Source organism: Nodosilinea sp. LEGE 06152, from assembly GCF_015207525.1.
GTDB lineage: Bacteria > Cyanobacteriota > Cyanobacteriia > Phormidesmidales > Phormidesmidaceae > Nodosilinea.
This window is the reverse complement of the sequence record NZ_JADEWR010000003.1, coordinates 341,926-455,098: the sequence shown is the minus strand read 5'-3', so window position 1 is coordinate 455,098 and position 113,173 is coordinate 341,926. Positions and strand designations below refer to the sequence as shown.

Genomic DNA, 113,173 nt, shown 5'->3' with positions numbered 1-113,173 from the left:
AACTCCTGTAGGGCCTGCTGAATGATCTCAAAACAGCGATGGGTTTGGGCATAGGCATCGCCGGGGGCAAAGGTGTTTCCCTCGCCATCACTGGGGGCGGTACCGGAGACAAAAATCTGCTGACCCACCCGCAGCGCCCGGCAGTAGCCGACCTTCTCTTCCCAAGGAGTACCCGAAAACGCCCGCTGCCGCGCCATTGCTATTTCTGTTGTAAAAACAGCCCTAGCATACCTTTATTTCTAAAGTTATGTAGGTACCGACAGGGAGATTGGGGAAAGCGACTTACGGAGATATTGGACAAGCGACCGTTTTCCCCTACGGAATACCTGTTTTGATCCGGGGTTTTTGAACTCGAACTTGGTATGAGCTAAAAGGGAGATTAATTGAGCATCAGTCTTCAGTAGCCAGGTTTAAATAGGATGAGAATGATGTTCTTTCCTCAAGGCTGAGGCGCTGGGGGCGCATCGTTTTGACGTCCACAAATAGACCTTTTTGAGCACCCTCCGCCGCCAGCACCTGGTTGCCATTGTAGAACCGAAACTGCATTACCGCTGAGGCATTGCGCAGCTCGGACAGCCACATTTGGGCCTGGACGCGATCGCCCAAATACAGCGGCAGTTTGTAGATAATGTTGGTCTCAACTAAAACGGGCGCGATTCCCTGCTTGAGCACGTCGTGAATTGGCATGCCAATGGCTTCTAGCAGCTTGATGCGGCCAATTTCCATCCAGTGAATATAAACAGAGTTGTTGACGTGTCCAGCAAAGTCAATTTGATAGGTGTAAATATCCAGATCGTAGATCAGTTTTTTCATAGCCTACTCACCGCAGGAAAATGAATCGGTTCAAGTCACCACCCAGTGACACGGTATCATGGTCACTGAGTGGTGACAAGCCAGCGAGAGGCCCCCGAGAGAGGATGTATGGCGCGCGACAAAGAAGAGACTAAGGCCCGCATTTTGGCCGCCGTCGGCAGGCTATTAGCTGAATCTGGCTTTAAAAGCCTGGGAGTGAATGCGATCGCCCGTGAGGCCGGGGTCGATAAAGTCTTGATTTATCGATATTTTGAGGGGCTGCCGCTGCTGCTCCAGAGTTTTGCGAAAGAGGGTGACTACTGGCCCTCAGTGGATGAACTGGTTGGGGATGAGTCTGCGACTGACGCTGAAACCCTGGCCGACTGGATGGCCTATCTGCTGTCAAGATTTTCAGCCCAACTGCAGGAGCGCCCCATGACCCAAGAAATTTTGCGGTGGGAACTGCTAGAAGGCAACGAGCTAACCCGCGAACTAGCCAACGTGCGGGACCGATTTGCCCTGGACAGCCTGAAGTTTTTAGAGGAGAAAGGGTCTTTTCCCCCAGACAAAGATATCCCAGCCATTAGCGCTGTTCTGGTAGCGGGGGTGGTTTACCTGATGCTGCGAACTAAGTCTAGCAGCACGTTTATGGGCATCGACTTTAGCTCGCCTGCGGGCTGGCAGCGCATTCAAGCTGCCCTCGATACCATTGTGCAGCTCACCGTTGACGGCAAACCCTGAAGTCTATTGGAGGCGTCGACCAAGGGTTCGTCTGATTGTTAAATAATGGGCAGCACAACGCCCTCGTAAATTTGCTCGATAGGGCAAGAAACTCCAATGCTATCGAAGGAAATAAGGTCTCCGGTTTGATAGGGGTAATACAGCCACAGCCGCCCTTCACCCCGGCGGTAAATTTCCACTGTCATGGCCGTCGAGTCTATCAGCCCGTACTCTTGCAGGCTAGGCAGCGTGCGATATTCCTCAAACTTTTTGCCCCGATCTAATGCCTCGGTGCCAGGAGACAGCACCTCTACGACTAAACTGGGATGCTGAATGGCATCCACAGCTAAAATATCGCGTTGATCGCAGCTCACCACGAGGTCAGGATAACGGTAAATGCGGGCCATAATTTTGACCTTGGCATCGGCTACGTTACCCCGATAGCCCTGTTGTTTCAGGTATGGTCTGAGCAAGGTATAGAGGTTGAGAGCGATGTCGTTATGGGGCAGAGTTCCCCCCGTCATCGCTACAACTTCGCCGTTGACATATTCATGGCGCAGCTCCTGGGACGGCTCCCAAGTCAGATAAGCCTCTACGGTCATTGCAGAAGAATGACTTGATACGACCATAACGCCGCCCTAAACCGTCAACGCTAATCTAATCTACTAGGCCAGCACCTTAGCTGGCGACAGCGTCAGCACGTCAACACCATCTTTGGTTACCACCACGGTGTGCTCAAACTGGGCTGAAAGGGAGCGATCGACGGTAATTGCCGTCCAGCCGTCGACCAAAACCTCAGCCTCGTAGCTGCCGATATTGATCATCGGTTCGATGGTGAAGACCATGCCGGGGCGCAGCTTTTTGCCCTTGCCCTTTTCGCCGTAGTGGGGAATTTGCGGCGCAGCGTGGAAAATGCGGTGTACCCCGTGGCCAACGAAGTCGCGCACTACCGAATAGCCCTCGCCCTCAGCGTATTCTTGAATAGCGGCCCCAATGTCGCCCACCCGTGCACCGGGCTTGACGGCGCGAATGCCTCGCCACATGGCTTCTTCGGTGACCTCAACCAGGCGGCGGGCGGCGGGGGCCACATCGCCCACTAAGAAGGTGCGGCTGGTATCGCCGTGGTAGCCGTCGAGAATGGGGGTGACATCGATATTGATGATGTCGCCATCGCGCAGTACGTCTTCACCGTTGGGGATGCCGTGGCAGATGACTTCGTTGATGCTGGTGCAGATGGAGCGGGGAAAGGGCATCACCGTACCCGCATAGCCCAGCGGAGCGCTTTTTGCGCCGTGCTTTTGGGTCCAGGCTTCGGCCAGGTCATTCAGCTCTTGGGTGCTGACGCCGGGCTTAACGTAGGGAGTCAGGTAGTCGAGCAGCTTGGCGGCAAGCTGGCAGGCTTTGCGCATACGCTCTAGCTCGCGGCTAGAGAGCAGAGTAATGACTTCGGAGGGTTGCTTTTGTTCTTCCACGGTGTGCCTGAGTCTGAGTTACGGGGCGGGTGCTACAGGCCGCCTGATTTTAGAGTGCACAGTTACGGGGAGTTTGAAACGCCAGAGTGCAAGAATCGTAAGCTTTTCCCGAAATGCGCGGCCAAAATGCCAGCCTGAAAATATTAATCCTTAGTATAGCGCTCTGCGGATGGGGGGAAGGTCTAGGGTTTGAGGTTTAGGGTTCAAAGGTCGCCCCTGCGTCTGAAACCCTAGTGCTCAATCGCCCCAGAGGCGGCGGCGGGCGGGGCCTTGGAGGCGATCGTGCGCGTCACGCAGTAGGGTGGGGATATCGAGCTGTTCGGGGCAGCGGGGCAGGCAGTCGCCGCAGTCGGTGCAGCGGTTGGCCTTGCGACCGGGGAACCAGTGGCCGGCGTTCTCAAACATGCGGTAGCGGTAGGTGCCGAAGGGCTGCATGTCGTAGGCCACCGCCAGATTTCTCAGCCGCAACACTTCGGGAATATTGATGGCTTCAGGGCAGGGCAGGCAGTCGTAGCACTGGGCGCAGCGATCGCTCCCTAGAGCCGCAAGTTCCTGCGCCGAGAGCCGTTCGAGGGCGGCGAGTTCGGCAGCGGTGAGGGGTTGGGTGCGATCGCCCAAAGTTTCTAAAGTTGCGAGTTCGGCAGGTACGGCGGGGCCGGTGCTCAGGGTGGTGATGCGTGGGTCGGCCAGCAGCCAGCCGTAGGTGAGTTCCAGCGGGGTGAATGGGGCGCAGAGTTGCTCAAGCAGGGCGGGCGGAGTGTAGAGCATGCCGCCCTTGTCACCGGGGGAGATGATGAAAATGCCCATGTCGCGATCGGTAGCCAGATCGAGAACCGGGGCATGGCGCTGAAAGAAATAGTAGTAGTGCAGGTTAACAAAATCGAACTGGTCGGTGGCGATCGCCCCTTCAATCACCTCCCGGCTGCCGTGGCTCGAAAACCCCACGTGGCCAATGCGCCCCTCGGCCTGAAACCGCCGCACTGCCGCCATACAGCCTCCGGCGTCGCTCACCAAGGCCAAGTGGTCGGCGGTATTGACCCCGTGCAGGGCAAGACAGTGGATGTGCTCAAGCCCCAGCCGTTCTAAGGAATCCTCCAGGCGCTGAGCCATCGTGGCGGCGTCGGGCTGGGGCGGAATTTTGGTGGTGATCACCAGGTTGTCTGGCACTGCCACCGTCTTGAGAAAGGCCCCTAGCCAGCGCTCGCTGGTGCCGTAGCCCTGGGCGGTTTCGATGTGGTTGATGCCCAGTGCTAAGCCAGCGCTTAGGGTGCCGCAAAAAGTTTCCTCAGAACCTAACGCGCGCATGGTGCCGAGGGAGAGCACCGAAAGCTTGAGATTCGTGCGACCAAAGCGGCGGTAGTCCATAACCAGATGTGAGGTGTAGGGTTGAAGGTCTAAGGGACGGCCTTAAACCCTGGACCTTCAACCTTATACCCTAAACCCCGTGCTCTACGAGTCGGAGCTTTCGAGCGTGTCGTTACTGGTAGAAGACTTGCCCCGGTGGCTAAAGTCGGAGGGGTTGATGTTGGCCAAAAATGCTTGAAAGGCCTGCTTTTCGGCTTCGTCGGCATCGCGATCGACCGGAATGGAGGCTTCGGCAATCACCTCCTCCATGACCCAGATGGGGGCGTCGAGCCGCAGGGCAATCGCGATCGCATCGCTGGGGCGCGAATCTAGCTCGCGACGAATTTCGCCCCGGGAGAGGGTAAGCAGCGCGTAGTAGGTATTGTCTTGCAGGGAGTGAATTACGACCCGATCTAGGGTCATATCCCACTCGTCGAGCAGGTTGACAAACAGGTCGTGGGTGAGGGGGCGAGGAGCGGGCTGGTTTTCGAGGACTGCGATGATGGAGTTGGCCTGCTCACGGCTGATGTAAATGGGTACCTGGCGGCGATCGGTGGTGTCCCTGAGCAAAATCACCGGAGTTCGCGACATCGCATCTAGGGCAATCCCGGCGACTCTCATTTCAATCATTGGCTTGGCCTCTTGGATCCGTTGACTGGCGTGCTCTAGCGTTCTTGTCGGCCTGGAAGCGATACCCTTACCAGTGTACTGGGCCGATTGCGTACCGGGCTATTGGCGGCAGTTTGACAGGAGCGAAATGGAGAAATCTTAAAGCAGCTATTGATTTGAAGGTGCTTGTCTAGTCTATCGAAAGCTTGGCTATTGGCTGATTGAATCTGGGCTAGTCTAAAGAAAAAAATGACTACTTTAAGTATGCCCCGATCGCGTCTGCGGTAGTCTGCATTCTCCCTAAGAATTTCCTTAAGGTTACGATCATGTTTACTGGACTGATTCAGACCACGGGTACGCTCTTTCACAGGGGCGATACCCAGGTTTATGTTCGCTGGGAAGCAGCATCCCTGCCCCCGGCTCTAACCGATGTAGACCTGGGTGACAGCATTGCCGTAGACGGCATTTGCCTGACGGTAGAAGCGAGTTTGCCCGACGGCTTTGTGGCGGCGGTTTCGCCTGAAACCCTCGATCGCACCAGCTTGGGCAATTTGCCCGACGGCAGCCGGGTCAACCTGGAGTCGTCGCTGCGGGTGGGCAGCAAAATCGGCGGTCACTTTGTCACCGGCCACATCGACGGGCAGGGCCACCTAGAGGCCGCGATCGAAACCGACAACGCCTGGAAGCTGAGCTTTACGGTGGGCGATCGCAGAATTGCCCGCTACATCGTGCCCAAGGGCAGCATTGCGGTGAACGGCATCAGCCTGACGGTGGCCGACTGTAGCCCCAGCGGCAATTGGTTTGCCGTGGCGGTAATCCCCGTGACCTACCACGAAACCACGCTGCAACACCTGCGCCCTGGCCAGGCGGTGAACCTGGAGGGTGACGTGCTGGGCAAGTACGTGGATAAGTTTATGGGGGGTACAGACAACGCCCCAGCGGGCAACAGCGTTTCGCTGGAGTTTTTGGCAGAGCATGGCTACTGAGTTGGCCAGCCCATACAGCCCGTTCTGGGGCTAAACTTGCTTTGTTATAGTCGTAGTCATATTGGTTAAAATTCGTAATTAAGACGCTCGCAAAGCCACAAAACGTTTGGGCCTTCGAACGTTGATTTCACAAATGGCTCAACCAAACTGGCTACGGCTAGAGCGTTACAGGAAGAAAGTTAGGCTACATACAGCGACCCCTATGGCTGACGTTACGCTTCATCTGATTTGCGGCAAAATTGCGGCGGGCAAATCTACTAAGGCGCGCGAGTTGGCGAGCCAGCCCAGGACGGTTTTGATCGCCCAAGACGAGTGGCTGGCCACCCTTTACCCTGGCGAACTGAACACCCTGGCCGACTACGTTTGCTACAGCACGCGCCTCAATACGGTGATGGGTATCCACATTGAAGCGTTGCTGAAAGCGGGGCTCTCGGTCGTCCTTGACTTTCCTGCCAACACCATTAAGAGCCGCCAGTGGATGAAAGCCATTGTTGAGCGCGCTGGGGTTGCCCATGTTCTGTATTACCTTGACGTGCCGGATACCAAGTGTAAGCGGCGGCTGCGCCTGCGCAATGAAAGCGGCACTCACGAATATGCGCCCACTGAGGCTGATTTTGACCAGTTCACCAGCTATTTTGTGCCGCCCGCCCCTGAAGAGGGCTTTAACGTGATCACCATCCGTAGCTAAAGGGGCTAGATCCACCCCGGCAGCAGCCAGCGGCGGTGAAGCGATTCTAGCGGGAGGGGCAGGCCCAGGTAGAGCGGTAACCAGAACCAAAAGCTGAGGGCGATCGCACCCAGCAGCACCAGGGCCAGCGGGCGATCGCGCGACGTCTCTAGCCACTGGGCCATCAGCCAGGCTAGCCCCAGGGTGCCAAAGGTGGCCAGACCCATGGCGTGGTACAGAAACGTGCAGCGGCTCACCAGTGCCCAGGGCAGCCAGTTGGCCAGGTAGCTGAGCAGAATAAACGGCACTACAGCATGGGTTGGTAGGGGCGCAGCATGCTGTGCCCCTGCGGAGACCCGTCGGGCCAGCCAGCCCAGGGCCAGGGCCAGAATCGCCGCCGTCGATAGCCACCACAGCACCGGGTTGCCCATCGCGTGGATGCTTATGGCCATACCGTCGGTGCGTTCGTAAAAGTAGGCCACCGGACGCGCCATCAGCGGCCAGCTGTGCCAGGGCGAACAGTAGGCGTGGCTGGCTGCCGTCGCGATCGACTGGTGAGTTGACCAAAGTCGCTGGTGAATGCCTACCAACGATTGGCCCGTCATCACCACATGCGGCAGCCATAACAGCAGGTAGGTCGCCAGCGGAACTATACCCAGGTAGGCTACCCGTCTGCGCCAGGAACGTAGGGGCAAACGGTTGTTTGCCCTTTCGAGGTCTCCAAAGCGCACCGGGGTTTCTGAGTTCAGGTTCTCAAATTCTGTTGGCATTGCCGCGAATTGGGAGGGCGAATCACCATTCGCCCCTACGGGGTTGGTGGTTTTAGGCAAGGTGATCGAACTTGGACTGCGGTTGAAGTCTATTTCCCACAGAACCAGGCCCAGCCAGAACCCGGCCCAGTTCCACTTCACGTTGATGGCGGCTCCAAGCGAGATCCCCGCTAGGCAGCGCCAGACCGAGGGATGCTGCGATCGCTCCGCCCTGACCCACACCCACTGGCCCAACAGTCCCAGGGCCAGCCCATAGATATTGATCAGCGCCAGACGCGACTCCACCAGGGTCAGCCCTTCCAGGGTCATTAGCAATCCGGCTAACAGGGAGAAGGTGCGACGGCGCTGGGGTGGGTATCCATAGCTGAGGGCAAAGGCCAGCGCCGCCGACAGTACCGGAATCGTCGCGCCCACGATCGCATTCAGCCAGCGAAAGGCGAGGGGACTGACCAGCGCACCTTCTACTGTTACCGTGGGCCAACCCAGCCAGGCGGCGGGCCACTGCCCCAGCCAAATGCCCAGGGCGATCAGGTATTTGGCCAGGGGCGGGTGGGCGTCGAAGCTGGGCGTTCCCTGCGAATAATTAAGGGCGAAGGGGACGTAGTAAACTTCGTCGAAGACTAGCTCGTGGATGCGACCCAGGCCAGCCAGACGCAGGCTGAGGGCGATCGCCCCCAACCCCAGCATCCAACCCCAGAGAGGCACCCGGCGCACTATTGCCCTTGGGCAGCCATGCGCTGCTTCATGCGATCGCGAAACGCCGCCAGCTCCTCCGCTGAAGGTTGAGTCGTCTGCCAGGCGGGGCGATTCATCAGGCGGCTGGTCCAGGCTTGTAGGGTGGGATAGTTGGCCATCGGTAAGCCCAACTGCTCAAACCAGGGGGCAAAGGTGCCGGCCACCACATCTGCCAGGGTGAGCTGATCGCCGCAGAAAAAGGGGCCATCCCCTAGTTTGTCGGCGTAGAATTTGAGTACAACTTCAGCCTTTTGCTTGGCCTGGGCGATCGCCTCCTCTGGGTCTTGGCCAAAGCCCATCATCTGTTTGATCAGCGGGTTGATGGCGGGTACCAGCTCGTTCACCGTCACCATTTCGACCATGCGCAGGGTGGCTACGCCTTTGGGATCGGTGGCCAGTAGCGAGGGGCTGGGGTATTGCGCTTCCAGGTAGTCCAGAATGGCGAAGGACTCGATTACCGTAAAGCCATCATCCACCAAGACCGGAATGTGGTGAAAAGGGTTGAGGCTTAGGAAGTCTGGCTTAAGCTGGTCACCCCCGAGATTTAGCACAATTGCCTCGAAGGGCAAATTTTTCTCTAGCAGCGCTACCCAGACGCGGCGGGAGTTAACCGACAGCGGGGTATGGTAAAAGGTCAGCATGATCAAACCTTGCCTCAACAGGCCGAATGTCTGTGATCCAGCATTCCACAGGAAGCCCTCTGATCCCCATGATTTACCCGCAATGAGTTACGTTCGCCCCAACATTGCCGCCATGGCTGGCTACGTGCCGGGGGAACAGCCCCGCCCCGGTTCAAACATCATCAAGCTCAACTCCAACGAAAATCCTTACCCACCGTCGCCCCAGGTGATTGAGGTGCTGCGGCATTTCGGAGATGAGCTGCTCAGGCGGTATCCTGACCCCTTTGCCCGCAATTGCTGCCAGGCGATCGCCGATGTTCTAGGCGTACCGACGGACTGGATCATTGTCGGCAACGGCAGCGACGATCTGCTGAATCTGCTAGTGCGCGCCTGTGCCGACGACCTGGCCCGACCGATTGTCTACCCCACCCCGACCTACGTGCTGTACCGCACCCTAGCGGCGCTGCAACCCGCCACCGTGGTCGAGGTTCCCTATCCCAACGATTTTCAGTTTCCCTTGAAGGAATTGGTGGCGGCCCAGGGGGCGATTACGTTCATCGCTACTCCAAACAGTCCCTCGGGTCATATCGTGGCACTGGATGACTTACGAAAACTGGCCCAGCAAGCCTCAGGCCTGGTCGTGGTAGATGAGGCCTACGTGGATTTTGCTGAGGGTTCGGCGCTGTCGCTGGTGCAGGAATTTGACAACGTGGTGGTGCTGCGTACCCTCTCGAAGGGCTATGGGCTGGCGGGCCTGCGACTGGGGTTTGGAATTGCCCACCCCAAGCTGTTGGCTGAGCTGTTTAAGGTGAAAGATAGCTATAACGTGGATGCGATCGCGATCGCCCTAGGCACAGCGGCCATGCGCGATCAGGCCTACAAAAACGCCTGCGTAGACAAGATTAAAACCTCGCGGGCAGCGTTGACCCAAGAACTGCGGCATCTGGGGTTCACCGTGCTCGATTCCCACGGCAACTTTGTCTTGGCCACGCCGCCTCAGGGCAACGCCGAGCACCTGTATCTGGCCCTAAAAGAGCAGGGCATTTTGGTACGCTACTTCAAACAACCCCGGTTAGACGACAAGCTGCGAATTTCGGTGGGCACCGAGGCGCAAAACCACGCGCTGATCGCGGCCCTTGCCCGTCTAACCCACGCCTCGTAATTGCTATGACTGAGTCAGGGACCGTTTATATTGTTGGGGCCGGGCCGGGGAGCATTGACTACCTCACCCTGCGGGGGCGCGAACTGCTGCAGCGGGCCGAGTGTTTGGTGTATGACGCGCTGGTGGATGAGGGGCTATTGGCGCTGTTGCCGAAGGGGTGCTATCGCATCGATGTGGGCAAACGCGGCGGCCAGCCCAGCACTGCCCAGTCCGACATCACTCAGCTCCTGGTCAGGCTAGCTCTAGAAGGGCGTCAGGTGGTCCGGCTTAAAAGCGGTGACCCATTTATCTTTGGCCGCACCGCCGCTGAGGTGCAGGCCCTCAACGAAGCAGGTTGCCCGGTGGAAGTGGTGCCAGGCATTTCGTCAGCGCTGGCCGCTCCCCTTCTCGCGGGTATTCCCCTCACCGACCCGGTGTGGAGCCACGGTTTTGGCGTCTTTACCGCCCACGACCCTGACCTACTCGACTGGCCCACCCTGGCCCGACTGCGCACCCTGGTGCTGCTGATGGGCAGCCGCCACCTCGAAGAGATTGTCCACCGGCTACGCCAAAACGGCTGCCGAGGCGACATGCCGGTGGCCATTATTCGCTGGGGCGGCCACAGTCAGCAGCAGGTGTGGGAGGGCACCCTGCTTACCATTCCCCAGGTGACGCGGGGAGAAACGCTGTCGCCCTGCGTGATTGTGTTTGGGGAAGTGGTGCGGCTGCGTCCGTATTTGGAGGCACCTCAAGGTCAAAATTCAAAATTCAAAATTCAAAATTCTGGGGAGAACCCCGTAGCGGTGCATTGCTTCGCGAATGCACCCTACGCACCCCCTCTCCCCCTCTCTCAAAAGACCATCCTGATTACCCGGGCGGCCGAGCAATCTAGCGCCTTCGCCGACCTGCTCACCGCGCAAGGGGCAACGGTGGTTGATTTACCTGCCCTGGAAATGCGATCGCCGTCGAGCTGGGTCGGGCTGGATGGGGCGATCGCGGCTCTCCCCAGCTTCCAGTGGCTGATTCTCTCCTCGGCCAATGCGGTGAATTTTTTTGTCGATCGCCTGCTGGATCAGGGGAAAGATCTGCGCGCCTTGAGTAGGCTCAAGATTGCCGTAGTGGGCCGCAAAACGGCGGCGGTGCTGAGAAAACGGGGGCTGGTGCCCGACTTCATTCCCCCCGATTTTGTCGCCGATTCCTTGGTGGATCGCTTTCCTGAGGCGGTGGCGGGGCAGCGGCTGCTGTTCCCTAGAGTGGAAAGCGGTGGTCGGGAGGTGCTGGTGCAGGAGTTTACCGCCGCCGGGGCCGAGGTGGTGGAGGTGGCGGCCTACGAATCAGGCTGTCCCGAATTTGCCGATCCACAGGCTTTGGCAGCGCTGAAGCAGGGCCGGGTGGATGTGATTACCTTTGCCAGTTCTAAAACCGTGGTGCATACGGCTCAGCTTTTAGAACAGGCGTTGGGCGCGGGCTGGCGCGAGGTGTTGAAAGGGGCGGCGATCGCCTCCATTGGCCCCAAAACCTCAGACAGCTGCCGCGAGATTCTGGGCCGGGTCGATATTGAGCCAGCGGAATATACCTTAGACGGGCTAACGGAGGCGATCGCCGCATGGGCCAGCGCATCATAGGGCTAACCGGGGGCATTGCCACCGGCAAGTCAACCGTGTCAGACTACCTGGCGCGGCAGCACCACCTACCCGTGCTGGATGCCGATATCTACGCTCGCCAGGCGGTGGAGCCGGGGTCGGCGGTTTGGAGGGCGATCGCCGACCGCTACGGGGAATCCCTGCTTCACCCCGACGGCAGCTTGAACCGGAGCAAACTGGGGGAAATTGTCTTCAACCAGCCCGCCGAGAAGACCTGGCTAGAGCAGCAGATTCACCCAGTGGTGCGCCAGCACTTTGAGACAGCGATGGCTGCACTGAGCGAGGCTGCGATCGTGGTGCAAGTTATCCCGCTGTTGTTTGAGGCAAACTTAACTGCTCAGGTAAGCGAAATTTGGGTGGTGACTTGTTCCCGCGATCGCCAGCAGCAGCGCCTGATCGAGCGCAACGGCCTCAGCCTGGAGCAGGCCAACGCTCGCATTCAGAGCCAGATGCCCTTGGCAGACAAGGCGGCTTTAGCGAATGTGGTGATCGACAATTCTGCCGACTTGCCCACCCTATTTCGTCGGGTGGATGAGGCGTTGCAGCACGTCCCCGAGGGCGGCTGAGTCTAGGGCATTGTCGGGCTTGGCATAGGCAGCGTAGGGGCTACCCTGGGTTGGCCCCTGGTGCCGCAGCCACAGCGCACAAAGGGTGGTGCGAGAGGGCACATCGGGCCAAAGCTTTTGGTGATTTGACAGGTCGAGCACAGTGGCCAGGTCGGTTTGGCGCTGGAGCCAGTGGCGCAGGGGAGCGCTGTTGCCCTGCGCCCAAAAGGGGTCGAGCAGTACCCCGCAGCGACCGCCGGGCCGCAGGAGCTGCAAACTGCGTTCTAGAAACAGCCGCGACCAAAAAAGCCGTCCCTGGCTTTGGCCCTCAGGCCCCGAGCTGCTGTGGGGATATTGGTCGCAGCGGCGCAGGTAGTGGCTCAGCCAGGTGAACTGGCCCCGATACTCGGCCCAGGCTTGGGTGAGGTCGGGGTCGATGGTGAGCACCGGCTGGCGGTTGTGCAAGAAGGTCGAGGGGGCAACGTTTTTTTGCTCAAATAGGGTGGCGTAGCGTTCTACAAACCCGGCGTGGGTAGCCTCTACCACCCCGCGCGGAAAGTGGCTGAGCACCATATCAAAGCCGCCCTGGTCGCGCAGCCGGGGGTGAAAATAAAACCCCCAGTGAAAGGGCTGGGCCGCATCGACATCGGTTTGGCTGAGGGGGCGAGTAGGGCGATCGCCTGCCGGATCGGGCACCCGCAGGCCCAGTTGTTGGCTGCCCTCGCTCCACAGCAGGTGGGTGAGCTTGCTTTGGGCAATGGCGTTGAGTTCGTCGAGGCGATCGCGCAAAAAGTCGGCCTGGGCGTAGGCGGGCACGCTGCCCACCTCGGCCAGCAGTTGGGTCTGGCTGCGGTAGTGCTCCAGGCGCACCTGGCGCTCAGCCAGCACCGACTGATAGCTGTCAGCGATCAAGGGTTGGAGCAGGTTGCCCTGGAGAGGAGTCTCTGGCTCTGGGGTTTTTGCCTTTGCTCCGCGCCTGGGCTGCACCTGGTCAAATCGTTCGTCATCGACCCGCACTAGACCGACTAAAGCATTGCCCCGAAGGATGGTCAGGGTGAGGTCGGGCAGGGTGGTGAGTTCTGTGGGCTGGGTGGTGTGCTGCACGCCCGCTAGCCACAGCCGCAGCCGGGCTAGCTCTACCGCTGAGGGCCACAGGTCGAGGCCGTAGAGCGCGTGGGTGGCCAGATGCTGGTACAGGCTCAGGTCGGGGCTCTCATTGTGTTTTTGGGGGGACGCTTTGGCCCAGCTGGGGACAGTTTTGGTGGAAGTTTGAGTGGCGATCGCCCGCAACCGTTGGGCTAACTCCATTAGCTGATTCAGCGCCGCCACCAAAAAGCGCCCCGACCCACAGGCGGGGTCGAGCAGGGTGAGTTGCCCCAGTTCGCTCAACAGCGCCCCGGCCTCGGTGGGGGAGAGTTCCTTGAAAAGCTGATCGGTGGAACGATGGCGACGCCCAGTCAGCGCCTCGGCCCGATCGAGTAGGGTGGCGTGGATGGTGCGATCGCACAGGGCCTCCAGCAGCGGTTCTGGCGTCGCCATGGCAGGCCCACCATGGCCATTCACCGCCTGCTCTAGCAGTATGCCCAAGCCCGCATCTAGCCCGGCGGGAGCCGCCATGACATCGGCCAGCCAGTGGAGGGCTGGCTCAAAGGCCGCATCGGGCAGGGGCACATGGCCCCAGCGCTGGTCTAGCTCGGTGAACCGAAACGGCCCCATAGGCACAAAGGGTAGCAGCCCAAACCGCTGGTTTAACGCCGGGGGACGTTCCTCCACGGGTAGGGTAAAGCCTTGCTGGCACAGGGGTTGCAGCACCTGGGCAAAGAACCCATCCCGCTCGCGCTGCTGGCTCTGGCCAAACTGATTGTGCAGGTACCACTCGTCACCGCTCAGATAGCCCCGCTGTTGTAGAGCCACCACGGCAATCAGCCGGGTGAGCAGCACCGTAGCATAGTGACGGCGTTGGTCGCCTGGCAATCGGGTCAGGGCATCGGTCAGCGCTTGCCAGCTCTGGTGTAGGCCTGCCGCCAGGGCCGGGGTGACGGGCTGCTCTACCGTAAGGCCCATAGCACCTAAGTTGAGGGGGATTGTTTGGCCGCCATGGCGTAGTCGCGAAAGCGGTTGAGGTCGTCTTGTAGAGTGGCTTCGACCAGACGACCCAGGAACAGCCCATCCATCCACTTGATGACGGCGGGCACCGAGTACGACACGGTGAGCTTGACGGTAGACTGGCCTTCTTTGCGATCGTAAAAGCGAATGGCACCCCGGTTAGGCAGGCCGTCGATCGCCTCCCACTGAATAATTTGGTGGGTGACCAGGTTGGTGATCTTAGAGCGCCAGGTAAACTCTAGACCCCGCGAGGCCAGCTTCCACTCGGAAATTTCGGGGTCGGCATCGGAGACTTTGACGGAGTCGATCCACTTCATCCAGCGGGGCATCTGCTCCAGGTCAGACCACAGATTCCAGGATGTTTCTACCGGCACATCGACATCTACCGCTACGCTGTGATCGAGCCATTCACCCATAGTTTACCCCTGCCGTTAGTTAAGGCTGTGCCGATGGCGAGCTGCGAAGGCCATTGCAAAAGACAGGTGCGATCGCAAACTCAGTGCCAATGCGCTATTCCGTGCCAGCACTGAGCCTATTCTACCCGTATTTCTGCGGACGCACTTTATCCTCAACTCCTTGGCTCGGACTACAGCCATCAGGGCAACAGTTGTCACAACGACGGGTCATGCCGCAACTACCAAGATTACAGCTTCCAGAACAGTAGACACTGCACTGGCGCAAGCCTTGCGCCCCTATTGGCCCCTATTGGTCTGACTTGCGCGCGATCAAGGTGCGGTGGCGGGGGTCGCTGGGCACCGTGAGGGGCGACTCAAAGCCAGCCGCTACCAGGGCGGCTTCTAGATCAAAGGTGTAGTAGTCGTCGCTCCAGGGTTCTGTGCTTTTCATCAGCGTAAACAGAACCGGGGGCAGAGCCTGAATAACGGGGGACTGGGGGTTGTTGTCGACAATTGCCAGGGTACCGCCGGGGCGCAGCAGGCGCAGGGCCTCGGCAAAAATGGCCTGGGTAGCGGTACGGGGTAGCTCGTGGGTGACAAACTGCATCGTCACCACATCAAAGGAGGCATCGGAAAAGCCGGTCGATTCTGCGGCGGCGTGCACCCACTGGGCAATTTCGTGCTGGCTGTCCTGGGCCTGGGCGACGGCCAGCATGTAGGGCGACAGGTCAAGACCTACGGTGCGCACCGAATTTTTTTGGCTGTAGTGACGATGGATGGCCAGCGTCGAAATACCCACCGAGCAGCCAACATCAAGCACGTCGTTGACCTGCTTGGGGCTGTGCTGGTCGAGAATGTCTAGAAAACTCTGCCGCAGCCGGGCCTGGGCCTCCTGCCAGGACAGATCTTCCTGGGGCCAAATGCGCAGGGCCATGGCGTAGGTGGCGGGGGCGGCCTCAAAGGCGGCTTGCCAGCACAGGTTGCCCTCGCTGTAGGCATGAAAGGGCACCCGGTAATAGTCGGGATAGACCACCGCCGGGTTGGTCAGCGCATCTAGCCGCTGGTGCATTGCGGGTGTATCGAGCGTGACGCAGGTTTGCCGCCAGGGGACGCCGTTTTTCTCGGCGGTTTTGATCATCACCTGGCGGGCCTGGCGTTTCATCAGCGCGTAGAGAGCGGGGGTGTGAATGGCGCGGTTGACGAGCCGCGAGAGCAGGTCGTCGCCAGCCCAGTCGGGCTTGAGTTTGGTCGTCGTCATGAAGGTGCTACGGGGTTTTAGACTAATGTACCGGATTCACGGGTTGGCCCGATACGGCTCTGTACTGATGCCCGGCCAGGTTAGGATATCGACATAGCGAGAGCGATGAGATGAATTGAATGCCTACCAATGTTCTACCGCTTCATACGCTGAACCCTTTGGGGCGGTTTTCTGACCGCGCCCAAGACTATGCTCGCTATCGACCCAGCTATCCCGACGAGGCGATCGCCGCCATTTTGGCCGACCTAGGCGACCCACGATCGCTGGTGGTTGCCGATATTGGAGCTGGTACCGGCATCTCGAGCCGACTGCTGGGCGATCGCGGCCCCAAAGTAATTGCCGTAGAGCCCAACGCCGCCATGCGCGAGGCCGCTGCGCCCCATCCCCAAGTGAGCTTTCAGATCGGCACCGCTGAGCAGACCGGTCTGGCCGATCGCTCTGTGCATATTGTGACCTGCTGTCAGTCGTTTCACTGGTTCAATGCCCCGCCCACCCTGGCGGAGTTTAACCGCATTTTGCACCCCGGCGGGCGAGTCGCCCTGCTGTGGAATGACTGGAATTTGAGCGACCCCGGCACCGGAGCCTATCGTCAGATTATTCAGGCGGCAGCGACTCGCACCATTAACCATAGCGACCACTCTCAATCGGTTAAGGCGATCGAGCAGCAGGCTGGGTTTTCGCCCGTGCGCCATCTTAGCTTTGCCTACGGGCAGACCCTAACGCTGCCTGAGGTGGTGGGGCGATCGCTCAGCTCGTCCTACATTCCTAAGGAAGGCAGGGCACACGCGCAGTTTTTAGATACCATTGCCGCCTGGCATAAGACCTGGGCCGCGTTCGACGGCAGGGTCCATTTGAAGTACATCACCAACCTTTACCTGAGCGAAAAGGTGGCTCCAAGCCTGAGTGAGGATGGCCCGAACTCAGCTGAATCGATCTGACCAACTTGTCTAGAAACGCCGCTGAACGTTTGCTACTCCCCGAGGGGAGAACGGTCGTAGTGGTGGAGCAGGTCGGCGGGATCGTCATAGATGGCGATCGCACCCGCCAGATCTTCGTCGCTAAAGCCGCCGGAGCGTACGGCAATAACGCCTACCCCAGCCTTGCTGGCGGCCTCAATGTCGTAGGGAGTGTCGGCCAGCATAACCACGCGATCGGGGGCCAGCTGAGCCTTTTTCAACGCGGCTTCGACAATGTCGGGGGCGGGCTTAGAGTTTTCGGCATCGCTGGAGGTGGTGGCTTCGTGGAGCAGATCGTCAACCTTGGCCACTTCTAGCATGACCGACAGTTCTTTAGGGCTGGCGGAAGTGGCAATGATCACATGCAGGCCGTCGTCCAGCAGTTTTTGCACCAGCGATCGCGCCCCGTCGGTGGGCTTTAACTCCGGGCGATACTTGTTTAGAACGAGTTCTTTGTGCTCGCTGGCGATCGTCTTGCCGGGTTCTTCTTCCTCGTTGAGGTCTGGAAAGAGCTGGGGTATGAGTTGGTCGCCCCCCATTCCCATCAGCGGTCGGATCTGGTCAAATGGCACCTCATAGCCGTGGTTGGCAAAGGCCTCAACCCAGGATTGGGCGTGGGCATCGTTGCTCAAAACCAGTGTGCCATCGATGTCTAAAATAACGCCGTCGAGGGCCATGTCTGCTCCTTCCAACCGTGGGTGCCCCCATCTTGCCAGGAAGGACGCGAGTGTACATCTTCCGAGAGGTACGTCTATCGGCGGTTGGTCACTACCAACGGCGAGTCACCAGCAGACCCTAGCGCGCACAGCAGCGATCGTCAAATAAACTATTCGGATTTGGTTGGGGCAGCTACTTTTGCACCGCCGTAAAGCCGCCGTCAACCACCAGGTTGTGCCCGGTCACAAACGCAGCCCCGTCGGAGCACAGCCAGACCACGGCCTCGGCAATATCGGCGGGGGCACCAATCCGCTGTAGCGGAATTCCAGCCGCCACCTGGTCGAGCATTTCTGGCGGTGCTTCGGCCCACAGGTCGGTTTTTATGGCCCCAGGGCTCACGGTATTGATGCGAATGCGATCGGCAGAATACTCCGCCGCCGCCGCCCGCGACAGGGCAATTACGCCAGCCTTTGCCGCGCCGTAGGCCCCATATCCAGCCACGCCCAGCAGTGCGCCCTGGGACGATATATTGACGATCGCACCACCCCCCGACTGCTGTATGGCCGGAATTTCGTACTTCATCGACAGCCAAACCGATTTGAGATTGGCGTTGATTTCAAAATCCCAGTCGGCTTCGGAGAGGTCAGCAAGTTTACCCGATGTTCCAGAGCCAGCGTTGTTAAAGGCGTAGTCGAGGCGACCGTAGGTTTCAACGGTTTGCTTGACCATCGCTTCAACGTCAGACGCCTGGGTGACATCGGCCTGAATAAAGACAGCATCGCCCTGGACGGCTTTGATCAGTTGAACGGTTTCTTCGCCCTTGTCGGGGCGACGGGCGACCACGACCACCGTTGCGCCCGCTTTGCCAAAGGCGATCGCAGTGGCCCGACCAATGCCAGAACTTGCCCCGGTCACGATCGCAACGTTGCCAGCCATCGAAGTCATGGGTTACGCTCCTGGGTTACACAAGGCTGCTCTCAACCTAGTTCAGTCAGCGTTTTTGGGCTGTTCGCCCGACTACCCAACGAGTCTACCGCAGCGCCGACTCTAGCTGGTGCTGCTCCCAGAGGTCGCGGTAGAGACCGGGGCGCTGCACCAGGTCGCGGTGGCGGCCCTGCTGCACAATGTGGCCCTTGTCCATGACAAAAATGCGATCGGCGGTGGCGGCGGCAGACATTTGGTGCGAGATAAACAGCACGGTTTTTTGCTGGGTGCCCGCCGATAGCTCTTTGAGAATGGCGGTGGCGGTGCGGTTGTCCACGCTAGAGAGGGCGTCGTCGAGCACCAGAATGGGGGCATCGATCACCAGGGCGCGGGCTAGGGCGGTGCGCTGGCGCTGTCCACCCGAGAGGGTGATGCCGCGCTCGCCGACGATGGTGCTGTACTGCTGGGGAAAGTTGGCGATTTCTTCATCCATTTGGGCCTGTTTGGCGGCGTGCTGCACCTCAGGGAACTCCATCATCGGATCGCCGTAGCGGATGTTGTTCTGGATGCTGGTGCTAAACAGAAAGCTGTCCTGGGGTACGTAGGCGATCGCCCGTCTCAGGTCCGCCAGCGGCAGCTCGGTCACATCGTAGCCATCCAGGTAGAGCTGGCCGGGGCCAATGTCGAGCAGGCGCGGCAGGGCGTTGGCCAACGTCGACTTGCCCGAGCCGATCGGGCCTACGATCGCAATTTGCTCTCCAGGCGCAATCTTAAAGCTCACCTCATTGAGGGCGGGGGTTTTGCTGTCGGGGTAGGCGTAGCTGAGGTTACGGGCTTCCAGGGTGCCCTGCACCTGCTCCAGCGGCAGGGGAATGGCGCTGGGGGCAGTTTGCACGTCGGGTTTGGCATCGAGAATTTCTTCGACCCGGTTGATGCTGACCTCGCCGCGCTGGTAGGCGGTAATGGTAAAGCCCAGCAGCGCCGTGGGGAACACCAGCCGCTCAACGTAGAGCAGCAGGGCGACAAAATCGCCCACGGTCAGCGCTCCACTGGCGATCGTCCCGGCCCCAGTGGCCAAAATCACCAGCAGACTAATGCTGGCCAGCCCCCCCAGCAGCGGAAACAGCGTATTGCGGGTGCGGGCCAGCTTCAGGTTGGCGTCGAGCAGGCTGGTGTTGCGGCGGTTAAAGGCGCGACGCTCGTTGTTCTCCTGAGCATAGATTTTGATCAGCGAAATGCCGCTCATGTCTTCTTGGATCAGGTCGCTGAGGTCTGAGATGCGCTCCTGCACCGTGAGCTGCTCATTGCGCAGGCGATCGCTAAAACTCTGCACCAGCACCAGCATCAGCGGGTACACAATCAGCGAAATCAGCGTCAGCCGCACGTTGATCGACAGCATGACCGGCACCGTCAGGGCGTAGGCAAACAGCGTGTTGGCCAAACTCAAAATGGCAAACCCCAGCAGGCGGCGAATATTGTCGACATCGCTGGTGGCGCGGCTGATCAGCTCTCCGGCCGTATTGCGGCCAAAGTAGGCGGGCTCCATGCGCAGCAGGTGCTCAAAAATGCGCTGCTTGAGGTCAAACTCCACCTGGCGACCCACCCCAAATAAGGTAATGCGCGACACCATGCGAATCACCCACATCACCGAGGCCAAAATCAGCACCGTCAGCACGTAGTACAGAATGCGGTTGAAGCTGAAGGTAACCTGTAGCTCGTCAATGCCGTTGCGAATCAGCAGCGGAATCCAGACCCCCACCAGGTTGACAATAAACAGCGCAGCCACCCCCAGGGCCGCCTTGTGCCAGTGGGGCCGCAGGTAGGTGCCCAGTTTTTGTAGCTGCGATCGCGCCATAATTTCTGCCCTAATTGCCCCCCTATCCTAGACGAATTTGAGGGGCCGCATCCCAGACTGGCAGACCTAGGGCAGGGTTTCAACCACCTGCTCCCACTGCATACTAAAGGGCGGCAGCCAGCCCCGCAGATAGTAGTAAAAGGCGCTCAGCAGCTCGTTCCAGTAGCGCGACGTCAGCGCCAGGGCGTTGACATCGGGCACCAGGTCGGCCAGGCGCGCCAGGGTGTCGCGGCCCGTTTGACCAGGGGTGCTGTACAGCTCGGTGGGGGCGGCCACCACCTGCAGGCCCTCATTTTCAAAGGCCAGGGCGGCGCGGCGCATGGTGAGGGCGGGGGCCACCAGCACCACCCGGTTGGCCGTGCGGTTGTTGCGATCGGTGTCAAAGGGGCCACTGCGCGCCGGCGCGCTAAACAGGCCCTGCTCACTTAAAAAAGCTTCTTGATCGACCACCGCAGCGCGAATGTCGGTGCCCGTATTCTGCACCCGAATGCTTTCGGCGGGCACGCCCCGGCCGGTCAACTGCTGGCGAATCGCCTGCCGAAGCGGTTCTTGCTCTTCGGGGCTGCCATACCGCGGCCCAGCGGTGACGGTTACGAAGGGGCGGGCCGCACTAATGCGGTTATAGATATTGGCGGTGCTGTTTAGGCGGGCCACCAGCGCCGGGTCGAGGGGGCTATCGGCGTCGATGCGGCTGCTGAGGGCGTTGGTGAGGCGGTAGGCATCGGCGTTTTCGCCAATAACCACCAGCGATACGGCCCGGTCAATGGGAACTTGATCAATAGCGGGGCAAATGTCACTACACAGCCGCCGCTGGCTCAGGTAGGCCCGCTGCACCGACTGTTCAGAATGGTTGACCAGCGCCCGCGCGATCAGGGGCATGCTGCTAAACAACAAAATTAGCAGCGCTACCGTCACCAGGCGCGGCCCCTGTTTTTTAAAGTCGCCCCCCAGCGACAGCGCCAGTAGCGTAATCGTCGCGCCTAAGGGGGTGAGCGGAAACGCCAAAAACTGCCAAAATACCCCAATGGTGCTGTCGTCAGGGAACAAAAAAGCGGCGGCAATCAGAGCCAAAATCATCGCTCCGCCAAACCAGGTGAGAAAGTTGGCCGGAATAAACTTTCTCAGAATCCACCACAGAAAGTAGCCGATGCCAAGCCACAGCAGCAGGCGGGTCAGTAGGTTGAGAATGTCCATGGTCGGGTCTGCACTGGAAGGTTGAGCGCTGTCAGGAGGGGCGAGAATCGCGGCGGCGGGGACGGGGGCATCAGCCCCGCAGGAACTCTCTGCAAAGCATACTTCAGTAACCAAAACTCGGGGTGTTTGCGACCCCAATCGGCCCCAAGTTTCTCCCTGGGGTGCGGGATTTTTGGGCGCAGGCCCAAGGTTCGGACGCGGTTTCGTTCTGTGTTAAAAGGAATGGGTAGCCACAAGTACCGGTTATGAGATCCCTGAACATCCCCTGGAAAGCGGCTCACTGGCCCGACGGCTGGACGGTGAGCGTTGCTCTGATCGCTCTGGTGATGCTGCTGCCGGTGGCTATTATTCTCGCCAGTTTGTTTACCAACTCCAGCGATGCCTGGGGCCACCTGGCGGCCACGGTGCTGCCCGAGTACGTTCGCAACTCGCTAGTGCTGATGGTGGGCGTGGGGCTGGGGGTGCTGGCGATCGGGGTGAGCACCGCCTGGCTGGTGAGCACCTGCCAGTTTTGGGGCCGGCGCTGGTTTGAGTGGCTGCTGCTGCTGCCCCTGGCCGCGCCCGCCTACATCTTGGCCTACGTCTACACCGACACGCTGGAGTATTTTGGCCCGGTGCAGACGGCCCTGCGCGGCTTGTTTAGCTGGCAGCGGGCGACAGACTACTGGTTTCCCAACATTCGCTCGGTGGGCGGGGCGATTTTGCTCTTTAGCCTGACGCTGTACCCCTACGTGTACCTGCTGGCGCGGGTGGCCTTTTTAGAACAGTCAACCGCTACGCTAGAGGCGAGTCGCTCTTTGGGCTGTGGCCCCTGGCGCAGCTTTCGCGCGGTGGCACTGCCCCTGGCTCGACCGGCGATCGCCGCCGGTACTGCCCTAGCCCTAATGGAAACCCTGAACGACTTTGGCACCGTGGCCTACTTCAGCGTGCCGACCTTTACTACAGGCATCTACCGCACCTGGTTCGGCATGGGCGATCGCCCGGCGGCGGTGCAGCTCTCGGCGGTGCTGCTGCTGTTTATCTTTGCGCTGGTGGTGCTAGAGCAGCGATCGCGGCGACAGGCCCGCTACTACCAGGGCATGGGGCGATCGGTATCCCAGGCGCGCCACGAACTGAGGGGGCTGCGGGCGGTGGGAGCCTGGCTGGCCTGCGCCGCCCCGGTGCTGCTGGGGTTGGTCATTCCCACCGGGCTGCTGCTGGCGATGACGGTTCGCAACGCCGAGGCTACCCTGAATGGCGACTTTGTGGTGCTCGGGTTTAACAGTTTGGTGCTGGCGGTGCTGGCGGCGGTGCTGGCAGTGCTGCTGGCGCTGGTGATGGCCTACGGTCTGCGGCTCAACGGTACGTCGTTTTTGAGAATGACGGTGCAGGGGGCCAACCTGGGCTACGCCGTACCGGGGGCGGTGATTGCCGTGGGCACGCTGATTCCGCTCGCCGGGTTTGACAATGCGATCGACGCCTGGATGCGCCAAACCTTCGGTTTCTCCACCGGGCTGCTGCTCAGCGGCACCATTATTGCGCTGCTGTTTGCCTACCTGGTGCGGTTTTTGGCGGTCAGCTTTGGCGCGATCGAGGCGGGCTTGGGCAAAATTAAGCCCTCGATAGACGATGCCGCCCGCAGCCTGGGCCAAACCCCCAACCAAACCCTGATGAAAGTTCACCGCCCACTGCTGGGCAGCAGCCTGCTCACCGCCGCCATGCTGGTGTTTGTGGATGTGATGAAGGAACTGCCCGCCACGCTGATCGTTCGCCCGTTTAACTTCGACACCCTGGCGGTGCGGGTCTACCAGTACGCCGCTGACGAGCGCCTGATCGAGGCCTCGGCCCCGGCCCTGGCGATCGTGGTGGTGGGGCTGCTGCCGGTGCTGTGGCTGAGTCGGCAAATCGCCAACGAGGGAAACCCCTAACCTGTAAGGCATTTTGCTAGGGCTACGATATCAGGCATATTCGGGGATGGAGCCAGGTTAACCATGTCTAGCCTGCTAATTAAATCCGCTGAGACACTGTTACCGATCAATCTTTCATCACTTCTTGCCTTACCGCAGATGAGTGATGAGCAGTTCTACGATTTTTGTCGAACGAATCCTGACCTGCGGATTGAGCGGAACGCAAACGGAGAAATTGTCGTGATGCCGCCAGCATTTTCTGATACCGAAAACCGCAACGGCAGAGTTTTTCGGCAGCTCTATGTTTGGGCAGAAGCCGATGGTACTGAGGAAGTCTTTGACTCTAGCTTAGGCTTTACGCTACAGAATGGTGCCATGCGATCGCCCGATGCAGCATGGATTTTGGTTGACCGCTGGAACAGGCTAGAACCTGAACAACAGGCATCGTTTGCCCCGATCGCGCCTGATTTTGTTGTAGAGCTGCGATCGAGTAGTGATACCTTGGCGAGTCTGCAAGACAAGATGCCAGAATACGTTGCTAATGGGATGAGGTTGGGGTGGTTAATTGATCGCAAGCACCGTCAAGTTCATGTCTAGCGGGTGTCGGTGCGATCGCTAAACAGCGCTACGACTATCACCGCGCCGGTGGGTTGTTGTTAGAGGGCACGATTAGCCTGGTCCTCATAAACCTGGGGCAAGGCAATATCCAGACCTATGCTGTCGAGAAACAAACTGTCCTCAGCGGCGACTCCAGAAACCTCACCCACTGTAGTCACCAGCTTCCAGTTGTCTCGCTCATTGCGGCGGTAGCACTCCACCAAAATGCGGTCGGGGTCGAGCAACACGTACTCTTGCGGGGTTTCGATCTGGCGATGGCGACAAACTTGTAGCCGCGATCGCAAGGTATGTTCTCCTTCCCTCATACCGCCTGGTACGCGAAACAACACCCGACCTTTGCTGATGCTTCAGCCTTTGTCCGCCGTTATTTGTAGGCTTTCCAACGTATTCAGACACTACGGGATGAGCCTGAATACGTCAAAGTCCCTCGCACTATCTTCGACACCTGGGCCGAGTTACTCTGCCATGCCGCTTGATTGGATAAAGTCGAGCTGAGCCAAGGCTACCTGGGGCGATCGCCACAAAGCCATGCCGACCTTAGCCCATTACAGAACTATGGCTTGAGATAAACTAATGGGCGGAGCGAGACTCGAACTCGCACAACCGAAGTCGCCACATTTTGAGTGTGGTGCGTCTACCAATTCCGCCATCCGCCCTTGGATGAACCACTATTATACCGATCTGGCGAACTTTTCACCAGTGCAAAGTAATCTTGCGTGCTGGCCCAGCGGTCGATTTCCCTGGCTCGCAGTACAGGCACCGGGTGAGTTAAGTCTTGGGTGCGAACTTGTCGCAGAGCGTCGCCCAGAGCGTCGGCGCTAATGGCATCGTAGGTGCGGGCCTGGTCAATAAAGGCATCGACATTGAGCTGGTTAACCAGCGAGGGTGAGCCGCCGCAGAGCTTCATGAGCAGAGAGGCCACAACGCGAGGGTCTTGGGCCACCAGCAGGGCAGCGCGATCGCAGGTAAACTCGGCACAGCGCACCCACTCCATCAGCTGGCTTTGAAGGCTTTGAGCCAGCACCTCTCCCAGGGGCAGACTGCCCGCCGCCAGGGTCAGCAGGTTGGCCAGGGTGAGGTACACGCTGTGCTCACACTTGAGGTGGCCCAGCTCGTGGGCGATCACCGCCTGGGTTTCTTCCGGCGTCAGCAGCTCCAGCAGTGCCGTGTGGATGACGATGAAGGGCTGCTCGCCGCGCATGGCAAAGGTGTAGGCGTTGGGCACCGGGTTTTGGCGCACGTAGAGCTGAGGTACCTCTAGGTCAAGAATGCGGCAGGCTTCGACCAGCGACTGGTGCAGGTCGGGCAGCTGGCGATCGCTCACCTGCAAGCTGGAAGCCAAGTGGTCGAGGTGAAAAAAACGCTCTGCCAAGGGAGCCAAGGCCATGCGCACCATCACGTCGAGCCCCGGCAGCTGCTTCAGGGCGCGAGTAGCTTGAAGATCGAGGGGATGGCGAAACTGGTCGGCGCGCAGCCCAACCAGAAGAGTTTTGCCGGTCATAGTTCAGGAGCTATTCAGTGCCTTCCATCGTAGCTTGGGGAAAACGACTTGGCTAAATAGGCGGTTTTTGCCCACGAATTCCCTAGCATTGCTCAAGCTGAACAGCTCTGCAAATTTGGCCTAGATACGCTCAAGAGCATTTTTGGGATGAAATAGCACTGCTTACGCTCTACGTGACAGGACGTACATACATGCGAAACATGAAGCCACAGTAATACCTAGCCCTATCCTAAAGCTCAAAGGATAGAACTCAAACCGCACAATATGCTTCCCGGGGGGTAAATTAACACCACGCTGAATATAGTTGGTCTGAAAAATACGGGTCACCTGACCGTCAATTGTAGCTTTCCAACCTGGATAAAAAATATCGCTCAAAACTAGAAAAGCAGGAGCCGTGGTTTGAGTCTCCAGTTCTACCTGGGTTTCAGTAATATTTAAGACGTTGGTGTAATCGGTGGGCTCTAGCGCACTAGATTGTAGAGTTGCTGTACTGTCTTCTACCAAGGCCATCACTTTGGGGTCAAAGATTTTCCCATCAGGTAGCTGCGAGGTATGGATAGCTGTTAAGATTTCCCCTGGCTGAAGAGCAAGGGTCTCAGGCACGAGCCAAGCACGCGGCAATACATCCTGATTTTCGTAAACAATTCCACCCTCCAAGGCTTCCATTTTTTTCCACTTAGGTGAAGTGCCAAGCAGCGTAATTGGTAAAGAGGTAGCTTCTGAAGCATTTGTTAAACTGACATGGCCAATATTAATAACGGCCGGTAGACCTTCCCAGTCGAACTCAATCCTACGAATTTCTTGTGGCCGATTTAACTGAATCTTACCGACGTAAGCATGAGCTTGGCACACCTCGCCGTTAGGCCTTGTGGTCGGTGTACTCTTAAAAACCGTAGCCCTCTGATGTTGCATAAATGGTTGCACATCCGGGCAATCATAGGCAAACTCGGAAGTATCACGACCTGTTAGTAAACTATGTGTTTCAATGGCCCCATCTGTGTCAACAACCTGAACTTCCAGCAATTCAGCATTATTTGGAATTTCTACTGAACAACTTAACTGACTGACGATGGCAATAGTGGTAGCTTTGTAAGAACTAACCGGAATATCAAGAGCAGGACTTATGTCTCTTTGAGATGGTGCACAAACTCCTGTGCCCAGTTGTAAGTTTAAATCTGTCTTCGACCACGCCAATCCATTTCGTACGGACATAGAAGAAGACTGATTGAGCAAGTACTTCACAGCCATTAAATCTAACTCATGCTGATTTGAAGATATAGGTAGAGATGACACACTACCACCTTGATCAACATGAATCATTTGATTAATTCGCGTCATCGTTAGAGGCGAGTAACCACTAGCATTAGGCAAGTCCCAAAGTAAGGTAAGATTGGGAACTAAACCATCAGATTCCACAGTAAAAGCTCCATCAGATGTCAAGAAGCGCTCATGACCGTCCTGAAGGATGTCACGATATCGTTCCACCACCGTGCTGGGAGTTAATCTATCTACTGCGGGCGCATTAGTCCTCCATTCGTAGAACCAGCCAAAGCTAGACAGATCTATAAATATGAGTGCTAGCAACAGCAATCCGCTTGTGCGAGAAGTAGTATAACGATGAAAGGTTAGTAGAACTAAAATGCCAACAATAAAAATGACAAGTGGTATTCCAACTGTAGGGTTTCTCCAAGGCAGGATCGGCACCTGATCAATTCCAACCTCTCCAGCTTTGGCTAGAAAGTAACTATGCATAGTGCTCATGCTGTATAGGCCAACTAGCATAAATCCTATAGATATTAAAATTGTTTTCAGTACTAGTCGCTTTGATACAGCTTTGCTTTGTATTGAAGAGACTCCCATACCCGCGAGTATACTAACCGCTAAAGCTACTTCAACGAAATGTCGTCCCTGTGCCCTAAACTTGTTGTAAATCGGAACAAAGTAAAGAGCTTGCCCAACCAGAAAATCTTTGCCAAATGCTGCAAGCAGAGTAATTAATCCAAACCAAAACCAAAACTTAGCTGCCGAACGATTTTGATAAGTTAGTGCGCCTAAAACTGTTAAAAGAATAGTTATTGTACCAACGTATCCCGTTGTTTCTGTTAATCCCCAATCACCCCATTGAGGATAGATAGTATAAGGAGGTAAAACACCACCAAAAAAGTAAGGAAAAACTAGCTGGAGAAATTGCCAAGCAGGAAGAGAGTAATGTAGAAATGCATCAAAGGATAAATCGGCTCGTAGACTTAGACGGCTAAGCTCTATTGTCGGGATAATTTGCAAAGCACAAAGACTAATGCCTAAAGTAGTACAACCTAGGCTCCAACGATAGTATCTCCAGCGTCCTACAGGAGCACTCCATCCTAGAAATAATGCATAGAAAAAACCTGTACCTAGGCCATAAACTGATATCTGAGGATGACCGCCTAGTAAACAACAAGCAGTAGCAAATCCACCAATTACTAACCATTTTCCACATAGCTGATGGCGAAGTTTTTCTAGTGATACGAGTATGAGGGGAATCCAAGCAGCAGCATGAATCATGGCAGCATGCCCTAGATGAGCCATCATAAACCCACTCATGCTATACGTTATGCCAGTTACGGCGGCACCTAGTTTCGAGCGAGTCATAACATAAACGTAAAAATAAGAAAAAGAACCTGCCAAAATATAAGCAGTTAGTACAAATAAGTTCCATGTATTAGGAATAAGGCTTAGAATTAATGCCGGTGGATACCAAGTCATATTCTGAGGATCGGCTGCAATTGGATAGCCGCCAAACAGCAGATCAGTCCACAGTGTTTTAATAGAGTAGAATGCGGGCATGAAGTAGACAAGCCCATCGCCGGGAGCTAAGAACCTTTTTGAAAATAGAACTGAGGAAAAGAAGAAAATATAAAAGAGTGTGAACCCTACCAAAACTACAGCTTTGTGGGCTATAGAATTTTGAGAAAATAGGTTTTCACGCAGTAAATTTTTAATGCTTTCAAATTCCATTATTTGTCGTATTCCTTGTAAAGCCAGAAATTATATTTGAACGACACTGAACTCGTTTGGGTCTAAATTTATATTTTAATTCTTGCACCAAACACCTAAAATAGACTTGCCAATTGTGTATTGCAGCATTGGATCAAGCACTTTAGAAATTGGCACCATCCAGGTATCCCACAGCTTGATTTGCCTTGGAGTGGGCATACGTTGCTTCAGCCAGCGATTACTCAATGAGGCTAATAGGCCAACTGAGTCTAGGTACTTTAAACTAACAACTGTAAGATCGCTAGTTGTAAGTTGACTTAACATGGCCTTGTTATAGCGGCGATAGTGGCCAATGGATTTATCAAAGGGAGAAAATAGCCACTGGTGGGCTGGTGCCAATACAATGAGAACTCCCCCTGGCTTTAGGTAAGCGGTAGCCCGTTGAACTTCTGCTTGATCTGCTTCGATATGCTCTAGAACATCAATGTATAGAATGGCATCAAAGCGTTGATCGACTGGTAAGTCAGCTAAAATTCCTTGACGAACTTCACAGAGCGTGGGTATCTCAGAGTCCGCTTTAAACCTCTGAATCAATTCGGCATCCGGTTCCAAGCAAAGCCAACGTTTATAGGACTGTCGACAAAGCACCTTGGTTGTACCGCCAATTCCGGCACCGACCTCCAAAATCTCAGACCCCAGATGCCGCCGAATCATATGGTAATAATAGTTTTTCCAATTTTTGGCGGCTCGGAAGAGTTCTAGCTCAGAGCCGATATAGCTGTAATTAGTCATACGTTTGCGATGATTTCGTCTAAGGCCAGAACAAAATGATGATAGTCTCGATTGGGCAAAAAGCCGCCATTATTGCGGCCAATTAAGACTAGAAAAATAAACGATAAGGATATGATAAACGCCTGCAAGATAACAGAGATTAAAGCTACAACCAAGTAGGAAGTCCATCCAGGGATGGCCAAATGGGTCATCAACCTTATTCCGATGACCCCAAGTAAAGCCACAACCGAAATTCCAATTAACCCACAGGAAGCCATCAGCAGGCGAACTCCAACCATCTCGCCATAAACGGAGATTGCGCTCAAGCCGTGGGTAACTAAAGATGTAAAATTCATCTTAGACTCGCCCCGATAGCGGTAGCCACGTTGAGTAGGGATATTAGTTTGAGGGAGCTTTGATTTTAAAGTGCCTGCGGCATAGTGATTCCAAATTTCTGATACTACGACCAGCCGATGCAGCATTGTAAAGGGAATTGCGCTGAAGTTACCCACTTGGATATCGAAGCCCGTTAACAGGCGATACATAGTACGGTAGGCCCGATAAAAGAACTTAAAGATCCAAGATTCTGACCGTTGACTACGGCGAGCGAAAACTATCTTTTCATGATTTGTAGACGCACAGGTGTGAATTAACCGAATCACATCAATAGGGGTATCTTCTCCATCGCTATCCATCACAACTACTATATCTGCGGTTAAGTTGGCCTCTGCATAGGCTAGACCAATAGTTATGGCCCGCTGGTGGCCTAAGTTGCGCTTGAGCCTTAGGACGTTGACCTTGTGGATAGCAGTTAACTTAGCAGCGTAGAGGCTCCCTATCGGTGGAATACTAGAACCATCATCCACTGCTAAAATATCAGCGCTCATGCCATGGGCAGCTAATTCTAGATCCAACTCTTTGAGTAACACCGTCAATGAAGGCCAATCGTTAAAGACCGGTGTTGTCATCAAAACGTGAGGCGGTGAGGGTGTTTCAGCTCTGTATACACTGGGGTGAGTTGTTTGTAGCATGATCTACTCCCACCGTGGGATCAGAAATTTGGCCTTCATCTTCCCACAGATGATCATCTTTTGTTTGCCTAACGGCCGTGGATTAGGAAAGATCTACTTTGAAGCAGTCGAGGCCATGAGGGTTTTCGGCTAGGCGCGGTTGCTGCGGTGCGTCGGGCAGGGCGGGGGCACGCCCACAAGCTGATTCCGCCAACGGTTGTCGGCGCTACTAGACAGCGGCTCGATGAAGGACATAAGCGGCTGCGATCGCATCTGCCAATCTGCAGAACCTTCCCCGATAGTTTGTGGGCCTTAACCCCGTTATCCGTACTTCGACAATTGGGGGCACCTGCTCATCTGCATGCTCTAGCGACTTGAGCTAGGGCTCCCTTCTAATAGCAGTTGAGTTTTCAAAACGAGAATAGTTAGTTTTCGCCGCGTCTAAAGTCCGTTAAGATACGCCTCTAGGTGCGATTGTCGCCCCCAATTTGCCCCGAGGAAGTCCCTGTGATCATTCAAGAATTTGCTCTACTGTTTGTAGCGGTACTGGCCAGTGCCCTAGGGCAGCTGTTTCTTAAGTTTGGAGCATTGCAGCTGGGTCAGGTAACCAGTGCCAATGCCCTCGGTCACATCTTGAGCATTGCCACTACCCCTGCGCTAATTGCCGGTCTGATGGCCTATGGTGTTGGCGCGGTGCTCTACATTCTGGTGCTAACGCGGGTTGAACTCAGCGTTGCGGCCCCGGCCGCTTCAATGATCTACCTAGCCTCGGTCTTGATTGGGGTGCTGGTCTTTAAGGAAGATCTGTCGCTTGGTCGCCTGGTCGGGTTGGGGTTAATTATGGGCGGTGTCGTGCTGGTGGCCTCTCGGTAACGGCGACCTAGACCCCAGCCGTATTGTTACCTCATCGCCGCCCTCACTGCTGCCCATTGATGTCTACCTGGGCAAGGCCGACAATGGAGCCAGCCGATCGCTAGGCTCAGGACCACGGCGTTGCTTGCACCCATCCCATGATCGTGACCGTCGCCAGCTTTAAAGGAGGCGTGGGCAAAACCACCACCGCTATTCACCTGGCGGCCTTTTTGCAGGGCTACGCCGAAACCCTGCTGATCGATGCCGACCCCAACCAATCGGCGCTGGCCTGGGCGAGCCGGGGTGAACTGCCCTTTGTGGTAGTCGACCAGTGGCAGGCGAGAAACCTACCCACCTCCCAGGGCCATATCGTTATCGACACCCAGGCCCGCCCCATTGCCGACGATTTGGCTCTGCTGGCGGCCACCTGCGATCTGCTGGTGCTGCCCACCACCCCTGATATTCTCGCCCTCGACGCCCTAGCGCTAATGGTGCAGCACCTGGCCGGGCTACCCGTTGCCCCCTACCGCATTCTGCTGACCATGATTCCGCCCTACCCCAGCCGAGCCGGGGTCGAGGTGCGGGATATGCTGGCCGAGACTAAACTGCCTCTATTTGAGGGAGGCATTCGCCGCTACGCCGTTTTTCAAAAAGCGGCCCTGGCTGGCACGGCCGTGTATGACGTCAAAGACCCGAAGGCTGAGCTGGGGTGGCAAGACTATGTGGCGGTTGGTAAAGAGGTTTTAGCCTACGCCCTAGATATAGACGGCCAGGGAAATGATGAAGGGATTGATCCCTGAGCGGAGTCGTTTGGCCTGTGGACAGGCTTCGCCAACGCGCTAGCGTCTCCCATAGGGAGAAAGGGGGAGCGCAGTGAGATCAGCATTCTGCCTGTACTGATAGGACAGCTGAGACGGCTATCCCACAGAACCATAAACCTTCCCCCTCTATCCTCCTCACCCATCCCCTTCCTGCGCCAACCCGCCCCGTTCCCTTCGGTTCTCACCACCTTTGACGGATTAGAGGCTCATTAACAGTTCGTTACAATGTGTCTATTGGACGGGAATGAGTCTCAGAATTCGCTTTCCTGTCCTCAGGCTTTAAATGAGAGGTGCCCGATGAACGGCAACTTACGGGTGGGGAATCTATTTGGTATTCCCTTTTATGTGAATGTGTCCTGGTTTTTGGTGCTGCTGCTGGTGACCTGGCAGTATGGCAGCGGTCTGGCGGCGGCATTTCCGCAGCTGGGTGGGGCGCTGCCCTGGGTGCTGGGGCTGGGGTCGGCGCTAACGCTGTTTGCCTCGGTGCTGGCCCACGAACTGGGGCACAGTTTTGCGGCGATGAAACAGGGCATTGGGGTCAACTCAATTACGCTGTTTCTGTTTGGTGGCTTGGCGGCGCTAGAAAAAGAATCTGAAACGCCGAAGGGAGCGTTTTGGGTGGCGATCGCAGGCCCCTTAGTTAGCTTTGCGCTGTTTGGCCTCTTCTCGATCGCTGGGCTGGTCTTGCCCCTCTCTGGCCCACTAGCCGGAATCGTAACGCTGCTGGCCTACATTAACTTGGCCCTGGGTGCCTTTAACCTCATCCCCGGCCTGCCGCTGGATGGCGGCAACGTGCTGAAGTCGATTGTGTGGAAGATCACGGGTCAACCCCATAAGGGTCTGGTGTTTGCCAGCCGTGTGGGTCAAGGGTTGGGCTGGACAGCGATCGCGCTAGGGATCGGCTCTATTCTAGGTATCAGCCCCGTAGGTAGCTTTTGGACGCTGCTAATTGGCCTGTTTCTGCTGCAAAACGCCAACCGCACCGCGCAGTTTGGTACTGTGCAGGGCCGCCTGGCTGGCCTAACGGCTAAAGATGCTATGGCCCAAGACAGCCCGGTCATAGAAGCCAGTACATCTCTGCGGGAGCTTGCTGACAATGCTCTGTTGGCGGCCCCTTCGGCCTGGCGCAAGTTCCTTGTGGCCGACGAAACGGGTCTGCTCGTCGGTACGGTACTCGTCGATGCCCTCAAGCAGGTGCCCCGCGAGCAGTGGGCCGATACCAGCGTGGCCGCCATCATGGAATCTGCCGGTGACATTGTGACGGTGGGTGCCGAGCAGCCGCTGATGGAAGTCATCAAGACCCTAGAAACCCGGAAGATCCAGGCGCTGGCGGTGATCGGCAACGACGGCTCCCTGGCGGGCCTGCTGGAGAAGACCTCGATTCAGGCGCTGCTGCAATCGCCCCAGGCGGCCTAACCACGGCTCAAGCCCAATACATAGCGCCTTAGCTCAAACGCAGACTAGAGAAATCTGGTCTGCGTTTTTTGCGATCGGGCCACTGCTGTAGGCATCTAAATCCTTATGGATTTTAGGCGAGCCTTGTAAATCATTGCGTTGCCCCGAACGCTCAGAACATGAGCCGGTAGCTAAAAAGCACAGCACTGAGACGCTACCAGACGCGAAACCGGCTCCACGTCACTAGAGGGTCTACCGCGCGCGCTCTTCTGTCCCTAGCTAATTTATATTCAGGTATCGCCCCATGATGATGCAAGCCTCGTCTGAACCTAAAAACTTAAATTCTGGCTCTATAACTAGCCAATTCCGCTTGCGATACATGTTGAAGGAAACCAGCGCATCTTTGCTGGTTTGCAACAGAGCTGTTTGGTAGGGCAATTTGTGAAGTAGCCGATCGTGAAGTTGGCCACCAATGCCTTTGCCTTGGGCTTTCGGGATAACGGCAAGCTCTGCGACTTCAAAGCCACTGGCAAACCATAGCGTGGCAACGTCTGGGTCAAGCTGTGACTTCACAGCATCGTGCCACCAAAACCCAGGCTCACTGGCATAACCACAGGCAAAGCCCAGGATTGATCGGGCATTATCTCGCGCTACCACGCATCGAAAGCCCGATCGCAAAACATACTGACCAAGGGTCTCTCTAAACCCAAGCACATCCTCTTCAGACTCGTCGTAGGGGGGCTGAGTGAACACAGCTCGGTAAACTGCCACAATTTGATCCTCAGCAGCTTTCAGTTCCTGTTGAGTAAGCAGGACGATTTCAAAAGACATTCCAGAGCCACATCAATTGACGCCAATCACCCAAGCATCTCTCATCAAATCCATAGAACTAGGCATCCACGGTGTTGCATTGTCGGGGGTCACAACGATTGCGTTGTCAATGCCACTTCCCCACGCATGGCATTTTCTAACGTAAATTGCGCTCGCCCTGCAACGACTCGCTAAATGGGCAAGGTGCAGCTCGCACAGTACACAATACATCAGAGAAATTTTTCACTAATTTAGACGTTAGACATACGAACCATTTATCCTGTTGATAACTATAATCGGTTAAGGGACAGATCAAATTTGCTAATTTTTTCCGAAAGTCGTCAGATGGAGTAGTTAACAGCCCCAGTGCTTTTTCTCTGGCGACCAGTTTGAGCTTTGATGTGTATCCTATGGACAACGTGAACTATGGCAGTAAAAACTATGGAACCCTTAACTGGCAAAGAGCTTTTGGCCAAGGTCAAGGAGAATGATGGTCTGACGAAACGGGAACTGGCCAAGGAATGCGGCTACTACACGGTTGGTAAGGAAGGGCAGATCCGTGTGAACCTGGCTGATTTCTATGATGCTTTGCTATCTGCTAAGGGGATTCAGCTTGAGCCCCAAAAGAGTTCGGATGGGAGAGGCCGGGAAGCGTCTTATACCCTCACCGTTCATAAGAATGGTCAGATTGTGATTGGTGCAGCCTATACCCAAGAGATGGGCCTTAAGACTGGCGATGAGTTCAAGATTAAGCTGGGCTACAAGCACATTCACTTGGTCAAGCTAGACGAGGATGGCAACGAAGATGCAGCCTAACGGGGCTGTTTCACGAATCAAGATTTTTTTTGCCGCCCCTTCTGCACGCCGAGGTGACTTAGCTAAATGGCTTAAGCTATAGGTACAGAATGGGAGGGCTAGGCATTATGACTTCCAGAATAAATGCATCCTGAACTCTTCCCCCGGCCCACTACAGCCGGGGGTTTTGTTTTTGGCCGTTTCTAAAGGTTGTCCCCCTTCATGAACAGAAATCTTACGGGGGGGTGCGTAAAATTTGTCGTAGCGATCGCACCCAAATGCCCAGATAATTCGCTTTCTCTTCAAGCGTGAAGGGGTAATGCCCAAGAAAACACCTGGCTCCCTTCAAAGGGCTAGCGGATTGAGGCAAACCAGCGGTAGGGTGATAGTCCGACTCTAAGCTTCACCTCACCATTAGCGACTAAACGACTACGGCATTACGACTACGGCGAGCTGCTGGCTGTGGCCCTAATGTCAGATATTACTGACGACCGCAAGCCCCTTCCTGATGCCCATATTTAGGGCTTTTTGCGGGAACCGCTCGCCCGAAAATAGCTGTAGCCACCGTTTTCTAAGGACCAAGATGTTCATGCACGGGCTAAAACGAGTCTTGCCATGCTCGACCACGCAAGTACGTAGACGAACGGCACTCGTTCTGGAACAGCGACATCAATTCCAGAACGATGTCAAATAATTCCGGAACGTGCAAACGTACAGGAACACTTGAGAACCTTTACAGGCGAGACAACGAGCATGGCAGGATTCGAACCTGCGACACCTAGAACCGGAATCTAGTGCTCTATCCACTGAGCTACATGCCCTTAGGCTGCACCATTCTAACATCTGCCAGCGGCGTTATGACTAGACCCGGCGATCGCGCTGCCAAATCTGGAGTCACCCAGCAGAATTTGGTATATCCAGTGACCGGCCAGCAGGTTTGACGCTTGAAACCTGCTCAACCACAGTAGGATGGGCACAGCAGCGCAACCTCATCGAGATCTTCGCGATCCCCTTGCATCTCGATGGGTAATGGGCGCTAGACGTTGCCATCCCACGCTTTCTGGATTGCTATGACCGAACCCACCAATACCCTCGACACCGCTGCCGCCGCCCTTTCCCAGGAGGCCGAAAGCGCCAGTTCTGACGAGCAGTACCGCCGCAAGATGCAGCGGCGGCAGGAGGTGCAGCAGCAGCGCATTGCCGATCGCACCGTTGAGAAGGGGCTGGTAATTGTTAACACCGGCAACGGCAAGGGCAAAACCACTGCGGCCCTAGGGATGGTGCTGCGGTCGCTGGGGCACGGCTACCGGGTGGCCATTGTGCAGTTTATTAAAGGGGCTTGGGAACCGGCGGAGAAAGCCGTGCTGGAGCGGTTTGGCGATCAGCTCAGCTTCCATGCTATGGGTGAGGGCTTTACCTGGGATACCCAAGATCGCGATCGCGACACCCGTACCGCCCAAGCCGCTTGGGAAACGGCCCTCAGCTACATTCGCGACCCCGAAGTCAAAACCATTTTGCTTGACGAGGTAAATATTGCCCTCAAGCACGGCTTTCTCTCGGTGGAGCAGGTGCTGGCGGGTCTAGCCGAAAAACCCGAGATGACTCACGTAATTTTGACCGGGCGAGGCGCACCCCAGGCCCTAATCGACCAGGCCGATCTAGTCACCGAGATGGCCCTAATCAAGCACCCCTTCCGCGAACAAGGCGTCAAAGCCCAGCCCGGCATCGAATACTGATCCGACCCATCCACCCCCTTTCTCCCTACGGGAGACGCTAGCGCGTTGGCGAAGCCTGTCCACAGGACAAACGACTCCGCTCAGGGACCATCACCCGCCCACCCGCCTACCCATCCACCCGCCTACCCATCCACCCGCCCACCCGCCTACTCCCCATGGATCGCTACGCCACCCTGCGCCACGTTCAGCGCCTCGACCCCGAGCGTTCTCACCAGAAGATCTGCCACCTGCTGGCGGGGTACGAGTTTCCGTGGGATGTCACCCGCGCTCTGGAGCTGGCCCTGCTGCGCACCTTCTGCATCCCCAGCGTGTCGGCCCTGCTGGATAAAACCGGCGAGTTTCGCCACCACGCCCAAAAGCGCTACGACGACACCGGCATTGTGGTGTCAGAGGTATTTAAGCACGGCTACGACAGCCCCCGTGGCAATGCGTTCATTCAGCGCATGAATGCCATTCACCGCCACTACGCCATCGGCAATGCCGACTACCTGTACGTGCTCTCAACCTTTATCTACGAGCCGATTAGGTGGGGCGATCGCTTTGGTTGGCGGCCCTTTTGCGAGCAGGAGCGGCTAGCCTGCTACTACTTTTGGCGGGCGATTGGCGATCGCATGGGCCTCACCGATATTCCACCCACTTACGCCGCCTTCGAGCAGTTCAACCGCGAGTTTGAGGCCGAGCACTTTACCTACGCCGCCACCAATCAGCGGGTCGCCGATGCCACCCGGCACATGCTGCTGAGCTGGTTTCCCGCCGCGACCCGCCCGGTGGTGAACTGGGGCTTGCCCTGCCTGCTCGACCCGCCCCTGCTCAATGCCCTAGGCTGGCAACCAACGCCAAAAGTTGTACAGCAGGCTGCCGCTGCGGCTCTCAAGGCCCGCAGTCGCCTGCTGCGCCGCCAGCCGCCCCGCACCACGCCTGATTTTTTTGTCGATCAAACCATCCGCAGCTACCCGGAGGGCTACACCCTGGGGGATATTGGGCCAGATTCACTGCGATCGCGGCTGTAGCAAGAACCCTTCGGCAAACCGCTACATCTAGAGTTTTGCCCTATCATAGGAGGCCAAAGCCGCTACGGATAGATGTCATGGCCTCTGACTACCAGCCCTCGCTGCTCTCCGAGACCGACCTGCGGGCGGCGGATCTGTCGTGGGCCTACAACCGCCCCGCCGGGTCAGCCCTGCTAGCCGACGAGCTCCAGGGCTGGAAGCAGCGGGTAGCCCAGTTTCAAACTACGGTGCGCTCTGGCCCCGCGATCGCCCAGGGAACCCTGTTCGATCTGGCCGATGCCTCCCCAGCAGAAACCCTCGACCCCTTTATCCTGCCGCCCCAAAATGCGGAGTTTTGGCGCGGGCAGTTCCAGGAGTCGGGCGTCCCCGCTCTCTACTTTGTCGTCGACCACGAGGCGGATCTGCTGCTTTACGTAGGCGAAACCGTGAAGTCGAACCAGCGCTGGAAGGGCGTCCACGACTGCAAACGCTACATTCTCAGCTACGTAGAAGCCCACCGTGGTCACGGACTGGCGGTAGCGGTCAATATTGGCTTTTGGCCCCATGCCGATCGCGATCGCAAGGCCCGCCAGAACCTGGAGCTAGAGCTAATTCAGCGCTGGCGATCGCCCTTCAACAAAGAAAACTGGGCAATCTGGAGCACCCCTTTTGTCGGCGGCAAGCTAGAGACCTAGGGCACCGCTAGCGTTTGTAATGTGGGGGGCTAACGACCCTGGGCCCCTGGCCCCTGCAGGTAGTTCACCAGAGCAATACCTAGGCCCCCCAGCAGCGCGTAGACAATCATTGCAATCAAATTGTTGAGATCAAAAATTCGCGTGGCGTCGGCGTCGGTCGGGCTAATAAAAAGGGTAGAAAACGGTGTCATAAACGGGGCCGACAGGCTATAGATTACCTGGGCGAAGGGGTTGTCGGGGTTAGCGCTCGACAGCCGCAGAAAAAAACGAATCGCCAGCAAGACCTGTAGTGCCCCTACCAGCAGCGTAATCGTATTGCGCACCCAGGCTAGTCTGGCCCGACGCTGAGCCGCTCGCAGTCGGGCGTGCTCTTGCCTAAGCCGATAGACCTCTTGGTTTTGAATCAGTTCTCGGTCATGGTCAAACTCATTGCGTCCGTGGGGTGTTTGGCTCATGGGGGTGCTATCGTTTGCGTTCAATGCTCCCAGTGCCAGCCGGCAAATCTCAACCTGGCCTGGCTCAAAGATGCACGCCTAAAGAGATATAACCGGGCCAGCAGCAAGAATCCCTACCACCATACCTGAATGGGGTAGGAAAGCTATAGGGCGTAGGTATGAGATAGCGAGAACCGCAGCCTTGACCGCTAAACACTGGCAAAGCGAATCTTCAAATAGTCGTCTTCCATTTTAGCTCCGGCGGGCTGGAGAGCCGCTAGCGCTTGGGGCAGCACCAGGTTGCGGCGGTGGTTGCCGATGCGCACATTGAGCTCATCCGCCGACTTGCTCAGCTCAATCTGGTCTTTAGGAATGCCGGGCAGGTAGAGCTCCAGGCTGTAGTTGCCCTCCTCCTGCACCACCCGCAGCGTGGTCTCCTTGTAGTAGACCTGGACCGGGTCTTCGTCGGCGTAGAGGGTTTCTTTGAGGCGCTGGAGCGATTCTAGGCCGCAGAGTTCTTCGGCAAACAGGGGCACCTCTTTCACCGGCAGGGGGTGAAAGTTATCGTGAATTTCGTGCTTATACTGCTGCTGCTTTTCTTTCATGCGCTGGAAGAAGGGGTCTTGCACCTCGTCGGGGATGATGCGGTTGGCAATCACCAGATCGGTGCCCACGTTATAGAGGCTCAGGTAGGCATGGGCTCGCAGCGATTCTTTGATCACCATTTTTTCGGGGTTGGTAACCAATCGCACGGAGGTGGTGCCTGCGTCGGTGAGCACTTTCTCTAGCTCGATCAGCTGCTCATAAAATTCGTAGGGGGCATCCATGACCTCTTTGGTGGGCAGGTTGAACCCCGCCACCGGGCGAAAGAAGGGCTGCACCAGGGGCCGCAGGGCCTCAGATACGGCCTGGAAGGGTTTGTAAAGCTTGCGCATGTACCAGCCCGCCACCTCAGGCAGGCTGAGCAAGCGCAGGGCAGTGCCGGTGGGGGCCGAGTCGATAATTAGCACGTCGTACTCGCCTTCGTCGTGGTGGCGCTTCATGCGCACCAGGCTAAAAATTTCATCCATGCCGGGGAGAATGGCCAGCTCTTCGGCCTCAATGCCCTCCAGGCCGCGAGCCTGCAGCACGTCGGTAATGTAGCGCTTCACCGCGCCCCAGTTGCCCTCTAGCTCCATCAGGGCGTCGAGTTCAGCGCCCCACAGGTTGGGCTGCACCAGGCGAGGGTCGTGGCCCAGCTCCATATCGAAGCTGTCGGCCAGGGAGTGGGCCGGGTCGGTGCTGAGCACCAGGGTTTTGTAGCCCAGTTCTGCACAGCGCAGGCCCGTGGCCGCTGCAACGGAGGTTTTGCCTACGCCGCCTTTGCCGGTCAATAACAATACCCGCATGTGGGTGTCCTCGCCTTCTCTTGATAATTCCCTATTTCTCTAATCTATAGGTTTTTTAAGGTTTCCGCAGGGCAGCGCTAGGCAGATCCCGGCGAGTGATCCCCAAAACTGGACGTTTTTCTACGGCTGAGGATTTTGCGGCCAGCCCTGGGGTTGGTGCATTGCCGGTTAAAGGTTCTAGCTATAGACGGGGATTAATAAGTGAGGCAGGCACGCTTAGATGGGCCTGTTCGGTTGGGCTGCTTGGCTGATCTAGAAGCGATGTGATGTTGGCTAGGAGTGGTTTGGCATGGCGAGGGCGGTAGACAACGTAGCGATCTATAACCATGGCGACAGCGTTTTGCCAACACCCCTAACTTGGGCGCGTCTGGTGGCGGCGATCGCCCTTCAAACCCACCAGTCTTCAGATTTAGCCACTATTTTGCGCGTTGCGGTCGAGGGGGTGCAGCAGCTATTGGGCTGCGATCGCGTACTCGTTTACCAGTTAGCCCCTGGCAGCGGCGGTCGCGTGCTGGTAGAAGCGTTTTCCGATCCTCGCTGGTCGCTGCGCGATCGGATGGTGCAGGACCGCTGCTTTGAAGCCGACTGGCCAAACCCCTACCAGGAGGGGCTGGGGCGGGCGATCGCCGATGTTGCCACCGCTAGCCTGCCCCCCTGCTATGCCAACTTTCTGGCGAACCTGGGGGTGAAGGCCAGCTCAGCCATTCCGGTGCTGTGTGAGTCGCGACTGTGGGGGCTCCTCGTCGCTCACAGTTGCACAGGCCCGCGGCGCTGGCCCGCCGTAGACCTTGAGGGGCTACAGCACATCGCCGTCCAGATCGGCATTGCCGTCCACCAGGCTGAACTGGTGGGGCAGCTGCAGACGACTCAGGCCGCTCTTGAAGCCCAGGTTGCCGCCCGCACCTACGAGCTAGAGCAGATCAATCAACAGCTAGCCGCCAGGGTAGAGGCGTACGAGCAGGGCAGAGCCGCCCTGCACCAGGGCTACAACGAACGGGTTCACCCGGCGGGCGCTGTCGAGCTAGCTCTTCAAAATAGTGAGGCCACCACCCGCGCCCTGGTTGCGGCTATTCCTGACCTGTTGTTGCGCATGCGCCAGGACGGGTCTAACGTGCAGTTGGTCAATCCGGGGACCATACGTATGGTGAACCTGGATAACACCCTGGCAGGGCATCGAATTACTGAGCTGATGCCACAGGCGATCGCCGAGGAGCGCATTCACCTGGCCCATCAGGCCCTTAAGACCGGGGAGATCCAGCAGCAGGAGTACAACTTTGCTGCCGATGGCCAAACCTTCTACGAGGAAGCCCGGATTGCCCCGATTGGGGATGACGAAGTGCTGGTGGTGATCCGCGATATTAGCGCTCGTAAATGCAGTGAGGCCGAACGCAAATGGGCAGAACTCAACCTTAAGTCGGCTAAAGACCAGCTAGAGCTGGTGCTGCAAGCCTCCTCAGAAGGGTTTTGTGACTGGGATCTGGTGACGGGAGAAATCTACTTCTCACCCCAGTGGAAAGCCCTGTTGGGCTACGCCGACCACGAACTCGAAAACAGTCAGGAGATGTGGAGGTCGCTAATTCTTGAAGCCGATCTGGCCAAGACGCTGCAGCTGATTGATGACTACAACAGCGATCGCATTCAAGACTTTACAACCACCCAGCGCTTTCGCCACAAAGACGGGTCGGTAGTCCACATGCTCTCACGCGCCATTCACCTTAAAGATGACCAGGGCAACGTCGTGCGGATGGTGAGCAGCTACTTAGATATGACCCAAACCGTAGAGATTCAACAGGCCCTTAAGACCTCAGAAATGCAGCTCAGCAGCATTTTAAATAGTGCCCCCGATGGCATTATGGCGTTTCGCTCGGTGCGCGATCAGCAGGGCACCATTGTTGATTTTGAATGGTTGCTCAGCAACCCGGCCTCCTGCCAAATTATTGGTCAATCGGTAGACCATATTCTCGGCAAGCGGCTGCTAGAAGAAATGCCCGGCAACGGCGAAGCCGGACTGTTCGATCGCTATGTAACCGTGGTGGAATCGGGTGAGCCCATGCAGCATGAGTTCTACTACAACCACGACGGTATCAACTGCTGGTTCGAAAATATTGCCGTCAAGCTGGGGGATGGTTTTGCCGTCACCTTTCGCGACATCACCGAAATTAAACAGTCTAAAATCACCCTTCAGCAAACTAACCAGCAGTTGGAAGATCGCATCAGTGAGCTAGACCAGCGCCACAGCGAAATGCTGGTATTGAGTGAGATCAGCGATTTTTTGCAGGCCTGCTCAACCGTTGAAGAAGCCTGCCATACCATTGTCAACCTGCTTGAGCCTCTGTTTCCCCACTGTTCGGGGGGCATTTTTACCACCAGCGCCTCGCTCAACCGCCTGGAGCAGGTGGTGGCTTGGGGAGTGCGGCTGCACTCCCACTCCGAGTTTGAGCCCCACTGCTGCTGGGGGCTGCGGCGGGGGCGCATGCACTGGGTGGGGCAAGACCGCTTGAGCCTGCGCTGTAGCCACATTTCAGCCCAGGCGGCGCTGCCTTTGGAGGGACATTCTACGGCCATTGCGGTTACCCTCTGCATTCCCATGATTGCCCAGGGCGAAACCCTGGGGCTGTTTCACCTCAGCACCGAAGTTTCTGAGGCGCTCCCTGAGGCCAAACAGCAGCTGGCCCGCACCCTGGCCGAACAGGTGGGCATGGCGATCGCCAATCTCAAGCTGCAGGAAACCCTCAAACATCAGAGCATTCGCGACCCTCTCACCGGGCTGTACAACCGCCGCTACTTAGAAGAATCGCTCGCCCAGGAAGTTGCCCGCGCCCAGCGCAAACAGCTCCCCATTGGGGTAGTTATGCTCGATATCGACCATTTCAAGCGGTTTAACGACACCTTTGGCCACAACACTGGGGACATGGTGCTAAAGCTTGTGGGCACCCTGCTCAAAGACAAGGTGCGACACTCCGATGTTGCCTGTCGCTACGGCGGCGAGGAAATGACGCTGATTCTGCCGGAGGCATCTTTAACGGAAACTGCCGCTCGGGCCGATCTGATTCGAGCCGCCATCAGCGAGCTGCAGGTGCCTTACCAGGGTCAGCCGATCGATCGGCTGACCGCGTCCTTTGGCGTGGCCTGCTTTCCGCACCACGGCAGCAATAGCGCAACGCTGCTCCAGGCAGCCGATGCGGCCCTTTATCGCGCTAAACAGGCGGGCCGCAATCAGGTAGTTGTTGCTCTGTAATTTATTGTTGACGCACCGCTATGCAAACACCTCCCTACCCAGCCAACGAAGTCATTCGGCTCAGCATACTGCGATCGCTCCGCATTTTGGATACCAAACCAGAAGAGCGGTTTGACCGCATCACGCGGATCGCCAAACGGCTGTTTGACGTGCCCATTACGCTGGTGAGCTTAATCGATGCCGAACGCCAGTGGTTTAAGTCGTGCCAGGGGTTGAATGTTTGTCAGACCTCGCGCGATATCTCCTTTTGCGGCCACGCCATTTTGGGCAATTCGCCATTTGTGGTTCCCAATGCTCTGCTCGACGAGCGCTTTCACGACAACCCCCTGGTCACCGACGGTCCTAAAATCCGCTTTTATGCCGGAGCGCCGCTGGCCGCCAGCAACGGCAGCAACCTGGGCACCCTCTGCGTTCTCGACCAGGTGCCCCGCACCTTTACCGACGAAGACCAGCAGCTCCTGGTTGACCTGGGGCACATTGCCCAGCAAGAGCTGCTGGCCATACAGCTCGACAGCCTGGACGAACTCAAACAGCGCAACGCTGAAATGAAGCTGCTGAGCGAAATGAGCGAATTTTTACAGGCCTGCCTCACCGTCGAAGAAGCCTGCGCGGCGATCGCCAGTCTGATCGCCCCGCTATTTCCCGGCTGTTCGGGGGGCGTTTTTACCCTTAGCCCCTCGCTTAACCGGGTAGAAAACGCGGCCTACTGGGGAACTGGGCTGGGGTCTAAGCCTGATTTTTTGCTCTCGGATTGCTGGGGGCTGCGCCGGGGCCGGGTGCACTGGATGAATGGCACCGATCGCCCGCGCTGTCAGCATGTTCTGGCCGATAGCAACATCTTGGCATCCCTCTGCATTCCCATGATGGCCCAGGGCGAAACCCTGGGGTTATTTCACCTCAACACCGACGATGCCCAGGTGTTGTCAGAAGCCAAGCGGCAGCTGGCGCACACAGTGGCAGAGCGGGTGGGCATGGCGATCGCCAATCTCCATCTGCGTAAAACCCTGCAGCGGCAGGGCGGCAGGGGTCTTCTGCCTGAGCTGCACCGGCTCTAGGAGAATCTTTAGGGGGGCTGGTACCGCTACTGACCTGGGGCTAAAGCCAGGGTGCGAATCCCAGGGGCTGGTGGGTCGGGCTAGGCCGCGATCGCATCCATTAACTCCTCCGCCAGGTCAAAGTTGGCGGTGACCGACTGCACGTCGTCGAGGTCTTCTAGGGCATCCATCAGCTTGATCAGCAGGCGGGCCTGGTCGGTGTCATCGACCATGACGGTGTTGCTGGGCAGCCAGCGTAGCTCCGCCTGGCGGACGGTTAGCCCCTGGGCCTTGAGGCTGGTGTCGAGGGTTTCCAGATCGACAGGGGCGCAGAATAGCTCAGCAGCGGGAATTTCCTCGTCGCGGCGACCTAGCACCGTGGTGAGTTCGTAGGTTTCGGCCCCGGCTTCCATGGCGGCCTCTAGCAGCGCCTCTTCGTCACCGGGGTGAATGATGGTGACTACGCCTTTTTGTTCGAACATCCAGCCCACGCAGCCGGTTTCGCCCAGGTTGCCGCTGCTCTTGCTAAAGGCGGCGCGCAGGTCGGCGGCGGTGCGGTTGCGGTTGTCGGTCAGCGCTTCGATCAGCACGGCGATGCCGCCGGGGCCGTAGCCCTCGTAGCGAATGGCCTCGTAGCTGTCGTCGGCCCCCAGGTTGCCAGACCCTTTAGCGATCGCTCGGTCGATGTTGTCGTTGGGCACCCCGGCGGCTTTGGCCTTGTCGATCGCGGTGCGCAGCTGAAAGTTGCCCGCTGGGTCGCCGCCCAAACGGGCCGCCACAATAATTTCCCGCGACATTTTAGCGAAGACTTTGCCCTTAACCGCGTCGACACGGGCCTTTTGGCGCTTGATGTTGGCCCACTTGCTATGACCTGCCATACCTCACAAACGGGTGCACTGCGTAATCGATTTTATCGCCTTGGGGATCGATACCGCTGGGCCAATGCCCAGGGGTTTTGCTAAGGATAGCCCAAGCCCAGCGCGGGGGTTACGCCCTAGGGCGCGGCGGCTCTCAGGGCGGCCCCGATTAACCCCACCTGGGGGTTGAGCACGATGTGTACGGGCACCCGGTCAAGCAGAGGGCTAACCCGGCCTTTGTGGCTAAAGGCGTCAAAGAAGGTGCCTGCAATCATCAGGGCTAAATTTTTAGCGGCGATGCCCCCAGCTACGTAGAGGCCACCGTAGGGCAGCAGCTTGAGGGCCAGGTTGCCCGCCTCAGCCCCGTAGGCGGAGACAAAGATCTCCATGGTTTTCTGGCAAAGGCGATCGCGGCCCTCGGCGGCGGCCAGAGAGATCACCGCCGCAGGGTCAATGGTTTTAGTCGAGAGGCCGGTCTGACGTTCCCAGGCGGTAATGGCTTCAGCCACCTCGGGGGTCTCGGTGGCAAACTCGCGATCGCGCAAAAACTGGTAGATCGCCACAATGCCCTGGCCCGACACCACGCGCTCCACCGACACGCGCGAGATCTGGTGCTTGTCGATCAGGTAGCGCATCAGCTGAAACTCCAGCTCAGAGCGAGGAGCAAAATCGACGTGCCCTCCCTCGGAGGGAAACACCAGGGGCCGCCCGCTGGTTGCCAGGGCAAATCCCTGCCCCAGCCCAGTGCCCGCGCCAATAATAGCGACTGGGGCGCTGTCGTCGGGCTCCCCCTCCTGCAGGGTGTGAATATCTTCGGGGGCAAGGCCAAACACGCCGTAGCCCACCGCCTCGAAGTCGTTGATTAGCTCGACCCGGTCGAGGGCTAGTTCAGCTTGCAGGCGATCGCCCTCCAGCGACCAGGCCAGGTTGGTGAGGCTGGAGGTGTTTTCTACGACTGGTCCGGCGATCGCAAAGCAGGCCCGCTCAGGCCTGTAGGTATGCCCACCATCGATGGCGGCCTGGTGCAGAAATTCTTTTACCATGGGCACCAGGTCGGGGTAGGCCTGGCTGGAGTAGGTGCGCTCGAACTCGGGTTTGAGAATCACCGGAGTTGTGGGGCTGGGCTCGCTGGCCTCGACCAGGCGCAGGATGGTTTTGGTGCCGCCAATGTCACCGGCAAGCAGATAGGTCATGGCTGGGGCGTTCTAATGGGCTAACAAGGGTAGCGGGTAGCTCCTGGTTTAGCTTACCGCTGCGAAAGCCCTCTAGATCGAGGGTGACGTAGGTGAAACCGTAGTCTTGTAGCGCCTTTACCAAAGCTTCAATGTCGGTAGCGGCGACAAAATCTTTAATATTTTCTGCGGGTATCTCAATTCGGGCGGTGTCGGCCTGCGATCGCACCCTGAGCTGCCGCAGCCCCAAATGCCGCAGGTACAGCTCGGCCTGACCCACTCGCCGCAGCTTCTCTAAAGTAATTTCCTCGCCGTAGGGAAAGCGCGAGCTGAGGCAGGGTTGAGCTGGTTTATCCCACCAGGGCAACCCAAGGGCGCGCGAGATTTCGCGTACCTCAAACTTAGTGATACCCACCTCCGCCAGGGGCGATCTGGCCCCCCGCTCCTTTGCCGCCTGAATGCCGGGGCGGTAGTCGCCCAGGTCGTCGGCGTTGACGCCATCGACCACGTAGGGGTAGCTCCGTTCCAGGGCCAGGGGCTTGAGAGTGTCGTGCAGCTCGCTCTTGCAGAAGTAGCAGCGGTTGACGGGGTTGGCGGCGTAGTTGGGGTTGTCTAGCTCGTGGGTGGCGACCAGCTCGTGGGCAATGCCAATCGCCGCTGCCTGCACCTGGGCTTCTTCGAGGTCGGCGGGCATGAGCGAGGGAGAGTTGGCGGTGACGGCCAGGGCGCGATCGCCCAGCACGTCGTAGGCCACCTTGGCCACCAGAGTGCTGTCGATGCCGCCCGAGTAGGCAATCAGCGCCCGGTCCATCTCAGCAAAAAGGGCTTTGAGCTGGTCTAGTTTTTGGGTCACCATGGCTACCAGGGAAATATTGAGGAACTACGGATTGAGAGGCTTGTTTAAGGGATTAGAAACGCATCGGCAATTAATCGTCGTGATTGGATATCTGAAACGCAGAAATTTTGGCGTATAAACTGCCCACAGATTCTTGGGCAAAAAGCTCGTCTTTGACCTTTAAATAGTCGCTGCTGCTGGCCCCCCAAGCAGCGCAGAATCGAGCAAATTTAGAGGGTTCCATGCTGGACAAAAGAATTTGAAACCCTTCCTGTAAGATCTGTTGCTCGCTGTTAATCTGAATCATCGCTACTCAGTTCCAAGACAAAATCAACAGGGTTTAGCACCTTTATCGCCAGCTCTGAACATCGGTTGATTAGCCGCTTGTCGCAGGTAATCAAGTACTGACTATCTGAGGCTTCAGCGCAGGCTACATGCAAGGCATCAAGGGCTTTGAGCCCGTTACGCTCTAAATCTTCTGCCCTCTGACAAATAGCATAGTTAACATCCTGCCTCACCTCAGCCAGCTGAAGGTAACGCTCCATCGCCTTCTGCTTGATTGGGTAAGGATTGCGACTGTTTTCATAATCTAAAACTGAGGAGCCGACCAGCTCAGCCTCCCCGGCCTCAATCATCTGCAAGATAATGATGACAGCCTGAGCTTCAAGGAAAATCTTAGGCTGAGTTTGATTATCCAAAGGGCGGTTGTAGGCACTGGTGTCTAGATATACTCTCGTCACACGATCGCAGGCAGCAAGACCCCTCCATCTTATCTCGCAGATGATGGTTGACTTGCCAGTCCCTACGGCCTAGGAGGCGGTAGAACTGAGTACTGCTTCGTAGGCCTGCCCAGCCCGCTCCCAGGTGAAGGTAGTTTCAATTAGCCCGCGTCCACGCGTCGAGAGCGTGGCGCGCAGGTCGGGCTGGTCAAAGAGTTGGCCGATCGCCCCCACATATTCCTCCACCGTATTCGCCCGCAGCGCCCGCTGGGGTTGGTCTACGGCTAGACCTTCGAGGCCGCGATCGCTAGCCACCACCGGCACCCCCGCCGCCATCGCCTCCAGGGTTTTGTTCTTAATGCCAAAGCCAATCCGCATGGGCACCACGCACACCGTGGCCCGGTGCAGGTAGTCGGTTACCGAATCTACCCGTCCAGTGACGACCACGCCTGGTAAATTCCCTAACGTTTGAACTTCCGCCGTAGGTTTGTTACCTACCAAATACAGCGTGGCGTCGCAGTAGCGCTGGCGCAGGGGCGGCAGAATCTCCTGAGCCAAAAATTTCGCCGTATCTACGTTGGCGATGTAGTCCATCGCGCCGACGAAGACCAGGCTGTGGCCGCCGGGGTCGGCAGGGCGGTAGGGGAACTGCACCAGATCAACCCCGTTGGGCACCAGGTGGAGCGGGCTATGGCCTGCGATCGGGGTAAAGAACTGACGGTCTTCGGCGGTGGTGATTACCAGGTCGGTAAATTTTTGGGCGTAGCGGCGTTCGTAGCGGCGCAGCAGGGGCAGGTTGAGGCGATCGCGCAGGGGCTTCTCCGCCGTGCCCGTCTGCAGCTGGTTTACCAGGGTGCCATAGAGCGAGCTGTGGATATCGACCACCACTTTCTGCACCCGCTGGCGGTAGCTGGGCCGCACAAACACTTCATTGACGCTGTGCTCGCAGGTAATGGCGTCGCAGTGGCCCGACTCAACCCAGTCGTCGATCCACTGCTGCATGGTGGGGGCATGCAGGTAGGTGGTACTGGGGGGCGTACCGGTAGCGAGGAAGTGGGCAAAGCGGCTGACTTTGCCGCTCACGCCCGGCTGAAGGTCGGCGGCAGTGGGACGGGGAAAGCAGACGAGCTTATTGACATGGGCAGATAGAGCATTGATATCTTCCTCCGTCACCTCGGCGGATCGCTGCGTTACCAGCGTTACCTCATGGTTTTGGCTCAGGTGCTTAAGCAGGTAAAAGGTGCGAATCTGGGTGCCCCCCAGGGTCGGCGGGTAAGGAAATGTGGCCGAAATCATCAAAATACGCATCAGACGAGTTCCCCCAGGTGGGCAATGGTGCGGGCATGGTCGGGAAGCTGAGCCTGGGACTGTCCCCGGGTGCGGGCCTGGGCACACCACAGATCGAGCGGCGTAATGGCCAGTTCTAGCGCGGTGCCCTGGCCGCGCAGTAGCTTGGTCGTAGCCTGGGGCAGTTCCTTTAAACCCCAGCGCAGCAGTCGGTAGCACATTTCTCTGGCGGTGAGGGGGCGCATGAGCTCCACGCCGTGCAGGTCGTGCAGGTAGCGGTTCGAGCAGCCGTAGCGGTGCCACTGGCTGCGCAGGCCTTTGAGCGTATCTCGATGGCGGTGATAGACCACAGCATCGGTGGCGTGAACGAGCTGCCAGTCGGTGCCCTGCTGAATGCGCCAGCACAGGTCAGCGTCCCCGCCTGTGGTCAGGTGGGGACGAAAGAGGCCAACTGTACCCAAAACTTCGGCCCGCACCGCCAGGTTTGCCGTTTGGCCGTAGGGTAAGAATGGATGGTTGAGGGTGTTGTGCTGGGAAAGGGTGCCCTGGCGATCGGCGTAGCGCTCTAGCCAGTTTTGGCTGGGCAGGGCTTTGATCTCTCCGGCGACCAGCCCTACAGCACTATCGGTAAAGGGCTGCACCAGGGCGATCAGCCAGTCTGGCTCGGGCTGGCAGTCGGCATCGGTGAAGGCGAGAATATCTCCGGTGGCGGCGGCAATACCAGCGTTGCGGGCGGCGTAGGAGCTTTGAATGGTGCTGTAGGTAAGGGCGCGGAGACAAATTCCTTGGGATGCGGCGGTAGCGGCGGCGGTTTGGAGCAGGCTGGGGGTGCGATCGCCGCTGCCATTGTCTACCAGCAAAAACTCCACCCGGTCGGCAGGGTACCGCTGGACTAGGAGCCGCTCGACCAGGCCCGGCACATCGGCCTCGCCGTTGTAGATGGGCACGATTACCGATACCGCAGGATATGCCTTTGGCTGGGTCTCGCTAGTTGTTACAGTGAAAACAGCCATAGCCTGCAACCAAAACTGGTTCCAGTATGCCCACCCTCGAACGGGATCTCTTGAAGCGACGGCGATCGCTAAAGCCGCTATACTGCTGAGCGCAACCTGTTGTTGGCCCTATGCAGACTCTGCTTCGACCCGCTCTCTCTATTGGTCTCGTCATGGCGCTGGGCCTGTTTGGGTGCGCCCCCATACCGAATACGGGCGATGCGGCAGACGCGGATTCTAGCCCTGAGGCAGCCCCAGAAGCGCAGCCGCTGCCTCCAACTTACGAAACTATTCGCCTGCCTGCCGCGACGGTGCATGTCGTAACCATTCCCGACCCGGTGCGATATCCGGTGCGGGTGGCGGTGGTTGATGCCCTGGCGCGGGTCGATCAAATTGCGGCCCGGGTATGTGAGGGCGAAGGGTGCGTGGCTGCCGCCATTAACGCGGGCTTCTTTGACCCCAACAACGGTCTGACAACATCCCACGTGGTGGTGGATGGGTCGCTGGTGGCTGACCCCAACCAAAATGAGCGGCTGGTGGGCAACCCAGACCTGGTCAGCTATATGGATCGCATTCTCAATCGCTCGGAGTTTCGCCGCTACGACTGTGGCGGCACCCCTAGCTACGACATCACCTTGCATCAAGACCCTGTACCAGCGGGCTGTACCCTGGTGGATGCGGTGGGGGCTGGACCACAGCTCCTGCCGCAGGATACATCGGTGGAGGAGGGTTTTGTGGACAGGGCGGCTGCCCGTGATGCCCTGGGCAGTCAGTCAGCGAATGCGCGATCGGCGGTGGGGCTGACGGCTGCGGGTAGTGTGGTGATGGTGATGGCGGCCCAGGTGCCGGGGGTGTCGCCCAGCGGTATGACGATGGCGGAGGTGGCGGGGGTAATGCGCGATCGCGGTGTTGTTCAAGCCCTTAACCTCGACGGCGGCAGTTCCTCAACCCTGATTTACGGTGACACGGTTCATTACGGTCGCCTCAATGCATCTGGGGAATTGGTGCAGCGGCCGGTGAAATCAATCCTGTGGGTTGAAAACCTCCCGTAGGGGCGAACGGTTGTTTGCCCAAAATAGGGTTATGATTCCAGACGCAAAACCTTATGCGGCAGGGATTTGAGACAAAGCCAAGCCTACCGCTGGGGGCGTTTCGATTGCCCCCAGACCCCGTCGACCAGGGCCGTTCCGCCGCCCTGGACCCAACGGAAGGATTGGATTATGCATTGCTAAATTTGGCAAGGTTTGCCTGTCATAGGCGGTGGGCGATCCCGGAAGTAGCAGACAGATGCCCCGTACCTATGCTGCACGTCTGTCCCACCCATCCACCCATCCACCCATCCACCCATCTACCCATCCACTCGCCTACTCACCTACCCACCCACTCCCCACCTGCCTCTGCACAAAGGCTCGGTTGCGCTGAAGATTCAGCTCTAGTTCCACCAGCTCGCTCAGCTGGGTGGTGAGCATTTCGGCCCGTTTGCTGGCGGCGACTTTGCGGTGCAGGGCGGCGCGGGCGAGGTCTTCGCGGCGGTTGTTGAGGGCTTTTTGGGCGACGCGGTGCCAGTCGCGGACGTCTTTTTGGGCGGTCTGCTGGTCGGCGAGGGTGGTGTTGTAGGCGGTGGCGATGTCGCCCAGGGCTTTTTGGAAGTTGGCGCGGGCTTGTTCGGGGGTGGTGACGTGGCGATCGCGATCGGCAAGCCTGCGCAGTTCGGGCAGGTTGAGCTGGTTGGTTTGCAGGCCAAAGTTGGCGAGCTGACGGCTCTCGCTGCGCCCGGTGGTGCACCAGTTGGCAAAGTGTTCGCAGTTGTTTTGCAGCAGGTCGTACTGGCGCTCGCCCAGGCGGCTGGTGGCCCGCTCCATCACGGTATCTGGGGTGTAGATAATGGACTGTCGAACGGTGTAAACGGGGTTGCCCCAGGCGAAGGCCTCGTAGCTGGTGCGGGCGATTTCGGCGATGTCTCGGGCTTTGCTGTAGTGGATGACGGTGCCGTCGCCGCAGTCGATGCCGTGGTGTTGGTACAGGCCCGGCACTCCGGCCAGGTCGCGCATGACGTAGATTTGATCGCCCTTGGCCATAGCTGGTGTCTCGCTTGGGAGAATGCTGTTAAGAACTGGGGCGCGATGATGAACTTTAGAGGCGCTCCTTGTTTGTTATAGCAACCGGTTCGCGATCGGGCGGTACGGGCATACACACCGCTAAAAGCCCAAATTCCCCGTGGTTAAATCCAGGGTGAGCCGTCCTCCGGCGGTGGGTATCGACACCTGCGAACCGCCGCGATTGATCACTGGGTTACCCGCCAGCCAAAAGCCCTGGGCGGCCTGCTCAACAACCTCGGCCCGCGACTGGTCGGTGACGGCCACAATATCGTCAAAGCTGTGCTGAGCTTTGACCTCTCCATCGGGCCCCATCACCACAAGGGCGTAGGAGCTAGCGACGTTGATCCATTCGTCCAGCAGAACTACGATGCCCCTGTCAGTTACCAGGCCCAGGCGGGGGCCGTAGCTGTGGGGTAGACGGCGCGCCCAAACCTGCTGGCAGCGATCGCCCATTGTTTCAAACAGGCTCGCTGTGGTGCGTCGAGCCCCTGTGGCATCTTGCTCCAGGGTCAATACCAGGTGGTAGGTACCCGCTGGCGACGACTCGTGGCGCAGCAGCGGTGGGTAGGGAATGGCATCTCGGCCCAGCATAGGCTGCGATTGCGACAGCAAATAGCGATTGGGCTGGGGCAGAGTGAGGGGAATAGGGGCGATCGCCAGCTGCCCCGACAAAATTCCGCCCATCAAGCCCCCCAGCACTACGACCTCCGGGGCTGCCGACCCAGGTACCCCGCCAGCAACGCCGCCGTTATAAAACTCATCGCCGGACCGTTGGGAATCGGACGCGGAGGCGCGGGGTCGACAAAGGCGGCTTCGGGCTGAAGCGCCAGATAGGTAACCGGAGGCAGAGCGTCTGGGGAGAGGATAGCGGGTGCGTCAGCCAGCAGGGGCGGCGTTTCTGGCTCTCTCGTTGGCATGCTGTCCGCGGCTAGCCCTGGGCTCGATCGAGTCAGGCGGCTGTCGCGGACAACCTCAATCTGGCGGTTGGTGAGGCGATCGAGGTTGGCACCATCGGGGGTAATGTCATCGAGAGTACTGGGCGAATTGCGAAAACCGCCGTCGGTCATCAGGTTATTTGCGCCCCCGGCCCCAAAGCCCTCGTGGGTGAGGCCCAGGTTGTGGCCAATTTCGTGGGCGATGGTATCGAGGCGGCCAACGCCGTTGTTGAAGGCTAAAATATCGTCATCGATGACAATACCGTTCTGGTCAATCCAGCCCAGGCCCAGAGTGTCAGCCCCCTCCAGGGGAAAGATGCTCTCCACAAACCACATGCTGATGGGGCCAGAGGTGCGGGTTGATAAGGGGTTGCGGCCAAAGGCTCCGGCCCCGCCCGCAAAAGACAGCTCCGCAAATTCGTCTTGACTATCAATGGTGAGAAAGCGGCTGGCGTTGAGCCGGTTGGGGGCCAAAAAGCTTACGTCGAGGTTGGCCTGGGCCCAAATTTTGCGAGTGGCTTCTTCAAAGGTGGCCAAGTCGGCGCAGAATAGGCCAAAGTCGTCGCATACCTGAATGGGCTGAATGTTGACAAACCGGGTTGGGCCGCTGCTGCCCCCGCCCTCACCCGTGCACGATACCAGTGCCGCCGAGAGACCGCAAACCAGTAAAAACCGAGGCTGAAAGGGAAAGTTGACCATCGGGTGCAGGGTAAATAGCTCGGGTTAGGCAATACGTTCAGACCACCATACCCTGAGCAACCGTAGAATCAGGGAGGTCAACCAAAAATTTTCTGTAAAATTCCCTTTTTCTGACGTTGGCCCAGCACCAAATGTTGCAGCATTTGCCCTTGCCACAGGGGCAACGGCTCGCCGGCCTGCTGTAATTGACCCACCTGAGCCAAGTCCGAGGCGGCTTCGGCCCCACCCCCGGTCAGCCAGCGGGCGATGGGGTGATCCCACCCCTGCAGAAATTCGTCGAGCATCACCCGGTGACTGTCGTCGATGGGAAAGGGAGTGGCGCTGGTGTCGGCCTGGGTAGTTTCGTGCAGGCCTTTGCGGGGTTTGGTCTTAGCCGTTAGGGCCTTGGCGGTGAGCGATCGCCAGGTTTCACTCAGCAAGGGCGGCAGCACCGCCAGACTCGATGCCTCAGCCAGGTCGCTGGCCAGGGCAGCCATATCGCGATCGCCGATTTCGTCGCCGTAGCGGGCAAAGTCGGCCAGCAGCGGCTGCAGCAGCTCGCGATCGAGCACCGTAGACAACCCTGCCACCGCCGATCTATCGATGGTGGGGCCGCTGGCGGTGGACAGGTGGGCCACCGCCGCAGTCAAATCCTTCTGGCTCTCAACACTGAGGCAAAACCAGACGCGATCGCTCAGGGTCTGCCGCACCTGCTGCTTGGCCTCGTCCAGCTTTAGCGGTGGAGCCGCTGCCACCGGGGGTTTGCTGAGAACTGGAGGCGAGCTGACAGGGGGCGGCGCGGGTTGGGAGGGTTGAACAGGCAAGCTGTCTACCGCCGCAGGCTGAACCGGCAGCGCTTCAACTTGCGCCGCTAAAAAGGCCGCTTTTTTGGTCTGTCCCGATTTTTTTTGCACCACCTCAGGTGGCAGTGGTGCTGGAATTTGAGCCGCAGGCTGAACCGGCAGCGCTTCAACTTGCGCTGCTAAAAAGGCCGCTTTTTTGGTCTGTTCCGATTTTTTTTGCACCACTTCAGGTGGCGGCGGTGCTGGGGTTTGAGCTGCCAGCAGAGCCTCATTCTCAGCTTCTAACGCGCTTAGCCGCGCGTCCTTTTGGGCCAGCAGAGCCTCCTGTTCAGCTAGGAGGGCTTCGGCCTCAAGCAGCCGCTGGGTTAGCTGCTGTAGCTCTACCGCCGCCGCCCCGGCTCGCACCAGGTTGCCGTAGTGGGGCTCGCTGAGGTCTATGGGTTTGGCCGACTCGCCAGGGGGATAGAGCCACCCCTGGGGGTCGCCCCGCTTGACCACCAGCCGCTGGCCCTCGGGGTTGCTGATCGTCAAAATATCAAGACCTGCGACCGTAGTGGTAGTCGCGGTGTAGCGGCGGTTGCTGTAGGTAAAGTCAACCTCGGTTGCAGGAGCCGCAGCCGGGGGCACTGCCGTCGGTTCAGCAGGCATCGGCCCAGAAAGGGCCGGTTCAGCAGGTGCCGTGACGGGGAGATGGGCCGCCTCGCCCAATTGAGTTTGGCCCGAGCCAGAGCCCTGCACTGGCTCCGGGATAGGGGCCGCGATCGCCCCGGCGAGATCGATAGCCGAACTGGGGTACAACTCTGGTTCGGCCTCTTCTCGCAGCGGTGCGGGTTGGTAAGCCGGCGTTGCCCCCCCAACCGAGAGCTTGGGTAACGATGGCCCAGCCAGACGAGCGGGCACCGCAGACGATGTCGGGCCTGCCTTGGCCCCTGCCGCCAGCCGCACTCCCACGAGCTCTAGTTCGACGCTGGTGGTGCCCTGCCACTCGTTTTGCTTCAGCTTGTAGGCCACATCAAGGTGATCGGGTAGGGGGTAATACTCGCCCCAGCGCCAGGCGATCGCCTTGATCGTTGTACTGCCGCCTGCATCGCCCAGCACCAGCTTGAGGTGGTCGCGGTTGCGGCCCACGGTCTGCTGCTCCAGCACCCGCAGGTCCGGCGTCCAAAACACCGGATCGGGGTTCTCAATGCCGCAGGGGTGCAGGTGATCGATCTGGTCAAACAAGCCCTGCTCAATATCCTTCAGCTGGGCCTGGGCGTCAATTTTGACCAGGGGCTTGAGCAGATCGACCGAGAGTGTTTGGCAGGCGTAGTGCGACAGCCGCGTGGTCACCTGACGCAGCCGGTTGGCCAAAAACGAAAAACCTCCCGCCGCCCGATGGCCGCCAAACTTTTCCATCAGGTCGTGGCAGCTCTGCAGGGCGGCAAACACGTCAAACTCAGGAATGCCCCGCGCCGAACCGCGAATGATTTTGTGGTCGTCGTCTTCGTAGGTGCCAATGAAGACGGGCACGCCGTAGCGCTCCACCAGCCGCGAAGCCACAATGCCAATTACGCCGTGGTGCCAGCCGGGTTGCACCACCACCAGCACGCGATCGCGCTCAATATCCACCGTGCCCAGCGCCCGCTGCTGCTCACACCAGGCGATCGCCTCCTGCTCAATGCTTTGGCACAGGTCCTGGCGGGTGCCGTTGATCTGCTCGCACTGCATCGCCCGCTCCAGGGCCACCCCCACATCGTCGGTGGTGAGCAAATCAATCACAATCTGCGGATCACTGATCCGACCCACCGCGTTGATGCGCGGCCCCAGGCGAAAGCCAATGTGCTCTGGCTTCAGGGGCTTGCTCTGGTCGGCCAGCCCCGCCACCTGAATCAGCGCCTGAATGCCAAACAGGCGCGATCGGGGCAGCAGCCCCAGCCCCCGCCGCACCCAGCGCCGATTGACCCCCGTCAGTGGAGCCAAATCGGCAATGGTGCCCAGGGTAAACAGCTCCAGCAGTGGCCCGGTTAAATCCTGCGTGCGACCCAGCGCCTGCGCCAGACACACCGCCAGAATGTAGGCCACCCCCACCCCCGCCACGCCTCTATAGGGTGAGGTTTCGGGCAACAGCTTGGGGTTTAGAATGGCGTTTGCCGGAGGAATTTCGGGAGGAATGTCGTGGTGGTCGGTAATAATCACCGCCAGGCCCAGCTCGCGGGCTCGGGCGATCGGGGCCACCGCCGCAATGCCGTTGTCCACCGTCAGAATAATGCCGACGCCCTCGGCATAGCAGTCTTCCACGATGCGGGTGTTGATGCCGTAGCCCTCGGCCATACGGCTGGGGATGGTGTAGCTGACCTGCGCTCCCAGCGCTCGTAGCGCCCGCAGCAGTAGGGCCGTGCTAGTCATGCCGTCGGCGTCGTAGTCACCACAGATGGCGATCGCCTGCTGAGTGTTGATCGCCTCCACCAGCAGCTCCAAACTCGCTGTCAAATCTGGAAATTCCGCCAGGGGCGAGGGCAGCTGCTGCCGCTCGGGGTCCAGAAAATCCGTCGCTTGGGCTGGAGTGGTAATGCCCCGATTGATCAAAACCTGGGTGAGCAGCGGCGAAAGCCCGGTAACCTGAGCCAGGGACGCAGCCAAGGGTGTATTTGCAAGCGCTACCTGCCACCGCTGGCGCGGCAGACCAGTTGTAGCAGCTATAGGAGCGGTTGGAGGGACTGTAGCAGACTCAGTCACAGGTCGGGGACGCTAGATCATGTGAACTTATCATAGCTGGAGATGCTGGTTTGAGTTAACTAAGACCAGACTCAACAGGGGTTAGAGAGCCTGGTCGAAGCCTCGGCTATCCACCGCCGCCCCATAGCAACGCGCTTGCAATACCCCTGGGCTTAAAGGCTATGTATACGACAGTGTCTGTCCTCCGCTATCTCGATTAGTCGATGCGCGTGCGAGCGACACTAATCCCGGAACATCGAACAATAGTTCCGGACGTACAATTAGCGACGACAGCTAAACCGTTACTCGACAAGATAAATCGGGATGGCGGGATTCGAACCCACGGCCCCTTCGTCCCGAACGAAAGGCTTACCGCTGGTTCTACAGCGGTGTTAGGGCTTAGACGGCTTGCAAGGGCTTAGAGCGGGCTTAGAAACGGATTACTGGCACGTTATTGGCACGGCTAGTAAACCGATGAAAGTATCTTTTTATACTCTAGACAACCGCTTACGGATACGCTTTAGCTATCAGGGAACACGGTATCACTTTGCTTTAGGGCTTGATGACAACGAGTTAGGACGTTTGAAAGCGCGTGAAATTTCAAGCCAGATTGAAAAGGATTGTCTCTTTGATAATTTTGATAGCACTTTAGAGTGCTATAAATTCAATCTAAAACCCGTTGAAAAGAAGCTTAGAAAATCAGGGAAAGATTACCCGTTTAATCCTAAGCGAATGCCTTTCACAACTAATCAGGTTAAAAGCTTGCTAACAGCTTTAGAGGATAGCCACTATCACGATTTCTACCACTTTTCATTTTTAAGCGGTTTAAGAATGTCTGAATTGATAGGGCTTACGTTTAATCGTGTTGGGGATACAACCATAACAGTTGACAGGGCTTTAGCAAGATCTAAAACGGGCAACTCTTGCGGAAAGAGTCGCTACTTCAAGGAAACGAAAAACCATCAAAAGCGAGAAATACTGATCACGCCTAAAATGCGGGAAATCATTTCTAGACAATCTGGCAACGGTGATCAACTGATTTTTAGAAGCCCTAAGGGTTTACCTGTGAATGATAGAACACTGCTTTCAAGGGTTTTCTATCCGCTTCAAAACGATTTAGGAATAACACCTTTAAGGTGCCATTATGCCATTAGGCACACTGTAGCCACTAAGATGCTAGAGAGCGGTGTATCAGCTAATCATTGCGCGTTTTGGTTAGGCCATAGCGTTGAAGTCTTTTTGAGTAGTTACGTTTATGCTCAACTACCAAAAGAGTTTTCAGACCTTTTCTAGCCACTTGTAAGCGGCTAAAGTAGCTTTAGTAGCTTTCAATTAATTTTATCGATTTAACCAGCTTTATTCGAAAATTAGTAAAGCTGGTTTTTTACTTATCGGTTATCAATGGCTTCTGCAATGCGTCTATAGGCTGCATCAATTGATTCAGAAATATGGCCCAAACGAATTTCAACACTACTGTCAAAGCAATGATCAATACTCTTTTCAATTTCGTACAAACGGCTTTTAATTTGTTCAAGCGCTTTCACTTGTTTTAACTGCCCCTTGTAGTTGAGCATTGCGCTAGCAATATCTATCATTTGCTCAGTGGTTAAATTTATCCCATCTGGCAGATCGAGATTAAGCATATCAGCGGTTCTAAGGCAGCTTTCAAATGCTTTATAAACTTCTAAATCTTTTTCTTGTGGTGAAATCTCTGGACTTTGGTAAAGATTTCCATCAAGAAGTTCATCAAAAATATTACTCATCGGTTTGTCACCCCTTCAAACGGCTTACAAACCACTAAAGTTACTTTAGAAGCTTGGAAAGGGCTTATAAGTTATTTTGAGTTTTATATATTTGTGAGCAGTTGTAAGGATCGAATAATTCATCGTTTTAGAGTTATTAAGCGATTTATAAGTCGATTGAAAACCCCTTGAACCACTTCCAAAGGTTCAAGGGGTTAACCAGGTTCCAAAGTAGCTTTAGTCGATAGAATCCCTTACAACACCTCCCGCGTTTAAGATTTCCTTTTCAGTAGGCGGGGTGAGAGTAAAGCGCTTACCATCTTTATGCGGGGTTACTGTGATAAATTGCACTATGTCAGGATCTTTCAGCAGATAGTTACAGAAGGTTGTTGCACCCATAGACGTTTTACCGTCATCTTTGAAAATCTGAAAAAGCTCTAGTAACTGTTTGCCAGATAGCCAACCACGCTTTTTAATCAAACTGAAATCAGAACCCGATTCAGTCAAGCGATCTTGAAATAGGTTTGCTTGCTCGGTATCGTTGATCCAATGGGCTAACTCTGAAATGAATTTCAATTTGTCATTGTGCTGATAAATATATTCAACCCGGTTTTTGACAATCTCAGGACTATCAGCCATGCTGTTAACAATTGAAAGCGCTTCTCTCAGCGATATCTCTGTGATCAGGTTGTAAATCGCTGAACATTCACTCTGAACTTTTTCGAGTAAATTAATATCCTTCTCTCCATCCTTAACCCTTCCGTAAGTTTTCAGTGGAATGAGTTTACGTTCATTAACTTTTGAAAATCCATCTTTGAACTGATCAATCCGATCGTTAGTCAGGAAAATCTGTGTTGCCTGAATTTTGACAGTTTTCTTATCTTGATAAAGCTTTTTAACTTCTACCTCAGAACCTTGAGCAATTGCGCTAACTGTTCTAGAAATGATTCGATCTTTGAAGTCTTCAAGTTTGATTTCATCCAAACAGATAACAGACTTGCCAACCAATTGAAAAAGTGAATTTCTATCCTCATAGGTTGCAAACCCCTGAAAACCCATATAACATTGTTCACCCATTAGATGATTGATAATTTTCAGAAAGTTGCTTTTACCGCTATTAGTTTGACCAGTGATACAAAAAGCCACTTGCTGTTTTGTTTTTAGCGGATCACTGTTTGGAGCAATGGCTATCCTTAAAGCGGCTAGAACAAAGCGCCTAAGCTTTGTGTCACCCTTATGGAAAAGTTCGATAGCCTTATCGAAGTTTGGCGCTAAAGTAGCTTTAGTATCGTAATCAAACGGATAGATGAAAGTACGGTTTTCAGCTTTGACAAAGTGATTAGGATGAAAAACGCCTTGAGAATCTAACAAGCCATTTTGAAACAATTCACCCGATCTCAAATCAGGTGGTAGTTTGGGTAAATTGGCTACAACTTGTGAGATCACGTATTCAGGCTTAAAGCGTTTTGTCCACTGCTCACGCAAAATGGTGTGCTCATAATCGTTCCAAAATTCTGTAGGAACAATAACTCCGTTTGAAATTTGATGATTGGATTCAAAGGGTTGCCAGTATTTACCAGACCATTTCCTAAAAGTTTTGTCACTGTCCAAACGCCATTTTTGAGACAGGAAAGCGGTTTGAACAACGGTTTGAATTGACTCGCAAGGGGTTACATACTCATCAGGTAAAGACTGCGATTGGTTGAAATTGGCAAAGCGTTGAAGATCTTCTACTTTGTAAGCAGTGTTCAGAAGCCTATCAAAACCCTCTCTACCGTATTGAGCGATAAAGTCATCAACACCTAATTTTCCGCGTTCCATCCAGTATTTACCGGGCTGTGATGGTAGGTAAAGTAGCTTTACTATTGCTCCTTTGTGCCAGAGATGTGAAATAAGCCCGTAAGCCGCTTTCATAACCGTCGGTTTTTGCTTGATATCAGAGTCATAGACAAGCGTTACTTCACGATTTTTGAGTGTGATCCAATCGTAAATGTTGAAAAGCGATTCTGAGTATTTACGCTTTTCTTGAGAATTGGCACGGTTCAAACGTTCTGAAAATTCTTCAGGGCTTTCAGAAGTAAGATCAAGGTGTTCTTCAAGATCCGCGTCAATAAAATCTTGATCGTTTAGAAGGGCTTGAGTAATTTGTAAGCGCTTCTCAAGGCGTTCTAGCGCTTGTAGCTCATGCCAAACAGCCATATCCTCATCAGACATACCTTTCCTATAACCACTAAGTCTGATCGATTCATGGTGTGCAGTGTCACAGCGCTCTCTAAGGTCTGTCAGGGCTTTCAATTCATGTTCACGTATCTGAACACATTTCCACGAATTGACACCCCCAAAGCCGATACAGTCATAACCTAGGTTAGAAATGGCTAGAACGCCTTTTTCGCCATCTGGATGAATGATAAGCGGCTTGTTGATGTTGCCTAAAACGCTTTTAGCGTTTTCACCATGTAAAGCGACTATACCGCCAAAGTAAACATCGTTACCGCTTTTACGAGTTGAAAGGTATTTAGCCTTATAAATATCTTTGTCAGCTACTCTAGAGCGGATCTTAATCTGCTTAGGAGGGATATCGATTAGATGTTGAGCGGGTATCGATGGGTAATATCCTCCTTCTGTTTTAGGATCGGGATATCTAAACGCTAGTAAATCGCTTGAGAAGGTTTGACCGTAAATGTCATAAGCCGTTTCAGGATGTAGCGAGCCTACCAAGCCTCTAAGGTTAAGATTGGGAAATTCTGATTTGAGAAAATCAGCGTGAAGCGGGTTAAGCGGTGTATTGTCTAGAATGCCGTGTAAAGTACCGTGACCGCTTATAGGGGCTTGATATTCACCATAAGCATTGATGGAGATTGCAAACTTTGTAGAACCGATTTCAAACGGGCTTTTAATGACTTCGGGTTGTGGCCAAGTTTCGTTAGGAAGCATTATCAATCTTTCCCTATTTTGGATGACAATTTGTTGAGATTGCGGTATCATTTAGATGGATGATACCGGGTTAAATAAACGCAATATTTAACCTTTCAAATCTCTAACGCCTTCCCTAGCGTTGGAGATTTTTTTTATCGCTCTAAAGTAGCTTTAGTTGGCTTTCGATACGCTATAAGCGTTTTCAGAGATTAGAAAACGCTCTAGGGCAAAAGCAAAAGCGGCTGAACGGCTAGGAAAATTTTCAGAAGCGTAATCATCGAATTTTTCAGCAAGATTTTCGGGCAAGCTGACAGTGATCGGCTTACATTTTGAGCGCTGATATTTGTAAGTAGCCATTTCAAACCCCTAAAAAACTGCTAGCACATAGATTTTGGTTTGTCAATTAATAACTGAAAAGGTGTTTAATTGACTCTCAATCTTTTGTGTATATAAACATCATAACATCCTGATTAAATTTTGTGAGCTTTGGAGCTGACCCATTTGAAATTACTTGAAAGCGCTGAAAAACTTGCTGGATAAGCTTTTCAGCGTTTTTAATTTTAATTGTTTTTGTGTTTATTAGAGTTTCTATGGTTTTCAGCACAACCATAGATTTAATATAAAAGCCGATAAAAATAGGGCGATAAATGGCCGAAAGTGTTGCTGTCAGCGGCTTGTAAGCCTGTAGGGGGTAAACGGGGTAAATCGAGACATTTTTTATCTTAAAGACCATTTTTTATATTATTCCTATCTTATTTTTCTCTTATCTTTCACGCGCGAAAAGCTAATAAGAAAATAGTAAATAGATAATATAAAATTGGTTCTTTAAGGTTTTTTTTAATCCGATTTACCCCGTTTACCCCCGTACATTTGTACCAAGCCGTAGAACCCAAACCTTGGCCCAAAAAATTGCCGTGCTCAAGTTGTCACCCGGTAGAGAGCCGCTTGTAAGCCTCTCACAATGGCTTGTAAGCCGCTCTAACCCTTGAACGCCCTACCACACCTGAAAGCCGCTAAAGTCGCTCTAGAGCCATGCAAAGCGGCTTTCAAGCGACTTTAGAGCCGCTTGCTAGTGAGTGATAAGCATTTCAGCCATCTACACGGCTTCACAATCCTCAAGCCGCTCTCAATCCCCTTACAAGCGGCTCTCACCCTTGAACGGTCTACGACACCTGAAAGCCGCTAAAGTCGCTTACAAGCTGCTATCAATGGGGTGAGAGGCTATATAGCGGCTCTCTACCTGGTAGCTATTCTCAAGCCGCTCTCAAGTCAAAAGCCGCTTTAGTCGCCAGATAGCGTTTTCTGGATTTGTCAAGCGTTTTTAAGCTACTTTATCAAATCTTTACAATCATGCGAACTGTCACAATCAACTGGCACAATTGAAAGCCTGTAAAGTGGCTTTAGTCCAATTTCAAATTTTTGGACTAAATTAAAAATTTCGATCAAGCGTTGGTAGGGCTTTCAAGCCGTTTGAATAGTTGTCTGTTTGGCAAACAGTCTGAAAGCCGTTTTGAAAAACTGAGATTTTTCGATTTGAGATTTTCTAAAGGTACTCTGATACCTTTCGAGCAAAGTTTAAGCGAATTTTTACGGTTTGAGATTTATCAAAAGCTGTGTGAAAACCTTCTAAAGTCGCTTTAGTGGGATTGAGAGTAATGGAAAGCCGCTAGATAGCTGTTTTCTAGATCATTCACCTATCTCTACCGGCAAAACAAGATCCCACCTCTTGATAATTTTCTTTATTTCTTCTCGCAATTGATTTGTAAAATATTTTTTTGATTCTAATTCCAGTGCCTCAACCTCTTTCTCCAAAGATTTTATACGTATAGCAAATCTTTCTTCAAATTCCTTAGTCAATTTTGCAATTCCTTCTTCGTCTCTATCTTCAAAGCCAATATACTCCTCTAGTATTTCCAAATACTCGTCGTAGTGCGTCAATTTCATACCAGTAGGGCCATTTTCATCTAATTCATCGCGATTAGTATGTGTTTTTTCGTAGATATCCTTATTTAATTCTTCGACTTTTCTGGCTACTTCTTCAGCTTTATTTCTAAGCCTTCCTCTGGTTGTTGGTGAAAGGTCTGGCTCTAATAGCTCAAGATAATCTGAAGATAAAAGAATATCTTTATAACTAATATCACCAGCATTAATTTTTTTATTCCAAAATTTTATGATTCGAGTAAGATTCTCTTGATTTTTTCTCTTTACCTCTTGTTCCTGATTCAGTTTAATTTCCAAAAGTTTCATTTTTTTAGCGTTTTTGCCTCTAATTTCTTCAATTTCTTTTTCGTGTGTACTCTTGACCTTGCCAAGCTCTAAAGCTTGTTTCAAGCTGTTTTTGGCTTGAATTTCTTGCAGCTCAATATCGTGTTTTCTTTTAGTATTATCAAGCTCTTTAGTGAGTTCTCTGTTTTCCTTGGCAAGCTTTTCAGCCGATTCTCTATTTTTCGCATGGATTCGTGACTGAGAAAAATTTGTAATAAGCGCGGCAACTCTTGCGCCGACACTAAAAGCGCTAATTAATGGAATTTGATCTGCTAACCATGTAGATTGCATAGGTGCATTGCTAGGTTGTTGCGTTGTTACTTGCGTTGAAGTTGTAGCGATTAGTGAGATATAGCTAGCTTCTTTCACTTTCCAACCAGCCTCCACTGATATTCCAACTCACGAATTTTTTGGCGAATCAACTTTTTGATCTTGTGACTTTCGGCACTGTGATTTAGCGCCAAAACCATTTCCTCTCTATCTTCACCGTTTATACGTGCCATTAACTGACTAAATTTGACTGGACCTAAATTCTCCTGAGTTATAGCTTCTTTGTAGATAAACTTATCTTTAAGATAGTTATGCCCAATCTGGATAAGTTTGTGTTTAAGCTCTCTGTAATGTTCTCTTTCCTCTAAACTAAACGAATCATAAATATATCCAAAATCCGAAAAATCGGATAAATCCATGACACTATTTGATTTGTTATCTAATATTGAGCGGACACCATTAATAATTGCTATGTTCCTCTCTTGAAGCCTTTTTTTGTTTTCTAACTTCCAAGTTACATAGGGTGTAATCATTGGTGAAAGCAGACCCACCAATACACCAGTAGCAACAGCGGGTAATAACGGAATAAGGATTGCTGTCCAGTCAAGCCCTGTAGGCGTAGCTGGCGTTACAGGCGTTTGAGAGGGTGTAGAAGCCGTTGCCACGTATAAAGCCGAATTGGTGCTGTGCATAGGTCTAACCGTTTCACTGTGCTCACTCCTGCCAATTATGGCTTTCACGCTGAGAAACGGCTAGATAACCGCTCTAAAGTTACTTTAGTGGCTAGGATAACCACAACGGCTTAACCCCGTTGTCGCTTCTTAGCCCCCTTAAAGGGCTTACCGTGGTTTGAAGTCTTCCCACCGTCAAACATTAGGTGAATAGTATCAGCGATACAAAGCCCTATGAACCATAGTTGAACCGGAAACATTCTCCACATCGTAAGCATGTATTCACGGTTTATGAACCGCTCTAGCCAGGGTGCATAGCTTAAGCCATAGACAATGCCCCAAAAATATAGAACCCTTAAAGACGTTCCCACGATTAAACCGTGCGATAGCCAGCTCCTATGGGGTATCGCTAGCCCATAAGGCAACCAAAAGAGGCTTAATAGCCCCCATCGTCTTAAAGCTGTAACCTTATAGCTACTATCACCCTTCCAAGCATTTTCAGCCAGATCGAGATCTGGTGAGAGCATCAAGCCGCTAAAAATTCCTGTAGCGACTATCGACACATCAAGCCAATGAAACACGCCTAAGTAATTGAGTAGAACACCGCTTGCAAACGTGAATAAACTTGCATTGAAAACCGCTTGATCGTGAGTTTTACCGCTAGCCATGATTTGAAAACTTCTAAAGTTACTTTAGGTAATAAAAAACCGTTCCCAAAGATTGAGAACGGCTAAGGGTTCATAACGGCTTAAGAGTTCCAAGCTAACCCGTTTGCTCTTATCTCGATTTGTGATGAACAATGACTCTTTACAAACCCCTTGATACTTTTAGTTGATTGATCAAGTAAAACGCCTTTCTCCTGATTAGACCGTACCCACCGTTTATTCTGTTGCAACTCTTGAAAGGTTATAAACCCATGTTTGCTTACAATCTTCAAAAGCTGCTCTTTAGCGTGTTCAATGTCTTCAAGTTTTGCAGGGGTTGTAAAATCGTTCTGATGGGTAAACCTAGGATCTTCACTGATCCCAAAAAAGCTGTAAAGCGGTGTAGTAGCGATATCGCATCCTAAAGCTTTGATAAGGTTTTCTTCATGTTCAGAGTATTCAACCTCATGGCCACCGTGAACGTGATTTGATAAAGCTAACCTATCAGCCTTATATTGCAGGTGCATAAACAAACCACTTAAAAGGATGACAACTAACCCAACGCTTTTAGGGAGTCCAGCAAGGTTAACGGCTGCAATGGCTAGCAATATTCCCCCAATAAAGAAAGCGCTATAAGGGGTTTTGAAGACGATTTCATTGGCTCTAATTTTTCTCAAGTGGCTTTCAATAGTCAACATGCTTTTATCCCTTCTAAAGTTACTTTAGTCCTGACCAACCTTGTTCTTCATGTAAAGGTTGAAATCTTCGGGTAAACCCGTATCCAACATTTCAGCCCTTAGCCCTGTAAAACTGTTTTCATCTAAACAGTGAAAGATAGCTTTAACACACCAAGGAATACCGTAAGTGGTTAGGACGATTCCAAGCAGATTCATAAAGTTGATATCGCGTGGACTCATTGCAGTTAGGAAAAGGTTCCAAGACGTATTGAGCGGCGGAAAAGTACAGAAAATGGCAAAGAGCATATCAACTAAAAAAGCCCAAGCCGCTCGATAGCGGTGTTTTAGCAGAATACGGGTATCTACCTTACTTTCTTGCTTGATATCTCGATCAAGATCGCTAGTCCTATAAATTCCCTTTCTACAACGGTTCATCTTATCGAGATTTTCAACCATCGATTCATGCCCACGACTGGCAAGTGTGGGTTGGTTTTCTAGCCATTGAACATAGAGAAAAATTGTTTCAACGATGAGTAAAAAGAGAACAAAAAGCAAACCGGGTGTAAGCGCTGGCAATTGGCTTTTAAGCCAGGTTGGGATGACGATCGCAATGTTCCAATAAAGAGCGGCAAAAATAACCGCTATTAGAAGCGGAACAAGAATGAAAATTTTGACAAACTTAAAAAGCTTTTCCATGATCCTATAGCCCCATAATTTTGTTGTAATCAGGGTGGCTCTTAAACCCTTCAGGGTTGAAAGCAGTTTCAGCCACTACTCCGCCTGTAACAATCCCTGTCATGCCGTAAACGTCACAAACTGCTGAACCATCTATAAGTGTTAAACCCGTTACAGGGTCGCTTACGCTACCGTTAGCAAGTGCTACATACCTATTAGTCTGTCTGTCAGCTACCAACAGACAACCCCGTTCAAAGCGTTCTAAGGCTATAGGGGCTTGATCGGCTATAGATTGGTTTGTTACCTGCTTGAGCAATACTTCGCGATCGCTAGCGGTTCTCTGTTCTTTAATCATTTCAGAGGTTTCACGCGCATCAATATTTGGATTTACAATCGCATAAACAGCAATAAATGTACCCATAAGCGCTAGACCGATTAAGCCGTAATGATATGGCTCAATCTTCGATAATGTTTTGGATTTTGTCGAAAACATGAAACTTTCTCCCAATTAAAATTAACGTGACAAGCGTTGAAATTATGGCAAGAGTTAGAGAGCCGTAAAAAATGAAACCGTGATTTGTACTCTCTAAAGTAGCTTTAGTGGTTTGCTCAGTTAGAAAGCTTTCAGGCAGTCTAGGTCTTTCAATGGGTTTGGTAGTTTCATCAGCCGTTCCCATTACTTCTCTATCAGGCGCATCTCTGCTAAATAGCTGATCAGCCGCGATATGAACTCCATCGGTTTTACAGAGTCCATAGCTTTCAAGCGTTGACGAATAGTTATCAGGTATCCGATCGCCTGTTTCTGAGTACATTTCAAGCCCGTAAACGCTAGTAATGATTTGATTGCTATCAGCGCTAACATGACTTGAAAGCTGCTCACAAGCGGGTAGATATGGCCAGCCTTTACCCGCAGGTGATCTAAATTGTTCCATCGGAATTTGACTGGCCATAACGTTTAACTCCTTTCAATTCTTGAACTGCTTTCGATCGCTTGAGGTTTTGCAATTATGTAGGTAATGCCAGATGTGACGATAAGCAATGAACAAAGCCAATAAGTGTATAACCATTTCTTATTCATCTACAGCACCAATAAGACGATTACCCACCATAGAAAGCTGTTCGATATCATTGTCAGAATCGATATATTCTCCCAAGAGCGATCGGCATTCAATGAGAAAAAATTGATCGTCCTTACCCTCCCCTTGTGAAATTTGATATTTGCTCAAAACATTTGAAAGCATTTTGCGATCGACTTGCCCGCTCAAAAGTGGCTGTAAAACTTCACGATCAAAATCACTGTAAAACAGTTCACGATCTTGTAAGTGAGTTTTAAGGGCTTGAACAATTTCGCTGTTTACTTGTTCCGAGCCGTTTTGAAGCTGTTTTAGAAACGGCTGAATGCCTTCTAAAGTAACTTTAGTCATTTCACTATTAACGGCTTTAGAGGTAGAACGGGTTTTCTTTTCAGAACTGCGATCGTTAAGGTCAACCATTGTTTTTAATCCTTTCTAAGGGTTTGAAATTGCTTGAAATCGGCTATCACATTAACCTTTGTCTGTCAACTCTCCTGATTCAATTAATTCTTGAACGTGTTGAACTGACTTTTTGATAGATCCGTTTCTAAGCATCGATTCTAAGAACCGGACAACTTGATTAAATTCATACCCTCTATAGCTTCCACGTTGCCCTGTAGGCCACCGTTTAATCTTTAAGGCATCAAGCCAGGTATAGAAGGTAGAGCGTGTTACTGGCTTTTCTCGATGGGTCACAATTTGATGGATGCCAGAAATTTCTATGTAGAAATCTCTAGCGGTTATAAATGCATCATTGGGTTTTAATTTGAACCCTTCATTTGACACTTGAAAACTCCTTTAACGCTGTTATCAACCATTATAAATTGACTCTATTTTGAGTGTCAATTTATATAGTTAAAGCTGATAAAATAGGATTTTTATTTGTTAATAAATGCCTAAAAAGTAGCTTTCCAGTTGCTAAGAAGCCATTTTCAGAGATTCAAAAATTATCAATTAGATTCAATTGGATTCAATTAGATTCAATAGCCCTGAAAGCCGCATTCTAGCGTCTAATAATCGCGCTAAAGTTGTTAAAAATGCCTAAAAAGTGCCTAAAATTGCCTAAAAATGCCTACACAGATGTCTATAAAATGCCTAATTTTAGACATTTTTTGGTATTTGTAGGCTACTTTTAGGCGTTTTATTGTTAAATTAAAAGCCAATAAAAACGCTTTTTAGGCGCTGGAAAGTGGCTCAAAAAGCGTTTTTAGGCATAGCAACGGCTTGAAAATTTCTAGCTGCTTTCTAGCTGCTTTCAAGCATTCAAAACCCACTTATACAAATGGTATAATTAATAATGTATAACCCTCTATTATACCATTAGAAATAAGGATTTCAAGCCAATGCAAACCGTTGAAAAAATAGCAATCGATTCATCGCCTAAAGCTACTTTAGAGAGTCTTCAAAGCACGATCGCAGAAACTCAAGAAAAAATTTCAAGCCTTCAAAGCCGCTTGAAAAATTATGAGATTTCTGGGAATTACGCTTTGATTCAAAGTGAGAATATCCCCGTTGAACTTTCAACACTTAAAAGCGCCTTAGATTACTATCAAGCTCAGTTGCCTATTGTTCAAGCCAAGGTTGATGAATTTGAGAAACTTGAAAAACGTGATAAAGCGCTTATGACGCTTCAAAGTGCTGAAAGCCGTTTGCAAGATCTGACAAGCCAATACAACGACGCTAGAGAGCAATTGATAAGCGCTTCAAAGCAGCTTAATAGTCTCGATCGACAGTTAAGCGGCTCTATAGCGACTGTTAGGGATTCCAATTTTGGCAGTATCTACCCGATTTCTAATGAATTTTTAGGGGCTGAAGAAATACCCCTAATCAGCTTGAAAACGCTCGAAAACATTCCACAGGTTTTCTTCCATCAAGAGCGGCGTTAAAGCAACTTTAGCAACCCCAATCGGCTTCAACAGTTCAACCCTTCAAAGGTACTAAAAATGGATACCAAGCAATATCAAGCTTTGCAAGACCAAATCAATACAATCTCGAAAGCGATTCAAAATCTTGACCGTAAAAGCCCTGACCCTAGCGATCGTCTACCGACTTTTGAGGAAATTGTTACTGAAGATAATTTTATGAACGGGCTAAGGAAAGGTACAGCGGTTTTTGATGTTGCCAGTAATGAAGGCGAATCTCAAACGTTTGAAAGCCTTATTGAACAATCAGGGCTGTAAAGCCGTTGTGTGATTTTACTGAGGTGACAGAACCGTTAGAAAAATTTTGAGAATTTCAAATGGCTAACTATTTTGAAAGTGGCAATAACGATCGCTATGATGTCATCTATCCACCATTACCAAATGGTGTAGAGCTTGAGAAGTATTGTTTTAATTTTGATCTGATTGAAGAAATCGATCAAACGTTCTACATGGTAGAAGTGACCCCAGGATACGCCTTCAAAGTCTTCAAGCTCATTCCTTGCTCTATCATGCGTAAACAAACTACACCGCTAGGTTATCAACTTTACAGGATGAGTATGGGCAGATATAGCCACGATCGATACCTCTCAGATCTAGAAAAGTTTGAAAGAGAGCCAAACGGGTTTCTAAAACCTGTAGAGCAAATGGAGGATTTAGAGCCGCTTGAAAACGATGGTTACGAGTTTACGCCTGAAGAATTGCAAGCCTTAGAAAAAATTAAAGAACGGAAAGAGCGTGAACATGAAAAATTTATTTTAGATGCTCTCTTGGAAGCAGCACTAGAAGTAAAAGCGGAAAGAGTACAGCAAAGCCGCTAAAGTTGCTTTAGCATTCCAAGGCAATAAAAAACCGCTCTTAAGCTTTTAATCACTTTAGAGCGGTTTTCAATACTGAGGTTTAACCGTTAGAAATAGGATTTCAAACTATTAACATTATACCCTATCAAATAAAGTTAATTTAGTAATGAGGTTTTCAAGCCGTGCCAGATACTAGAAAAGCTTCCAAAATGGAAATGTCTTCAGTTCTTAGAGAGACGTTTGATGTTGATAATGCAATGGTCGAGAATTTTCCTCTCTACAGCATGTTAGAAACTGAAGGTATTAAGATCTGTTTGGCACATTTGAACGGGCTTTCATTTTCTAAAATCGCTGAATATTTGAATGTTGATAGAAGGCAAATCCCTAGGGTTATCAATTCACCTATGGGCCAAGCGTTTTGTGCTCACATACAGAAAGAGTTAGTAGCTAACGCTAAGCATAGGCTCTATAAAAATCTAGACACCGCTTTGAATGTTATTGAGCAAATTCTAAATTCTAAAAGCGCTCTAAACAGTGACAAGCTCAAAGCCGCTATGTTTTTGCTTGATAAGGCATTACCAACAATTGAAACTCAAAAAGAACTTGAACTATCCAGTGATCCTGATTACCAGGTGTTAGAGAGCGATCGAATCAACTTGCTCATAGATAAGCTTTCAAGCCTTGTGACTAATCAAACCGGCTTAAGCGGCAATGATGTGGGCATCTTTCAAGACATCGAAAGCACTCGAAAGCTTTTGAACGGCTAAAGTAACTTTAGCCGTTCCCTAGGTATTTATGCTTATTGTAAAGCTGCCGGGCTAGCCTATATGGTTAGCCCGGTAATTCGTTTTTGGCACGCTTCAGAACCTTGAGAGCCTGAAACGTAATCGGGATGGCGGGATTCGAACCCACGGCCCCTTCGTCCCGAACGAAGTTCAGAAAATCTTCTAATCCCTTCTGTCCCTCGATTATAGCGGTTCTCAATAAACCGTCCTACCAATTTCCTACCGCAATCTGCTCAAAAAGGTGCTCGATAATGGGGATGAACAAGCAAAAGCAGACAGTTCTTTCGGGAGCAATCCCGAAAGCTGGTTACAGGATCGCAGCGCGTGTCGGTAAGCTATCTACTGATTTACAGAACTGGCTGCTAGGGCTTGCACCATTTCCAGCGGTACCTGTTCAGCCCGAATCAATGACAGGTTTGCCTTCAGGCTGGTGACCTCCCCAGCACGGATCGCGAAGAACTCGCCGACCTGTTGGTTGGCCAGCTTGCTGGTCACGTCTGTCTTGGCTTCGCTGAGCATTGGCTTCAGCTTGTTGAGGGCGGTGTTTTCCTTTACCTTGCCGACAAACCAGGACGAGATTTGATCTCTACACTTGTAGTCTAGGTCGCCGGGGCTTTGGGTAGCGAGCAAAATACCCAGCCCGGCGGAGCGGGCTCGCTTCAACAGGCTTTCCATCGGCTCTTTAGTCGATGGTTTACCCTGGGCAGGCAGGTACAGATCGGCCTCATCAAACAACACCACCGCCTGGAGCTGGCCCGAGGGATGCTGCTGGGCATAGCGGTTGAGGTTGAGCAAAAACTGAGATACCCAAAACAGGATGCTGGCGTTGTCTCCTAGGCTGCCCAGGTTGATCACCGATAGCCGAGTTTTCTGGGGGTGAGATGAGGCCAACAGCTGCTCCGTGGAGAGTTGTTCGCACTGAGGATTGAAGAGGTGCCCGGCCATCAGGCTTAGGGTCTGAAGGTCTTCCGCCAGCTTTTTGCAGTGCTTCGGGTCTAACACCCCAATCGCATTCACCAGTAGTGGATCCTGCTCGGCGATGAATGAAATCAGCCGATCAATGCTCAGGGGATTATCGGTCTGGAGGGTGCTGAGCACGGCGATCGCTTGCCCCAGAACCGCCATCCGGGTTTTATCCAACCCCGCCGACTTATAGCCCATGATGCCGCCTAGAGCGGCGGCGCAGTAGTTGGCCATTTGCTGCCGCTCAGCGCTGGGCAGTTGCCCTAGGCCCGGCGGGGTGATGGCAATGCTCAGTGGTCGCCCGGCGTCGCCCAGGGTGCCAGGGGTGTAGACCGCGACATCGATATGGTCGCGCAGCAGTTGCCGGTAGGCCATCAGCCGAGGATTGTCGGTAGGCTGTTCCCACGCCTCGGGATTGGCATAGCTGCATAGATCGCCTTTGCGATCAAGCAAAATGGCAGGAACGCCCCGCAGCAGCAGTTGTTCGATCAAGGTCAGAGCCAGGGTGGTTTTGCCGCTGCCCGAGCCCCCTAGGAACGCGGCGTGGCGCACCAGCGCTTCTGGGGGCAGGTCAACCGGGGTCGGCACTGTGGTGCGAGTTTGGCCCAAGGGAATGGCTGATGCTGGCTCAGGTAGAGTTGGTTCAGCCTCAAGGGCGGGAATTGGCTTGGGCGCGTCTTTAGGAGCATTATCCCCAGGCTTTGTGGCTGGCGGCTGGGGCGTTGGTTGGGTCGGCTGAGGCTGGCTACTGGACGCAGAACTGGCGGTAAGCTTCAGGTTGGCCAAATCCAAGATGCGCTGGAGCGAGGGCAATTGCGACAGGGGTTTCTCGGCCTGGAGCCAGGCGGGGTACTCGGGGCGATCGCCGTACTGCTGCTCGAAGCTCTGAATCGCCAGCATTGTGCGCCAGTCAGAATCGGCCACCTGGGCGCGACGGCCTCCCTGACTGAGAAACTCACCGATCTGCTGGGCGATTTTTGTTCGAGGATTGCTAGGGAATTCAGTGGTGCGTAGGGCGACGGGGATGCGATCGCCAGCGTTTTGCTGAAGCTCCCGAATTTGTTTGGCTAGAGCACCACCCTTTGAAGACTTCTGACATAAACCCAGCCGTAAAGATTCCCTAGAGTTATTTGGCTCCAGGTGCAGATCTGCGGTCATGTACTCCCCATCGATCTGGGTAGTGAAGTGGCAACCATGGCCTAGTTCTTGCCCACAGCGCTCGATGCTGTTGCCAATGAGGTGAAGTAGGTCGCGATCATCGTCGGGAGGCTCAAAGCTCCCCGCCAGGTGATCATTCCAATGTTGACTCAGCTCATAGTCTGGCGAAGGCGGCGGATCAATTTTGGGTGGTGGCTCAGTAATATCTATGTCGGGTAATTGTCCTGTGGTGATGCTTTTTTCTCGCTGACGGCGACACCATTCCAAGACATCGCGAGTTGTCTGACCCGCTAGCGTCTCAGCGATAGAGTCAGGGAAGGGATATAACGCCTCCTCACTGTTGACCGATATTTCTGCCAATTCGTAAAGATTTTGCAGTCGCCGCGAGAGAATTTGCCTGACTTCATCTTCTGAACGCCGGGCACTAAGGCTTACGGGGGTTGGATCTAGCTCTAGGCGATCAAGATGGGATTTTGGCAGGTGTTGTTTCAGCAGATCGTAAAAGCTCTCTAGGCAGGAGAGCACGACGATGACGTTGGGAATCTCAGCTAGCGTAACAATAGTCTGAACAGCTCGCCGGAAACGCTGCCCAGCTTCATCCATACTGTGAATATCTTCAAGCTGGTCTAGGCAAACCACAAAGGCCCCGCCGGTAACCGCTTGAATCAACAAGGCAAAAGACCGTAGCATCCGCAGGGGATCATCATCGTGATCGCGACCAACTACCCCACCTAAAACTCTACTGTCGTAGGGGGTTAAGGGTTCGCACCGCAGTAATTTAAGGACTTTAGCGCTGATAGCAGGCTGGCCGGGTTGCAGGTATAGCAGCGCCCGAATAACGTCGATATCAACCCCATTAAACTGTGGCAGGGCAATCACACGATCGGCGATTGGGTAGATTAAATCGATTAGCTCTTCCTGGGATAGATCGTCTTCTTTCAGGAGAGCAAGTTCATTAGGCGTAACGACACCTGAGCTTTCGGCTAAGGCACTAGAAAACTCAATCAGTCCAGTTTTTGGCCCAAAGGGTTCGTAGTAAGGCTTATCGAAAGAATCGATGGTGTTTCTCAGGACATACCGAGCATAGTTCGACACCGCAGAGGTCATCTGCATGTAGCTAAAGAAGCCCTTCTGTTGTTCGTGGGTTTGATTGCGAAAAAACCGCATCAAATGAGTTTTACCTGCCCCCGACTCTCCCAATAGCAATAGGATGCGGCCTGAATCGCTAGCGGCAGAACTATCGGCTCGATTTAGCAGCTGCTCATAGGCTAAGCGAGCTTCTGGATGAATAGTGTCAACGTCATATAGGTCTGGCTGCCAGATTTGGTGCTGGTGGGTGACGGCATGAAAAACATCAAGCCCCTGGTGAGAACAAAAGGCGTCAAATCTCGGATCAGTAGTCATAGATATTGGCTTTAGTCAAGACGAATAAAGTGGAACGTACTGTTTAGATGATTAATTTCGGAGGCCGATACATCGTTGGCATCTAGGGCGTAGGCCAGGTCAGCCCGACTTAGATCGAGTCTTCGCTGCTGATTAGCGGTTATCAAACGCTGTTTGAAGTCTTCTAGACTGAGCGTTAGGTCTGGGCGCTGTTGCTGTAAGGTTGCCCAGACCCGAGAAATAAATACTTTGGAGTCTCCTAACCGGCCATCTTGGGTTGCTTTGGCCGCGTTGAGAGTAAGCTCAGCAAACGCTTCGTCGGATAGGGCCGTTAGGGGAACACTGTTGGGGGTATCTGATTTTGGGGGTAATGGCTCTGTGCTGGTCACAGCCTGACGCAAAATCGTGGTGCGCAGTTCATCGGGGGTGGTGCGCTTGGCCTGGGCGACCTTGGCCACCAGCTGCGACAGTGCCTTGTCCCAGGGCATGGGTTTGGGAGCTTGAAGCAAATCATTCAGCAGTGCGGCCATGACGGTGCCCTGGTTAAACGCCTGCTGTTGCAGGTCGGGCATCTGGTTCTGGAGGTTTTCCGCAGTTTGGGGATTACACAGGTGCTGCCACAGTAAGACATTGCGAGCCTGGGTGAGGGTGCCGAAGGGAGCAATGGGCAGGTCAAAGCCCTGCTGGAGAATGGCCGCTCGCAGTCCGTCTGCCTCCGCTAACCGTCTACGGGTCTCGGTGGAAAGGGCGGGGAGGTTGAGGGCGTGGGCGATCCAATCGGTATTCTTTAGGGTTTTCCACTGGAGTCTGGGGGGCAGGGTCTTGAGTCTGAGACCGTCGAGGATGTGCTGACGCCCGCGACCGCTCAGTTGGTGGCGGGACGAGCTGACAGGCTGGGTGTAGTCTTGCTCGCTGAGGTTGGTGAGAGTGGTTTCGATTTGCTCTGTATAGGCGGTGTTGGATAGCTCGCTGCCAGCGATCGCCTTGAGGGCAGCTTTCAACTCGCTGATGGTCATACCGTTTGCATCGGCGAAAAGTAGGCGGCTCAAGAGCAGGTCTGATAAGGGGATGGGTCGCAGTGAAAGCATCATGCCTCCGAAGGGTGGGGGTTTGGGGGGGAGTGAGTGGCGATGGCCTGGTCAATGGCATCGAGAATGCCTTCGAGGTCGCTGACCACGTCTTCTGAGAGAAAGCGCAGGATCAGAAACCCCTGCTGCTGCAAAAGCCGATCTTTGCGGCGATCGCGGCGGTAGTTGTCGAGGGATTGAAAGTGATAGTGGCCATCCAATTCGATCACAATTTTGGCCGCTGCGTCTAGAAAATCCACCTCCATCGGGCGACCGCCAAAGTCTATATCTAACCGCGCATTCACCTGAAATCGACCCATGGTCGTCGGTTTAGCCTCTAGATACTGAAACAAAAACCACTCTGCCTGACTGCGATAAACCTCAGCTGCCTCTGCTGTCTCGGGCTGGTGAGTCTGATTAAGGAGAGTCAGTGCCGTATCCAAGGCTTCTGGGGTAGTTCCGTGGGTTTCGGCTAGGTGAAGCAGGGGCTGAAGCTGTTCGTCGTCTAGACCGTGAGTGCTCAACCACTGCCTAATGTTGCCCGGTTCGGGAGAGGTGACATCGAGTAGGCCACCGCGCAACATTGCCTTAGCTCTCGATTCGGGCAACTCATTCAGTAAGCCTTGGCCCTGAGCTGCGGTTACCGCCAGGGCCACTGGAATCTGCGGTACTGCTTCTACCAACTGAGCCAGGGCGGTGAGGGCAGCCTCGCACCGGTTATCCTCGGGCAGCAGCACCAACAACCCTGGCACCGCAGACTGCGGAAATAGCCGCGCTACAGCAGCAAAGCTTGTCAACACCGTAGACGAGTCCTCAGACACCAACTGCTTGGTTTGTGGCTCTAAGTCTGGGGATTCAGGGAGCCAGTCGAGGATGGCTCGGAGCTGATCGACATCATCTGAGAGGGGCGCTAGCTGCTGCCAAAACAGCTGACGCTGGTAGTCGCTGGTACTGGCTAAGAAGGCGGTCAGTTCCGCTTCGGGGCGATGGGTCAGAGCCGCAAGGCTTTGCAGAATCCTCGATCGTAGGTTGTTGTGTTGGGCAATTGCGGTGAGCCAGGTGTCTAAGAGGGCGGCAATTGAAGTGTAAACTCCCAGACCTGTCTGGCGATGGGCCTGATCTGACCACAGGATCCACAGCTGACGAGCGGCAATGACTTTTCCCCGCAGAACAGACAGCGTCGGGATGGCCTGGCACCGCTGGGATTGGTGTAGGTCTAACCGGGCGATCTCGGTTGATTGCTGCTCAAAGGTCAAAATTTAGAAACGCCGTTTCACTAAAGGCCGGATTTCTCTGAGCGCCAGTGGCCAACACTGGGGCAAAACCGCGTATAGCCATCACCCTTAGACGACTTGAGAGTACGTCCTAATCCGGCTGCCAAGGGCTATGGTAGCCAAAATTTAAAAGGCTTCTCCCAAGTTAGCTCTGCTTAGCCAAAGCTCAATCGATGTGTGAAGGTATATTTTCAATTGTCCTTCCAACGGCAGCAATGAGAGGTTGCCGATTGCGATTAGACTCTGGTGTCGGTTCTAGCGCCAGTGCCGTCCTCAGCCTTCACCGACGTGCAATGGGTTAACCCATCAGCGATTACTCAGCTGTGATGCAAGAGCGACACTCCCATCGCTTTCAAACGAACATCTCTCCATTGCTCTTGGGAGTAAGCAGGTGCTGGGTAGAGATGGATCAAACACAGCGGTGTGGTGAGGATGTCGTGGTCTCACCCTTGATCAAATGGAAAGAGCTACAAAAGCGTGACATAGAACGTCAGCTTGGGAAGCTGACACATTTCCTTGATATACAAGGGGTTTAGGCAAGGGCTTTCAGGCTTATACCAATTCTATACCAGTTTTCAATCTGCTGATTGCTACCAGCCCAGAAGGCTGTCGCTCTACCATGAGCCAGCGATATGTGGTCCTCATAGTAGAGCTGCGGTTATTTCGTTCCCCGTTGATGGAGTTAGGAACAGTCATTGATAAGCTTTAGGGCATTCCGATGTGATGCCCATGAACCGTCCTATTCGATTAACGAAACCTCCAGATGACATCGTCACGGCGACAATAGGCCTGTTAACTCAAGAGCACGCCGGGCAAATCGAAGACATCTGGGAAGGCATTCTGCGGGAGACACAGCAGACTGACGCCAGTTGGGACTGGGCCTATAAGTTACGACTGGCTGTCAATGATGATCGCTATGAGGCTTATGGCATCGAGTTTGAGGCGCTCCTTCAAGGCGTCATCTTGCTCGAAACGCAATGGCACCGTTCCTGGTTGCCGCAACGGTTTCCTCTGGTCTATGTCGAATACTTGGCCTCTGCACCGTGGAATCGCCGATTACTCGAAGATCCTCCCTATCTAATTGGGGTCGGACGGGCACTTATACTCTTTGCCCGTCAGCGCAGTGTGGAGCTAGGTTACGGTGGTCGCGTCGGTCTACATGCGCTACCAGGCGCAGAAGCTTTCTATCGACGAGACAATATGCCGGACTACGGCCCTGACCCAGACAAAGACGGATTGGTATACTTCGAGTACGCCGCTTTAACGCTCTAACTCATCCAATCGCTTATGAATGATGCAATCCTGGCTGAGCAACTTAGAAAGACGGGCAACCTGATGGACTTGCTCAATGACGAGGCTTGGGTTCGGGAAGCAGACGCCGATCGCGCCAGTGAGGAAGGGACGGTTGAGGCTGGTCTGGGTCTACAGCCGTATGTGGAGTTACTTAAAAATGCTTCACCGGAAGCTTTGCAGCGGCAGCGGTGGTATACGCGAGTGCTATCCATCTTGTTGCCTGAGCTGAAGGGGTGGTTAGAGTCGTGGCAGCTCGGGCGGAGTCTAGAGGCTGTCTACATGGAGGCACAACAACGCTTATACGGTCACCTAAGGCATCCCACCCCCGAACAATCGGCTTGGATTGAGATGCTGTTGGTAGAGGGAGAACAGGCGTTACCCACCGAACAGAAGGTGATTCGGGCTGAGGCGATCGCTATGCTCGCTCAGATGTTCACTACAGAGGACTGGCAGGCGATCGCGAATGTTGCCTCTCAAACAATGGCGAAAGATATTTTACAGATGGGGCAAAAAGCGGCGGTTCCCACCCTCACTATCTAATGAACCTAAATATCAGATCTCTTAGTACTGAGAACAGGGCTGCTCAGAAGCCTTTAGCAAAGTAGATGCACCAGCATAATTAAGGCGTTAACTTTATCGTCACTGCACTCTCTCAGGGCGACTTGGAGATACTCCCTGGAGCACTAACAGCGACTCCATCACCCGTTTGACCAATGGAGCTGCCACCGTTGAACCATAGGCGTTCTCGCCCGTGGGTTCATCAATGACCGCTAACACCACATAACGGGGGTCTTCTACGGGCGCGATGCCGACAAAGCTAGTGATGCGGGCAGAGCTATAGCCAGTCGAGTTGTTAACTTTTTGAGCTGTACCTGTCTTGCCCGCAACCCGGTATCCTTCAATCTGGGCAGGTTTACCGGTTCCCTCAGCGACCACCGCCTCCATCATGGCCAGCACCTGTTGAGTGGTTTGGGGAGAAAAGACGGCTTTAGGATCAGCATGTTCGGTCTGCCACAGGTAAGTACCGTCTTCTGCCACCATACCCTCAACAATGTGAGGAGTTACTAGGTTGCCACCATTGGCTAGGGTAGCCAGCAGTTGAAGCATTTTTATTGGTGTCAGCGCAAACCCTTGACCAAATGAAGTAGTGGCTGTTTCAACCTGACTGTTGATGAATTTGTCTCGGGGTTTCATTTGCCCATGGGCTTCCGACGGCAAATCAATCTCCGTAGGCTGCCCTAGGGTCAAGCGTTCCAACCAGTTGAAATAGTCGGAGGCGGCCATTTTTTGCATGATCTGCACCATGCCTACATTGCTGGAATATTTGAGGATGTCGGTGATGGAAATGGGGCCTCGGGCACCGACCTCGTTGTAGTCGCTGTTTTTGATCAACCACTTACCAAACTGCATGCGCCCGCTGTCGTTGATTACGTCATTGGGGGAAATCACTTGATCCTCTAAGGCGATCGCAACATTGATTGGTTTAAAGGTTGAGCCAGGCTCGTAGGTATCGCTCACTGTCCAGGTGCGAAAGGCACTGATGTCAGCTTCGTAGTAGCGATTGGGATCATAGGTGGGCACGCTGGCCAGGGTTAAGATTTCTCCGGTAGGGGCGTCTATCACCATTACAGTGCCTCGCTGGGCGTCATAGTCCTTGACCACCGCCTCTAGTTCTTGCTGGGCGATTCGCTGCAAGCGGCTGTCAAGCGTTAGGCGCAGGCTTGCGTTTTGGGATGACCTACGCACTGACGATGGCACCGCCGGAGCGGCAGAGGAGGGCGCGGCGATCGCAAGTTGTTCGGCGTAGGCCATTTCTAACCCGGCCTGGGGTTTTCCATCGAGATTGATGAACCCTACGATCGGGGCAAAGAGTTCTTGCTGGGGGTAAAACCGCTGCTGCTGAGGCACCAACTCTAGGCCATCAATACGTAAATTCCGAAGGCGATCGCCCACCGCCTCTGATAGTTGACTAGGAAACCGAATACCGGTGGTTTGCTGGCTGAGCAAATTCAAGAGTTCATTTTGCGGCATAGCCACCACCGGGGACAATGCCTCGGCTACCTCAACTACAGGCTGCTTAAACAGCTTGGGATGCATGTAGAGGGTATAGGCAACTTGGTCGGTAGCGAGCACGCCACCGAAGCGATCGACGATTGGGTAACGAGCTTGGCGAATCAGCGTCGGCAGCGTTCGCTGCTGTTTAGCCAGAGCACTCAAAGTGTCCCCTTGCAGCAGTTGTAGGTAGACCAGCCGCCCGCCAATTCCAACTAAGGCCAGCATCAACAATAGCCAGACAAGAGCCACGCGCCGCCACGCCACCACTCGGCTTTTAACAGGCAACAGTTGACGTTGCCGAGCTGGTCCCTGGTTGCGCCGAGCAGAGGTACGAGTGGGGTTAGTCATTGCTGCAAAGGGGTAAAGGGCTTTTTAACATGACAGGTGCTGTGGCCAGGGCGCTAGCTAGCGTTTGGCTGGGCTGGGCGGAAGGGATAGTTGGCAGGAGCCACTGCGTCACCGGCTTCACTAGCAGTACCCGCTCCTAACGCCTGCAAGGGGTTATTGATAACGTTAAGTAAGTTAGCAATGCCATCGTCCAAGATATTTCTGGCATCTGCCGCTACCCAGCCCTGATTGGTTAACTGGCGAATTTCAAAGTGCAGGTTGGAGCCAGTAGCTGTGCCTGTGCTGCCCACCAGACCAATGACTTCTCCCTGCTCAACCCATTCCCCGGCTTGCACAGCCAGCTTAGACAAATGGGCGTAGCGAGATTCTAAATTCCCATCATCGTGGCGCAGAATTACCGTTAGGCCATAGCCACCTAGATGGTCGGCTACCGCAACCTTGCCTGAGCGGGTCGCTAAAACTGGGGTGCCAGCCGGAGACCCCAAGTCGGTCCCAGAGTGAAACCGCCAATTCTGATGGACGGGATGCATCCGCCAGCCGAATAGCGAGGTAATAGGAGCTGGAATAGACAGGGGGAAAACATATTCCTCATTGCCGCGCCGGAGGATGTTTAGAGGACGCAACTTCTCATTCAACTGTGCTCGGCTAACGATAGTGGTATCGCCCAAACTGACGCCACGCGAGCTGATAGTGACAGGCCCGACTTGAATACCATCGCCACTGTTTGCAGCGGGATTGGCAGAGTTTTGGTCAACTGCTTGACAGGATGACTGGGGAGAATTTTGCGACCCTGCTACCGTGATTTGACAGCCCGTTTCTCGTTCTGCAAATACGAGATTAGGAGAAGGCCCTGGAGCCACTGTCGCCCCAAGACTGTAGTCGGTTGGGTCAATGAAGACGCTGTTGTATCCAGATGGAACAGGGGCACTAGCAGGCAGTTGATTAGGAATCTGTTCGGATGCTCGAGCAGGGGCGCTAACGCTCCTTGCACTGGGCAGCACGTCTACCGAACTCGGTATTGAAGCAGGGGCTGAAGATGGGGGTACGCTTTCAACTCCCGACGGGCTGGCTGCCGCAGGGAGCAATGCCTCTGCTGAGATAGGGGCAGATGGGTCTATGTCGGTTGTGGCCAAGGCCGGGACAACCGCCAACCCACTGCCTAGCCCGCCCAAAATTAGGAATATACGCCCTAGCTCTACCAGCCGACTAGAATAGCTGTGACCAATAAACGGGTTGAATTCTTTTCTACTATTGTCAGTCGCCATGGTTAAACGTTCCGTGGTGTGGCAATGTCGTCATCGGCAGAATTTTGTAGGAAGTTAGTCAAGTTAACTTGGGTGGGCTACGACGATTGGAGCTTTTGTAGCAGCTGATCAACAATCTGGGCGTCTTCACTATTTTCTTGCTCTAGAAGTAGCGCCTTCGCCCGTTGCAGTGCCTCGATCGCCTCTGCTCGTCGGCCCCGAGCCTCTAGGGCAACACCTAGATGGTAGTAACCAGGGGCATGGTCAGGAGCCATTTCGAGCACTTCACGGTGGGCAATAATAGTCATCAGTACCTCTTGTCGCTCGAAGTAAAGATCGGCGATCGCATCGTGGGCAATCACGGAGTCAGGCTGAAGCCGGGCCGCTTGCTGGTAGCTTTCTAGGGCAGCGTCTAGGTTTCCCTGTTGCCAGAGTAGGTAGCCAATCTGCATGCGAATGTCGGCGTTGCGGGGGTCTTCCGCCGCTGCTGTGCTAAATGCAGTGAGAGCAGACGCCATATCCCCTGCTTTGAGGTAGGCAATGCCCAGGTTCATTTGAATTTGGCTGGCCTGGGGGGCCAATGCAGCGGCTCGTTCTAAGGCCACGATCGCCGCCTCGGCATTGCCCTGCCGGAGTAGAATCAGCCCAATAGATTCGGCGGCTTGCAGATTGTTGGGGTCTTGCTGCAGAAGCTTGGTGTAGATCGCCAGGGCGTCTTCAAAGGCTTCGGTTTGAAATAGCGCTGCGCCTAGTCCCAGTTGAGCAGCCCGGTTATCAGACTGCAATCGTAGGATTTGCCGATAAGCGTTGCCAGCAGCCTCGTACTCGCCTAGGCTGCTGTGGGCATAGGCCAAGCCGAAATAAAAGGCCAGATTGTCAGACTCTAGCCCAATGGCAGTTTGAAAGGCGGCAATAGACTCTCGAAAGTTGCTTTGGCGAGCCTGAAGGTAGCCAATGGCCGAGAAGATTTTGGCATTGTCTTCGTCCAGGCTAACTGCATGCTGGTAACGAGATAACGCCCCAGCCAGATCCCCTGCTTCAACTAGCTCTGCCCCTGACTCTAGCAAATTAGCCAATTCATCGCGTTGGGCCTGCTCGCTCAACGCCTGGCCAGGGCTGTGGGCACCTACCGGAGAGGCTACGGCCAACAGCCCTCCCATCGCCACGCCAACTAGGCCCAATCGTTTACCTATACGTCTCAAGGGATTCTCCTCTGCGCTAAATCGAATTTTGAAAGGTGGTGGGGCCGGTATAGCCCGAGAGCTGAGCAAGTTCTTCCAGGCTTTGGGTACCCGACAGGCGTTCGCCCTTAATTTCCCAGGTGGGATAGCCGGTAATGCCAGCTTCCTGGCATTCGGGGGTTTGCTCCTGCCCCTCGGGGGTGGCGCACTCGACGTAGGGCATAATCTGGCTGGCTTCCTGGCCAAACAGCTGCTTTTGGTCGTGGCAGTGGGGGCACCACCAGGCTCCGTAGAAAATCGCGCCTGTGTCTTTCAAATGCTGGGCCAGAGCCATTTCAGCCGGGCCAGACTGGGTGGTGATGGCAAGCCCAAGCTGAGCGCCCGAGCCCTCGGCAGTGACTGGGTTGTTGACATTGGCATAGACGCCCAAGGTGCCCACCACCACTAGAAAGGCCGTAATGCTGCCAATAAAGAAGGGTTGAGATAGCTCAGACCAATTCTGGCCGACAAGAGCAAGCAAAAACAGGCTGGTGGAGAGGAGAGCTGAGCCGACGCAGTAAAGGCAGACGGCTTTGATTTCTGCGGTGAGCAGATACATCAGGTAGCCGCTAAAGACCATCATGGCGGTGCCGCCGATCAGCAGCAGGGGTTGGGTGAGGCGGGTGAGTTTATCTCTGAGGTCTTTCTGCTCAGACCCATTGACCAGCAGGGGAGCGATCGCGATGACCGCCATGCCCACGTAGGCCAAAAACCCAAATAGGGCCAGCGGCTGGCCAAACACCGTGGCGTAGGGGCTAGAGAGCACAATATCGCAGCCCTTGGTAGGGCAGGCTGTGGCGCTACCGGTGAGCTTGTTGATCGTTAAGTAGGCGGTGACGACAGCGCCAACCGCCGCTAACCCTGCCATCAGGGGGCGGGCATAGCGATGAATCCAGGGAGTAGCTTGTTTGCGCGGCATGACTACATATCAATAAAAAACGTCAAAAAGCCCAAAACCACAAGGATCAGGCCTGTTAAGGTATGACCCCTGAGATTCCAGGTATGGATTGTGGCAGAAAACGATTTTGCCCGCTGCCAGCTCCAGTTCACAACTAAAACCATGCCTAGTACCGTAACAACGGAGTACACCCCGGAGACCAGAGCAATGCCTTGCCACCCGAGCGCTCCTGCAGATAGGTAAAGTGCACCAATTTCCAAGCACGGCGAGAAAAGCATAGTGCTGGCAAGGGCCATGACCGTCGTTGCTTTACTACGACCAGAGCGGCCAACAGTGGCCACAGCATGGTGAGATTTGCTCTGGGAGGAGCTGAGAGGGAAGAGTTGATGCAGCGATTTACTGAGGTAAACCAAGCCCAACCCAATCAGCACCGCTGGAGCGACCAGGTGCGTCACGATGTCGTAGTAGTCGGCATACCGGTAAGCCAACAGCCCTACGGCTACTCCAATCAAGAGCGTGCTAACGGTGTGGGCAAATCCGGCCAAGGCTGTGACCCACAGGGTTTCTTGCCGCGACCATCCTTCGGCCTTACCTACCGTCACAAACGGCAGCCAGTGCCCCGGAATTAGGGCATGAATCAAGCTCAGAGCTAAGGTGCCCAGCACGATTTGGAGGGAGACAGACATGACTAGAGCCGTGTCTCGGTCAGAACATGAACTAGGGTGACGTCCTATAACGAATTGCACGGGTGGCAGCTTTGCCATCACCCGAGAGCTAGGATCAGAGTATAAATACTCAACACATAAGGAGGACGCCATGACACGGACTTCTATGATTAGTGCAGTTGTGGCTGCTGCGATCGCATTTTCTATGCCAGCCGTTGCTTGGGGGCAGGTTCATCCTGCTGTGGTTAACTCCTCAGACATCGCTGATACGGTGCTGTTCAACCACCACGGTGGCACTCATAGTGGCCACCATCACGGCGGATGCTGGTAATAGTGCAACACTAAAGTTCTCCGGAGAACGACCATCTCATGACTGAGGGTGCCGAATAATTCGACCCGCATTCAAGATGGCGAGTAAAGCCACGCCTACATCGGCAAACACCGCTTCCCAAAGCGTTGCGAGACCCAAGGTGCCAAGCAAAATAAAAACAACCTTTGCCACCATGGCAAAAGTGATGTTTTGCCAAACCACCCGCCGAGTTTTTTGAGCAATTTGAATCGCTTCGGCCACCTTGGAAGGGGCATCAGTCATGATCACCACGTCAGCGGTTTCGATCGCCGCATCGGACCCCAACCCACCCATGGCGATGCCTACATCGGCCCTGGCGATGACGGGGGCATCGTTAATGCCGTCGCCGACAAAGGCCACTTTGCCCTTGGTCTGTCGGGCACGCTGCAAAAAGCCTTCCAGGGCGTCTACTTTGTCTTCGGGTAAAAGCTCAGCCCGGTATTGGTCGAGGCCCAGCTTTTTGGCGATGCTGTCGGCCACCGACTGACTGTCGCCAGTCAGCATGGCGGTTTGAATGCCTTGGGCTTGAAGGGCGCGGATGGCTTCAACGGCGTCATCTTTAAGTTCATCGGCGATGATGATGCGCCCGCTGTATTCACCATCCACAGCCAGGTGGGCCACGGTGCCCTCGACCACGCAGACATCGTGGGGGATGGCTTCGCGGTGCAGGAGCCGATCATTGCCTGCTAAGACAGCGCGACCATTCACTGTGGCGCGAATGCCGTGGCCAGCAATTTCTTCGTAGTCTTGCACACCGGAGGTATCAATAGCCTGTCCGTAGGCCTGGCGAATTGACTGGGCCACCGGATGAGTTGACTGCGACTCGACCTGGGCCGCTAGCTCCAGCAGCTGGTGCTTCTTCAGGCCGTTGTGAGTCACCACGTTCGTCACCCGAAAGTTGCCCTGGGTGAGGGTACCGGTTTTGTCGAATACGACGGTGTTTACTTGGGCGAGGGTGTCTAAGTAGGTCGAGCCTTTGACCAAAATGCCGCGCTTGGCGGCACCGCCCACCCCGCCAAAGTAGCCGAGGGGAATGCTGATCACCAAGCCGCAGGGACAGGAGATCACCAGTAGCACTAGGGCGCGGTAGACCCACTGGGCTTGGGTTGCCCCCTCAATAAACAAGGGCGGCAAAATCGCCACCGCCAGGGACAGAAACACCACCACCGGGGTGTAGTAGCGGGCAAAGCGGGTAATGAATTTTTCGGTGTCGGCTTTTTTGCTGCTGGCGTTTTCGACCAGTTCCAAAATTCTGGCGATTGATGACTCCCCAAAAAGCTTGGTCACCCGCACTGTCAGCAGTCCAGACTGGTTGATCATTCCGGCCAGCACGTTTCCGCCAGGGGCGACGGTGCGGGGCACCGATTCGCCCGTCAGAGCCGAGGTGTCGACCAGAGATTTGCCCTCTAGAATCTCGCCATCTAGGGGCACCTTTTCGCCGGGGCGCACCACAATCACATCCCCAACCCTTACGGTCTCGGGGGCAACAGCACGGATGTCGCCGTCTACTTTTAGGTTGGCGGTGTCGGGCCGAATCTCCAGCAGGGCTTTAATAGAGCGGCGCGATCGCCCCACAGAATAGCCCTGGAACAGTTCCCCAATTTGAAAGAACAGCATCACGGCTACTCCTTCGGGGATTTCGTGAATGGCGATCGCCCCCAGAGTGGCAATGGTCATCAGAAAGTTTTCGTCAAAGATGCGCCCCCGCAAAATGTTGCGCCCTGCCGTGGTCAACACAGTCCAGCCGCTGATCAGGTAAGCCGGAATCAGTACCGCGTACTCTGCTATGGCAAAGGGGGTGTTGTGCAGGGCATCGTGGAAAATCAGCCCGATGAGAAAGAGAATGGCGGCGATCGCGATCGGCGTTAGCTCTTGCCGCAGGTTGAAGTCTGCTGAATCGTGGCTGTGGCCGTGGTCAGACCCGCAGCAGTCATCATGACTACCCGCCTGAATCTTGGGCGGTGGATTAATTGGTGGCTCGTGGCTGTCGCAACAAGAGTGAGAGTGAGAGTCTGCCATAGGAAACCTGGCAATCGCTTGCTGAATATCTGAAGTATTATTCAGATGATACATGATGTGTTCCATAAATCACTCTTGCTTTTTGCGGCAGTCGAAGGCTATGAGACACTGCATCATCTTGATGCATAATTGGGCGATAAATAGGCCGTTGACTGCACCTGTGCAGAGGAGATGTGTCGTGACAGCATTGAGCAAACTGAGTCATCTCTGGCATCGTGCGAGGTTTTTACGAATAGCGTTTTGCCTTGGGCTGGGGCTCCTTCTCACTCTGCACTGGCCTGGTTCACCGACTCCGGCCCTCGCTCAAGAAGCGGTTGCGTTTTGGCGGCAGGCGTCTTTCCCCGTTGAAAACTTTCAGGCTTACACCTCTGCATTTGGCTACAGAACCTCTCCCACTGGCGGCGGCGGCTCTCAGTTTCACTACGGGCTAGACCTGGCTGCGCCCCAGGGCAGCTTTGTGCGCAACTGGTGGAACGGCAAGGTGATCGAGGTGTCTGACCACACCACCTGTGGCACCTCCGCCGTCATTCGGTCAGGCCAGTGGGAGCACCGCTATTGCCACATGAGCGGTCGGGTTGAGGTCTCCAGCGGCAGACGCTACCTGGTTGATCTAGAGGGGGGCATTCGCTACGAGCAGGGGCAAGACCTGCCTACTGGGGCACGACTGGGCCGCGTCGGCATGACAGGACGCACCACTGGCCCCCACCTCCACTGGATGCTGAAATACGACGGCAACTGGGTTGACCCTGGGTTGGTGCTAAGGGCCATGTATGACGCTCAGCAAGCAGGTTAAATAGGCACCTTTGGCATGATTCAACTGCATAAGCTGATTCGCTATCCTGCCCCAGTGCGGATTTTTGTTTTTCTGCTGCTGCTGGCGCTGGTTTGGGTACCCATTGCCCTGCCTCTCTACGCCTGGCTGGGCACCGATGGCTCCCTCAGTGTTATTCCGTTAATTTTGCTCTACGTCATGTTTATGGTTTGGCTGATGCCGTGGGGCCACCGCGTGCATGGGCAGGCGAAACCGCTGTGCGCCCACGGCTTAGGGACATCGGTTTACCACGGGCGAGAGTTGGCCATTGGGGTTGTCGTGGGTTTGGTCAGCCTGGGGCTGCTGTTTGCCCTAGAGGGCTGGCTGGGCTGGCTCACCTGGCAACCTGCGCCGCCTGCCCTGGGGCGCATTGCTCTAGAAGGGTTACTGGTGGGACTGGGCGTTGGCCTGGCCGAGGAACTGCTTTTTCGCGGCTGGCTGCTGGATGAACTGCGCTACGACTTGGGCTTTACCCCAGCCCTATGGGCCAGCAGCACGATCTATGCTTCACTGCACTTTATTAAGCCCTGGAACGTGATTTTGAAGGAGCTGCCCAGCTTTCCGGGACTGCTGCTGCTAGGGCTAACCCTGGGCTGGGCACGCCAGCGTACTACAGGACGCCTAGGGCTGGCCATTGGGCTGCATGGGGGGCTGGTGGCGGGCTACTACCTGATCGATGTGGGCGATTTGGCGGTCTATACTCAGCGCGTGCCGGAATGGGTGACGGGCCTTAACCAAAACCCGCTGGCCGGAGCAATGGGAGTCCTGTTTCTTGCTCTAATTAGCGCTGGTATTAGGTATATCCCAGGCGCTTCCCGATGGCGAGATATCGGCTAGATACAGTTATGAAGTTGTTTGAGAAGTCCTGCGCTTGGTAGCGAAATGCTCAGATCCCTACACAGCACATCGCTAGCTAAGCATGAACCGCAGCAGTGGAACCCCACTGGCATTTAACTGCTGTAGGCTACTCGATAGGGCTTGGCATTTCTGCTGCACTTTTAAAGACTTACCATGGGAAACCGCTCGGCTCGGTTTTATACGCTGCTCTCAGTTGGAGCCGCTGTTTTAACGATTTTGCTGAAAGCAACGGCCTACCTATTGACGGGTTCCGTGGGGCTGCTGTCTGATGCTGCCGAATCGGTAGTGAACCTGGTGGCTGCGATCGTCGCGACCTGGGCCGTGACCTTTGCGGCTAAACCGCCCGACGACGAACATGCCTTTGGGCATTTCAAGGCGGAATATTTTTCTAGCGGCGTCGAGAGTGTGTTGATTTTGGTGGCGGCGGGCAGCATTGCTTTTGCGGCCTGGGGTCGTCTGTTTGACCCCCAACCCCTAGAGCAGGTGGGCATTGGCTTACTCTTATCGCTGGTGGCAACGGCAATTAATGGGGCACTGGCTTTCGTGATGCTACGGGCCAGTCGGCGGTTGCGCTCCATTACCCTGCGGGCAGACGCGCACCATCTGCTGACCGATGTCTGGACATCAGTGGGGGTAGGCGTGGGGATCATTCTAATTCCCATTACGGGTTGGCTAATTCTTGACCCAATTATTGCTTTGGTGGTCGCGGCCAATATTGTCTGGGCGGGGCTGAAACTTCTACGCGAAACGGGTATGGGCCTGTTAGATACGGCCTTACCGGCTGAGGAGCGTCAAATTGTTGCCGATGCGTTGCAGCCTTTTGAGGTCAAGGGAACTCAGTTTCATGCTTTAAGAACTCGGGTGGCTGGTGCCCGGCGGTTTGTCTCACTGCATGTGTTGGTACCAGGCAGTTGGACTGTCAAGCAGGGGCATGACCTCTGTGAAGCGATTGAGCTGGCAATTGGGCGATCACTTCCCGGCACAATTGTGTTTACCCATTTGGAGCCTTTAGAAGACCCGGTTTCGTGGGCCGACCAGGCTTTGGAACGCTAGCTACCTTGAGTCTGCTTCAGGGTTGACCAACCTCTTAGAGGCCAATTAGGTCACTCATCCAGGTGGGCGGCCACTTCTCGATAGAGGGACATGATGTGATCGTCAGCGAGGCCATAGTAGACATTGCGGCCCTGGCGACGGTAGGTGACCAGGCGCTGCGATCGCAGCACCCGCAGCTGATGGGACACCGCTGATTCACCCATTTTTACCGCAGCGGCCAGATCGCACACACAAAGTTCTTGCTGGGCTAGGGCCGACAGCAGCTTGAGCCGATGGGGGTCAGAGAGCGCACTAAAAAACTCCGCCATCCTCTGGGCTTTCTCGGTGCTAAGCACCTCAGGCTGCACCTGGCGGACGTTGTCCAAATGCACCAGCGACTCGTCACAACTGAGGTCACAACTGGGGGCATCAACGGCTTGCATTGTAGAGTTCTCTGTAGAGCGAGAATTAGCCATCGATTCGGTTCCCTGGCTTTCTCTCTATGATACTGAGAATCGTTACCACTGAACACCTGTTCAGAGGATTGAGGGCGTCGGTCTTACGGGGTGGGCTCGCTTCCTTGCTGCACCTGCTGCATGAAGTACAGGGTTTGCTGATAGCCGGGGTGATCGCCCTGGGCCTGAAACAGCGCCGCCGCCTGGCGCAAATCGGCCATAGCGGCTTGGGAGTCGCCGAGCTGGTACTGCAAAATACCCCGATTGCCGTAGGCTTCAGCTAATTCAGGATTGAGGCGGAGCGCAGTGTTGAAGTCTGAGAGGGCGGCTTCGGCATTGCCCAGTTCGGTATAGATTTTGCCTCGGTTGTAGTGAGCATCGGCGTTGTCTGGGGCCAGGGCGATCGCAGAATCTAGGTCGCTGAGGGCCTGGGGTAAGCTGCCGGTGGCCGCAAAGACAAGACCGCGATCTAGATAGGGCTGAACAATCTCAGGGGCTAGCTCAATGGCCTGGGTTAGATCGGCGATCGCCGCCTCAGCATTGGTCATGTGAGCGTGGGCCTCTCCACGGTTGTACAGCGTTTCTGGATGGTCGGGGCGCAGCTGAAGCGCTCTAGAAAAGTCAGCAATAGCCAGCTGATAGTCTCCCAGATCGTGGTAGGCCATGCCGCGATGAAAATAGGCTTCAGCATTATTAGCTTCGGCTTGAATGGCCTGGCTATAGGTTGCGATCGCCGCCTCTAACTGCCCCTGCTCCGCCTGCTGGCGGCCCTGATTTAGGAGGCTGGCGGCAGCTTGCTCTACCGCTTGGGCAGGCTGCATTTCCGCTGCCATACTCCCAGAGGCGACAATGGCGGCCAGTCCTAAAGTTATTGCCAACATTCTTTGGGTCTGCATTGCTTCTCTCCGAACCGCACAACTGAGCTATGAGTCTTATCCGCGAGCCTGTACCATAAGGCCCAGACACGACTCCAATCCAGCGCCTTGTGACGCTTTACAAGCTGAGCTAACCTTATGAATCGGAGATTTTGACGTTTTTCGGTCAGCCTTCACGCCTGGGGTAGAGACCATTCCTCTCCAGTTTAGCGACCGTTTTGAGATGAGATTTTCTCTGAAACAAGATGAAATGGGGATCTCGATGTCGCAAGATCAGGCAAAATCATTAGCTCACCCGCTCCACCGTAGGGACAGCCCATGAGACACTATCGTCCTTTATTAAGTCTGCTTGGCGTAGTCAGTGGCTTGCTTCTAGCGACTGCTGTGGAAGCAGCTCAGTTTCAATCTTGGCGGTTTGATCCTCAGCAAAACCGGCTGGAGTTTACGACCGATGCCGCCGTGCAGCCCAGGGCGCAGCTTTTGTTCAACCCGACTCGTATTGTAGTGGACTTGCCCGGCACAACTTTAGAGCAGCGGACAGTTAACCAGGCCGTTGGCGGCGCTGTTCAAGCCGTTCGCATCGGGCAGTTTGATGCCCAGACCACCCGGCTGGTCATTGAGCTAGCCCCTGGCTACACCCTTAACCCAGACCAGGTCATAGTGCGGGGGGAGACGCCACAGCAGTGGGTGGTACAACTGCCCCCAACCCAGGGCGGAACAGCGCCCAGCGCCAGCGTCAATCAGGTCAATGCCACCCCGATTGCTGGCGCAGCGACCCAGGTTGAAGGGGTGCGTATCACCCCCGATGGCTTTTTCATCCGCACCTCTGGAGCAAGCCCTAATCTGACCGTGGAGCGAGTCAGTGATACCCAGGTGGTGCTTCAGCTCGAAAATGCTACCGTGGCAGCCGCCCTCACTGGACAAACCCTACCTGCCAATAGCTTTGGGGTCACCGCCTGGAATATTCAGCCGGTCAGCGCGGCGGTGCCAACCCTGCAAATTACCCTTACGGTTCCTGCTAACAGCACCGACTGGCAAGCCTCGGTCAGCAACGGCAGCGGCATTATAATTCTGCCGCCTAGGGGAGTCGCGATCGCCGCCGTTCCAGCCAGCCCAGCCGTGGCACCCGCCCAGGCACCCGCAGCGGCAACGCCCCCCATTGCTGTGCAACCGCCGCCCCCAGCCCCAGTAGTGCCACCTCAACCTGAACCAGCAATACCCGCGACCCCAGCGGTGCCCCCACCGGGTAGTGGCATTCCAAAACAGGCCGTCACCATTGTGATTGACCCCGGCCACGGCGGGCGCGATCCGGGGGCGATCGGTGTGAATGGCCTACGCGAAAAAGATGTGACCTCTGCGATCGCCTACGAAGTCGCCAGAATTTTAGAGCAGGGCGGGGCACGGGTGATTTTGACCCGCGCCGACGATCGCGAGATTGATTTAGCGCCTCGGGTGCAAATTGCTGAACAGGCCAACGCCGACCTCTTCGTCAGCATCCACGCTAACTCCATCAGCCTCAGCCGCCCCGACGTAAACGGTCTCGAAACCTATTACCACAGCTCCGGAAATCGGCTAGCCCAGGTGATTCACCAGTCGATTTTGAGTTTGGTGAGTATGCGCGATCGCGGAGTACGTCAAGCTCGCTTTCACGTGCTGGTCAACACCTCTATGCCATCGGTTTTGGTCGAAACTGGCTTCGTCACTGGGGCTCAAGATGCCCGTAATTTCAACGACTCCGCCTGGCGATTGCGTATGGCCCAGGGCATTGCCGCAGGCATTTTGCAGTACGCCCAGCAGACGCTCTAGCGCTCAACTCTCCCTGCGGTAGGCGAGCCAGGGCGAAAGCGCAGTAGCAGCTGGGCCACCAGCACCATAATCAGCAGCTCTAGCAGCGGGCTGATCACCAGGGTTAGGGCGATCAATGGGCGATCGCCAAACGCAGCAGCGGCCACCGCCAGCGCCACAGGAGAATTTCGCGCCAGGGCCGTGCAGGTTAGACAGACTACTTCTGGATACGCCAGCTGCAACCGCTTTCCCAACCACTGAGCCAGCACAAAGTTAATTACAAAAAAAGAACCAATGGGCAGCAGCAACAGCAACAACAACTCTGGACGTTGCAGTAACGCTTTACCCTGGGTGGCGAAAATGGCCACAATGGCCAGGTTCAAACAGAGAAGTTGGGCGATCGCCACCTGCGGCAGCTTTTCATGCAGCCAGGTTGGCCCCTTAAGCCAGTTCATACTGTAGCGAGATAGCGCCGCTAGAGCCAGCAGAATGAATAAAACGGTGACTATTTTGCCTGCCAATACCCAAAGATCAAGCGTGACTAGGGACTGGGCAAAAATGGCCAAATAGACGGGCAACAACACGATCTGAAAAACAAAGTTCAGAGGCAACAAAGCTGTCGCCAAGCCGACATTCCCTTTGGCGATACCGGTAAATACCAGATACCAATCGGTACAAGGAGTCACCATCAACATCAGCAGGCCCACCCGCAAATCGGGCGCATCTCGCAAAAACAGCGCCCCCAATGCCCAGGCCAGCAGGGGTGTCCAGACAAAGTTCATCGCTAAGCTGGCAACAGTCACGCGGTAGTTGCCAAAGGCTTTACTCAGGTGCCGCAGCGGAATAGGCAGAAACGCAGCGTACAGCATCCCCATCAACAGCGGTGTGATGAGATAGCCTGCAACGGCAGCAATGTCGTCCATCAGCGCCAGACCTAGCCCCAGCAGTACAGAGAGTAGGATTAGCAGCGGCTGCGATCGCTCGAACCAAGTCATTGTCAATCCCCAAGCTATCTCACCCTACGCTTACCAATGGCTTACAGGCATCACTTCTTGAAAGACCCTTGCATAGAACCAAGTTAGCGCACACAAATATTTGTGATCCCGAAATCTTGAAGAGCCCTCAGAGTGATATATTGCAGAATAATTTATCGGTTCTAGTGGAGATCACTTACTAGAGGAAACGGGGAAAGAGCAGTGAAAATCTGCCACTGTCCCGCAGCTGTGAAGGAGGTTTTCCCTCCCAGTCAGAATGCCCGCCGATGATCCGCTCTTCGTTTAATAATCTGCGAGGCACAGATGACGACTCAGTCTTTAATTTGGCAGCGCACCCAGCGCGTGGTATTTTCAGTTCCCGTTCAAGCCTCATTGCTAGTTAGCTTGTGCGCTCTGATTTTATGGACGCTTTATTTTTCTACCTATCCACCAGTACACAACACTCTCCATGAGACCCGTCACCAGACTCTAGGGGTTGCTTGTCACTAGGACAAGGCGCGAGAAAACTGTGTCCATCAGCCAAGTATTTACTTTACTTGGCTAATTTCTGTCGATAATCTTTCGGTAAAACACGATGAAGCCTTTCATTAGGCTGGCAATTGCGCTAGCCGCTATTGCAGCTTGTCTGACCTTAGCAACGCCGGTACGGGCTCAACCCTCGATTCAACTTCAGACGTTCCCGCCATTAAGTCAGGTGGTTCCCAATACAGAGCCGGTGCGCATAGACCTAACGGCTGTAGGCGCTAACCAGCAGCCCTTAACCAATGCTCAAATGGTTGTCACCCTAATGACGCCGCCTAAAACTCCCTTTTGGAGCTCTGATTTTCCCATCGTAGAAGGGACAACTCTCCTAGAGCTAGCAGATGTAGTGACGGATGGACAGCTAGCTTTTCAGACTTTTTTGCCCATTCGAGGCAGCTATAGCCTGCGAGTGGAGGTGGCACCACTACAAGCAGAAGATTTCAAGCCTTTTGAACAAATTTTGACCCTCCAAGTGCCAGAAAACCCGATTAAGTATCGCAATGCCGCTATTCTGATGGGTATTTTGCTGCTGGCTGGGTTTGGGTGTGGCTGGATTCTAGGCGCTCAGCAGGTTGTGCATCCTGGAGAGGTGACATCTCGCCCCGTTCAGACAATGTTAAGTGTCGCAATCATCATTGCGATCGCGGTGCTGCTAGTTGTAAATATCTCCGCAGAGATCACCGAAGTCCACCAAGTCAAGGGTCATAGCAATACCCTTACTGCTATTGCCCAGCAGAACGCAGAAGTTCAAGTCGAGATGTTAGGCGAAACAGCCGCAGTGGTTGGTCGGCCTTCAACTCAACGAGTTCATGTTAAGGGTAACTCAAACATTACTCTAAAAATCTCTGCTGTTGGCCTTGAGCATAACCAGCCCATTTTTGCTTACGAGACTGCTCCAAAAACCGCTGGAGAATTTACCTGGAAGCAGCAGTTTTTTGATGGCGGACCTCATCGCGTGACAGTGGACGTTGCACCCGCCAGAGATACTAGCCTCCGTTTTGAACCATTTAGTGTAGGTCAGGAAATTCACGTTGAGGGGATTTCACCGCCTCTCCTAGTTCGGCTTATTGGCTTGGTTTACTACACCAGTTTATTTGTAGCAGCACTAGCAGCAGGCTACTTCATTCATAGACGGAATCGACTTTTGGTACGGTGTTAGTTATTCTTCACTTTAATTAAACTCGAACAATTGGCTCTAAATTTTATGACCTTATAGGTAGGATTTGACGCCTGGCAAACCGAATGGTGAGCGGAGGCACTATAAACCACATCGACAATGGCACTAACCCAGTGCCTAAAATCGGAATTGTTGGCATGGACTCGGCATAGGTCCACCGACTGAGGAGGCCAGTAGCCAAGGCTTCGATAACAACGGTGATGACCACTCCCACAAGGATAAAAACACTGATTTGGTTTGGGTTTGGGTGACGTAACCATTGACGAGACTTTGATAGAACTGCAACGATCCAAAAGGAAATCAACATAACTACGACATCCCCGACTGTAGCAAGAGTGCAATTTCGGACTATATCAAAATGGGAGTATCCAGCCGGAATGTGATAAAACCACATTTGCTGAATTTCCCAGAAGAAAGACAGCAAAAACGAAAATATAGCTACATTAAATTCAGGCGAATTTAGCCAATTCAAAGGACTATGGCGGTTCACGGTACTAGCCTTATTTAGAATAAATCAGACTTGCTCTGACAGTTTCTCAAATAGCCTCTAGACAATCCAAGGTCAGGCCTACTTCTTCAATTAGGCTGCAAACCTTAACGTTGGATGGATTATCCAGGGGACGGGCGGCCCAGCTCGTGCGGTAGGTTTCCAGCATGGTTTTACGGGCGGTAGCCTGCTGAATTTCCTGTTCTAACTTGGTAATTTTTCCGTCGATCAGCGTTTTAACCAAGGTGCAGACCGGCTCCCCCTGCTTGCGAACATCAAACACCTGCTGAATTTCTGCTAGAGAAAACTGCAATGTCTGAGCCTGCTTGATGAATTGCAGGCGGGTAATAGCTTCATCGTCATAATAGCGATAGCCATTCTCAGCCTTGCTTACCGGCTCTAGTAGGTGCAGCGACTCGTAGTAGCGAATGGTGGCTACCGTCACGTGGGCCTGTTTGGACAGCTCGCCTATTTTGAGGAGTTTCTTCATTCTCTAAGCAGGTCATCCTTTTGAAAAAGACCAATTGGGGATGTGCGACTATCGTTGCTAAAGCTAGCTTAGTGCAAATTTGAGGGGTTGACTCTCAAGCCAACCTCAGGGTTTAGTCTATGGGAGGTCTCGTCTAGAGCCCGTTGTATTCACCATCCTTACCAAAGAGGTCAATTGCCATGCTCAAAGTTCCTCAACTCAAGAGGCTATCCCTGGCGGCTGTTTCTGCCATTGTTCTGACCACTGCCGTGGCTGGCGTTGCTGCTGCCGCCCCCTGCCTGTTCCCCACCCCTGACTGCCCTCCGGCTGACTGTGGCTAAGCTGGGGCGGTAAAGCTGTTTTAGAGACTGGATATCTGTTAGACAGCGTCCATGGTCTGGGCTGAAAGCATTTGCGCTTTAGGCTTTGGCCATGGGTATCGGTAGACCGTCCTCGTTGCTGAGTTGCCGCTAGACAACCAGTAACGCGATTATAAAAAGCGGGTAAGCTGCTAGCAGCGTCGCCCCTGCGGTTTTGGCTAGATATCCCTTAAACGAAGCTAGGACAATGACTAACCCGAGGGATGCCAGCATCACCAGGAGCGGGAAATGCAGCAAACTGGCATCGACAATAGTTAACGGACGGGCGATCGCCGCCGCTCCAAGGGTCATTGTCACATTGTAAGTAAACGACCCGACTACCCCAGCTACCGCTGCCTCCGTCGCCCCTCGTCGCGCCGTTGACCAGGCCAAAATCACCAGTTCAAAGGCGGTGGCAAATCCTACTAGCGTAAGCGCCAATCTGGTTTGGGTGGCCTCAACAGGGCTGATTCGACGTACCGCTTCCACCAGTAAGATCGAGCCCACGATCATGGCGGCGAAGCCAGCGCAGACAAGGAGCACATCTTTGCCAACTCGATGTTGAATACCTTTCGCTTGCTCGATGGCGAGTGACTCCGACGCTTCTTTCAGCTCCCCGGTTTCGCCTAGAGCGGGTGGTTTACGCTCAGCCCACCAAATCACGCCGACATAGAGAACGTACAGCCCAATCAAGAACAGTCCTTCAAGGCGACTAATGTCGCCGTCCCAGATGAACCCAGTCGCTATCGCGCCTATCGGCAAACCAAAGAGGGCATAGCGCATGACTCGTTTGCTAAAGGGTAAAGGCGCTATCCAGGCACCCACCCCCAAGGCCACCAGACAGATAGCGATATTGGCCCCAACTACATCACCAAAGGCGATCGCCGGAGCGGCTCTCAGAGATGCTGTAACTGCTGTCGCCAGCTCTTCGGGCTCTGCCCCAGCCAGCAGCAACGCCAGAGCAAAGGAACTAACCTGCAACCGGACGGCGGCAGCCCCCAGGTGTTCAGCAAAGGTTTCAGCCCCCCAAACAATGAAAACCACGCCCACTACAACTAAGAGTCCCCAGGCCAAAATCACAAGCACCTTAAAATGAAACAAGTGTTGCATTAGAGCTTGGCATGTTTTTCGTATAGATGCAACACCTGTTACAATCAGGTAATGAGCCATCAAGCCTGGAACTTGCTGATTTACCGTGTCCCTTCACAGCCGTCTACGCAGAGAGTGTACGTCTGGCGAAAGTTGAAGGGGTGGGGCGGGTTGTACTTGCAGCAGTCTGTCTGCGTATTGCCCCAACGCCACGATTTAGAACAGCAACTTGAGCAGTTAAAGGCAGAGATCATAAGCGGTGGAGGCGAAGCAGACTTACTCGCCATCGTCATTTCTGATGAGACTCAAGTGTCAAGTCTAATTGATCGGTTTCAGCAGCAAGCTGACCAGGAATACCAAGAGTTCTTAGGCCGCTGCCAGGACTTTCATCAAGAGCTAGAGCGAGAGCGGCAGATAGATAACTTTAGCTTTGCTGAACTAGATGAAAATGAGGCGGAACTCACAAAATTGAAATCTTGGCTCTCTAAAATTCATGATCGAGATCTATTGGAAGCGACTGGTTATAGCACTGCGATCGCAGCTTTGAAAGACTGTGAACAAGACTTTCAGCGATTCAGTCAGCAAGTCTACAAAGCTCAGGATCTATAAGCCACTTTTATCCCTATCAATAAATTACTCTGCCCTAAAAAACTCTTACTATGACCTGTTTCTAGCGTCGTGCGCCCATTCAAAACTTTACCATCAGGGCCGTGCTATACATAATTATCAAACCCGTCATAAATCCAAACAAACTTAGATAAGACATTCCCGAGTTTCCTGGCTGATGCCGCTGCTGTAGGTAGGTGCTGAGTTCTACAATCACCTGCAAAATTGCCCCTGCGCCAATACCCAAAAACAAGGCCGCCCAATGAGGAGAAAAAGCAAAAGCACCCACCCACAGCCCCACGACAGCCGGAAGTCCGGCCAGAGCAGCCAGCGCCACAAATGTTTGCCAGCGCAGCTTTTGCTTGAGCAGCGGCGCAACAATACCCAGCCCTTCGGTCAGGTTGTGGAGCGTAAAGCCAATCACCAGGAATGAACCCAGCGCTAGCTCCCCCAGGGCAAAGGCCGTGCCGATCGCCAATCCTTCGCCCAAATTGTGCAGACCAATGCCCAAGGCCATATAGGTAGATAGCGCTGGGCCTTCGGGCGGTTTGCCCCGGTGTCGGCCCACGGCAAATAGGGCCAGACAGGCCACTGTCGCTCCGAGCCAGACTAGAGCTTGGCCTTGAAACGCGATCGCCGCTTTCCCCGCCAGTTCCAACCCCTCCTGCAAGGTGTCTACCAGCAAAAAGGCCAGCATGCCCAACGTCAGGGTCAACACGAAGGTCAGCCCCCGCTGGCCCAGCACTTTTAAGTAGGGGTAGCACAACATGCCTAACCCCACTGGCACCAGCCCCACATAGAGCCCCAGCCAGCCGTAGCCCAGCAGCGTTGCCAGAGACAGACCGGGTGTAGGCAGAGCAACCTCAATCGGGTGGGCAATGACAACCCCCGTGTTGGTCAAGAATTGAACGTGATGCGCTTCGCCCTTTACCCAGAGGTACGGAATTTGCACCGTCGCTGTCGCCAACCGTCGGATTGGGCCAGGGGGCTGCTGGGTAAATGCCCAATAGGCACCATCCACCTGAACCTGGGCAATGATCATGGGTTTTGACCCCTCCGCCCGTACCTTGAGGCTGATGCCCTGATCATCTAGCACAGTACGCTCCACAATCAGAGACTCTAGCGGCGGTGCATTCAGGTTGATCAGCCGCGCCGGGCTCATCGTCAGCAGCAGGGCCGCTAACCCGGCCAACAAGATAGGCGGCAACACCCAACGCCAGGGTAAAGTCGTCATACCACCACCTCAAAGGCGCTCATCCAGCCCAGTTCGGCAAATTCGGCCTGATGGGCGTGGAACATGTACACCCCCGGCGCAAAGTCGGCAAAGGAGCATTCGATAATGCCCCGCTGCGCTTGGCAAAGCATAACAGTATCAATAGTGCGGTGGGTTGGGGTGAGGGTGGTGCCGTGGTCGTAGTAGTCGAAGAAATTGGCGTGCAGGTGAAAGGAGTTGATCGGGTCAAACTCGGTCACGTTAATTAAGTAGATTCGTACCGGGCGATCGCGCTCAATGCGAATCGGTTGCTTCATGTAAGCGTGAGGAATGGAGTTAACCGCGTAGACTTCGTTCTCCTCATCAAAGTTGGTGTCAAAAGCATTCATCACCATTAGCAACTCCTGCCAGCGCTGGTTTTCTGGGGAGCCCAGTAGGCGCGATCGGGCGACCTCGGTCTGGTCTGGGTGCCGCTCGGGGTCGGGGTCAACAATGAATGCCCCATAGAGCCCTTTGTGCAGATGGCGCTTAAATGGCACCGAATGACAGTGGTAGAGGTGGCAGCCAAAGGGCTTCGCGTCAAATTCGTAGGTCACCGTTTGCCCCGGTGCGGCCTCCATCACTCCCGGAATGCCGTCTTGCTTGGCTCCGTGGATGCCGTGAAAGTGCAGGGTGTGTAGGTGAGTGCCCTGATTGGTAAAGCGAATGCGAATGCGATCGCCTTCCGTGACTCGAATTGTTGGCCCTGGCACCTGACCGTTATACGTCCATGCGGGGTAAAACACACCTGGAGCCACCTCAATCTCTCGCTCAACGGCGGCAATGTCGTATTCCCGCAGCCGCTGACCAGTAGAAAGCATTGAGACCCTTCCTTCATCCCACTGGGTCAGCAGTACGTGGGGGTCAAATCCATTCCTAAGGTGATCAACCTCGCCCAGCGTAGTCATGCCCTGGTGATGGAGAGCCGGAGCAGTCGGGGCACGCTCTTGAGCCAGCGCCGGTTGGCTAAACCGTCTGCCCAACCAGGTGCCAGCCCCTAGAAGACCGGCTCCAAGGACCGATCGCCGCTGTACATGCCAATCCATTGCTTTTCATAATTGCTTCATAATCACAAGCATAATGGACAGCGAAGTCTTTTCATATTTATTTCATAATTGAGACGTCGCAGTTGCTCCGATGAGTCTGCGGCCAGCTCTGGGGCATCAACGATGGCTTTCTATCGCATCCATCCTGGCATGACAGCCCATACCGGCGGAGCCACCGATTAGTGTCATGCCAAATAGCGCGATCGCAATTGCTGCCGCCATCGCACCGCCTTTAGCTAGCCAAGAGAAGCTGTCGGAGCGTGATGTCGCCTGAATCTGTTGTGCTTGAATCTGTTGCGCTGCCTGACGAATATGCTCCGGCCCAATGTTGGCCTCAGCTCCTGCCTCAACCAATTCCTCCAGGGAGTAGCTGCTTTGCTGCTCAGCCTGTAGTCGCGCTGCCAGCGCCAACACCTCTGGGGCCAAGTCTGCTGAGATTCTAAGATCTGAAGGTTTTATATCAAAAGGATTCAAAATAAACGCCTCGCATCAGTTACCACATTAATGCCATCTCAGGCTAAACCCTAAAGTCGTTAGAGAGTCAAGGGAGCTTGGTAAATTGTCATCTTTACTCGGGGTTTGACCTCCCCCTTGACCTTAAAGCTGGGTTCAACGTTTAGAGTAAACTCAGCTTTCAAGGTAATGAAATGACTCAGCGACAAGTTGAAATCTTTGTGGCCGGTTGTCCTCGCTGCGACGAAGCCGTCAGCCTGGTGCAGGAGATGAGCTGTACAGCCTGCCAGATTCAGGTTTGGGATGCGCGAACAGAATCAATTAGCCCTATCGCGCGACAAAAGCTAGAGGACTACGGTATCCACCGACTTCCCGCAATGGTGGTTGATGGCACATTAGTCGATTGCTGTCGTCAACAGCAGCCTATTTCTCGTGCTGCCCTAGCGGCGGCTGGGATAGGGCAGGGGTAGGACACAGCTATGTTAATTCGCGAACTGAGTCGAGCCACTGGGGTACCCGCTTCCACCATTCGCTATTACGAGCGGGTAGGGTTGCTGCAAGCACCCCAGCGCAGCAAGGCTCAGTATCGCCTTTATGGGAAACCCGATGTCGAGCGGTTGCGCTTTATCCAAAAAGCCAAACGGCTGGGACTTTCGCTGACGGAGATTGGCCAAATAATTGCGTTGCGAGCCGGGGGCACACCGCCCTGCCAGCAGGTCAAAGCGATGGTGTCCAGTCATCTCCAGCAGCTCGACCAACAAATTGCCGAGCTACAAGCCTTCCGCCAGGAATTGGCCACTTACCACACTGACCTAACGACACAGCTCCCTGATGATGCTACCGAAACCCTCTGCCACGGCATCATTTGCGGATTTATTGAACAGGTATGCCATGACGCCTAGGAATACGTTTATCGCCAGTCTGGTCGGCACCGCTATGGTCGCCCTTTGCTGGTTTACCCCTGTGCTGGTCATTGTGCTCAGCGCCTTGAGCCTCGCCGCAGGGGTAGTCTACCTAAACTTTGGGCTGCTGCCCTTGCTAGCTATCTCAATTGCCCTGACAGCGATAAAATAGCGAAACGCTGCCATAGCGCTCGGGCTTTTTCTATTTCATCCGTATTTCATTTTTGGGTGGCACACTTAAAGCTAGTGGTTGTTTGTGATAAGTGCTTCAGCGCTTTTCAAGACAGGTAACCGCCCTTTTTACAGAGAAGAGGTTCGACATCCAATGACCCTGAGACGAAGATTAGCTTCTTTGATAGTAGTAGGTGGCCTGGTGTCGTTACCTGTAGTCGTCAGTGCATGCGGCACGTCATCCTCAACCCCTAACGAGTCAGACTCTGCCGCTATGCCCATGGGTGATGAACCCATGGCCGACCATTCCATGATGATGGATCTTGGCCCTAGCGATGCGGAGTTTGATTTGCGCTTTATCGACGGTATGATTTTGCACCATCAGGGTGCTGTTGATATGGCTGAGTCAGCGTTACAAAATTCCCAGCGGGGTGAAGTAAAACAACTGGCGGAAGATATCATTGCCGCTCAGCAGATCGAAATTGACCGCATGATGCAGTGGCGACAAACGTGGTACCCAGACGCTGGCGAAGAGCCCGTCATGTATCACGCAGCAATGGGTCATTCGATGACTATGACATCTGATATGCAAGCCGCCATGATGATGAGTGGTGACTTAGGTACTGCCGATAATGAGTTCGATTTACGCTTTATCAATGGCATGATTCCGCACCACGAAGGGGCACTAGCTATGGCCCAAGATGCCCTAGAGAAAAGCAGCCGACCAGAAGTTCAGCAACTCGCCCAAGATATTGTATCGTCCCAACAGATCGAAATTGACCAAATGGAACAGTGGCGGCAAGAGTGGTACGGTCAGTAGTGTAGTCAACGAATGAATTCGACAGGTCTCACCATAAAAATGAGGCCTGTCTTTTATTAGATATTTCCTAGCCTTAATTTGCTAAGAATCTACCAAGGTAACTAGCTCAGTCAGATACAGGAAACCTATCGTGGCACTATTATCTAGAATACATCTGGATAATAGTGCTAAGCTTTGCCTACAATTGCGTCAGTTTCAATAATTAAACAAGAAGCCTAAAAATACACTCTAAATCAAGTATGGTTTCACGCTCATTTCATTTTTGCCTGCCATACTGTAGCGACAAACACTGAAAGATTAAAGAAGATCCTGATGCCAGGGGCGTTGAGGAGTAGCTTATGTTCTATGATTTAGAACAAGCTTTCCTCTTCCCTGTTTTCTAGTGCTTTCAGCTTAGAGAGTGAGGTGGGTTAATATGGCCAAACATATTCTTTTGATAGAGAATGAGTCTAGCTTTTCTCGCTTGATTGAGTCAGAACTGATTCAGGAGAGCTACCTAGTTAGTGTCTTTGAAGATGGCTTTAGCGGCCTTGTCAACGTTCGCCAAATTGAGCCAGATGCACTAATTATTAGCTCGTCCATTTCTGATTTAACAGCTATTGATATATGCAGAAGGCTGAGGACTACAGGCGACCCAGTCCCCATTCTTTATATCGATAAAGACACTACTCCTCAAAAGCAAGCTGCTGTTTTAGAAGCAGGGGCTGATGCCTATGTCACTACACCCATAAGTCTGGATTTAATCTTGGCTCACATTAAAGTTTTTCTGAGGAAAAATAATAGCGAAGATACATCGAGAATAGTTGTTTTCTCGGATGTGACACTCAGTCACTACAGCCGGACGGTGTATCGAGGCGGTCATGAATTAACCCTAACAGCTAAGGAGTTCGATTTACTGGCTTACTTTCTTGAACATCCTAAAGAAGCGCTTAAAAAGTCGCAGATTATCGATGCTGTTTGGAGCTATGACTGCGATCTCGGTCATGAAAGCAACGTCCTTCAGTTTTACATTTGCTCTCTGCGAAAAAAGATGGAAAACGGTCAAAAAGAACGGCTAATTCACACCATTCGAGGATTTGGCTACATTCTTAAGACTGCTGCCAGGGGTCGATCTAGAAATTCATTATCCCTAGCTTTGGCCTAACTTCTTTGTTGTCTGTAATCAGTCAAGAGTACTCGTGTGTTGCTAAATATGTGCCAAAGCTTTCGATTTTCTGCATCTATCCCAGCCAGTCTGGTCATTGCTATTGGGTTGGGCTCAATTCCCCTGGGCACATCTAGAGTTCTTGCTCAATCTTTGCCTCAGCCAGAAGAAGATGCCTCACGACTTGACCGTCTTTCTCCTGAGCCTAATCCGCTACTTTTGCCCACTCAGCCAGAAGCGGTTGAAATTACAACGACAGAAACTCTCTCCCTAGAAGAAGCTTTTGAGTTAGCATTACGCAATAACGAAGACCTCCAAATTGTACTGTTAGAGCTAGAACGCAGTCAATTTGCGCTAAGAGAAGCTAGAGCGGCTTTGTATCCAACAGTTGGCTTGGCATCAACACTACTAAGTAGTGGCGAAGAGAATGACAATCAAACAACTCTAAGAGGAGACCTTGAGGCCCTTTATGACTTGGGCCTGTCAGGTGGCAGACAGGCCAGAATACAAGTGGCCGAAGAGCAAGTTCGTATCGCTGAACTAGACATTAACCGGCGTAGGTCGCAGCTTCTGCTCGATACCGCCAATGATTATTACGCCTTACAGCTAACTGTTGAGCAAATTCGTATTAGCCAGGCCTTTTTAGATGAGGCAGAGCGCAATCTACAGGACACAATTTTAAGAGAGCGTGCTGGCGTGGGCACTCGGTTTGATGTGCTACGGGCAGAGGTACAGGTAGCCAATGCCCGCCAAGATTTGACGCAGGTTCAAAGCCAACGGCAAATTGCACAAAGACAGCTATCACGCAGGCTAAATTTACCAGCTTCAGTAAACGTTGATACTTTGCCTGTAGAAATTGCCGGAGGCTGGCCACTGACCCTAGAAGAGAGTATTGTTCTGGCCTATCAAAGTCGCGTTGAGCTATCGCAGGTTTTGGCCCAACGCACAATTGCCCAACGCCAACGGCAAGTTGCCCTGGCATCGGTCAGGCCTAATCTTAGTCTGGTTGCCAATTACGGCCTTCAGCAGGCTTTGAGTGGCAATTCAACGGCACTGGATGATGGATTCAGCGTGGGCGCTAGATTACAGTGGCAACTCTTTGACGGGGGTGCTGCCTCCGCATCGGCGGCTCAGCAGGATACAGAAGCGGAAATTGCAGAAACTCAGTTTTCCCAAACTCGCAACAGTGTTCGCCTGGAGGTTGAAGAAGCGTACTTTAATTTAACGGCCAATCAGGAAAATATTACTACAGCCAATGCAGCTATAGAACAGGCGCAAGAGGCGCTTAGGTTAGCCAACTTGAGATTTGATGCAGGAGTCGGAACTCAACTGGATGTGTTAAGCGCCATAGGAGATTTAGCTGAAGCAGAAGGCAATTTATCGAATGCAATCATAGACTACAATCGTTCTTTGGCAGCAATTCAAAGAGCAACCGAGCAACCTTATTTAGAATAGTTTTTCAGATCTGTTCAAGTATCCTGACTAGGTTTTTCCTGAAACACGAAGTGAATTAAAAAATAAAAAGCCCACGTAGCGTAAATCTACGATGGGCTTTGCAGTTTTAGAGTGAGTAAGGTAACTTGAACATGCCTCTAAAAGCACTTAAAGAGTAACGACTCTTTAGTGTCTTTAGAGGCGATCGCTGGCTATTTCCCTCTGTATTCAGAGTTGTGAAACCTAAGTTCGCTAAGAGTGACAGTGCCATCCCCATTTAGATCGGCAGATAGATCCTTAAGGCTACTGTTCTGCCCTGAAGCACTCGCCACTTGTGCTAGCGCCATTGAAGCCATTGCAATTGTCAGTACAGAAAGAAAGTACTTTCTCATCTTATTCTCCATTAAGAAAACTAGATTTCGCCTTGTATCTATCAGCGAAACTCTTACTATGATAGATCTCTTATTCAGGTAGTTTCTGAAAACTACCTAAGCTAATGGTAAAAGTTTTATTAGAAAAATTAGAGCGAAGCTCGGTAGCTACCAGATCATATAGGCCTTATGTTCGTTAGATTTTCTTCGCCACAGTAAAACGCTGTATGCCTCTTAAAAAAGCCACCATTGCCAAAGGCTTGGTGGCTTTAGAGTCTATTAAGGCGAGTGCTATCTTTATGGATAGTGGCGCTTCAAAACATCACTATCTATAAGAAAGTTTATGAACCCCTATAATCGCGGTTGTGTTGTATAAGTTCGCCGAGAGTTACGGGTCTACCTTTTTCGGCAGCCAAACCACGAAGACTAGTTTGACTAGAGGCACTAGCCACAGGAGCGAAGGCGACTGTAGCTAATGCAATGGTTAGTGCGGAAATAAAGTATTTTTTCATTTGTTTTCTCCATGAGAACTGCTAAAGTTCGCGTTTGATTGGCGAAACCTTGCACTATCCATTATAGGTTCGCTATCAAATCATTTCCTGATAATTAGCTAAGCTAAAACTGAATGTTTTATTAGAAAAATTAGAGACGATTTTTCGCTGGAAGTTTTCACAAAATTTAATTCTTTCAAGTATTTTTTGGGCGACTAAAGAAATTTATTCTTGACTTGATGAAACCTTCATTTGAGTACGTTTTTCCGTTGATTGGGCTTGCAGTCTAGAGAAATATTTCTTGTGCAACCTGAAAATTGCCCGATTGGGGGTTGAGTATTTCATCCTGATTTCATTTTTCTGTGGGATGTTTGAGGGACTGATGGTATTTTTCTCCGCAGACTCTAAGTAAGTGGTTCAAGGGCACGCCTATGACAGCTATCTCCGATCGCTTGTACCTAGCAGCCAGAGGGCGATCGCTCCCCCGGCTGGCTTTGCTGATGCTCTTGCTAGCCCCTGCGGGCGCGGCCTTCGCCCATGCTGGTCACGGGGATGAGTTTCAGGGGGGTGGTGCCGGGGCTAACCCAGCAGGCATCGAGGTTGACGCTGAAACAGCTGACCGCATTGGTCTGATAATTGAGCCGGTGAAGCGCCAGGTGTTGGCGTTTGGGGTAAAAGCAACAGGGCAAATCGAAGCTTCGCCGGGGCGGCAGGTATCGGTGACTAACCCAGTTGGCGGTACGGTAACCAAGCTATTGGTGGAGCCAGGGCAGCAGGTGGAAGCGGGCCAGGCGCTAGCGGTGATCACCAGTGGCGAACTAGCCGAATTGCGAGTGACCGCTCTAGAAAATTCTGCTGAGCGCCAGGGAGACGTGCAGCAGGCCCAGGCCGATTTGCAGCTCGCGGGGCAAACCTATGCGCAGCAGCAGCAGATTGCCCAGAGGGCCATTGAAGCGGCCCGGACGGATGTCCGGGTGGCCCAAGAGCAGTACGATCGCGACTCAGAACTGGCGGCGGAAGGCGCGATCGCCCGCCGCGAACTACTGGCCTCTGAAGCGGGTTTGGCAGACGCCAAGCAGGCTTTGGCAGAGGCCGAAAGCCAGTTGGAGGTTCTCAGTGCTCGCACGGGGGTGGCGCAGGCCCAGACCGCCCTCAACGTCGCCCGCTCCCGCTCTCAGCTCAGTTCACAGACCTACCAAACTCGGTTGCAGCAGCTTGGAGCCACAGCTAACCCAGACGGCACCATCACTATCAAAGCGCCCATTGCGGGTACCATTGCCGACCGCGACGTCACCCTGGGGCAATCTTCAGAAGATGCGGGTGCGGTGCTGATGACTATTGTGGACAATCGCACGGTATTGGCCACCGCAGACATTTTTGAAAAAGATCTCTCCCAGGTATCTCCTGGGCAACGGGTGCGGATCACCGTGGCTAGCCTGCCCGATCAAATCTTTGAGGGCCAAATTACCACGGTGGGTTCGGTGGTCAATGGCGAAACTCGGGTCGTGCCCGTGCAGGCCGAGCTAGACAATGCCCAGGGCACCCTCAAGCCCGGCATGTTTGCGGCCTTGGAAGTGTTAACCGAGAGCACTGCCGAGGCAGTGATGGCTATTCCTCAGGCAGCGGTGGTGGAAGCCAACGGCCAAACCCTGGTGTTTGTGCGCAACGGCAACGCCTTTGAACCTGTAGACGTCACTCTAGGGAGAACGGCAGGCGATCAGGTAGAGGTGCTCACTGGCCTGTTTGAGGGTGATGAAATCGTCACCCAGCGGGCTAACCAACTCTATGCCCAGTCTTTGCGGGGTGGGGGGGCTGAACCAGCAGAGGAAACCGCAGCCCCTGTTGAGGCGGCTGCCGCAGGCATTCCCTGGTGGGCGATGGGGTTAGGCAGTAGTGCGATCGCGATGACAACCTTTGCCGCCGGTATCTGGTGGGCCAGGCGACAGCGCCCGACCTATGCCCTGGCGATCGACGACGCGGTGGTTTCGTCATCCGCGCTAGAGCATCCCCGCTATGGCCATGGGCCAACCCTGGCCGCTCCCCTAGTTGAAGAGGAAGAGCCCTCGCGCAAGTAGTTGCGGTGGTGTCTGGATAACATCCTCCCGAATGGTGGGCATCGCCTGCCCTACAACAGCCATGGTGAGCCATCTGTTCTGACAAGATTTTGAACAACCATGCTAGATAACATTCTCAAGTGGTCGATCGCCCAGCGGTGGCTCGTGGTCATCGGAGCGATCGTGGTGACGTTTTTAGGCATTTACAACCTCACCCAAATGCCTTTGGACGTGTTTCCAGACTTTGCGCCGCCCCAGGTGGAAATTCAAACCGAAGCGCCCGGACTCGCCCCCGAAGAAGTGGAGGCGCTGATCACCCTACCCATCGAGAGCGCCGTCAATGGCACCCCAGGGGTAGAAATCGTGCGGTCATCCTCAGCGGTGAGTATTTCGGTCGTCAAGGTGATCTTCCGGTGGGGTACCGATGTCTACCAGGCCCGACAATTAGTCACCGAGCGCCTTCAGCAGGTGCAGGAAAAGCTGCCCGAGGGGGTCGGCATTCCCCAGATTTCGCCGATTTCGTCCCCCATCGGCACGATCTTGATGTACGCCTTTACGGCGGAAACCACGCCTCTGATGGAGGTGCGGCGGTTGGTAGATCGCGATGTCACCAACCGACTGCTGGCTGTGCCCGGCATCTCCCAGGTGATTACCTACGGCGGCGACGTACGGCAGTACCAAGTGTTGGTTGACCCAGACCGACTGGTGGCGTTTAATGTGTCGCTGCAAGAGGTGGCCGAGGCGACCGAGGCCGCTAACGTCAATGCCGCCGGTGGCTTTCTCAACACCCCCGACCAGGAGCTGATTATTCGCGGTGTCGGGCGGCTCGACTCGATTGAGCAACTGCAAGAGTCGGTGGTAGCCGCCCGAGAGGGTCGCCCAGTAAAGCTACAAGATGTGGCCGATGTGCAAATTGGGGCAGCCCTCCAGCGGGGCGACGGCAGCGTAGGGGGCCAACGGGCGGTAGTGATGGTGGTCAACAAGCAGCCCCTCAACGACACTCCTACCGTTACACGGGCGGTGGAAGCCGCGATGGAGGAGCTAAAAGCGGCTCTGCCAGAGGATGTTGTTGTCACCGAAACCTTTCGGCAAGAAAACTTTATTGAGGCCTCGGTCGAAAACGTGCTGGGTTCTCTGCGAGACGGCATTATCATCGTCTCAGTTATTATCCTGCTGTTTTTGATGAACTGGCGCACGGCGGTGATTACGCTGAGCGCCATTCCGCTCTCAATTCTGGTGGGCATGATCATTCTCAATGCCTTTGGCCAGGGCATCAACACCATGACCCTGGGCGGGTTAGCAGTGGCCATTGGCTCCGTGGTCGATGACTCGATTGTGGATATGGAGAACGCCTATCGCGGGCTGCGCAAAAATCAGCTGGCGGGCAGCCCAGAACACCCGTTTAAGGTGGTCTACGACACGTCGGTCGAGGTGCGGGTGAGCGTTATTTTTTCAACCGTAATTATTGCGGTGGTGTTTGCCCCTATCTTTAGCCTGACCGGGGTAGAGGGGCGCATTTTTGCCCCTATGGGGGTGGCCTACCTGGTGTCGATTGTGGCCTCTACCCTGGTGGCTATGACCCTCTCCCCAGCACTGTGCGCTATCTTGCTAGCTCGACGCCCGCTGCCCAGCGATGAGACCTGGGTTACCAGGACATCTCAACGGCTGTATCAACCGGCTTTGCGGTTTGTCATGGCCCGCGCCAAGCTGGTGCTGGCCATTGCTATGGCGGCTTTGGTGGCGTCGATGGTGGTGTTTTCTAGTCTAGGGCGGGTGTTTTTGCCCGAATTTCAGGAGCCGTCGCTGGTGAATGCGATGCTGCTGTATCCAGGGTCGTCGTTGGCGGCCACCAACGAAGCGGGGCTGGCGATGCAAGAGGCGCTGAAAGACGACCCCCGCTTCGTGACGGTGCAGATGAGGACGGGGCGAGCACCGGGCGATGCCGATGCGGGCGGGGTTAACTTGGGTCACGTAGATATCGAGCTGAGCGAAGAAGGATTGCGCGATCGCGAAGCCTCCATTGAGCACATTCGAGCAGAATTTGCCCGCATTCCCGGCATTGCCCCCAGCGTGGGCGGGTTTATTACCCACCGCATGGATGAGGTGCTTTCGGGAGTGAGAAGTGCGATCGCCGTGAAGATCTTCGGCCCCAATCTCGACCAGCTCCGCACCGTCGGCAGCGAGGTGGAAGCCGCCATTCGCGATATCGATGGCCTGGTCGATCTGCAACTGGAGCCCCAGGTGCCCATTCGGCAGGTGCAGATTCAGTTCGACCGTCCTGCTGCGGCCCGCTATGGCCTTACCGTGGGGCAGATCGCGGGTGTGGTCGAAACAGCGCTCAATGGGCGAGTGGTGTCTCAAGTGCTGGAGCAGCAGCAGCTCTTTGACCTGCTAGTTTGGCTCAAAGATGACGCTCGCAATAATTTGGAGGCGATCGGCAACCTGCTGATTGATACTCCCGTCGGCCAAAAAATTCCCCTGGCTCAGGTGGCCCGCATTGACTACGGCACCGGGCCAAACACAATCAACCGCGAAAATGTCTCGCGCCTGATTGTGGTGTCAGCTAACGTGGCCGGGCGCGATCTGGGCTCGGTGGTTGATGCCATTCAAGACCGGGTGAGGGAAGCGGTGTCGCTGCCCTCGGGTTACTACATTCAGTACGGCGGGCAGTTTGAGTCAGAGCAGCGGGCCAGCCGCAACCTGCTGGTGTTTGGCGGGCTGGCGATCGTTGTGATCTCCGTGCTGATGTACTTCGCGGTTAAATCAGTGCTGGGGATGGTGATGATTATGGTCAACCTGCCCCTGGCCCTGGTGGGGGGCATTGCCTCCATTGCCCTGGGGGGCGGTGTGGTGTCGGTGGCGTCGCTGGTCGGCTTTATCACCCTGTTTGGGGTGGCTACCCGCAATGGCCTACTGCTGGTTGACAACTACAACACCAAGCTGGCCCAAGGCATGCCCCTGCGCGAGGTGATTGTCGAAGGCTCCTCAGAGCGGCTGGTGGCCATTTTAATGACGGCGCTCACCTCGGCCCTGGGCATGGTGCCCCTAGTGCTGGGCAGCGGCGCAGGCAAAGAAATTTTGCAGCCTCTGGCTGTGGTCGTTTTGGGTGGCCTGTTTACCTCGACGGCGCTGACACTGCTGGTGCTGCCAGCGCTCTACTCTTTGTTTGGGCGGCATTTGGTTCCCAAGGTAGCGGCTCCCCTATCGCTTTCAGAGCTTGAACCCGAGCCCCAAGATCCGGCCCTGGTGCAGTAAGCCAAGTCTCATATCGCAGCCTCGGCGCTGCCCCTAGGCAACATCCTGTTTTCTCTTTTAGGAACAACGCTATGACCGTTAAGAAGACCCTGACCTTTTCAATAGTGGCCCTTGGCCTGGCTCTAACCCTGGGGGCGTGTGGCAGCAGTGGCGAGCAAAGTAGCGCTCCCGCTGACACAGAGGCTGTGGCCGAGGCACCCGCTGCTGAGGCTCAAACGGCATCAGAGCCCGCCGCTGGCGGGGCGGGGGACATGGAGGCCTCCCAGGGGGGCCAGGTGGTTGAGTCTGGCCCCTACCACCTGGAACTGATTACTTCCAACGAATCAGATGGCGTTCACCTAGACTTTTTCCTACAAAAGGGCGATACTCACGAGGCGATCGCCGATGCTAAGGTCATGGCCCAAATTCAGGCTCCCGACGGCACTCAAGAGTCTATCGAGTTGAGCTATGACGCCGATGCCGCACACTACACGGC

Annotated in this window: 106 protein-coding genes, 3 tRNA genes, 1 pseudogene and 1 riboswitch (2 of these 111 running past the window's edge); of the genes and pseudogenes, 44 read left to right on the top strand and 66 right to left on the bottom strand. The window is 54.3% G+C overall.

The window, feature by feature from the left end; genetic code table 11:
* Both IQ265_RS06860 and IQ265_RS06855 read right to left on the bottom strand, forming a co-directional pair.
* On the bottom strand, positions 1-197 hold the beginning of the coding sequence (locus IQ265_RS06860; protein ID WP_194051827.1) for a RidA family protein. 346 nt of this gene lie to the left of the window's left edge; the window shows 197 of its 543 coding nt (coding positions 1-197); the start codon lies at positions 195-197; its stop codon lies off the left edge, out of view.
* Between the two features lie 193 nt (positions 198-390).
* The gene (locus IQ265_RS06855; protein ID WP_194051825.1) at positions 391-813 is read right to left on the bottom strand and encodes a thioesterase family protein; all 423 of its coding nucleotides are present in this window, start codon (positions 811-813) and stop codon (positions 391-393) included.
* Between the two features lie 108 nt (positions 814-921).
* On the opposite strand from IQ265_RS06855, the gene IQ265_RS06850 reads away from it, so the two are divergent.
* Positions 922-1,533 (top strand): TetR/AcrR family transcriptional regulator, encoded by a 612-nt coding sequence (locus tag IQ265_RS06850; RefSeq protein WP_194051823.1) that lies wholly within the window; start codon positions 922-924, stop codon positions 1,531-1,533.
* Between the two features lie 38 nt (positions 1,534-1,571).
* Here the strand turns inward: IQ265_RS06850 and IQ265_RS06845 are convergent, their stop codons facing one another.
* The 4 genes from IQ265_RS06845 to IQ265_RS06830 all read right to left on the bottom strand — a co-directional run bounded on the left by IQ265_RS06845 (position 1,572) and on the right by IQ265_RS06830 (position 4,958).
* Positions 1,572-2,114 (bottom strand): Uma2 family endonuclease, encoded by a 543-nt coding sequence (locus IQ265_RS06845; protein ID WP_228037643.1) that lies wholly within the window; start codon positions 2,112-2,114, stop codon positions 1,572-1,574.
* Between the two features lie 63 nt (positions 2,115-2,177).
* Positions 2,178-2,984, bottom strand: a complete 807-nt coding sequence (gene map, locus IQ265_RS06840; protein ID WP_194051819.1) for a type I methionyl aminopeptidase — start codon at positions 2,982-2,984, stop codon at positions 2,178-2,180.
* A 237-nt stretch (positions 2,985-3,221) separates the two neighbouring features.
* The gene (locus IQ265_RS06835; protein ID WP_194051817.1) at positions 3,222-4,349 is read right to left on the bottom strand and encodes an aldo/keto reductase; all 1,128 of its coding nucleotides are present in this window, start codon (positions 4,347-4,349) and stop codon (positions 3,222-3,224) included.
* An 84-nt stretch (positions 4,350-4,433) separates the two neighbouring features.
* A complete protein-coding gene (locus tag IQ265_RS06830) occupies positions 4,434-4,958 on the bottom strand; it encodes a bifunctional nuclease family protein (RefSeq protein ID WP_194051815.1) in 525 nt (174 codons plus the stop codon).
* Positions 4,959-5,263: 305 nt separating this feature from the next.
* On the opposite strand from IQ265_RS06830, the gene ribE reads away from it, so the two are divergent.
* The gene (ribE, locus tag IQ265_RS06825) at positions 5,264-5,923 is read left to right on the top strand and encodes a riboflavin synthase (RefSeq protein ID WP_194051813.1); all 660 of its coding nucleotides are present in this window, start codon (positions 5,264-5,266) and stop codon (positions 5,921-5,923) included.
* 202 nt (positions 5,924-6,125) lie between these two features.
* Positions 6,126-6,611 carry an ATP-binding protein gene (locus IQ265_RS06820; protein ID WP_194051811.1) on the top strand — a complete coding sequence of 162 codons (486 nt, stop codon included), beginning with the start codon at positions 6,126-6,128 and terminating at the stop codon, positions 6,609-6,611.
* A gap of 5 nt (positions 6,612-6,616) precedes the next feature.
* On the opposite strand, the gene IQ265_RS06815 is transcribed toward IQ265_RS06820, so the two are convergent.
* Both IQ265_RS06815 and IQ265_RS06810 read right to left on the bottom strand, forming a co-directional pair.
* On the bottom strand, positions 6,617-8,065 hold the full coding sequence (locus IQ265_RS06815) for a phospholipid carrier-dependent glycosyltransferase (protein WP_194051809.1): 1,449 nt from the start codon (positions 8,063-8,065) through the stop codon (positions 6,617-6,619).
* Between the two features lie 8 nt (positions 8,066-8,073).
* Positions 8,074-8,736 carry a glutathione S-transferase family protein gene (locus tag IQ265_RS06810; RefSeq protein ID WP_194051807.1) on the bottom strand — a complete coding sequence of 221 codons (663 nt, stop codon included), beginning with the start codon at positions 8,734-8,736 and terminating at the stop codon, positions 8,074-8,076.
* Positions 8,737-8,818: 82 nt separating this feature from the next.
* Here IQ265_RS06810 and hisC point away from each other — a divergent pair, with 82 nt between their 5' ends.
* The 3 genes from hisC to coaE are packed head-to-tail and all read left to right on the top strand — an operon-like array spanning position 8,819 to position 12,065.
* Positions 8,819-9,877, top strand: coding sequence for a histidinol-phosphate transaminase (gene hisC, locus IQ265_RS06805; protein ID WP_194051805.1), 1,059 nt, complete (start codon positions 8,819-8,821; stop codon positions 9,875-9,877).
* Between the two features lie 5 nt (positions 9,878-9,882).
* On the top strand, positions 9,883-11,481 hold the full coding sequence (cobA, locus tag IQ265_RS06800; RefSeq protein WP_194051804.1) for a uroporphyrinogen-III C-methyltransferase: 1,599 nt from the start codon (positions 9,883-9,885) through the stop codon (positions 11,479-11,481).
* Positions 11,463-12,065, top strand: a complete 603-nt coding sequence (gene coaE, locus IQ265_RS06795) for a dephospho-CoA kinase (RefSeq protein WP_194051802.1) — start codon at positions 11,463-11,465, stop codon at positions 12,063-12,065. Before cobA ends, coaE begins: the two co-directional genes overlap by 19 nt.
* Here the strand turns inward: coaE and IQ265_RS06790 are convergent.
* From IQ265_RS06790 to IQ265_RS06780, 3 genes are all read right to left on the bottom strand, one after another.
* Positions 12,015-14,108 carry a DNA methyltransferase gene (locus tag IQ265_RS06790; RefSeq protein ID WP_194051800.1) on the bottom strand — a complete coding sequence of 698 codons (2,094 nt, stop codon included), beginning with the start codon at positions 14,106-14,108 and terminating at the stop codon, positions 12,015-12,017. The genes coaE and IQ265_RS06790 overlap by 51 nt on opposite strands.
* Before the next feature lie 5 nt (positions 14,109-14,113).
* Positions 14,114-14,566, bottom strand: coding sequence for an SRPBCC family protein (locus IQ265_RS06785; protein WP_194051798.1), 453 nt, complete (start codon positions 14,564-14,566; stop codon positions 14,114-14,116).
* A 286-nt stretch (positions 14,567-14,852) separates the two neighbouring features.
* Complete coding sequence (locus IQ265_RS06780) at positions 14,853-15,803, bottom strand: class I SAM-dependent methyltransferase (RefSeq protein WP_194051796.1); 951 nt, start codon at positions 15,801-15,803, stop codon at positions 14,853-14,855.
* A 119-nt stretch (positions 15,804-15,922) separates the two neighbouring features.
* Between IQ265_RS06780 and IQ265_RS06775 the strand changes: the two genes are divergently transcribed.
* A complete protein-coding gene (locus tag IQ265_RS06775; RefSeq protein WP_194051794.1) occupies positions 15,923-16,741 on the top strand; it encodes a class I SAM-dependent methyltransferase in 819 nt (272 codons plus the stop codon).
* 32 nt (positions 16,742-16,773) lie between these two features.
* Here the strand turns inward: IQ265_RS06775 and IQ265_RS06770 are convergent, their stop codons facing one another.
* From IQ265_RS06770 to IQ265_RS06755, 4 genes are all read right to left on the bottom strand, one after another.
* Entirely contained in the window at positions 16,774-17,436 is a 663-nt protein-coding gene (locus IQ265_RS06770; RefSeq protein WP_194051792.1) for an HAD family hydrolase, read from the bottom strand.
* A gap of 172 nt (positions 17,437-17,608) precedes the next feature.
* Positions 17,609-18,361 carry a glucose 1-dehydrogenase gene (locus IQ265_RS06765; RefSeq protein WP_194051790.1) on the bottom strand — a complete coding sequence of 251 codons (753 nt, stop codon included), beginning with the start codon at positions 18,359-18,361 and terminating at the stop codon, positions 17,609-17,611.
* Between the two features lie 85 nt (positions 18,362-18,446).
* Positions 18,447-20,195 (bottom strand): ABC transporter ATP-binding protein, encoded by a 1,749-nt coding sequence (locus tag IQ265_RS06760; RefSeq protein WP_194051788.1) that lies wholly within the window; start codon positions 20,193-20,195, stop codon positions 18,447-18,449.
* 66 nt (positions 20,196-20,261) lie between these two features.
* The gene (locus IQ265_RS06755; protein WP_194051786.1) at positions 20,262-21,503 is read right to left on the bottom strand and encodes an ElyC/SanA/YdcF family protein; all 1,242 of its coding nucleotides are present in this window, start codon (positions 21,501-21,503) and stop codon (positions 20,262-20,264) included.
* 131 nt (positions 21,504-21,634) lie between these two features.
* On the opposite strand from IQ265_RS06755, the gene IQ265_RS06750 reads away from it, so the two are divergent.
* Together IQ265_RS06750 and IQ265_RS06745 are read left to right on the top strand one after the other, a co-directional pair.
* Entirely contained in the window at positions 21,635-23,296 is a 1,662-nt protein-coding gene (locus IQ265_RS06750) for an iron ABC transporter permease (protein ID WP_194051784.1), read from the top strand.
* Between the two features lie 63 nt (positions 23,297-23,359).
* Positions 23,360-23,869: pseudogene (locus tag IQ265_RS06745) on the top strand (Uma2 family endonuclease); the annotation flags it as partial.
* A gap of 62 nt (positions 23,870-23,931) precedes the next feature.
* Here the strand turns inward: IQ265_RS06745 and IQ265_RS06740 are convergent.
* From IQ265_RS06740 to IQ265_RS06715, 6 genes are all read right to left on the bottom strand, one after another.
* Positions 23,932-24,198, bottom strand: coding sequence for a Uma2 family endonuclease (locus IQ265_RS06740; protein WP_194051780.1), 267 nt, complete (start codon positions 24,196-24,198; stop codon positions 23,932-23,934).
* Positions 24,199-24,467: 269 nt separating this feature from the next.
* Positions 24,468-24,549, bottom strand: a tRNA-Leu gene (locus tag IQ265_RS06735).
* Positions 24,528-25,394: a M48 family metallopeptidase gene (locus IQ265_RS06730; protein ID WP_194051778.1), complete on the bottom strand. Its 867-nt coding sequence runs from the start codon at positions 25,392-25,394 to the stop codon at positions 24,528-24,530. Before IQ265_RS06730 ends, IQ265_RS06735 begins: the two co-directional genes overlap by 22 nt.
* Positions 25,395-25,556: 162 nt before the next feature.
* The gene (locus IQ265_RS06725; protein ID WP_194051776.1) at positions 25,557-28,391 is read right to left on the bottom strand and encodes a YfhO family protein; all 2,835 of its coding nucleotides are present in this window, start codon (positions 28,389-28,391) and stop codon (positions 25,557-25,559) included.
* 75 nt (positions 28,392-28,466) lie between these two features.
* Complete coding sequence (locus IQ265_RS06720; RefSeq protein ID WP_194051774.1) at positions 28,467-29,162, bottom strand: class I SAM-dependent methyltransferase; 696 nt, start codon at positions 29,160-29,162, stop codon at positions 28,467-28,469.
* Positions 29,159-30,172: a glycosyltransferase gene (locus tag IQ265_RS06715; RefSeq protein ID WP_194051772.1), complete on the bottom strand. Its 1,014-nt coding sequence runs from the start codon at positions 30,170-30,172 to the stop codon at positions 29,159-29,161. Before IQ265_RS06715 ends, IQ265_RS06720 begins: the two co-directional genes overlap by 4 nt.
* A gap of 486 nt (positions 30,173-30,658) precedes the next feature.
* Here IQ265_RS06715 and IQ265_RS06710 point away from each other — a divergent pair, with 486 nt between their 5' ends.
* From IQ265_RS06710 to IQ265_RS06700, 3 genes are all read left to right on the top strand, one after another.
* A complete protein-coding gene (locus tag IQ265_RS06710; RefSeq protein ID WP_194051770.1) occupies positions 30,659-31,024 on the top strand; it encodes an EamA family transporter in 366 nt (121 codons plus the stop codon).
* Positions 31,025-31,161: 137 nt separating this feature from the next.
* Positions 31,162-31,803: a ParA family protein gene (locus IQ265_RS06705; protein ID WP_194051768.1), complete on the top strand. Its 642-nt coding sequence runs from the start codon at positions 31,162-31,164 to the stop codon at positions 31,801-31,803.
* Positions 31,804-32,121: 318 nt separating this feature from the next.
* Positions 32,122-33,240: a site-2 protease family protein gene (locus tag IQ265_RS06700; protein ID WP_194051766.1), complete on the top strand. Its 1,119-nt coding sequence runs from the start codon at positions 32,122-32,124 to the stop codon at positions 33,238-33,240.
* Between the two features lie 258 nt (positions 33,241-33,498).
* Here IQ265_RS06700 and IQ265_RS06695 read toward each other — a convergent pair whose 3' ends face one another.
* Positions 33,499-34,050 (bottom strand): GNAT family N-acetyltransferase, encoded by a 552-nt coding sequence (locus IQ265_RS06695; protein WP_194051764.1) that lies wholly within the window; start codon positions 34,048-34,050, stop codon positions 33,499-33,501.
* A gap of 405 nt (positions 34,051-34,455) precedes the next feature.
* Here IQ265_RS06695 and IQ265_RS06690 point away from each other — a divergent pair, with 405 nt between their 5' ends.
* Positions 34,456-34,845: an AbrB family transcriptional regulator gene (locus tag IQ265_RS06690; protein ID WP_194051762.1), complete on the top strand. Its 390-nt coding sequence runs from the start codon at positions 34,456-34,458 to the stop codon at positions 34,843-34,845.
* 727 nt (positions 34,846-35,572) lie between these two features.
* Here IQ265_RS06690 and IQ265_RS06685 read toward each other — a convergent pair.
* Positions 35,573-35,645: transfer RNA gene (locus IQ265_RS06685), tRNA-Arg, on the bottom strand.
* A 249-nt stretch (positions 35,646-35,894) separates the two neighbouring features.
* On the opposite strand from IQ265_RS06685, the gene cobO reads away from it, so the two are divergent.
* The 3 genes from cobO (at position 35,895) to IQ265_RS06670 (ending at position 38,244) form a co-directional block, all read left to right on the top strand.
* Positions 35,895-36,560, top strand: coding sequence for a cob(I)yrinic acid a,c-diamide adenosyltransferase (gene cobO, locus IQ265_RS06680; RefSeq protein WP_194051760.1), 666 nt, complete (start codon positions 35,895-35,897; stop codon positions 36,558-36,560).
* 155 nt (positions 36,561-36,715) lie between these two features.
* Positions 36,716-37,570, top strand: a complete 855-nt coding sequence (locus IQ265_RS06675) for an oxygenase MpaB family protein (protein ID WP_194051758.1) — start codon at positions 36,716-36,718, stop codon at positions 37,568-37,570.
* Positions 37,571-37,647: 77 nt separating this feature from the next.
* On the top strand, positions 37,648-38,244 hold the full coding sequence (locus tag IQ265_RS06670; protein ID WP_194051756.1) for a GIY-YIG nuclease family protein: 597 nt from the start codon (positions 37,648-37,650) through the stop codon (positions 38,242-38,244).
* Between the two features lie 29 nt (positions 38,245-38,273).
* Here IQ265_RS06670 and IQ265_RS06665 read toward each other — a convergent pair whose 3' ends face one another.
* On the bottom strand, positions 38,274-38,699 hold the full coding sequence (locus IQ265_RS06665) for a YggT family protein (RefSeq protein WP_194051754.1): 426 nt from the start codon (positions 38,697-38,699) through the stop codon (positions 38,274-38,276).
* Positions 38,700-38,887: 188 nt separating this feature from the next.
* On the bottom strand, positions 38,888-40,066 hold the full coding sequence (locus IQ265_RS06660) for a TRC40/GET3/ArsA family transport-energizing ATPase (RefSeq protein WP_194051752.1): 1,179 nt from the start codon (positions 40,064-40,066) through the stop codon (positions 38,888-38,890).
* A 289-nt stretch (positions 40,067-40,355) separates the two neighbouring features.
* Between IQ265_RS06660 and IQ265_RS06655 the strand changes: the two genes are divergently transcribed.
* A complete protein-coding gene (locus IQ265_RS06655; protein ID WP_194051750.1) occupies positions 40,356-43,304 on the top strand; it encodes a diguanylate cyclase in 2,949 nt (982 codons plus the stop codon).
* A gap of 20 nt (positions 43,305-43,324) precedes the next feature.
* A complete protein-coding gene (locus tag IQ265_RS29285; RefSeq protein WP_194051749.1) occupies positions 43,325-44,359 on the top strand; it encodes a GAF domain-containing protein in 1,035 nt (344 codons plus the stop codon).
* Positions 44,360-44,439: 80 nt separating this feature from the next.
* On the opposite strand, the gene IQ265_RS06645 is transcribed toward IQ265_RS29285, so the two are convergent.
* The 7 genes from IQ265_RS06645 to IQ265_RS06615 form a co-directional block, all read right to left on the bottom strand.
* A complete protein-coding gene (locus IQ265_RS06645; protein WP_194051748.1) occupies positions 44,440-45,216 on the bottom strand; it encodes a YebC/PmpR family DNA-binding transcriptional regulator in 777 nt (258 codons plus the stop codon).
* 116 nt (positions 45,217-45,332) lie between these two features.
* Positions 45,333-46,388 carry a glucokinase gene (locus IQ265_RS06640; RefSeq protein ID WP_194051747.1) on the bottom strand — a complete coding sequence of 352 codons (1,056 nt, stop codon included), beginning with the start codon at positions 46,386-46,388 and terminating at the stop codon, positions 45,333-45,335.
* Positions 46,366-47,223 carry an ATP-dependent sacrificial sulfur transferase LarE gene (gene larE, locus IQ265_RS06635; protein WP_194051746.1) on the bottom strand — a complete coding sequence of 286 codons (858 nt, stop codon included), beginning with the start codon at positions 47,221-47,223 and terminating at the stop codon, positions 46,366-46,368. The genes IQ265_RS06640 and larE overlap by 23 nt, the downstream gene beginning before the upstream one ends.
* 70 nt (positions 47,224-47,293) lie before the next feature.
* The gene (locus IQ265_RS06630) at positions 47,294-47,509 is read right to left on the bottom strand and encodes a hypothetical protein (RefSeq protein ID WP_194051745.1); all 216 of its coding nucleotides are present in this window, start codon (positions 47,507-47,509) and stop codon (positions 47,294-47,296) included.
* The gene (locus IQ265_RS06625) at positions 47,496-47,942 is read right to left on the bottom strand and encodes a PIN domain-containing protein (RefSeq protein ID WP_194051744.1); all 447 of its coding nucleotides are present in this window, start codon (positions 47,940-47,942) and stop codon (positions 47,496-47,498) included. Before IQ265_RS06625 ends, IQ265_RS06630 begins: the two co-directional genes overlap by 14 nt.
* 69 nt (positions 47,943-48,011) lie before the next feature.
* Positions 48,012-49,229: a glycosyltransferase family 4 protein gene (locus tag IQ265_RS06620; protein ID WP_194051742.1), complete on the bottom strand. Its 1,218-nt coding sequence runs from the start codon at positions 49,227-49,229 to the stop codon at positions 48,012-48,014.
* Positions 49,229-50,221 (bottom strand): glycosyltransferase, encoded by a 993-nt coding sequence (locus tag IQ265_RS06615; RefSeq protein WP_194051740.1) that lies wholly within the window; start codon positions 50,219-50,221, stop codon positions 49,229-49,231. The genes IQ265_RS06620 and IQ265_RS06615 overlap by 1 nt, the downstream gene beginning before the upstream one ends.
* Before the next feature lie 110 nt (positions 50,222-50,331).
* Between IQ265_RS06615 and IQ265_RS06610 the strand changes: the two genes are divergently transcribed.
* Positions 50,332-51,252, top strand: coding sequence for a phosphodiester glycosidase family protein (locus IQ265_RS06610; RefSeq protein WP_228037640.1), 921 nt, complete (start codon positions 50,332-50,334; stop codon positions 51,250-51,252).
* Positions 51,253-51,564: 312 nt separating this feature from the next.
* Here IQ265_RS06610 and IQ265_RS06605 read toward each other — a convergent pair whose 3' ends face one another.
* The 4 genes from IQ265_RS06605 to recJ all read right to left on the bottom strand — a co-directional run bounded on the left by IQ265_RS06605 (position 51,565) and on the right by recJ (position 57,337).
* On the bottom strand, positions 51,565-52,278 hold the full coding sequence (locus IQ265_RS06605) for a lecithin retinol acyltransferase family protein (RefSeq protein ID WP_194051738.1): 714 nt from the start codon (positions 52,276-52,278) through the stop codon (positions 51,565-51,567).
* Positions 52,279-52,398: 120 nt separating this feature from the next.
* The gene (locus IQ265_RS06600; RefSeq protein ID WP_194051736.1) at positions 52,399-52,983 is read right to left on the bottom strand and encodes a hypothetical protein; all 585 of its coding nucleotides are present in this window, start codon (positions 52,981-52,983) and stop codon (positions 52,399-52,401) included.
* A 14-nt stretch (positions 52,984-52,997) separates the two neighbouring features.
* Complete coding sequence (locus tag IQ265_RS06595; RefSeq protein WP_194051734.1) at positions 52,998-53,933, bottom strand: hypothetical protein; 936 nt, start codon at positions 53,931-53,933, stop codon at positions 52,998-53,000.
* Between the two features lie 77 nt (positions 53,934-54,010).
* On the bottom strand, positions 54,011-57,337 hold the full coding sequence (gene recJ / locus IQ265_RS30475; RefSeq protein WP_228037639.1) for a single-stranded-DNA-specific exonuclease RecJ: 3,327 nt from the start codon (positions 57,335-57,337) through the stop codon (positions 54,011-54,013).
* 549 nt (positions 57,338-57,886) lie between these two features.
* Between recJ and IQ265_RS06585 the strand changes: the two genes are divergently transcribed.
* Entirely contained in the window at positions 57,887-58,705 is an 819-nt protein-coding gene (locus IQ265_RS06585) for a tyrosine-type recombinase/integrase (RefSeq protein ID WP_194051731.1), read from the top strand.
* 95 nt (positions 58,706-58,800) lie between these two features.
* Here the strand turns inward: IQ265_RS06585 and IQ265_RS06580 are convergent, their stop codons facing one another.
* The 12 genes from IQ265_RS06580 to IQ265_RS06520 form a co-directional block, all read right to left on the bottom strand.
* Positions 58,801-59,175 (bottom strand): hypothetical protein, encoded by a 375-nt coding sequence (locus IQ265_RS06580; protein WP_194051729.1) that lies wholly within the window; start codon positions 59,173-59,175, stop codon positions 58,801-58,803.
* Positions 59,176-59,391: 216 nt separating this feature from the next.
* Entirely contained in the window at positions 59,392-62,139 is a 2,748-nt protein-coding gene (locus IQ265_RS06575) for a DUF3854 domain-containing protein (protein ID WP_194051727.1), read from the bottom strand.
* A 102-nt stretch (positions 62,140-62,241) separates the two neighbouring features.
* Complete coding sequence (locus tag IQ265_RS06570; RefSeq protein ID WP_194051725.1) at positions 62,242-62,427, bottom strand: ribbon-helix-helix domain-containing protein; 186 nt, start codon at positions 62,425-62,427, stop codon at positions 62,242-62,244.
* A gap of 76 nt (positions 62,428-62,503) precedes the next feature.
* Positions 62,504-62,803, bottom strand: a complete 300-nt coding sequence (locus tag IQ265_RS06565; protein WP_194051723.1) for a hypothetical protein — start codon at positions 62,801-62,803, stop codon at positions 62,504-62,506.
* Between the two features lie 953 nt (positions 62,804-63,756).
* Entirely contained in the window at positions 63,757-64,722 is a 966-nt protein-coding gene (locus tag IQ265_RS06560) for a hypothetical protein (protein ID WP_194051721.1), read from the bottom strand.
* Entirely contained in the window at positions 64,701-65,297 is a 597-nt protein-coding gene (locus IQ265_RS06555) for a hypothetical protein (RefSeq protein WP_194051719.1), read from the bottom strand. The genes IQ265_RS06560 and IQ265_RS06555 overlap by 22 nt, the downstream gene beginning before the upstream one ends.
* A 727-nt stretch (positions 65,298-66,024) precedes the next feature.
* Positions 66,025-66,618 carry a hypothetical protein gene (locus IQ265_RS06545; protein ID WP_194051716.1) on the bottom strand — a complete coding sequence of 198 codons (594 nt, stop codon included), beginning with the start codon at positions 66,616-66,618 and terminating at the stop codon, positions 66,025-66,027.
* A gap of 24 nt (positions 66,619-66,642) precedes the next feature.
* The gene (locus IQ265_RS06540) at positions 66,643-67,293 is read right to left on the bottom strand and encodes a hypothetical protein (protein WP_194051713.1); all 651 of its coding nucleotides are present in this window, start codon (positions 67,291-67,293) and stop codon (positions 66,643-66,645) included.
* 4 nt (positions 67,294-67,297) lie between these two features.
* Positions 67,298-67,765, bottom strand: coding sequence for a hypothetical protein (locus IQ265_RS06535; RefSeq protein WP_194051711.1), 468 nt, complete (start codon positions 67,763-67,765; stop codon positions 67,298-67,300).
* On the bottom strand, positions 67,728-68,222 hold the full coding sequence (locus tag IQ265_RS06530) for a hypothetical protein (protein ID WP_194051709.1): 495 nt from the start codon (positions 68,220-68,222) through the stop codon (positions 67,728-67,730). Before IQ265_RS06530 ends, IQ265_RS06535 begins: the two co-directional genes overlap by 38 nt.
* Before the next feature lie 120 nt (positions 68,223-68,342).
* Entirely contained in the window at positions 68,343-68,765 is a 423-nt protein-coding gene (locus IQ265_RS06525) for a hypothetical protein (RefSeq protein WP_194051707.1), read from the bottom strand.
* Between the two features lie 51 nt (positions 68,766-68,816).
* Complete coding sequence (locus IQ265_RS06520; protein WP_194051705.1) at positions 68,817-69,131, bottom strand: hypothetical protein; 315 nt, start codon at positions 69,129-69,131, stop codon at positions 68,817-68,819.
* Between the two features lie 557 nt (positions 69,132-69,688).
* Between IQ265_RS06520 and IQ265_RS06515 the strand changes: the two genes are divergently transcribed.
* The 4 genes from IQ265_RS06515 (at position 69,689) to IQ265_RS06500 (ending at position 71,831) form a co-directional block, all read left to right on the top strand.
* Positions 69,689-70,231 carry a hypothetical protein gene (locus IQ265_RS06515; RefSeq protein WP_194051703.1) on the top strand — a complete coding sequence of 181 codons (543 nt, stop codon included), beginning with the start codon at positions 69,689-69,691 and terminating at the stop codon, positions 70,229-70,231.
* Between the two features lie 57 nt (positions 70,232-70,288).
* A complete protein-coding gene (locus tag IQ265_RS06510; RefSeq protein WP_194051701.1) occupies positions 70,289-70,525 on the top strand; it encodes a hypothetical protein in 237 nt (78 codons plus the stop codon).
* Positions 70,526-70,584: 59 nt separating this feature from the next.
* Positions 70,585-71,085, top strand: coding sequence for a hypothetical protein (locus IQ265_RS06505; protein WP_194051699.1), 501 nt, complete (start codon positions 70,585-70,587; stop codon positions 71,083-71,085).
* Positions 71,086-71,246: 161 nt separating this feature from the next.
* On the top strand, positions 71,247-71,831 hold the full coding sequence (locus tag IQ265_RS06500; protein WP_194051697.1) for a hypothetical protein: 585 nt from the start codon (positions 71,247-71,249) through the stop codon (positions 71,829-71,831).
* A gap of 120 nt (positions 71,832-71,951) precedes the next feature.
* Here IQ265_RS06500 and IQ265_RS06495 read toward each other — a convergent pair.
* From IQ265_RS06495 to IQ265_RS06480, 4 genes are all read right to left on the bottom strand, one after another.
* Positions 71,952-72,074 (bottom strand) — tRNA-Ser (locus IQ265_RS06495).
* 114 nt (positions 72,075-72,188) lie between these two features.
* Positions 72,189-75,374 carry a DUF87 domain-containing protein gene (locus IQ265_RS06490; RefSeq protein WP_194051695.1) on the bottom strand — a complete coding sequence of 1,062 codons (3,186 nt, stop codon included), beginning with the start codon at positions 75,372-75,374 and terminating at the stop codon, positions 72,189-72,191.
* Positions 75,375-75,385: 11 nt separating this feature from the next.
* Positions 75,386-76,369: a hypothetical protein gene (locus IQ265_RS06485; RefSeq protein ID WP_228037638.1), complete on the bottom strand. Its 984-nt coding sequence runs from the start codon at positions 76,367-76,369 to the stop codon at positions 75,386-75,388.
* A gap of 71 nt (positions 76,370-76,440) precedes the next feature.
* Positions 76,441-77,676, bottom strand: coding sequence for a DUF559 domain-containing protein (locus tag IQ265_RS06480; protein ID WP_194051692.1), 1,236 nt, complete (start codon positions 77,674-77,676; stop codon positions 76,441-76,443).
* A gap of 747 nt (positions 77,677-78,423) precedes the next feature.
* Here IQ265_RS06480 and IQ265_RS06475 point away from each other — a divergent pair.
* Both IQ265_RS06475 and IQ265_RS06470 read left to right on the top strand, forming a co-directional pair.
* Positions 78,424-78,966, top strand: coding sequence for a hypothetical protein (locus IQ265_RS06475; RefSeq protein ID WP_228037637.1), 543 nt, complete (start codon positions 78,424-78,426; stop codon positions 78,964-78,966).
* Between the two features lie 15 nt (positions 78,967-78,981).
* Positions 78,982-79,527: a hypothetical protein gene (locus IQ265_RS06470; protein ID WP_194051690.1), complete on the top strand. Its 546-nt coding sequence runs from the start codon at positions 78,982-78,984 to the stop codon at positions 79,525-79,527.
* 99 nt (positions 79,528-79,626) lie between these two features.
* Here IQ265_RS06470 and IQ265_RS06465 read toward each other — a convergent pair whose 3' ends face one another.
* From IQ265_RS06465 to IQ265_RS06445, 5 genes are all read right to left on the bottom strand, one after another.
* Entirely contained in the window at positions 79,627-81,390 is a 1,764-nt protein-coding gene (locus tag IQ265_RS06465; RefSeq protein ID WP_194051688.1) for a penicillin-binding protein 2, read from the bottom strand.
* Positions 81,391-81,443: 53 nt separating this feature from the next.
* A complete protein-coding gene (locus IQ265_RS28530; RefSeq protein WP_228037675.1) occupies positions 81,444-81,920 on the bottom strand; it encodes a M23 family metallopeptidase in 477 nt (158 codons plus the stop codon).
* Between the two features lie 812 nt (positions 81,921-82,732).
* Positions 82,733-83,836: a tetratricopeptide repeat protein gene (locus tag IQ265_RS06455; protein ID WP_194051684.1), complete on the bottom strand. Its 1,104-nt coding sequence runs from the start codon at positions 83,834-83,836 to the stop codon at positions 82,733-82,735.
* A gap of 16 nt (positions 83,837-83,852) precedes the next feature.
* Positions 83,853-84,773 (bottom strand): vitamin K epoxide reductase family protein, encoded by a 921-nt coding sequence (locus IQ265_RS06450; protein ID WP_194051682.1) that lies wholly within the window; start codon positions 84,771-84,773, stop codon positions 83,853-83,855.
* Positions 84,774-84,775: 2 nt separating this feature from the next.
* The gene (locus tag IQ265_RS06445) at positions 84,776-85,438 is read right to left on the bottom strand and encodes a hypothetical protein (protein ID WP_194051680.1); all 663 of its coding nucleotides are present in this window, start codon (positions 85,436-85,438) and stop codon (positions 84,776-84,778) included.
* A 130-nt stretch (positions 85,439-85,568) separates the two neighbouring features.
* Between IQ265_RS06445 and IQ265_RS06440 the strand changes: the two genes are divergently transcribed.
* Positions 85,569-85,748, top strand: coding sequence for a hypothetical protein (locus tag IQ265_RS06440; RefSeq protein ID WP_194051678.1), 180 nt, complete (start codon positions 85,569-85,571; stop codon positions 85,746-85,748).
* Positions 85,749-85,784: 36 nt separating this feature from the next.
* Here IQ265_RS06440 and IQ265_RS06435 read toward each other — a convergent pair whose 3' ends face one another.
* The gene (locus IQ265_RS06435; RefSeq protein WP_194051676.1) at positions 85,785-87,785 is read right to left on the bottom strand and encodes a heavy metal translocating P-type ATPase; all 2,001 of its coding nucleotides are present in this window, start codon (positions 87,783-87,785) and stop codon (positions 85,785-85,787) included.
* A 178-nt stretch (positions 87,786-87,963) separates the two neighbouring features.
* Between IQ265_RS06435 and IQ265_RS06430 the strand changes: the two genes are divergently transcribed.
* The 3 genes from IQ265_RS06430 to IQ265_RS06420 all read left to right on the top strand — a co-directional run bounded on the left by IQ265_RS06430 (position 87,964) and on the right by IQ265_RS06420 (position 90,507).
* Positions 87,964-88,578 (top strand): M23 family metallopeptidase, encoded by a 615-nt coding sequence (locus IQ265_RS06430; protein ID WP_347404921.1) that lies wholly within the window; start codon positions 87,964-87,966, stop codon positions 88,576-88,578.
* Between the two features lie 15 nt (positions 88,579-88,593).
* A complete protein-coding gene (locus tag IQ265_RS06425; RefSeq protein ID WP_194051672.1) occupies positions 88,594-89,433 on the top strand; it encodes a CPBP family intramembrane glutamic endopeptidase in 840 nt (279 codons plus the stop codon).
* Positions 89,434-89,607: 174 nt separating this feature from the next.
* Positions 89,608-90,507, top strand: coding sequence for a cation diffusion facilitator family transporter (locus IQ265_RS06420; protein ID WP_194051670.1), 900 nt, complete (start codon positions 89,608-89,610; stop codon positions 90,505-90,507).
* A gap of 50 nt (positions 90,508-90,557) precedes the next feature.
* Here the strand turns inward: IQ265_RS06420 and IQ265_RS06415 are convergent, their stop codons facing one another.
* Both IQ265_RS06415 and IQ265_RS06410 read right to left on the bottom strand, forming a co-directional pair.
* Positions 90,558-90,962, bottom strand: a complete 405-nt coding sequence (locus tag IQ265_RS06415) for a metalloregulator ArsR/SmtB family transcription factor (protein WP_278002729.1) — start codon at positions 90,960-90,962, stop codon at positions 90,558-90,560.
* 83 nt (positions 90,963-91,045) lie between these two features.
* Positions 91,046-91,822: a tetratricopeptide repeat protein gene (locus tag IQ265_RS06410; RefSeq protein ID WP_228037636.1), complete on the bottom strand. Its 777-nt coding sequence runs from the start codon at positions 91,820-91,822 to the stop codon at positions 91,046-91,048.
* Positions 91,823-92,200: 378 nt separating this feature from the next.
* Here IQ265_RS06410 and IQ265_RS06405 point away from each other — a divergent pair, with 378 nt between their 5' ends.
* Positions 92,201-93,622: an N-acetylmuramoyl-L-alanine amidase gene (locus IQ265_RS06405; protein WP_347404920.1), complete on the top strand. Its 1,422-nt coding sequence runs from the start codon at positions 92,201-92,203 to the stop codon at positions 93,620-93,622.
* On the opposite strand, the gene IQ265_RS06400 is transcribed toward IQ265_RS06405, so the two are convergent.
* Positions 93,619-94,596 (bottom strand): arsenic resistance protein, encoded by a 978-nt coding sequence (locus tag IQ265_RS06400; RefSeq protein WP_194051664.1) that lies wholly within the window; start codon positions 94,594-94,596, stop codon positions 93,619-93,621. The two genes, IQ265_RS06405 and IQ265_RS06400, sit on opposite strands and share 4 nt — an antisense overlap.
* A gap of 139 nt (positions 94,597-94,735) precedes the next feature.
* Positions 94,736-94,879: riboswitch (cobalamin riboswitch) on the top strand.
* A gap of 20 nt (positions 94,880-94,899) precedes the next feature.
* On the opposite strand from IQ265_RS06400, the gene IQ265_RS06395 reads away from it, so the two are divergent.
* Positions 94,900-95,085 (top strand): CbtB-domain containing protein, encoded by a 186-nt coding sequence (locus IQ265_RS06395; protein WP_194051662.1) that lies wholly within the window; start codon positions 94,900-94,902, stop codon positions 95,083-95,085.
* An 85-nt stretch (positions 95,086-95,170) separates the two neighbouring features.
* Positions 95,171-96,277 carry a hypothetical protein gene (locus IQ265_RS06390; RefSeq protein ID WP_194051660.1) on the top strand — a complete coding sequence of 369 codons (1,107 nt, stop codon included), beginning with the start codon at positions 95,171-95,173 and terminating at the stop codon, positions 96,275-96,277.
* Between the two features lie 554 nt (positions 96,278-96,831).
* On the opposite strand, the gene IQ265_RS06385 is transcribed toward IQ265_RS06390, so the two are convergent.
* Complete coding sequence (locus IQ265_RS06385) at positions 96,832-97,272, bottom strand: MerR family transcriptional regulator (protein WP_194051658.1); 441 nt, start codon at positions 97,270-97,272, stop codon at positions 96,832-96,834.
* A 179-nt stretch (positions 97,273-97,451) separates the two neighbouring features.
* Between IQ265_RS06385 and IQ265_RS06380 the strand changes: the two genes are divergently transcribed.
* Positions 97,452-97,592, top strand: a complete 141-nt coding sequence (locus tag IQ265_RS06380; RefSeq protein ID WP_194051656.1) for a porin — start codon at positions 97,452-97,454, stop codon at positions 97,590-97,592.
* 129 nt (positions 97,593-97,721) lie between these two features.
* On the opposite strand, the gene IQ265_RS06375 is transcribed toward IQ265_RS06380, so the two are convergent.
* Positions 97,722-98,654, bottom strand: coding sequence for a sodium:calcium antiporter (locus IQ265_RS06375; protein WP_347404919.1), 933 nt, complete (start codon positions 98,652-98,654; stop codon positions 97,722-97,724).
* A gap of 117 nt (positions 98,655-98,771) precedes the next feature.
* Between IQ265_RS06375 and IQ265_RS06370 the strand changes: the two genes are divergently transcribed.
* A complete protein-coding gene (locus IQ265_RS06370; protein WP_194051654.1) occupies positions 98,772-99,308 on the top strand; it encodes a Chromate resistance protein ChrB in 537 nt (178 codons plus the stop codon).
* Positions 99,309-99,387: 79 nt separating this feature from the next.
* Here the strand turns inward: IQ265_RS06370 and IQ265_RS06365 are convergent, their stop codons facing one another.
* The 3 genes from IQ265_RS06365 to IQ265_RS06355 all read right to left on the bottom strand — a co-directional run bounded on the left by IQ265_RS06365 (position 99,388) and on the right by IQ265_RS06355 (position 102,077).
* Positions 99,388-100,539 carry a ZIP family metal transporter gene (locus IQ265_RS06365; protein ID WP_194051652.1) on the bottom strand — a complete coding sequence of 384 codons (1,152 nt, stop codon included), beginning with the start codon at positions 100,537-100,539 and terminating at the stop codon, positions 99,388-99,390.
* Positions 100,536-101,603: a multicopper oxidase domain-containing protein gene (locus IQ265_RS06360; RefSeq protein ID WP_194051650.1), complete on the bottom strand. Its 1,068-nt coding sequence runs from the start codon at positions 101,601-101,603 to the stop codon at positions 100,536-100,538. Before IQ265_RS06360 ends, IQ265_RS06365 begins: the two co-directional genes overlap by 4 nt.
* Before the next feature lie 117 nt (positions 101,604-101,720).
* A complete protein-coding gene (locus IQ265_RS06355) occupies positions 101,721-102,077 on the bottom strand; it encodes a hypothetical protein (RefSeq protein WP_194051649.1) in 357 nt (118 codons plus the stop codon).
* Between the two features lie 173 nt (positions 102,078-102,250).
* Between IQ265_RS06355 and IQ265_RS06350 the strand changes: the two genes are divergently transcribed.
* The 9 genes from IQ265_RS06350 to IQ265_RS06310 form a co-directional block, all read left to right on the top strand.
* Entirely contained in the window at positions 102,251-102,526 is a 276-nt protein-coding gene (locus IQ265_RS06350; RefSeq protein ID WP_194051647.1) for a thioredoxin family protein, read from the top strand.
* 9 nt (positions 102,527-102,535) lie between these two features.
* Positions 102,536-102,958, top strand: coding sequence for a heavy metal-responsive transcriptional regulator (locus IQ265_RS06345; protein WP_194051645.1), 423 nt, complete (start codon positions 102,536-102,538; stop codon positions 102,956-102,958).
* Positions 102,948-103,130 (top strand): mercury resistance system transport protein MerF, encoded by a 183-nt coding sequence (gene merF / locus IQ265_RS06340; RefSeq protein WP_194051643.1) that lies wholly within the window; start codon positions 102,948-102,950, stop codon positions 103,128-103,130. The genes IQ265_RS06345 and merF overlap by 11 nt, the downstream gene beginning before the upstream one ends.
* 153 nt (positions 103,131-103,283) lie before the next feature.
* Positions 103,284-103,949, top strand: coding sequence for a DUF305 domain-containing protein (locus IQ265_RS06335; protein WP_194051641.1), 666 nt, complete (start codon positions 103,284-103,286; stop codon positions 103,947-103,949).
* A 415-nt stretch (positions 103,950-104,364) separates the two neighbouring features.
* Positions 104,365-105,093 carry a response regulator transcription factor gene (locus IQ265_RS06330; protein WP_194051639.1) on the top strand — a complete coding sequence of 243 codons (729 nt, stop codon included), beginning with the start codon at positions 104,365-104,367 and terminating at the stop codon, positions 105,091-105,093.
* Positions 105,094-105,129: 36 nt separating this feature from the next.
* Positions 105,130-106,548: a TolC family protein gene (locus tag IQ265_RS06325; RefSeq protein WP_194051637.1), complete on the top strand. Its 1,419-nt coding sequence runs from the start codon at positions 105,130-105,132 to the stop codon at positions 106,546-106,548.
* A gap of 1,272 nt (positions 106,549-107,820) precedes the next feature.
* Positions 107,821-109,464, top strand: a complete 1,644-nt coding sequence (locus IQ265_RS06320; RefSeq protein ID WP_194051635.1) for an efflux RND transporter periplasmic adaptor subunit — start codon at positions 107,821-107,823, stop codon at positions 109,462-109,464.
* 99 nt (positions 109,465-109,563) lie between these two features.
* Positions 109,564-112,698: an efflux RND transporter permease subunit gene (locus tag IQ265_RS06315; protein ID WP_194051633.1), complete on the top strand. Its 3,135-nt coding sequence runs from the start codon at positions 109,564-109,566 to the stop codon at positions 112,696-112,698.
* Between the two features lie 71 nt (positions 112,699-112,769).
* On the top strand, positions 112,770-113,173 hold the 5' portion of the coding sequence (locus tag IQ265_RS06310) for a hypothetical protein (protein WP_194051631.1). The gene runs 97 nt beyond the window's last position; only the first 404 of its 501 coding nucleotides appear in the window; the start codon lies at positions 112,770-112,772; its stop codon lies beyond the right edge, outside the window.

What these genes read in the sequence shown, in the direction of transcription:
- IQ265_RS06855 (WP_194051825.1), bottom strand. Translation starts at nt 813, where the DNA reads ATGAAAAAACTGATCTACGATCTGGATATTTACACCTATCAAATTGAC.
- IQ265_RS06850 (WP_194051823.1), top strand. Translation starts at nt 922, where the DNA reads ATGGCGCGCGACAAAGAAGAGACTAAGGCCCGCATTTTGGCCGCCGTC.
- IQ265_RS06845 (WP_228037643.1), bottom strand. Translation starts at nt 2,114, where the DNA reads ATGACCGTAGAGGCTTATCTGACTTGGGAGCCGTCCCAGGAGCTGCGC.
- IQ265_RS06835 (WP_194051817.1), bottom strand. Translation starts at nt 4,349, where the DNA reads ATGGACTACCGCCGCTTTGGTCGCACGAATCTCAAGCTTTCGGTGCTC.
- IQ265_RS06830 (WP_194051815.1), bottom strand. Translation starts at nt 4,958, where the DNA reads ATGATTGAAATGAGAGTCGCCGGGATTGCCCTAGATGCGATGTCGCGA.
- ribE (WP_194051813.1), top strand. Translation starts at nt 5,264, where the DNA reads ATGTTTACTGGACTGATTCAGACCACGGGTACGCTCTTTCACAGGGGC.
- IQ265_RS06820 (WP_194051811.1), top strand. Translation starts at nt 6,126, where the DNA reads ATGGCTGACGTTACGCTTCATCTGATTTGCGGCAAAATTGCGGCGGGC.
- IQ265_RS06810 (WP_194051807.1), bottom strand. Translation starts at nt 8,736, where the DNA reads ATGCTGACCTTTTACCATACCCCGCTGTCGGTTAACTCCCGCCGCGTC.
- hisC (WP_194051805.1), top strand. Translation starts at nt 8,819, where the DNA reads ATGAGTTACGTTCGCCCCAACATTGCCGCCATGGCTGGCTACGTGCCG.
- cobA (WP_194051804.1), top strand. Translation starts at nt 9,883, where the DNA reads ATGACTGAGTCAGGGACCGTTTATATTGTTGGGGCCGGGCCGGGGAGC.
- coaE (WP_194051802.1), top strand. Translation starts at nt 11,463, where the DNA reads ATGGGCCAGCGCATCATAGGGCTAACCGGGGGCATTGCCACCGGCAAG.
- IQ265_RS06790 (WP_194051800.1), bottom strand. Translation starts at nt 14,108, where the DNA reads ATGGGCCTTACGGTAGAGCAGCCCGTCACCCCGGCCCTGGCGGCAGGC.
- IQ265_RS06785 (WP_194051798.1), bottom strand. Translation starts at nt 14,566, where the DNA reads ATGGGTGAATGGCTCGATCACAGCGTAGCGGTAGATGTCGATGTGCCG.
- IQ265_RS06780 (WP_194051796.1), bottom strand. Translation starts at nt 15,803, where the DNA reads ATGACGACGACCAAACTCAAGCCCGACTGGGCTGGCGACGACCTGCTC.
- IQ265_RS06775 (WP_194051794.1), top strand. Translation starts at nt 15,923, where the DNA reads ATGCCTACCAATGTTCTACCGCTTCATACGCTGAACCCTTTGGGGCGG.
- IQ265_RS06770 (WP_194051792.1), bottom strand. Translation starts at nt 17,436, where the DNA reads ATGGCCCTCGACGGCGTTATTTTAGACATCGATGGCACACTGGTTTTG.
- IQ265_RS06765 (WP_194051790.1), bottom strand. Translation starts at nt 18,361, where the DNA reads ATGACTTCGATGGCTGGCAACGTTGCGATCGTGACCGGGGCAAGTTCT.
- IQ265_RS06760 (WP_194051788.1), bottom strand. Translation starts at nt 20,195, where the DNA reads ATGGCGCGATCGCAGCTACAAAAACTGGGCACCTACCTGCGGCCCCAC.
- IQ265_RS06750 (WP_194051784.1), top strand. Translation starts at nt 21,635, where the DNA reads ATGAGATCCCTGAACATCCCCTGGAAAGCGGCTCACTGGCCCGACGGC.
- IQ265_RS06740 (WP_194051780.1), bottom strand. Translation starts at nt 24,198, where the DNA reads ATGAGGGAAGGAGAACATACCTTGCGATCGCGGCTACAAGTTTGTCGC.
- IQ265_RS06730 (WP_194051778.1), bottom strand. Translation starts at nt 25,394, where the DNA reads ATGACCGGCAAAACTCTTCTGGTTGGGCTGCGCGCCGACCAGTTTCGC.
- IQ265_RS06725 (WP_194051776.1), bottom strand. Translation starts at nt 28,391, where the DNA reads ATGGAATTTGAAAGCATTAAAAATTTACTGCGTGAAAACCTATTTTCT.
- IQ265_RS06720 (WP_194051774.1), bottom strand. Translation starts at nt 29,162, where the DNA reads ATGACTAATTACAGCTATATCGGCTCTGAGCTAGAACTCTTCCGAGCC.
- IQ265_RS06715 (WP_194051772.1), bottom strand. Translation starts at nt 30,172, where the DNA reads ATGCTACAAACAACTCACCCCAGTGTATACAGAGCTGAAACACCCTCA.
- IQ265_RS06705 (WP_194051768.1), top strand. Translation starts at nt 31,162, where the DNA reads ATGATCGTGACCGTCGCCAGCTTTAAAGGAGGCGTGGGCAAAACCACC.
- IQ265_RS06700 (WP_194051766.1), top strand. Translation starts at nt 32,122, where the DNA reads ATGAACGGCAACTTACGGGTGGGGAATCTATTTGGTATTCCCTTTTAT.
- IQ265_RS06695 (WP_194051764.1), bottom strand. Translation starts at nt 34,050, where the DNA reads ATGTCTTTTGAAATCGTCCTGCTTACTCAACAGGAACTGAAAGCTGCT.
- IQ265_RS06690 (WP_194051762.1), top strand. Translation starts at nt 34,456, where the DNA reads ATGGCAGTAAAAACTATGGAACCCTTAACTGGCAAAGAGCTTTTGGCC.
- cobO (WP_194051760.1), top strand. Translation starts at nt 35,895, where the DNA reads ATGACCGAACCCACCAATACCCTCGACACCGCTGCCGCCGCCCTTTCC.
- IQ265_RS06675 (WP_194051758.1), top strand. Translation starts at nt 36,716, where the DNA reads ATGGATCGCTACGCCACCCTGCGCCACGTTCAGCGCCTCGACCCCGAG.
- IQ265_RS06670 (WP_194051756.1), top strand. Translation starts at nt 37,648, where the DNA reads ATGGCCTCTGACTACCAGCCCTCGCTGCTCTCCGAGACCGACCTGCGG.
- IQ265_RS06665 (WP_194051754.1), bottom strand. Translation starts at nt 38,699, where the DNA reads ATGAGCCAAACACCCCACGGACGCAATGAGTTTGACCATGACCGAGAA.
- IQ265_RS06660 (WP_194051752.1), bottom strand. Translation starts at nt 40,066, where the DNA reads ATGCGGGTATTGTTATTGACCGGCAAAGGCGGCGTAGGCAAAACCTCC.
- IQ265_RS06655 (WP_194051750.1), top strand. Translation starts at nt 40,356, where the DNA reads ATGGCGAGGGCGGTAGACAACGTAGCGATCTATAACCATGGCGACAGC.
- IQ265_RS29285 (WP_194051749.1), top strand. Translation starts at nt 43,325, where the DNA reads ATGCAAACACCTCCCTACCCAGCCAACGAAGTCATTCGGCTCAGCATA.
- IQ265_RS06645 (WP_194051748.1), bottom strand. Translation starts at nt 45,216, where the DNA reads ATGGCAGGTCATAGCAAGTGGGCCAACATCAAGCGCCAAAAGGCCCGT.
- IQ265_RS06640 (WP_194051747.1), bottom strand. Translation starts at nt 46,388, where the DNA reads ATGACCTATCTGCTTGCCGGTGACATTGGCGGCACCAAAACCATCCTG.
- larE (WP_194051746.1), bottom strand. Translation starts at nt 47,223, where the DNA reads ATGGTGACCCAAAAACTAGACCAGCTCAAAGCCCTTTTTGCTGAGATG.
- IQ265_RS06630 (WP_194051745.1), bottom strand. Translation starts at nt 47,509, where the DNA reads ATGATTCAGATTAACAGCGAGCAACAGATCTTACAGGAAGGGTTTCAA.
- IQ265_RS06620 (WP_194051742.1), bottom strand. Translation starts at nt 49,229, where the DNA reads ATGCGTATTTTGATGATTTCGGCCACATTTCCTTACCCGCCGACCCTG.
- IQ265_RS06615 (WP_194051740.1), bottom strand. Translation starts at nt 50,221, where the DNA reads ATGGCTGTTTTCACTGTAACAACTAGCGAGACCCAGCCAAAGGCATAT.
- IQ265_RS06610 (WP_228037640.1), top strand. Translation starts at nt 50,332, where the DNA reads ATGCAGACTCTGCTTCGACCCGCTCTCTCTATTGGTCTCGTCATGGCG.
- IQ265_RS06605 (WP_194051738.1), bottom strand. Translation starts at nt 52,278, where the DNA reads ATGGCCAAGGGCGATCAAATCTACGTCATGCGCGACCTGGCCGGAGTG.
- IQ265_RS06600 (WP_194051736.1), bottom strand. Translation starts at nt 52,983, where the DNA reads ATGGGCGGAATTTTGTCGGGGCAGCTGGCGATCGCCCCTATTCCCCTC.
- IQ265_RS06595 (WP_194051734.1), bottom strand. Translation starts at nt 53,933, where the DNA reads ATGGTCAACTTTCCCTTTCAGCCTCGGTTTTTACTGGTTTGCGGTCTC.
- IQ265_RS06585 (WP_194051731.1), top strand. Translation starts at nt 57,887, where the DNA reads ATGAAAGTATCTTTTTATACTCTAGACAACCGCTTACGGATACGCTTT.
- IQ265_RS06580 (WP_194051729.1), bottom strand. Translation starts at nt 59,175, where the DNA reads ATGAGTAATATTTTTGATGAACTTCTTGATGGAAATCTTTACCAAAGT.
- IQ265_RS06575 (WP_194051727.1), bottom strand. Translation starts at nt 62,139, where the DNA reads ATGATACCGCAATCTCAACAAATTGTCATCCAAAATAGGGAAAGATTG.
- IQ265_RS06570 (WP_194051725.1), bottom strand. Translation starts at nt 62,427, where the DNA reads ATGGCTACTTACAAATATCAGCGCTCAAAATGTAAGCCGATCACTGTC.
- IQ265_RS06565 (WP_194051723.1), bottom strand. Translation starts at nt 62,803, where the DNA reads ATGGTCTTTAAGATAAAAAATGTCTCGATTTACCCCGTTTACCCCCTA.
- IQ265_RS06555 (WP_194051719.1), bottom strand. Translation starts at nt 65,297, where the DNA reads ATGCACAGCACCAATTCGGCTTTATACGTGGCAACGGCTTCTACACCC.
- IQ265_RS06545 (WP_194051716.1), bottom strand. Translation starts at nt 66,618, where the DNA reads ATGTTGACTATTGAAAGCCACTTGAGAAAAATTAGAGCCAATGAAATC.
- IQ265_RS06540 (WP_194051713.1), bottom strand. Translation starts at nt 67,293, where the DNA reads ATGGAAAAGCTTTTTAAGTTTGTCAAAATTTTCATTCTTGTTCCGCTT.
- IQ265_RS06535 (WP_194051711.1), bottom strand. Translation starts at nt 67,765, where the DNA reads ATGTTTTCGACAAAATCCAAAACATTATCGAAGATTGAGCCATATCAT.
- IQ265_RS06530 (WP_194051709.1), bottom strand. Translation starts at nt 68,222, where the DNA reads ATGGCCAGTCAAATTCCGATGGAACAATTTAGATCACCTGCGGGTAAA.
- IQ265_RS06525 (WP_194051707.1), bottom strand. Translation starts at nt 68,765, where the DNA reads ATGGTTGACCTTAACGATCGCAGTTCTGAAAAGAAAACCCGTTCTACC.
- IQ265_RS06515 (WP_194051703.1), top strand. Translation starts at nt 69,689, where the DNA reads ATGCAAACCGTTGAAAAAATAGCAATCGATTCATCGCCTAAAGCTACT.
- IQ265_RS06510 (WP_194051701.1), top strand. Translation starts at nt 70,289, where the DNA reads ATGGATACCAAGCAATATCAAGCTTTGCAAGACCAAATCAATACAATC.
- IQ265_RS06505 (WP_194051699.1), top strand. Translation starts at nt 70,585, where the DNA reads ATGGCTAACTATTTTGAAAGTGGCAATAACGATCGCTATGATGTCATC.
- IQ265_RS06490 (WP_194051695.1), bottom strand. Translation starts at nt 75,374, where the DNA reads ATGACTACTGATCCGAGATTTGACGCCTTTTGTTCTCACCAGGGGCTT.
- IQ265_RS06485 (WP_228037638.1), bottom strand. Translation starts at nt 76,369, where the DNA reads ATGACCATCAGCGAGTTGAAAGCTGCCCTCAAGGCGATCGCTGGCAGC.
- IQ265_RS06475 (WP_228037637.1), top strand. Translation starts at nt 78,424, where the DNA reads ATGAACCGTCCTATTCGATTAACGAAACCTCCAGATGACATCGTCACG.
- IQ265_RS06470 (WP_194051690.1), top strand. Translation starts at nt 78,982, where the DNA reads ATGAATGATGCAATCCTGGCTGAGCAACTTAGAAAGACGGGCAACCTG.
- IQ265_RS06465 (WP_194051688.1), bottom strand. Translation starts at nt 81,390, where the DNA reads ATGACTAACCCCACTCGTACCTCTGCTCGGCGCAACCAGGGACCAGCT.
- IQ265_RS28530 (WP_228037675.1), bottom strand. Translation starts at nt 81,920, where the DNA reads ATGCATCCCGTCCATCAGAATTGGCGGTTTCACTCTGGGACCGACTTG.
- IQ265_RS06450 (WP_194051682.1), bottom strand. Translation starts at nt 84,773, where the DNA reads ATGCCGCGCAAACAAGCTACTCCCTGGATTCATCGCTATGCCCGCCCC.
- IQ265_RS06445 (WP_194051680.1), bottom strand. Translation starts at nt 85,438, where the DNA reads ATGTCTGTCTCCCTCCAAATCGTGCTGGGCACCTTAGCTCTGAGCTTG.
- IQ265_RS06440 (WP_194051678.1), top strand. Translation starts at nt 85,569, where the DNA reads ATGACACGGACTTCTATGATTAGTGCAGTTGTGGCTGCTGCGATCGCA.
- IQ265_RS06435 (WP_194051676.1), bottom strand. Translation starts at nt 87,785, where the DNA reads ATGGCAGACTCTCACTCTCACTCTTGTTGCGACAGCCACGAGCCACCA.
- IQ265_RS06425 (WP_194051672.1), top strand. Translation starts at nt 88,594, where the DNA reads ATGATTCAACTGCATAAGCTGATTCGCTATCCTGCCCCAGTGCGGATT.
- IQ265_RS06420 (WP_194051670.1), top strand. Translation starts at nt 89,608, where the DNA reads ATGGGAAACCGCTCGGCTCGGTTTTATACGCTGCTCTCAGTTGGAGCC.
- IQ265_RS06415 (WP_278002729.1), bottom strand. Translation starts at nt 90,962, where the DNA reads ATGGCTAATTCTCGCTCTACAGAGAACTCTACAATGCAAGCCGTTGAT.
- IQ265_RS06410 (WP_228037636.1), bottom strand. Translation starts at nt 91,822, where the DNA reads ATGTTGGCAATAACTTTAGGACTGGCCGCCATTGTCGCCTCTGGGAGT.
- IQ265_RS06400 (WP_194051664.1), bottom strand. Translation starts at nt 94,596, where the DNA reads ATGACTTGGTTCGAGCGATCGCAGCCGCTGCTAATCCTACTCTCTGTA.
- IQ265_RS06395 (WP_194051662.1), top strand. Translation starts at nt 94,900, where the DNA reads ATGACGACTCAGTCTTTAATTTGGCAGCGCACCCAGCGCGTGGTATTT.
- IQ265_RS06390 (WP_194051660.1), top strand. Translation starts at nt 95,171, where the DNA reads ATGAAGCCTTTCATTAGGCTGGCAATTGCGCTAGCCGCTATTGCAGCT.
- IQ265_RS06385 (WP_194051658.1), bottom strand. Translation starts at nt 97,272, where the DNA reads ATGAAGAAACTCCTCAAAATAGGCGAGCTGTCCAAACAGGCCCACGTG.
- IQ265_RS06380 (WP_194051656.1), top strand. Translation starts at nt 97,452, where the DNA reads ATGCTCAAAGTTCCTCAACTCAAGAGGCTATCCCTGGCGGCTGTTTCT.
- IQ265_RS06370 (WP_194051654.1), top strand. Translation starts at nt 98,772, where the DNA reads ATGAGCCATCAAGCCTGGAACTTGCTGATTTACCGTGTCCCTTCACAG.
- IQ265_RS06365 (WP_194051652.1), bottom strand. Translation starts at nt 100,539, where the DNA reads ATGACGACTTTACCCTGGCGTTGGGTGTTGCCGCCTATCTTGTTGGCC.
- IQ265_RS06360 (WP_194051650.1), bottom strand. Translation starts at nt 101,603, where the DNA reads ATGGATTGGCATGTACAGCGGCGATCGGTCCTTGGAGCCGGTCTTCTA.
- IQ265_RS06350 (WP_194051647.1), top strand. Translation starts at nt 102,251, where the DNA reads ATGACTCAGCGACAAGTTGAAATCTTTGTGGCCGGTTGTCCTCGCTGC.
- IQ265_RS06345 (WP_194051645.1), top strand. Translation starts at nt 102,536, where the DNA reads ATGTTAATTCGCGAACTGAGTCGAGCCACTGGGGTACCCGCTTCCACC.
- merF (WP_194051643.1), top strand. Translation starts at nt 102,948, where the DNA reads ATGACGCCTAGGAATACGTTTATCGCCAGTCTGGTCGGCACCGCTATG.
- IQ265_RS06335 (WP_194051641.1), top strand. Translation starts at nt 103,284, where the DNA reads ATGACCCTGAGACGAAGATTAGCTTCTTTGATAGTAGTAGGTGGCCTG.
- IQ265_RS06330 (WP_194051639.1), top strand. Translation starts at nt 104,365, where the DNA reads ATGGCCAAACATATTCTTTTGATAGAGAATGAGTCTAGCTTTTCTCGC.
- IQ265_RS06320 (WP_194051635.1), top strand. Translation starts at nt 107,821, where the DNA reads ATGACAGCTATCTCCGATCGCTTGTACCTAGCAGCCAGAGGGCGATCG.
- IQ265_RS06315 (WP_194051633.1), top strand. Translation starts at nt 109,564, where the DNA reads ATGCTAGATAACATTCTCAAGTGGTCGATCGCCCAGCGGTGGCTCGTG.